The organism is Streptomyces sp. NBC_01267 (assembly GCF_036241575.1).
Lineage (GTDB): Bacteria > Actinomycetota > Actinomycetes > Streptomycetales > Streptomycetaceae > Streptomyces.
In genome coordinates this window covers 56,109-168,534 of sequence record NZ_CP108455.1, presented here as the reverse complement: position 1 = coordinate 168,534, position 112,426 = coordinate 56,109, and the positions used below count along the sequence as shown (strand labels likewise).

Sequence of the window (112,426 nt, the reverse complement as noted above, 5' to 3'; positions counted from 1 at the left end):
CCCCGAAGCCTTCGGCCGTCTGGTCCGACGGATGACGGCCAGGGCAGGCTGGTGATCAGGCTCCAAACCGTTGGATCTGAAGGCAGTTTGACGCCCCCACCACCACATGAGCTCTATCCCGCCCGGTTGGCAAGAGCACCTGAGCTTCCCCCGTTCCGTCCACCTCTAGCCGTCGAGTCTGCGGACGTCAGATATCCCCGCGTGGGGTGCCCTGGCCATCCCGCTCGACGTCCAGAGACCCGGCTCCAATTCCCCGAGGACCTTCCCCGTGACTGCGATCTACGAAGCCGCCACCGTGGTGCTCGGCGTCACGACAGCTGCTGGTGCCGTTGGCACGGTGCTCCTGGCCCGTTCACGTACAGCCCTGGCCCCCGGCCACGCCACGATCGAGGAGCAGAAGACGACGCAGAGCCACCTGTTGGCAGCCGCGGGCACGCGCCGGAGGGCGGCTCGCAGACGACGCCCTTCCCCGGTGTCGGGGATCTTGACCCGGTCAGGATTGATGGACGCGAGGCGGGCGAGGTGGTCAGGTCCTTCATACGGGTCCGGCCGTTACCCAGGTGCACGAAGGCGTCCAGGAACCCGGTCCAGGCGTGGACCTCGAACAGCAAGTCCGGCAGGTCGATCTTCGGAAGCATCTTTTCCACCCGGCTGCGCAGCCAGGCCAGGGACTTCGGCTCGCCGAGCGCATGGAGCTTCTCCACGTTCAGCTTCGCCCGCCCGTTGGGCTGGACCTCGATGCTGATCTTCGCGTCCGTGCCAGCCTCCTCCAGGTGCTCGGCCATCTGCTTCCACCTCGCGTCCAGAACCTCCGTCAGCTCCCGCAGGTGCTCCTCGGTGTCCTCCTCCAGGCTCAGCCCGGCCAGGACGTCCTCGCGCACCGCCTCCCAGTCCTTGCCGTCCAGCAGGCGGGCGCGCGGGTCGGACCAGCGGTGCGAGGGGGAAGCGAAGATGTCACGGCGCTGGAGCGTGCGGAACAGCTGCTCCAGCACGCACACCACATACGCGTCACGGTCGACCGCTCCCTGCGGCAGCTCGGCGTTCGCGTACACCGCCTTGCGCCAGTGTCCCGGCACCAGCTTGTCGTCGACCTCCCGCGGCAGCAGAGGCTTCTCGCCCACCTTCCGACGCGACAGCGCCGGGAGCCGCTTCACCCCGGTCAGGACGCGCATCCCGCCGGTCGCCGCCCCGAGCGCCCTCGACTCGCCCAGCAGCGACAGGAACGGCTTGACGGTGTTGTAGCGCAACGCCAGCGCCCCGCGCGGCGCACTCTCGGCCGTGCCGTCGTCCTCGGGGACCAGGCTCACCACCACGCTGGCCGCGAAAGCTGGACAGCGCCGCACGGGGCGCGACCTCCTCCAGTGCCGCCCACAGCGCGGCCACGTCCACATCGCAGCCGCTCTGCTCGATCAGCTCCAGCTCCAGGCGGCCCAGCTGGAAGGCGGCGACGTCCTCAACTCGCTGCAACGCGCCCTTCATCGCGGTACCAGTGGTCCGCGTCGGCGGCTGGCGCATCCGCTCCAGCTCCGAGTACCGCTTGCCCTCCGGCGTCTTCAGCGTGGCGACCAGATCACCGGGCAGCGCGGGGTCGGCCTGCCGGGCGGCCTTCGCGCCGGTGGTGTGCAGCCGCTTCTCCGCGATGACGCGGACCTCGGACACCTGCCGGGCCAGCACGCTCACCCCCGGCAACAGCACCCGGTGCCGGCGCAGCCAGCCCACCGAGTGGTCGAACAACGCTTTGGCCCCTCGGCGTGCGCCGTCCACGCCCGACCGTGCAGGAACGCCCGGAACCTCCGGCCCTGGGCATGGCCCTCGAACGGGTGGTAGCCGTACGCGTCGCAGATCTCCCCAAGATCTGTGCCAGAACCTTTGGAGATCAACGAAGCCACCGCTGCTGTTTCAGCATCGCGCTCCACACCGCCCGCGACCAGGTGATGCAGGCCGCGGGCATCGTCAGCGCGGACACCGATCGGGAGACTCTTCTCGGGACAATCGGCCGCCGGATCCTGACCGGCCTGCTCCCGCCCCGCCGGCAGCGGGTCAGTACCCGCAAGGTCAAGTCACCGATGTCCCGCTACAGCGAGCGCCACGCCGACGGCCGGCCCGACACCAGCCGCACCGTCACCCGCCTCGACGTCACCGTCCTCGAACCCGTGGACCCGTCACCCGCGCTGCCCACAGCATCCCGGGACGACCGGCACGCCAACCCCGCCGGGCGGCGCCGACACCGCATCCTGGCACTCCTCCAGGAAGACCGCAGGCGCCTCTGGCAACCCCGCGACATCGCCGCCCACTTCGGCGACATCACCCTGGAAGCCATGTACGGACAACTGAATCGGTGGGCCGTCGGTGGGCTCGTCCGCAAGCTCGGCCCCGGCCTCTACGCCGCAATACCATGGTCCCCAGCCCCACTTGCGTGACCAGCGAAAACGCTAACCACCCGGCCTTGGGTCAAGGTCCCACCACCTTCACCCAGAAGCAGCCGCAGCCGACCGTGGACATCACGGTGGACCGGACCCTGTCGCATGCCAGAAGGGTGTATGTCGTCTCCACCGACACCCCGTGACGGGCCGCGTGCTCGGCAGGTCGGGTCGCGTCCGCAGGCGCCAGGGGCCCCCGTTCCGTAAAATCTCCGCTGCTACATCGCAACCGCCAATACTGCAGTTCTATACGGAACTTGGGATGTGCATCCACTACATCGGGATCAATCGACCGCCTTGCCGCGGGCATATTGCCACCGCACACTCTGAACTACTGCCAAACATCGGGTGGCTGTTCTTTGCGGTGACGCAGGTCACTTGACGCCGTGGGAGCCTCGGCATTCACTTCTGCCGCAGCCGAAGACCGTTCGGCGGCCTGCAACTGGGGAACAGAACCTTCCCCGCCATGGAGGTCCGGATGAAGTTCGTTCGTCTCGTGAAGCGGATGCGCAGCGACAAGAGCCTCAAGGCGTACGCCTGGTACGGCTGGATCTGACCGGCCCACGCCCGTAGGTTCTGGAAGCCGGTGGGGGGCCTGACCCGATGGCCCGCCACCGGCCCGCGCTCCCGGAGGTTCCCGATGTCCCAGCGACCGATCGTCAGCCACCGCGGCCGGCAGGTGCGCTTCGCACCCAAGATCGACGCGCTGCTCAGCCGCCACACCGGCCAGGATCTGTTCCGGCTGGAACCCGACACGATCGGCGTCGCGGGCGCCGACCTGCTGGACGCCCTGCTCCGCAGCCGGCCCGCCAACACCGAGGAGCGGCCGACCTTCAAACCCGTCCGCGGCCGGAACGTCGAGCGGGCCGACGCGTCCGCCTACATGCAGGCGGTGGCGGCAGATGTGCGGCAGGCGCTCCAGCGCCCCCTGGAGACGCCGGCCGACCTGACCGGCCTGTGGCCGCAGGTGCCGCACGACTACCTCCGGGACCTGGTCTTCGGGCGGGAGCTCGGGCGCTTCCGGGTCCTGGTGGACCGCCGGCTGGAACTCACCCCGAAACTGACCTGGTCCGCCGTCACGTCGGGCGCCGCCCTGCTGCGCCGCCCCAGCCACACGGAACCCCTCTCGAAGCTGGCCACTCTCGTCCTCGACGCCGCCGCCTACCCGGACCGCCGGTACGCCATGTACCTCTACCGGCGGGTGGCGGCGCCGATCTGCTTCACGGTGGCCGCGCTGGTCACCAACGCGGTCTGGCTGGGCGCACCGTTCGACGACGCCGTCCCGAACCGGCATCTCATCGCGGAGGCGCTCCGGCTGCTGCCGCCTTCCTGGAACATCCTCCGGGTGGCCTCGCCCGAATTCACCGCGGTGGACCCCCGGATCGGCCCGGCGGACGACGTCCTGCTGCTGCCCCTCCTCAGCCACCGCGACCCCGCCCTGTGGGAGGAGCCCGATGCCTTCCTCCCCGAGCGGTGGGCGGATCTGGACCCGGACGACCACCCCGGATACCTGCCGTTCGGCCACGCCAACGAGCGCTGCTGGGGCCGCCACATGGTGCTGCCGCTCGCCGAGCGCCTCCTCGATCTGGTGCGCCGGGACGGCCTCACGGTGAGCCCCGCCCAGACCGTCGGCCGGGTCGAACTCGACGGCCTGATGGAGGTCTCGGAGGTCAGGGTGGAGTGGGAGTGACCTGACCGGCGGGCTACCCGGACCGACTCGGCCCGGGGGACCGTTCGAACACCGGAGTTGCGGCCCCTGATCATCCGGACGGACCAGACATGGTCACGGGCCCGCGTTCCGAGCTGTAGCCCGCCACAGTCGCGGGCAGTTCACCGTCGGGACGGGTCTATGCGGTGGCTCCGGGGTCCACGGGCCGGACGCAGAGCCAAGGCACTCTGCACCGGCTGCCCGGTGCGCACCGAATGCCGCGCCTACGCTCGCGATAACCGCATCGAGCACGGAATCTGGGGCGAAGTGAGCGCGAACGGCGGGCTCTGCTGCGACGTCGCCCTCTGGTCACGTCCTGGCGGCGCCTGCTGGAAGCCGCCCGATCGGAACACGATCGGCTCGCTGTTGCCGACGAAGAACAGGCCTGGGACGCCACCGGGTGACCTGGGGTCGGCGCAAGTCCCGCGCTGCGCGGCTACGGGGCCACTCGACCCGCGCATCCAGCGGACCTGGCCGCCTTCTCCCAGGGGCGCGGTATCCCACCTACAGCAGGTCCACCTCCGCGTCGACGTACCCGAACTCGCGGGCCATGTGCATCAGCGCCTCCCGCAGCAGGCTCTGGCGCTCCGCCCCCGGCCCATGGTCGGCGCGGCCGTGATGGTGACAGCCATCCGCGACAGGGTGCCACCGTCGCTCGTGCCGAGCGACGCCAGGTCGACGAGCGAGTCCAGGGTCGGCAGGACGCCGTTGTCGGCGGGCTGTTCGCACGTGATCCGCAGTTCGGTGGTGGGCGGGGCGGCAAACGACAGCCCGGCTGGGTCACCGACAATGTCGGGCAGCAGCTCGGTAGCCGTCTCCCACGTGTTCAGCAGCACGGCCTGGACCTCTTCGAAGCCCAGCCGCGTGTCCCGGCCGGGGCCAACGGCTGCCGCCCACGCCTGCGGGTTCTCGATCAGAACGTCCGCGCAGGCGACCCCGGTGGACTCCATCGTGGTGGGCAGGGCGAGCATGACGGACGTCTTCAGGGCCGGGCCGCCGTCCGGTCCGGCGATCGTGCACGAGTAGCCGACGCAGCGGGCCGAGTTACCGAAGGGCCCCCGTTCCCAGCGAGTGGCGGGCAGATTGGAGCCCCGGCGCTTGGACGGCATCGTCACCGCCCCGGCCACCGGGCTGTGCGGAAGCTGCTGCTCGAGCAGAGCGCGCCGGGGTTTGCTGATCTCCAGCCGGCCAGCCTTGGCCCAGGGCAGGTTCACCACGGCGCGCAGGCGCAGCGTCGGCGTTTGCCCGGCAGTCCAGTTCTCGGCCGACCGGCCCTGGTTGAGGCTGAAGCGGGGGAGCGGCTGCCACCGCCACACGCCGCGCTCCGAACACGTCAGGCGGCCCGCGCCCCACGATCCGCCGTCGAGGTCCACACTCCGTGAGTCGGCCGCGATCACCCACGGCGTGTCCATGCCCTCGGGCGGGCAGGGAAAGCCGATGGCCGCGAGTGGACCCTGGCCCGGTGCATGCCGGCCGGCTTCGGCGATCGCCTGCCAGACGGGCGCGGCGACGGCGACCGGAGGATATCCGGCCACCAGACACAACACCCAGCCCGGCTCGCCGTCCCGCTCATGGTCTAGATCCTGCAGAGCGGCCGCGCCCTGCGCCCATGCCCAGCCGACAGGCCGTCCCAGTCCTGCTTCGGCCGATTGCTCGTAGGCCGCGCGCATCTCCCGCTTGCGGTCGGGCAGACGGGCGAACCGGCGGACATCGCTGTACGCCGAGTTTTTCGCGTACGCGTCGACGATCTCCTCGGCGCCCGGCTGACCGGGCAAATTTGAACGGAGCGCTCCGCTCCGATAGATTTACATTCACCGGCCGGGCGGCATGACACTCGCGGCGTGCGAGTACGGCGCACGCGGTTCACGCGCGGTCGTGACGCCTCCGCGTCTCCTGCCCAGCCGCCATCACATCGGCGCCCGGGACGGCGGCCGGACCTATGCCGGGCGTACCGCCCCCGCTCCCACGCGGCGTGCTGCCGCCGCCCTCAACCTCAGAAGGAGTCGTCAGTGGACGACAACAGAACCCAGCACCGTGGCGCGATGGCATCGCGACCGAACTTGGTGCTGGCGGCACTGCTTGCCGCGGTGGGCTGCTTCTCGCTAATGCAGACCCTGGTCATTCCCGCGATGTCCGTGCTCGCGCAACGCCTGCACACCGACACCGCCACGGCCGGATGGCTGATCACCGCATTCCTGCTCGGCGGGGCCGTCCTCACCCCCGTACTGAGCCTGCTCGGCGACAAGTACGGCCACCGACGACTCCTCGTGATCGTCCTGCTCATATTCCTCGCGAGCACCCTCGGGGGCACCGCCGCCCCGAACATCGGCTTCCTCATCGCGATGCGCGCGGTGCAAGGCGCCTCCATGGCCTCGCTCCCACTGGCCCTCGCCATCGTCCGCGAAGCGATGCCCCGGGAACGGATCGCCTCCAGTTTCGGCACCACCGCCGCCATGCTCGGCGGCGGCGCGGGTATCGGGCTGGTCCTGGGCGCCCTGATCATCCAGCACACCTCGTGGCGCTGGATGTTCGGCGTCGAAGCGGTGTTCATCGCGCTGGCGACCCTCATGGTCATCGCCTGGGTGCCGGAAAGCCCCGAACGCCACAGCAAGCGCGTCGACGTGCCCGGGGCCGTTCTCCTGGCCGGCGGGCTCGTCGCCCTGCTCCTGGCGATCACCGAAGGCACGAAGTGGGGCTGGCTCTCCGCCGGAGTGCTGTCGCTCTTCGCGGCCGCCGTGGCGCTCTTCGCCGTACTCGGCGTGGTGTCGGCCCGCCGGTCCGACCCGATCCTCGACCTCCGGCACATCACCCATCTGCCGATGCTCGTCACCAACCTCGCGGCGCTGCTGATCGGTGTCGTGCCGTTCTTCTTCTACGTCCTGGTCCCGCAACTGCTGCAGCTGCCCAACGGCCTGCCGCCTGCGCTCCGCCCGGCGGCCTCCTACGGAGGCGGCCTGACCATCGTCCAGGCCGCACTGCTGGTGCTGCCGAGTTCGGTCTGCGTCGTCCTGGCCGGGCGGACCGCGCACTGGCTGCGTGGGCGGCTCGGAGCCCGGGCACCCCTGGCCGCATGCATGACGCTGATGACGTCGGGAGCCGTGCTCACCGCGTTCTTCCACGGCTCCCCGACGCAGCTCGCGCTGTGGTTCTGCCTGATCGGCCTCGGTGCGGGCTACGGGTACGCAGCGCTCGCCGACCTGGTCGCGGCCCTCGTGCCGCGCCGCGAGATCGCCGCAGGCAACGGGCTGAACACCGTCATCCGGACGGTCGGCAGCGCCGTGGGCAGCCAGCTCTCCGTCGGCTTCCTGCAGACCTTCACCGTGGACGGCACGCCCGTGCCCGCCGAGAAGGCCTTCACGGTGGGTTTCTGGGTCGCCGCCGCGCTCGGCGCCCTCGGTATCCTGCTCGTCGGGGCCCTGCGCATCCGCCCGCACCACGAGGAGCCCACACCCGAGCCCACCGTGGCAGCACTGGCAGCACCGGTTTCCGTCCTCAGCAACCCACACTGACCCAGTCAGCCCGCCCACGTGGCAGCACCCGCGTTGACTGCCGCACCGAAGGAGCACGAGCATGCGCGCCGACCGCACCGAACCGCCCCGCGGACGCCAGAAGGAAGCCGACCGCAACGACGAGCGGATCCTGCGTGCGGCACGTGAAGTCTTCGCCGAACACGGCTGGGACGCCCCCGTCTCGGAGGTCGCCCGCCGTGCCGGCGTAGGCATGGGCAGTCTCTACCGGCGCTACCCCGCCAAAGAGGACTTGGCCCAGGCGCTGCGTGTGGAGGGCATGAACGACCTGGCATCCCTGGCCGGCACCGCCATGGCCGACCACCCCGACCCCTGGGCCGCACTCGTCGCCTTCCTGCGAGCAACGCTGTCCACCACCGGCACCGGCTCCCTCCTCCCTCTCATAGGGGGCCGCCTGCCAGCCACCGACGAAGTGGACGCCGCGGACGACTGCCTCCGGGCAGCACTCGACGTCCTGGTCGACGCCGCCCACCGGTCCGGCGCACTACGCCCGGACTTCAGCTCGGCAGACCTCCTGCTGCTGCTCGCTCACCTCAACGCCCGCCTGCCCACGACCACCGAGCGCGCGGTCGAACTGCACCTGCGCTACCTGGACCTCGTCCTGAGCGGTCTTCGCAACCCCGCGAACACCGGCATCCAATCGGTCGGCCCGCCCACCTGGGCGGAGCTGAGGGATCTCTGGAACGCCCCGTGACCCCGCTCAGCCCGCACTGACACCCAGCCAGACCCGCGCGGGCCTGGCCTGCCTGCGCGACATCATCTCCGAACGGGGCTGGCCGCCCCTGATCTGGACGAAGAAGGACGGCTACCGGTTCTGCACCGACACCGCCGAGCTCCAGGCATACGAACTCGGGTTCGTGAGGGAGGAGCTGACGGAGATCCGCCGGTTCATCACCGCCGTCGTCGGCCCGCACGCCGTTCTCCAGCCGAAGGGACGGTGGATCAAGCACCTGAACACCCAGCTCAGCTCGGTCGAGTCCACGCTCGACATCATCTCCGACTTCATCGACACCTGACCGGGGTTGGGAGACGGCGCGGCCGTTCCCCAACTCCCGTCTCTGGAAGGGAGGTTCGAGTTGTCCCGGAGCCGCTGCTACCCCTCCGACACCTTCCCCGACGAATGGGCCCTCATCGAACCCCTTCTCCCGCCGCCGGCCTGCGAGTCCCCCCAAAGGGGGACGCCCTGAGAAGCACTCTCGCCGCGAGATCGTCGACGCGATCCGCTACGTCGTCGACACCGGCTGCAAAGGGCCTGCCGCTGTTCGTCATGGTCACCCCGGTCGGCATGACCGATCGCGAAGCGGCCAAGGAAGTGCTGTTCCGGCTGCGGCTGATGTACCCCGAGATCACGATCGTCTGGGCCGATTCCGGTTACGCCGGACAGCTGGTGACTTGTGCGAAGAAACATCTGAACCTGACGCTCAAGACCATCAGTCGGCCGAAGGACGCCGTCGGGTTCGTCATCCTGCCTTGTCGGTGGGTCGTCCAGAGGTCGCTGGCGTGGATCATGCATGCCCGCCGTCATACCCGCGACTACGAACGGCTCATCCAGCACTCGGAATCGTTGATCACCTGGGCCGCGATCACGCTGATGACCAGGCGCATCACCCGGCGGTCCTCCCGAAGGAGCGGACAGCCCGCCTCCCGCGAGGCCAACCGGGACTGATCGTTCTCAAGTTCACGGTCGGCAACTTCACCCGGACCGGCCCAGAGTCCCGTCCAGGAACCCACTTTCCCACGAATTCCTGCCTCAGGAGCGGGCAGTGAAAGATGGCCACCGATCGGCGGCCCACTCGGGCCCACTTGGCCAATCAGGAGGCGGGGGCCAATCTCATCCCCATCGAGTTCTTCTGCGGCAACCGGCTCCTCGAACAGCATCCTCCAGTTCAAGAGGTCCGCCTCGTTCATCGGGAAGGTCTGATCCGGAGTGAGCGCCTGGCGACGGGCAACGGAATCATCCACTCATCAGGCGTCAGCCGAAGCGCGTTGTGCTCCTTGGCCAGCTGGCGAGCCCTCGTGGTCTTCCCTGCCCCCGGCATCCCTACGACGGGCCGTCAGGGTGGTCCGACGGCATCGGCGGGACGAACAGGGTGGGGTCGTGGTCGGGTTGGGGCGCAGCACCGCATTCCTCGAGGTTCTGGACTACGCCTTCGGCGAGGCACGCCGGCGTGACAGGGGTGTGGCGGTGGTGCATGCGTGGATTTGCCCGCGTACCGAGAGCGCCACGGCCCACACCGGGCAGTACGACGAGGCGCGCGACGCCCATCGTCGTCAGGCTCAGCAGTGGCTTGACGGGACGGTCGCCGGGGCCGCCGAGCGTCACGAAGGCGTCCCCGTCCGTAGCTATGGGGTGGAGGGGCCGGCCGGCGATGTCCTCGCGGAGGCCAGTCGGGAGGCAGGATTGTTGGTGATCGGTGGACACTCCCGGCATGCGGGGACGGCCGGACAACTGAAAAACGTCGGTCATCGGGTGCTCCATCGCGCTGGCTCCATCGCGCCGGCTGCACCGTCACAATCGTTCCGGTCGAAGACGTGATCGCTTGTGGGCGCCGTCGTACGGACGTCCATGTTGCCCACAAAGCCAAGGGGCCTGAGTGGGGCTCGGTGAAAATCGCAGGCGACGTCGAACCGTCCTCGCCGGTGATGCCACCCGCGGGTGAGACCGGGGGGCCACCGGTTCACCACCCACCGGGCAGCGCCTGATGGCCCGATCTGCCCGGAAGCCGGCTCAGTCGGGAACGAGCACGGCGGCACCGTGGACACGGTCGGCCGCCAGGTCGGCGAGCGCCAGATCTGCCTGGCTCAGCGGGTAGGGGCTCACGGTGACCTGGATACCGATGCGTTCGGCCAGGGCCAGGAAGTCACGGCCGTCCTGCCGGGTGTTGGACGTGACGCTGCACAGATTCCGCTCCTGAAAGAGGTGGCGCTGGTAGTTGAGTACCGGAACGTCGGTGAGGTGGATCCCGGCGATCGCAAGCGTGCCGGAGCGGTCCAGCGCCTCCAGCGCCACCGGCACCAGGTCGCCCACGGGGGCGAACAGGATCGCTGAGTCCAGGGGCTCGGGAGGGAGGTCGTACGCCTCGCCCGCGGAAGCTGCACCGAGTTCCAGCGCAAGCGTGCGTGCCTGCGCCGACCGCGTCAGCACATGGACGGTGGCCCCCTCGGCCATGGCCACCTGGGCCGCCAGATGGGCCGATGCCCCGAAGCCGTAGATACCCAACCGCCCGCCTTGGGGCAGTGCGCTGCGACGAAGCGCACGATAGCCGATGATCCCGGCGCACAGGAGCGGTGCCAGCGCAGTGGCATCCGGAGCTTCCGGGAGGGAGTACGCGAAGGCTGCTGGCACCAAGGCCAGTTCGGCAAAGCCACCGTCCGCGTCCCACCCGGTGTAGGTGGACCCGGGACACAGGTTCTCCCTGCCGGACCGGCAGTAGCGGCACCTCTGGCAGGTGCCACGAAGCCACGCCCCGCCCGCTCGGTCACCGGTACGGAACGAGGTCACTGCTTCGCCCACGGCGACCACCCGGCCAACGATTTCATGGCCGGGCACGGTCGATGGCCGGCGCGGCAGGAGGTCCCCCTCAGCCAGATGAAGGTCCGTTCGGCAGACACCGCAGGCCTCCACCCGCAGCAGCAGATCACCTGGGCCCGGGACGGGTGTTGGCTTTCGGCTGCGGATCAGAGGACCACCGCTGATCGGCCCCGGTGTCTCGACGGTCCAGCCACTCTGTACCTCCGCGGCGGAGGCGGCGAACGTCATGACTCAACTGTGCGGTGGCTGCCGGCCGGGGGCAAACGGGGGCCGGTGGTGTCGGGACCTCTTCACCGGGCGGGTGAAAACGCGTCAGCCACGCCGTGCTCGGCTTCGCTGTCCGAGCGTGGGTTCAGTGAAACGCGTCCGTCGTTCCCGCTCTGCCAAGGGATACACCGCACACACGTACAGAACGGACGAGCCTTGTTGACGGGCGGGGTCTCTCGTAACTGGGAGACCTGTGTCTGAAGGCGAGCTTCACGGACCCCGTTCGGCCCTCCTGCCTGAGCCAGGGACGGCAATCCTTCGTAGGGTCGTCCCATGGCGGAGTCACCGGGCAACGGGAAGCGTGCACGTTTGCCGCGACCCGTATACGAGCGGGAGCTGCACCGGCTTCAGACTGAGCTGGTACAGCTACAGGAGTGGGTGCGTGCCGAGGGCGCCCGGCTCGTGGTGGTCTTCGAGGGGCGCGACGCGGCCGGCAAGGGAAGCGCGATCAAACGTGTCACCCGGTATCTGAATCCCCGGGCGGCCCGGATCGTGGCACTTCCCCGGCCCACCGAGCGTGAGCGGACTCAGTGGTACTTCCAGCGCTACATGGAGCACCTGCCCGCGGCCGGCGAGATGGTCCTGTTCGACCGCAGCTGGTACAACCGGGCCGGCGTCGAAAGGGTCATGGGCTTCTGCACCCCCTCCGAGTACCAACTGTTTCTACGGCAGTGCCCGGCTTTCGAGCGGATGCTGGTGGAGGACGGGATCCTGCTGCGCAAATACTGGTTCTCGGTGAGCGACGAGGAGCAGGAGCGGCGTTTCCGGCGCCGGCTCAAGGACCCGACCCGCCGCTGGAAGCTCTCCCCCATCGACCTCGAGTCGCTGACCCGGTGGGAGGACTACTCACGCGCCAAGGACGAGATGTTCGTGCACACGGACATCTCGGAGTCACCGTGGTACGTCGTGGAAAGCGATGACAAACGCCGGGCCCGGCTGAACATGATCGCCCATCTGCTGTCCACCATGCCCTATTACAACGTCACCCCGGCGGCCCTCACGCTGCCTCCCCGGCCGCCGGCCACCGGCTATCAGCGGCCGCCCCGGGACCTGCAGACGTACGTACCGGATCACGCGGCCGGGCTGGAATAGCGCCTGCTCCCACCCTCAAGTGACCCGTGGGAATACTGCCGCAGGAGCTGGGCTTCGGTTCGGGCATGACGTGGTGGCGGCGGCTTGTCGCGTGGAACGAGGTCACCGGCTGGTACCGGCTCCACGTAGATCTCCTTGTCCAGGTCGGGGAGAAAGAACGTCGCCTCGACATCGTCGTGCGAAAAGCCCCGGGGGGCTGGGTGGGGACTTTCTGCCTGCCTGTCCGGCGGCAACTCCTGCGCTTCGACTGCCCTGCTGGCGCCCTCTCAACCAAAGCCTGGCCATCTGGGAAGGGTCTGATGCAGGGTTGGGTGACAAGTTCAGTCACGCGGCCTGGAGGGCCGGTGTGGTCATGACGGTTTCGAATTCGACAGGGGTCAGTCGGCCGAGTGCGGCTTGTCGACGGCGCCGGTGGTAGGTCTTCTCGATCCAGGTCACGATGGCGATCCGCAGTTCCTGGCGGGTGGCCCACGTGCGGCGGTCGAGGACGTTCTTCTGCAGCAGGCTGAAGAAGGACTCCATGGCTGCGTTGTCGCCCGCCGCGCCGACCCGTCCTATCGAGCCGACGATCTGGTGGTGGCCGAGTGCGCGGACGAATTTCCGGGACCGGAACTGCGACCCGCGATCGCTGTGCAGGACGCACCCGGCGACGCTGTCACGCCGGGCAACAGCGTTGTCCAGGGCGGCGACGGCCAGGCGGGACTTCATCCGCTCGTCGATCGAGTAGCCCACGATCCTCTTGCTGAAGACGTCCTTGATCGCGCAGAGATACAGCTTCCCTTCCGCTGTGGGATGTTCGGTGATGTCGGTGAGCCAGAGCCTGTTCGGGCCATCCGCGGTGAAGTCGCGGCGGACGAGGTCGTCGTGCACCGGCGGACCGGACTTCTTGACCCTGCCGCGTTTTTTGCCGAACACGCTCCACCAGCGGTTGTCCCGGCAGATCCGCCACGCGGTCCGGTCCGCCATGCCGGCTCCCGTGACTCGTGCTTCGTCAGCCAGGAAGCGGTAACCGAACTCCGGGTCCTCGCGGTGGGCGTCGAACAACGCGTTTGAGCGATACGCCTCCTCGACCGCAGCGTCGGTCACCGGCTTGTCGAGCCAGCGATAGTAGGGCTGTCTGGCGAGCTTCAGGACCCGGCACGCGACCGTGACGGGAACCCCGTCCACGGCCAGCTCCCTTACGAGCGGGTAGATCCTTTTCCCGGCAAATACGCCTGCGACAGGTAGGCCGCAGCCCGGCGCAGGACCTCGTTCTCCTGCTCCAGCAGCTTGATCCGCCGACGTGCTTCGCGCAGTTCCGTGCTCTCCTGGCCGGTCGTACCGGGCTTCGTCCCGGCGTCGCCGTCCGCCCGGCGCATCCACTTCCACAGCGTCATCGCGTGAACGCCGAAGTCGGCGGCCACCTGCTCGACCGTCACACCCGGGGCGCGGTTCCTCGCGACCCGCACGACATCCTCGCGGAACTCTTCCGGATAAGGCTTGGGCACAGCGACATCCTTCCCACCTGCCCTACAGGGCAAGCCAGTTCAGATGTCACCCGATCGTGCATCAGACCCGAAGACGCGGCACCGACCGCGATGCATACCCTGCGTCAGGTCCCCAAGAAGGTGAGTTCCGGACCGGCAGTCAGCTCGCTTTCCGGGCAGGACAGGTGATGCATCTATGCACTACTTTTCGTGGCTACCGCTGGGCTCTGCTGTGTAACTCGGTTGGAAATGACTGCCCTGAGCGGCGACTGCCCTTGCCTGAGCCATCCCGAGAGGGTTCTCGCTGACAGTCGCATCGGAAGCCCTGCGAGCAAGGCAAGAGTCACTTCTCCCCGCTCTGGAGAGACAGGTCAACGGGCACGACTGAATCAGCTTGATCCAGTCGACTGTTCCAGGAGCTTGGCCCACTGGGGGCTGTCTGTTGCCCGGGCACAGGGACCGGATCGCTTTCAGTCCCTCCTCTTCAGTCCCTGCGTAAAACGCAAGGTCAGAGGACATGTGGGGCCTGCTTCAGGGACTGAAGGGACTCAAATCCTGAGTTATAACGCCACTACGTGTGCGGGTGTACGCAGGCACGTGAACCCTGTCCTACTCGTCCTACTGGCTTATGGAGACTGGCTCATAATGAGAGATTTGAGTCCCTTCAGTCCCTTCCGAGCTAGTCGTCCTGCTCTGACCTGCAGATACGCCGAGGGACTGAAGGGAGGGGCTGATGCCCGCGTTCCGTCCCTCGGCCCCTGTCGAGATGGCTGGCAGAGATTGCACCCCGTGTAGAACCGAAGACCCCATGAGCCGCGCCCGGCGCGCTCGCGGGAGGTTCCACGCCGCGATGGTGGTGTTCCAGACCCTGAAGAAATCGGTATGTAACGTCTGATTTCGATGTGTTGGAGGGTGCGAAGGGAGGCCAGGAGGGACTGAAGGGACCAGGAATCAGATACGGCGCGCGGGGGAAGCTGCCAGCCAACGGGAGATACGCGCTCTAGCTTGACTCTGTCGGGGATCTTGGAGTTTCCCAGTGGGCCAGCATGATCAGCAGGCATGCTCGGGTGGTTCCGATGACCGATGCAGCTGTCGAGGTGCCCGTTGTCCCTGCGCCCGCGTTCCGGTGAGCACGTACCGTCTCTGACCGCGCGGATCGCGCGGGCGAGCAACCCGGGTGGTACGACGGCGATATGGGTGCGCGATCGGCTGGACGGGCTGTGGTGCGACGAGGACTTCGCCGACTGGTACCCACGTGACGGACGTCCGGGACTCTCGCCTGCTCAACTGGCCACCGTCTGTGTGCTGCAGTTCCTGCTCGGCCTGTCGGACCGGCAGGCCGCCGAGGCGGTCCGCTGCCGCATCGACTTCAAGTACACGATGGCCACGGAGCTGGACGACCCCGGCTTCCACCACAGTGTGCTGGCCGATTTCCGCGACCGTCTCGCCGAAGATGACCGTGCTGACAGACTCCTCGACCTCGCGCTGGCCCGCCTCAAGGCGGCCGGACTGGTGCGCGAGCGCACCACGCAGCGAACCGACTCCACCCACGTCCTGGCCGCGGTACGCGACCTGACCCGCCTGGAGCTGATCACCGAGGCGGTCCGCGCCGCACTGGAAGAAGTTGCCGACACAGCCCCTCACCTGCTGGACGAGCTGGTCGACGAGGACTGGGGACGCCGCTACGGGCGGCCAGTCCGCCTGGGCAAGAACCCCACCAAGCCCAAGACCAGGATCCTTGCCACCGGAAACGACGCCGTCCGGCTCCTGGAACACCTCTACCAGCACGGAGCAGGCCGCGCGTCCGGCCCTCGCGTCCAGGCCCTGCGCCAGATCATCGTGCAGAACTACCACCATGACGCCGCAGGACACCTGCGCTGGCACACCGCCGAGCCGGAAGGCGGGCCGGGCTGCCGCCCTCGTCCCGGGCGGTCGTCTCTCCCTACGACACCTCGGCCCGCTACGCGCGCCATGGACACATCATCAGCTGGAAGGGGTTCTCCGCTCACCTGACCGAGACCTGTGCTCCCGACAGCCCCAACGTGATCACGGACGTGGCCACCACCGCAGCCACCACCCACGACAGCAAGGTCCTGCCCGGCATCCACACACGCCTGGCCCGTCGCGGCCTGCAGCCCGCCGAGCATCTCGTCGACAGCGGCTACACCTCCCTGCCCCACCTGGAACAAGCCGCCCGAGAACACAAGGTCACCGTCACCGGACCACGGCCAGGCAACCCCACCCGCCAGCACCGCCGAGGCGAGGGCTTCGCCCGGGACGACTTCCACATCGATTACGACCGCGAGCAGGTCACCTGCCCTCAGGGCCAGGTCAGCCAGGGCTGGCACGGCCCCTACCCGACCTCCTCACCCACCGCGGCCCCGCTGATCGTTGCCAGGTTCACCAAGAGCCAGTGCCAGCCCTGCCCGGCCCGCTTCCAGTGCACCATCAGCGCCGACAGTGCCCGCACCGTGGGATTTCCCCCACGAGAACTCCGAGACCTGCAACTCCGCGTCCGTACCGAGCAACAGACGCCCGAGTGGAAGACGCGCTATGCGGTCCGCTCCGGTGTGGAGGGCACGGTCAACGAGTTCGCCCACGGACACGGCATGCGACGCTGCCGCTACCGCGGACAGGGAAAAGCCCCCATCCAACACGTCCTGACGGCCATCGCCGTCAACATCGAGCGCCTCAGCAGATTGCCACCGGCTGAGGAAGCACCTGCACCCCGCCGACCGACTGCCTTCCAGAACTACCTCGACCAGCGCGAGCTACCCCGACCGAAATCCTGGCGAACCCTGCGCACCTGACCTCGACAGCTCCAAGATCCCCGACAGAGTCAAGCTAGATGTATTGATCACGAGCGTTGTTGACACGGGGGTCTTGATCTAAGAAGTCATCTCAATTGGTGAGTCTGCGGTAGCAGATGAGGGTGCAGGCGATACTGGTGAAGGCGAGGAAGTGGTCGGCTTTGCGTTCGTAGCGTCGGTGGAGTCGGCGGCAGCCGGCGAGCCAGGACTGGCGAGCCAGGACATGGTGCGTTCGACAGTCCAGCGGTGGCGGCCAAGTCGCTGCGTAGACTCGATCCCTTTGCGTGCGATGCGTTGTTGGATGCCGCGCTCACGTAACCATCGCCGCAGGTGGCGATAGTCGTAGCCCTTGTCGGCGTGGAGCTTGGCGGGCCTGCGCCGGCGAGGGCCGCGGCGGGACCGGATCGGCGGTATGCCCTTCACGAGTGGGATCAGCGCCTGGCTGTCGTGGACGGTGGCACCGGAAATCCCGACGGACAAGGGCAGACCGGTCCGCTCTGTGATCAGGTGGATCTTCGACCCGTACTTACCCCGGTCGACAGGATCCGGACCTGTCAGATCCCCCTTTTCAGAGCCCGCATATTCACTGAGTCAATCGCACACCGGGACCAGTCCAGGTCACCGCGGGAGCCCAGTTCATCGAGGACCAGGCGGTGCAGCTTGGCCCACACCCGGGCTCTCGTCCACTCGGTGAACCGGCGGTGAGCCGTAGCCCCCGACGGACCGAACGCTGCCGAGGGCACCTGCTGCCACGTGCATCCCGACGTCGCCACGAACACGATCGCGGCCAGCACCTCGCGGTCACTGTGACGGCGCCGACCGCCACCCTGAGGCCGCGACGGCGCCTCTGGCACCACCCGCTGAAACAGCTCCCACAACTCTTCCGGCACCAGCCGTTCAACAATCCCCACCATGGTCAACAGAGTACCGAGCCAATTGAGATGGCTTCTAAACCAGATCTTGAGCCGAAGCAAGATAGTTGTCACACAGGCACGCTTGTTGTCACGGGCAGGGCTGCTCGGCGTGTGCAGTGGGCCCAGGGCCGTGGCGTCCGCAGCAGTGGCCCATGCCCTCGATGCCGGGTTGCTTCCGCAGTGGAGAGCACGGCCCTATCCATCACGGCCCTGTCGCTGCAGCTCTGGGGTTCCACGAACTGGGCGCCTAGCTCAGCGTTCGGCTTGGTAACGTCCTCCTGCTGTCGGCACCGGCCACTGGTTGATCGTCACGGCAGGGCGAGGACGTCGTCGATCGCGGACCGGATCTCCTCGTGCTGAATGAAGGCCCGGTAGTCCCGGTACGTCGACAGCCGCTGGTCGGATCCCCGCACCGTACGCAAGGTTGCGCGTGCCGCCGGAGAGACCGTGCCGATCCTGGCGAGGGCGCGCAGCGCGTCGAGGAAGAAGCCGTAGGCGTCGCCGCCATCGGCGACGGGAAGGAGATACTCCTCCAGGACGGATCCACTCGGCTCCGGATCGCCAGTGATCGACCACAGCGCGACCGCCGCGCGCAGCCGCAGCCAACTGTCACCGTGCTCCATGACACGCCGCACCCGGTCGGCGTAGCGCGCGGCCGCCGGTCCGAAATCGCCGAGGAGGCCGACCGGGCCGTAAAGCGGCCCCTCCTCAGTCAGCACCGCCTCGCCGATGAGCTGCAGCGCCGCGTCGCGGTCGGCGCCCAGGCGCCAGGCTGCCCACGCCGCCTTGTGATGGTTGCCGGGGGAGTCGAGGACTGTGCAGCGGCGCACGGCGGGCTCGGCTGACTTTGCAGCTGGCCCCATCGCCACCAGCGCATCGACTGCGTGCAACGAGTACCGGGTGTCGTCCAGCAGGGCCACCACTTCCGGCAGCGCGGGCGCCGCGGCCGGCCCCCACGCTTTGAGGACTTCCAAGAAGCAGCAAGTCAGCGAGCCGCCCACGTCGTCATCCCGGAGCAGCTTCCGCACCGCGGGCAGCAGGTCCTCCGCGTGCGCCCGTAGCGGGGTCAGGACGTCCTCGACCGCTGGCAGGTGTGGGTCGCCCGAGACGTACCCGCGGGAGTACTGGCCCCGGTACGGCGCGTACAGTCGCTCGACCAGCCCCGGCAGGGCGCGCTCGTCGCCGATGCGGGTCAGCGCCCAGCGGGCGTGGTCGCCGATGGTGCCCTCAAGAAACTTGGCCTCGCCCGGGTCGTCGATGAGGGCGGCCAACTCGTCGGCGTACGGAGCCGCACGCGAACCGAGCACGGCCAGCAGGTGGGCCGCCCGGTACCTTACGCCGTCGTCCGGCTCGGCGAGCAACGCGCCCGCGAGCGGCAACAGCGATGATGCCGCGGACGGCCGGACCATCAACAGCTGCCATCCCTCGTCCAGCGCGGCGCGGCACAGCAGGGTGTCCCCGTTCCGGCGCGCCGCGCCGATGAGCCGGACGACGAAGGCGAGTGCCGTCCGTGGCGCACCCTCGAACAAGTGGGCCGTCCAGGAGATGACATCCTCACGGGTGAAGGCACTGTCGATATCAGGCACGTACCAGACCGCCGCGAACTGCGGACGCACGGCCGGGTCGGACAGGACTGCCACCAGCAGGTCCAGTTCACGGACCGACGCCTGGGGATCGAACGCGGCCTGGGCGTGCACGGCCGCGACCCGCATGAGGGGGCCGTCCGTCCGCAACGCCTCGGCCACCACCGCCCGCACCCGGTGCACCGGCCCGGCTTCGTCGGAGTCGGCTGCGGCGGTCCCCAGCGCGAGCAGCACAGGCAGCCGCACCGTCGGGTCCGTCTCGGCGTGCCACCGCTCCAGCAGCACGCCGATCCCCTCTCCGAGGGGAAGGGCTTCCCTCCGTACCTCGGGCAGGGGATCCGCGAGCAGCGCCCGGATCCGGGGATGCTGGGCCCGCCATGCCTCATGCCACCCCGCGTCCACCAGGCCCGGGTCGGCTTCGGCCGCCGCCTTGGATAAACTCGCCAACAGCTGGACCAGCGTGGCCCGGGCGCCCATGTCCGGATCGTCGGCGAGTGCAACGACGAACGGCAGCGCGGCGGTTGCGACGGAGGCCACGCGTCCGGTGCTCAGCGCGAAGCAGTCGAACAGGGGATAGCAGTCTTCCTCGGTCGCTGCACCGCCCTTGAGCGCCAGGCGACGCAGCGCTCGCCGCATCTCCTTGGCCGGGTGTTGCCCGAGCGCCGACTCCAGCCGCTCCCACGGCACATCGTCCAGCGTCTCAAGCACTATGCCTGCCACTCATACCCCCCCGTGACCTCGCGAATCGGCTCCCCGACGGACATCCTGTCATCGGAGGGCGGCCTTTGCAGGATCGCTGGACCGGCTGCCCGTCTGCCCTCTCGGCGCCGTCCGCAAAGCCAACGCGACGCTCTACGAGATTGAGTGGTGACAACTGACCTGCTTTGAGCGGACTGGTGACAAGTAGCTTGCTTCTCCAATGACAACTACGGTGCCTCGTCCACGGGAGTCCGCAGGCTGGCGTGGCCCGGGGGTGACAACAACCGTGCGTCGGCACAGATCTGCGGGCCGCCGTACAGCGCTCTGGCAGTGGCCCGCTCCGAATCCGTCCCACGAATACGAGGCCGAAGATGACCAGGATGTGGCCGCTCGGCGACGGCACCCGTCGACCGCCCGCCCCGCGCGTTGCCTCGCCCCGAGAGCCGGTCGACCCCGCCCGCATCGGCCGTCGCGTCGTACGGCGCCGGGCGAACGGCATGGACGCCGGTGCCATCGCGGCGGCCCTCGATGCCGCCCGGTTCGGTTCGACGCCCGACAGGCTTCCCGGCACGAGGACCTGGCCGACGACGCCCGCGGCCCGACGGAGCTCGCGGAGTGGGAACGCATCGACCAGCTGCTCGCCGCCGCGCCCGCGGGCACCGTCTACGACCCGGACTCCGACGACGTCGTCCAGGCCGAGCTCGCCGCCGACGCCGCGGCCGCCGCCCGGGAAGCCGAGCTGCGCGAAGCGATGCGGATCACGGCCCGCGCCGACGGGCTCCAGGCGCTGCGCGAGCTCGGCACCCTGGAGCGGACCGAGCCCCGCGACGGCGACGAAGCCGTCCGTGACGAACTCACCCGGCGAGCCGGCGGGTACGTCCAGGCCGACGTCGACGCCTGGCTCGCGCACGTACTGGCCGCGCACCTCGGGCACTACCGCGACCCGGCCGCCCGCGAGGAAGCAACCGGCCTTCTGACGCCGCCGGTCCTCGCGCACGCCGCGCTGCTCGCCGAACTCGCCCGCCTGGCCCCCGGCGCCGACGTCGACGAGCTGGCGTTCACGGCCCGGATCGCCAGCACCGAGCCCGAAGCCGCTGGCGCGCTCGCCGCGTTCCTCACCCGCGTCGAAGGAACCCAGGCCGTCGACCCGCCGGCGCCTGCATCTTCCCGCCGCGAGATCATGCCAACGTGACCCCTTGGATCCGCGCCTACGACGACGAGAGCGACACCTGGTCGTACATCGAACTCGACGACAACGGATGGGCGCTACGGCAGGTCGACCTGCAAGGACCTCAGCGCCGGCCCGTGGCTGCGGCTTCCCTGACGGAGGTCATCGAGGTCCGGGACCACGCCGACCTCGCGGCGATGACCACCTACGAGCGGAAGTATGGAGTCCTCGCGGAGGGCAGTCTGCACGGGTGGCAAGACTTTGACGGCCCTACCGAGATCACCGAGCATGAATTTGAGTCGACCTGGGCCGCTGCGCGAGAGACCCTCGACGCGAATCGCACCGAGGAGACGAGTTGATCACGGAGTACCAGCAGAAGCTGCGCGAGCGCTACCTCGCCGCCCCCGTCATGCCGGCCCCGGAGCCATGGCAGCCGGTACTTGACCGCAGAACCCCCATCGGCGGCCTGCTCGGCATCGGCTTCGCAGTCCACCCCGACAGCGGGCACGACCTCGTCATGGTCGTCTCCAGCGACGGCCACGGGCTCTTCACCGCGGTCACCGGCGAGAAGATCGCCCGCGACCGGGACCCCAACCCCGACACCAGCACCCCCGACGCCCACCCAGACCTCACCTGCCCCGGTCTCGGGCCGATCGAAGGCACCCAGGTCCGCATCGCCGGTATCTTCGGTGGCGGCCTCCACAGCACCACCCCCGACGGCTGGACCCTGGACGTCGTCAGCCCAGAATGGCCCCACGACCGCGTCATCCTCTCCGCAGACGGCGGGACCCACAAAGGCCCAGCAGGAGAGGCATGGTGGCACGTCTTCCACTCGGAGTACTCAGAACTTCGCACCGCCGGATTCTCACCCTCCGGCCTCACCCTGGCCGTCGCCACCAGCAGCGACCTCACTCTCTGGACCCGCCAGCGGCTCCACTACAACGACTGAGTGGAGCTCCGGCACCAAGGGCAGGAAGGGGGCAGATGAACCGGGCAGCCCTGGCCGAGATGCTCAACGAACAGACCGCAGCCTGCGAACCGGCGAAGGCAGCACTTCTCGGCGGAGGCGACTTCGTCATCTGGGACGGCAATGTCCCCGGTCAGCAACTTGCCAGCATCTACGCCGCTCGCCACCGGCGCGCAAGGAAACGGGGCACCGAGACACTCGCCTTGTCAGCCACCGTCGACATTCGCACCCAGTACGGCACCACGCCGTTGCGAATCGGCTGCATCTTCGCGCGCGACAGATCCTGGGCCTTCATGCTCTTCCTCGCCAAGGATGCCAGCGTCGTCTTGGCCTGCACGGGAGTCCGCCAAGTTGGCCCATGACAGTTGTCCTGCTCAGCCGACACCGGCTACATGCCTAACGTCCCTCACGCTGCCAGATCAACCCGACCTGCAGAGAACACGCCGCAACCCGAGATAGTGCCGGTCGTCGTCGCGTACATCGAGGTCTGACCCGCGAAGGAGCCGCAGTGCCGTCCATCGTCCAGGAGCTCTCCGGCCACCGCGACCTCGGAGGGCTCCGCGTCCTGCTGGACTGCCCCTTCAAGGCCACCGTGCTCTGCCAAGGCCCCGCACAGGTCTCCGGGCCGGGCGCGGGCTGGCTCGCGTATCTGTGCCCCGTCCACACCGTGGACCTGGACGGCTGGCCCGGCATCGCGGACCACCCGGACGACGACACGAACCCGTGCGGGCACCGTGTTCGACTACCGCTCCGGGGAAGAACGGCTTCAGTCGCACGCCGACCTCTGGCTCACACGGCTGACCGGAGTCGACCCGGCTGAGTACGGCGGTGTGTGGTCTGAGGTCCTGGACCAGGCCCACCGCGCGCTGCGAGCCCAGATCGAAGAGGCCGCGGCCTCCGGCGAGGACAGCCCGCTGCGGAACCTGCTGCCGTCGATCGCGTCGGCCCGGCGGTCTGCGGCCAAGGGCGACTTCGAGGTGGCGGCAACAGGGCTCGGGCACTGCGAGACCTTCGCTCAGTACCTGTAGCTGCTGCTCGATAAAGCCAGTCGTCGATGGCGGCGCCTGCCCCTGGAACCTCGACTGCCACAACTGCGACAAGTTGGTGCTGTCCGGCGCTGACCTGCTCTACTGGCGGCGCAAGCGCGAGCAGTGGCGGCTGCTGGCCGAGGGCGCCCCGGACGACGCCACCGCCGACTACCTCCACCGCTACTTCGAGCCCACAGCCCGCGCCATCGACGGCCTGGAAAAGGCCCTGGCCGGCCTCGGCCTCCTCGACGACGCCCTCGCTCTGGACCTGCGCAAACCCCAGGACTACTTCCACCGCGTGTGGTCCACCGTCTTCCGCGCCGCCGACCTCGTCGACGCGGGCAGCGAGGGCGAGGAGGGCGAGTACAGCGATACCTGCACAGGCGAGGACGTCGACCCTGAACAGGACGTCGCATGACGAGCGCCGCCGTCCCCGAGCCCCGCACGGCCGCTGCCCTGGCAGCCCGCCGCCGCAAGACCGAGACCCCCCTCCCCGCACCTTCCTCTACGACAATCCTGAGGCTAGAGCCGCAGTCGCCTCCGCTACGGCCGACGCCGGAGACCGCCGGTCCCGGACGCTCACCGACCAGGACGACGAGCGCGAGGCGACCTGGCGTGAGCGCGCACTCAACGCTGAGGACGCCCTCAAGGCTGCTCACGCCGAGATCCTCGCCCAGCGCACCCGCATCGGCGAACTACTCGGCCAGCTCCGCGACTTGCAGGCCGAATGGACCGAGGAAGCCATCCAGCGGATCACCACCGAGAACACCACACTCAAGCAGCGAGTCCGCCAGCTCACCACCGACAACCGCACCCTCGACGAACGGCTCAAGGCCGCCCGCTCCAACCTCCGCTTCCAAGACCGGCGCGTCGCCGACCTCGAAGCCCAGATCGCGGGCACCTGACAACCCGGGGACCGCTCAGTCCGGTCCCGTGACCAGGGGAAACCCGTGGTCACCGGACCGTTCCGTATGCCAGGCTCCAGCATATGGAGCCCCACAACAAACAGGCCGCAGGCGAGGTTCTGCATCAACGCGGCTGGCGCCAGGCATTCACCGTCCAAGAGATGGTCGACAAGTGGGCCTGGCTCGTGGGCAAAGTCGATGACGGTTACAGCGACCTGGTCGACGAGTACACCAACGACCTCTACAGCCGGAACTGGCTGCACGAGGCATGGCCGATCCTCACTGAGCGCGAGATCGTCCTATGGACCCCGCAGATCAAAGCCCTCGACGACCGCTTTCGGGCTGCCACCGTCTTCGACGACGGCATCGCGTTGTCGCAGTTCCACCGGATCAGCGGCTTCGACCCCATCGACATGTGGTGGTGGCGGCGCCACCCTCGCCTGCTCGTCGGCGATCTCGGCCGCTCGCTCCGCTCGGCAGGCGCCACCGACTGATCCTCGGCAGCACAACGCATGAGAGTCCGCCGAGCCATGGTCGCCACCCGGATCACTCGGACGAGCGACAGCATCGACCCCAACTCGGCGTCACGGACATGTAGTCTATGAATCGCCGCCGGTCAGAGCCGAATCACGAGCTCCCGCGGTCGGTAAACTCAACGAGGCGTTTGCCACCGGTGATTTCCTCAAGCTGATGCGGCTTTTCGGGGTCACCGCGCAGACCGCCATGCGCTATGTCAGCGCCGCCTGCCCGGAGCGCACCGCGAAACTGCCCAGGTAGCGGGCCCCGTTCCCAGCCACATGCCAGCTGAAAGCCCGTGGCGGTGTAGCAGTGGGTCCGGCATCATCCCCATGTGATTGTGATGCAACCCGTTCTGGAGATCTCCGCAGCCGACGACTTCGCGCTCTGGCCTGTTCGCGAGCACGAGTCATATGGCTACCTCGTGCTGAACGGGGAGCTCACTCCGGCGGAGGTCGGCACGGCGGTTATGCAGATCGCCGACTGCAACGACTTCGAGCCGGAGGAGGAGCACGGGCCGTGCCCGACCGACCCGCTCGGCACCTTCCTGCACGGCTTGCTCACCATGCCTGACTTGTTCGCTGCCGGCGGCTTCCGGGTGACCGACAACGCCACCGACATCGTCTTCGTCGAGCCGGGCTGCTGCAACGGCCTGGAGACCTGGCGCGACTGGCTGGAGGTGCTCAACGGCACCGGCTGCTTCTACTTCGGCCACGATCCGTCCTCGATGGCCGAACGTCTTGGCGACATCGTCCGGATGACGCTCGACGCCCACGAGACGGACAGCAGCCCGGTGATCGAGCTGTCGGTAGACCAGATACGCACGCTCGTCACCGGCGTCCAGCAGGATGTGCAGGACTTCCTCAGCCTTGCCGAAACCTGGGCTGAGCAACACCTGCCGGCACACGCTGCCGCCGTCACTGCCGCCCTGGCACGGGCACTGGACCTGGTGCCTACACCATGACCAGCTTCCTGACCCACCGAGCGCGCGTGTACGACGCCCGGCTCCCCCTCCACCGGCGGCACAGCGCGTTGCGCACTTGCCTCACCGTTTTTGCTCCTTACGGCTTGCGGGCGACATACCACCACCTCACGCTCAGCGCCGCGATCCCCCGTCGGTTGGAGGCGGACCCGGATGCGCTGGCGCGGGCGGTGGAGGAACTGCACGAGGCGCGGGTGCTATGGCTCGTGCGGGCAGACGGGTACGCCGCGCAGCGCCGGGCGGAGAAGCAGGCTGGGCGGCGGGCTGTACCGAACCCTCGGCCGTGGTGGCTGCAGAGCTGGCGGGAAAGCCCCGACCATGCCTGGTTCGAAGACCCGTTTCGCCACCCGTCGCTGCGACTGTCCGAGTACGTCCGGCGGCAGAACGCGATTTTGGACGGTGCCGAGCTGCCCGGCTGCCCGGCTTGCGGGGATGAGGGACCACGAGTGCTGAACTCGACCGGGCACGGTTGGGTCGAGCTGTGCGGTAGGTGCGCGCGGGCGCTGGCGCCATGTCCGTGCGGGCAGCGGCACCGGTTCGTGCCGGAGACCCCGTTCAACTGGAACGAAATCTGGCAACGGGCGCACATGAGCGACGACGGCACGCCGAACCCACATTGGCCTGCCGGTTAGCCAGTTGGATCGGCAGCACTGCGAACGCTCGGAAAATCAGATCCCGGCAGCTTCGCCGGCACCCGCGTGCGGGACCGCCGCAGCTATTAACTGATCGCGTCAGAATGAACTTTGTCTGGCGGGTTGTCAGTTGGGTGGTGCGTCGGCAGGATCTGCTGTGTGCCTGCTGATCTCGTACCTGATGGCCTGTGGGAACGCGTTGTCCCACTATTGCCGGTTCGTCCGCCCCGGCGCCACCGGTATCCCGGCCGGTTGCCGACGGATGACCGTGCCGCGCTTCGGGGCATCGTCTATGTGTTGCGCACGGGTGTGAGCTGGCGGGATGTCCCCGGGGAACAGATCGGCTGCAGCGGAGTGACGGCCTGGAGGCGTCTGCGGGACTGGACCGAAGCGGGGATATGGCCCCGCCTCCACGAGGTCCTGTTGGCAGAACTCCGCAAGGGCGGCCTACTGGAGATGGACGATGCCGCGATCGACGGCTCGCACGTCAGGGCGCTCAAAGGGGGGATCACACCGGACCTTCGCCGGTCGACCGTGCACGCCCGGGGAGCAAGCACCACATCATCGTCGACCGGTACGGAACCCCACTCGCCGTCTCTCTGACCGGCGGAAACCGTCACGACGTCACCCAGCTCATGCCTCTGCTGAACAAGATTCCCCACATCCGGGGCCTGCGCGGCCGGTCCCGCCACCGGCCCCGGCAACTGTTCGCCGACCGCGGCTACGACTACGACAAATACCGCCGCCTGGTCCGGGCTCGCGGGATCACACCGAAGATCGCCCGCCGCGGGGCCCCGCACGGCTCCGGCCTGGGCAAGACCCGCTGGGTGGTCGAGCGCACCTTCGCCTGGCTTCACCAGTTCAAACGACTCCGCATCCGCTACGAGATACGCGCCGACCTCCACCTCGGTCTGCTCCAACTCGCCTGCAGCATCATCTGCTTGAGACGACTCCGAACCTCATTCTGAAACCATCAGTTAAGACGTACTACGTCGTGAAGAACGGGCTCGGCAGGTGCACCAGTTGCTCCGGTCGAGCCCTGTCGAACGAGGAAGCCCGTCGTCGGATGGTGGAAGCCGGAGTCGAGCCCCTGGCACCGTACAGCGGAAGCCGACGGGGTGCATGGAAGTCGCGCTGCCGCGAGTGCCGGTCCATCCTTGATCCGGGCCCCTCGCTGGCGAACATAGAGCGGGGTCAGGGTGGTTGTGGCAACTGTGCCACCTACGGCTTCAACCCGACGGCCCCTGCATATGTCTACCTCCTCGGGCACGAGAGCCTCCGCGCGCTGAAGTGGGGGATCGCGAACAGCGAGCGTCGCATCATCAACCATGGGTATGGCGGCTGGGCGGTGCTTGCACGTTGGAACTCCGCGACGGGCACTGAAGCACGCGCGGTCGAGCGTCAGATCAAGCAATGGGCCAAGGACAAAGGGCTCCGTCCTGCCGTCGCCGCCTCAGACATGCGCTACCGCGGCTACTCCGAGACGGTCTCACTCGCCCAGGTGCCGCTGGACACGGTGTGGTGTCAAATCGTGAAGATCGCCGAGCGTGAGCCGGACGTCGTGCAGCCCGCCGCCATCAAGTCTCTTCAGTTCGGCTCCAGATGATTTTCATCCCACGAGCCGGATCCGTTGAGCCAATGGCTCCAAGGCTTCCTTGACTACCTGGGGGAGGTCGACCGGTGGGCCGAGAACCCCGTGTCCAGTCTGTGATCCGTGGGACCATGCCGGGAATTACCGAGGCCCTATGGGTCCCCAGCGAAGACTGCGAGTTCTGCGGAGAGCCCGCGATCGAGTTGCTCTAGCTCCCCCGGGAGACCCCACAGGCCCCGATCCCTCCCCGGTTGCCGGTCTGCGTGAAACCTGCTCGGTGACTGCCTTCAGCACTGCCTGAAGTCATGGGCCAGGAGTTTCATCTCCTCGCCCCAGATGGTCACGTTGTCGCCTTTGCGGCCGAACTCCTCTCGGGCCAGGCGGTAGAACCCCGCACCGGGCTCCCCCTTCTCCTTCAGCACGACCATGGCAGAGAGCATCGCCTTCGTGCCGTCCGTGCTCTCCTGGTGGGAGACGTCGGCCAAGAGATGATCCATCTCCACGCTGTGTGCCGGGATGTTATGGCCCTCGTCCTCCAGGAGCTTGCTCAGCTTCCCGTACTGGATCGGCCAGTCCCCGTTACGGGCCCGCTCCAGCAGGATCTCTGCCATGGCCTCCTGGGCCGCCTCGTACTCAGATGTCCCTCGCCTCACGGCCTCCTCCTCAGATTCGACAGGGGCGCCAGAGTAGCGAGATCGAGCTGGCAAGAGGGGTTCGATTGCGGCCCTTGCGATTCGACCGTTACCTGCGGGGTCCTGATCTGAACGATCCGGGGGGCGTTGCGTCGACTCGTTTTCGTCTGTGCCGCGGCCGTCGTTGTGTTCACCTCCGCCTGCTCCTCCTCGACCTGATCATGCTCGGTGCCGCCTGGCAGTGTTGGCGTGTTCACTTCCTGAGGAACGAGTTCTCCGTGACTCCCAAGGGATGCAGGGATGGTCCCCAGGCCGATGCGTACGCGCTGCTCGCCATGGGGTGCTCCCCGCGTGACGCGGGGATGGTTCCCGTCCGGCAGCGACGGAAGCGACCGACGCGCCGTGTTCCCCGCGTGATGCGCGGATGGTTTCCGGTTTTGTCTCGCGTGTGGCTGCGTAGGTTAGAAGCGGGTTCTGGCTCACCTTCTGTGGACCCGTTGCACACCGTTCCTGGTGCTGCCCCGATGGCGTCCGCGTGTGGGTGATCGTGCAGGCTGGTTATATGGACAGTCGCGTAGAGAAGTACCTCGCCCATCTTGATCGGCTCTCCGGGGGGCTTGAGCCGAGGTTCTTCCCTGTTGAGTCGTCCAAACCCGGGCTTCGTGGTGTGACGGAGGTCGTGTACGAGGACCTGCCGGACGGGCTTCTCACGGCGCTCACCTACGGCTTGTCGCTGGCAGAACATCCGGACTGGCAGCATGGCTCGCCGGAGCTCTGTCTCAGCGTGAACTCGACCAACGTGATCTGGGCCCACGCAGTGGGCTTCCTTGCCGAGCAGCTCCGTGGCACCTGTCCCTTCAGCTACGGCAGCACCATCGATTTCGGCGAGCGAATCGTGCCGGAGTCGGAGATGACGGCATTCTGCGTGTTTACGCCGATGGTCCTCGAAAGAGACGACTGCCTGGGCATCGACGTTGGCGTTCCGGGACACGCGGGTTACGACGTGATCAACATCCAAGGGATGTACCCCATCCACGAGGTGGAGCGGCAGTTCATCAACGAGCACGGGCTTGAAGCCTTTTGGAAGAGCGATTGGGAGCCCACTGACGTGCTGCGTCGCCCCGCAATCTGATATGGGGAGGGCGGCTGCCCTGGCCTGGATGACTCATTTGATGGACAACATCAGGCGAGCAGGACTCGTTTTCGCAGGAGTGCGAAGCCGGCTCGGCCGAACATCTGGCGCTTGAGCATTTTGATCCGGTTGACATGCCCTTCGACGACACCTGAGTTCCACGGAAGAGTGAGGCCGGCGATGACGGCGTCACGGTCGCGGTCGATGCCCGCGGCAAGCGTGTGGAGGCTGGGGAGGCCGTCCTGTCGCACGACGTCGAGCCAGCCCGGCAGTCGCTCGCCCTGGCGCTCGGTGAGCATGGTCGCGAAGGACCGGACGCGCCTGGTGAGCGCGTCGATCTCGGGGCAGTTGGCCCGGACGTTCTTCAGATGGAGGTGTTCGGTCTCGGAGAGGGTTTCTGGGCGGCGGAGGACCCATCCGGCGACGACACGAGGCGAGGGCGGCCGGGCTGTAACGGGCCGCGGCGAGGTGCGTTTCAGGCGGAGGTAGGCGCGAACGCGCTGGTAGCTGCCCTGATAGCCGAGCGGCACGATCTCTTCCCACAGTTTCCAGGCGTTGGTGAAGCCCTCGTTCCAGCGGTCGTCAAGGTATGTCTTGTACTTGTCGAGGACCGAGGTCCGGGCCTGCCACGGGCCGGTGAAGAGGTCTTCCGGCCTGGCGGCGTCCGCGTACCGTTTGACGGTTCGGCTTGTCATTGCCGAGCTGCCTCTGGATCGCGCGGCGGCTGTGCCCTGCCTTCACCAGGTCATGGATCGTGACATGCATAGTCCGGGTTCGGTCGGCGAACCGGTGGCTGGTCGGCCGCGGCGAGCCGGACGACTCCTCCGCAGGGTCGGACTCCGTCTCGGGGGTTCCAGGTGTCTCGGGAACCAGGACGCGCATTGGCGGTGCTGGGCGATGCTCCGCTCGGCGGCCTCGCTGAGGTTGTGCCAGAGGTGCCACCGGTCCGCGACCTGCACGGCCTGCGGGGCGCCGACGGCGGCGCCCTCGGCGAAGAACGGCGCACGGTCACGGCACACCACCTCGATTCCTGGCCGCTGGGCCAGCCAAGCGGCCAGGCTCGAGGACTCCCGGTCGGGCAGCAGGTCGACGGGCCGGCGGGTTTCGACGTCCACGAGGACAGTTCCGTAGTAGCGCCCTTGCGGGTGGCGTACTCGTCGACGCCGAGCACGCGCGGAGCGGGCACTTCCGGTTCGGGAAGTGCGTCGACCAGCCGCAGGACCGTGCTGCGGCTGACCGGCGCACCGAATATGTTGGCCAGGCGGGCGCCGGCCCGACCCGCGAGGGCGAGACTGATCGCGGCCAGGGTCGAGCGGAGCCGCTCGGTCCGCTGGCCGTGCCTTCGGGTCAGGCCGGGTATCTGCTCGACGAACGTGCGACGTCCACACTCGGCGTTCCGGCAGGTGAACCGGCGGACCCGCAGCCGGAGTACGACGCTTCGTCCCCCGCTCGGAACATCAGCGGGAAACCGAACGTAGGAGCCGTGAACCCGGGCGGACCACGCTCCACAACCCGGACACGGGGCGCCCGCGGCGGTGCACCGCACATCAACACGCACTATCGCGATATTCACGTCTACCGACAACACCGCGACGTCCGCGATCGACGGGAACAACAACTCGTCCAGCCGGAGCAAGATCTTATTCACAGTTCCGAACTGTCGGCCCAGTCACTTCTGCCACTGCTCGTTTTGAGGCAACTTTCCGAGACCCCACGGAGAGTTCAGCCGCTACTCACAGTGCATAGATCACACAACCTGAGCCAGAACCTCAGAACGGACAGCAGATGTTCACCACTTCGGTAGGCACTGCGCGTGGAGGTTGTTCGATTCGCTATGGGCTCAGCGCCTCAGAGGGCGCTCCTGCCGGTCAGAGATCCCGGATTCGGCTCTCATCAGGCTACGAGGACCTCCACGCCGAGTATCTTGAGTTGCTCGATGACCGTGTCGTGAGGATCGGCGTCGGTGATCAGCCCGGTGATCTTCTCCCACGGCAGGACGCGGTACGGCGACGCCGTACCGATCTTCTCGCAGGAGGCGAGGATGTAGGTGTCCGCGGCCCGCGCGGACAGGGCACGCTTCATCGCCGCCTCCTCGGCGTCCCCTGTGGTCAGTCCGGCCTCGGGGTGGACGCCGGTGATGCCGAGCAGGCACAGGTCGGCGTAGACGTTCTGCGCGGCCTCGACCGCGGCGGCGCCGCAGGTGACCGCCGAGTGCTTGAAGACGCGCCCCCCGAGGAGCAAGAGCTCCGCCCGCGGGTGGTTGATCAGAGCCGTGGCGATCGTCGGGCTGTGGGTGATCACCGTGCAGGCGAGGTCCTTCGGGAGCGCCCGCGCCACGGCGAGGGCGGTGGTGCCGCCGTCGAGGATCACCGAGCCGCCCGGCCGCACCAGTGCGGCGGCCACTGAGGCGACCTTCCGCTTGCCGTCCGGGGCCACCGCCTGCCGGGCGTCGTAGTCCACCACTGCGGGAGACGCGGGCAGCGCGCCACCGTACACCCTTTGGCACAACCCCTCGGCGGCGAGATCGCGAAGGTCACGTCGCACGCTGTCCTCGGAAATGCCCAGTTCGGCGGCGACGTCCTTGGCCACGATCTTGCCCCGCCGGGCGAGCAGATCGAGCAGGTGCTCGCGTCGTTCAGCAGCCAGCATTCGCATTCCTTCCCGTTCTTGCACGATTCTGCATGTATCTTAGCCGCCATGACCGACAAGCCCCTGCTCATCCTCATCGCAGGTCCCTACCGTTCCGGCACCGACGGCGACCCGCAGGCCATGGCCGCCAACCTCGCCCGCCTGGAAACCGCGGCCTGGCCCGTTTTCGCGGCCGGACATCTCCCCGTGATCGGCGAGTGGATCGCCCTGCCCGTCCTCCACTCCGCCGGCGCGGGCCCCACCGACCCCCTCGCCGACCAGGTGCTCTACCCGACCGCCGACCGGCTGCTCGCCCATTGCGACGCCGTGCTGCGCCTGCCGGGCGGATCCGTCGGCGCCGACCAGGACGTCGCCACCGCCCGCCACCGCGGCCTGCCCGTCTACCACGACATCGCCGAGATTCCGCGCCGCACTCCGCAGGAGACCATGTGACGAGCAGCCCGGGTGTCGACACCCCCGATCACCGCGGACGCACCGGTCTCCACCTCGCCGGACGCGACCTCGGCCGCAACCCCGACGTCCGGATACGCGACGTCGAACTCACCTCCCAGGGCTGGCACGTCCTGCGCCGCACCACCTTCGACTACCGGCGCCGCGACGGAAGGTGGGAGACCCAGCAGCGCGAGACCTACGACCGCGGCAACGGCGCCGTCGTCCTGCCCTACGACACCGAACGCAGCCGCGTCCTGCTCACCCGCCAGTTCCGCTACCCGGCCTACGTGAACGACCACCTCGACGGCATGCTCATCGAGGCGGCGGCCGGACTGCTCGACGCGCAAGACCCGCACACCGCGATCCACCGCGAGAGCGCCGAAGAACTCGGCATCAGACTCGGCCCGCTCATCCACGTGCTCGACGCCTACATGAGCCCGGGCTCCGTCACCGAGCGCCTCCACTTCTTCGCCGCCCCCTACACCCCGGCCGACCGGACCGGCACGGGCGGAGGATTAGAGGAAGAGGGCGAGGACATCGAAGTCCTCGAGCTTCCCTTTGCCGAGGCCCTCGCCATGACCCGCGACGGACGCATCACCGACGGCAAGACCATCCTGCTCCTGCAATGGGCAGCCCTGTGCGGACCCTTCGCCCGACAGCAGAACGTCTGAAAGTCCGCCTTCGCCAAATACGCCCAGGAAGGCAGTTCAGCACCGTGCCGTAGTGACGGCCCCTGCGGAAAGCGAAGTCGTCGACGCCGAGAACCTCCACCTGGCCCACCTCCGGCTCGGGCAGAGCCCTGACCAGCCGCAGCAGTGTGTCCCTGCCCACGGTGATGCCGACCGCGGAAGCCAGCCGGGCTCCTGCCCTGCCGGCCAGCGCCAGCCCGATCCGCGTCAGAACCACGCGCAACAGCGGGGTCTGCCGGCTGTGCGGGGTCGTCAGTCCCACGATGTGCTCGGCGAACGTCATCGCCGTGCAGGCAGTGTTCTCGCAGCGGAACCGACGTATGTGTAACTCGATCACCACGCTCAGCCCGCCTACCGCGACATCACGCAACGTGCGTACGTACCGGCCGTGCACCCGAGCAGATCTCTGACCGTACCGGCAGCAACCGCTCTTCGCTCGCACCCGCGTTCTCAGCACCACCTTGTCCGGCCGTCGCTCGACCTCCTCAACGAGCAACGCCGACAGATACGGAAGCAGCTCCAGAAGCACATCGCGAGAGCACACGATGCATGATCGCGAACGGTCCGTACGGACCGCTCAACCGTCCGGATCACAAGATTGTCGACAGAACCAAGATCCGCGACGGCGCGGTCGCCAACCGGCCCATTTGTGTGGCCCTGGCCGTCACGGCCGAGGGCCGGCGGGACATCCTCGGGCTAATTCGTCAGTAATTAGAGGTTCTGGATCTCTGAGAGGCCCGGGGCGGCGTGTTCCGTTCGGGCAGGACGTGTGTGGTCCGGTCGGTGCTGTGGTGACCCCTACGACACCTCCGACCGATCAGGTCTGTGGAAAGACCGGTGGCGCTGTGGTGCCGGCCGGTCCTCGCACGTTCTGCCCCCACGGGCCCGTCGGGTTCGGGATCCTCGATGGATGAGCTGTCGTACAGTGACGCGTTTTTCCTCACGAGCCTTGAGCTCTGGACACGGCGTGCGCCCGTGCGGTCCGGCTGTGCCGCGCACGGCTGATGAGGTGGCGGGCCTTGGAGCCCTGGAATTAGTGCGCCGTGCGGTCCCGCGTGCTCGCGTTCGAGAACAGCACCGGCGAAGGGGCGGGATCCATGGATGTGTTCTGCGGGATCGACTGGGCGGAAGGGCACCACGACGTCGCGATCATCGACAACACCGGCAAGCTGCTGGCGAAGTGCCGCATCGACGACGACCTGGACGGCTACCAGCTCCTGCTCGACCTGATGGCCGGGCACGGCGACAGCGCCGAGAGGCCGATCCCTGTTGCGATCGAGACCAGCCGCGGCCTGCTGGTCGCCACCCTGCGAACCGGCGACCGGCAGATCTTCGCCATCAACCCGATGGGGGCCTCCCGCTACCGCGACCGGCACGGCGTGAGCCGCGAGAAGTCAGACCCCGGCGACGCCCTGGTCCTGGCGAACATCATCCGCACGGACATGCCGATGCACCGGCCGCTGGCCGATGACAGCGACGTGGCCCAGGCCGTCGCTGTTCTCGCCCGCGCTCACCAGGACGCGGTCTGGAACCGGCAGCAGATCGCCAATCAGCTCCGCTCGCTGCTGCGCGAGTACTTCCCGGCTGCCCTGGACGCGTGGCGGCACAAGGCGGGCGGACTGGTGCGGGCCGACGCGCGGAAGATCCTCGCTGCGGCACCGACCCCGACCATGGCCGCCGAGCTGCCGCTCTGGAGGCTCAAGGTGATGATGCACAGCGCCGGCCGCAAGCGCGGCATCGACGAGGACGCCGAGCGGATCCAGACGCTGTTCCGGCAGTCGGCCGCCCGGCAGTTGCCGACGGTGGAGGAGGCCATGGGTACCCAGGCCAAGGCGCTGCTGGTTCAGCTGAACGCGGTCTGCAGGGCCGTTGACGAGCTCGCGAAGGCGGCCGAGCGGACCTTCCGGAGCCACCCCGACGCACCAGTGATGCTCAGTTTCCCCGGTATCGGTCCCGGAGTCGGCGCACGCCTCCTGGCCGAGATCGGCGACGACCGCAAACGCTTCGCTACCGCCGGTGGACTCAAGGCATACGCGGGAGCGGCGCCGATCATCCGAGCCTCCGGCAAACGCAAATACGTCGGACGGCGCTTCGTGAAGAACAACCGGCTCAACCACGCCGGCTACCTGTGGGCCTTCGCCACCCTCACCCACTCCAAGGGCGCCAACGCCCACTACCGGCGACGACGCGAGACAGGGGACTGGCATGCCCAGGCCCTGCGGCACCTGTTCAACCGGATGCTCGGCCAGCTCCACCACTGCCTCCTGGCACGCGTCCCATGCGTGAAGCAATCGCCTTCCCTTCAGAGCCCCAGGCAGCAGCGACAGCTACTGCGTGAATAGGACGGCCCTGTCTCTCTGCTCTCGCCTGGCGGGCGGCAGGATGTGCGGATGGCGAAGAGCGAGATAGAACTGCTGGCCCTGCTGCGCGAACTTGATGACCGGAACGACTGGAACGGCCGCTGCACTACGGCCGCTGCACTACGACCGCGCGGCGGTCGGCCTCAAGTTCGGCAGGCTGGTGCGTCGGCTCGCAGCAGACTTTGGTGCCTCGTGCGAGTCCGAGCGGGACACCCAGGACTCCAGCGAGTACGGGCGTGTCCACGTGCCTGCGGACGCGACGGTCTACGGGACGCGGATCGTGGTCTGCGTGAACAAGTTCGGCTCCCTCGCCGAGGTCTGCGCCGACAAGCCGGGGGCCTTCCTCGGCACGGACGAGGCCCACGAGGAGGGGGCGCTGGACCTCGGCGACCTCGCCATCGTGGAGCGGGCGCTGGCCGACCTCGGCTACGTGAGTGTCCCCGAGGAACTGTTGGAGAGCGACTACGAGGGCCCCAGCGCGCTGGAGCACTTCGCGGCACGGCCCACCTGGTGGACACGGTTCTTCGGCCTCTGGTGACCCGCCCGCCCGGCCTCCACCGTCAGTCGGCCTCGTGCGCTGGCTGGGGCCCGAGGAAGGACCCTCGGCAAGATCAGAAAGGGACGGCCTAACAACCCACGGCTTGACGGCTTAACTGCATGAGGTGTCTTCCTCGGGACAGGGAGAGGCCGGGTTACCTCCGGGCGGGCGGGTATCGATTCCCGGTGTGGGTTGGGGTGTGGGAACGGGGCCAGTTCCTCGCGCTCACTGCTGGTCAGCCCGTTGCGCTCGCCCGGCGTCGACCTCGGCCTGCTTCACCCAGTCCCGCACCGCGGTCTCGGTCAGTTCGAGTCTCTGGCGACTTGCCCGACCGAGCGGTCACCTCGTCGGCACAGACCGACGATCTCGGCCTTGAACTCCGGGCGTGAACGAACGACGAGGGCGGCGAGGCTTCTTCTTCCCCGTGCTCTCCATGATGGACATCCTCCCGGGGCTGAACCCCAGATCTCGAATGTCCGTCAAAGCGGATCAAGCCCAGGGGAACCCGGCACGCTCAAACAGGGGCCTCGGTTTCGTTTCGGAGCGACACTTGTCAAGGCCGCTTCAGTTGGTCACGTGGTCAATGAGTCGAGCGAGCAGACGACTGCGGGGGACCATCTGGGCGATCTCGACGTACTCGGTGTCCGCGTGCGCGCCACCGCCCACGGCGCCCAGGCCGTCCAGCGTCGGACAGCCCGCCGCCGCAGTGTAGTTGCCGTCCGAGGCGCCGCCGACGGCGATCCCCCGCATCGGTTCCTGGCCCAGTTCCGCGGCGATTCGGGAGGCGAGGGCGAACAGTTCGGCGGAGGACTCCGGTTCCATCGGCGGCCTTCTCCTGCCGCCCAGTACCTCCAGTCGGGCTCCGGGTAGCCGGGCGACGAGCCCCCGCATGAACTTGTCTATCCGGTCCTGCGCCGCCAGGGTCGGTACGCGCACATCCACCGACACCTTCGCCAGTGCGGGCACTGTGTTGAGAGTGGTGCCGGCCGTCAGGAGTGTGGGCGTGATGGTCGGCGCCCCCAGGACGGGGCAGGTGGCTCCCGTGGCGCCCATCGAGCCTGCGAGGTCGGCGACGGCCAGGACCTGGTGAGCGGCCTCGATAGCGGCGTTGACCCCCTTTTGCGGTTCCAAGCCCGCGTGTGCGGCACGGCCGTGCACTACGACCTCGTACCGCGAAGTGCCCTTGCGGGCGGTCTTGAGCGCGCCTTCCTCGTCCGCGGACGCCTCCAGTACCAAGGCGGCCGCGCACCCCCGCACGGATTCCTCGATCAGCTGCCGGGAGGTCGCGGAGCCGACTTCCTCGTCCCCGTTGACCACAACGCACACCCCCTCCGGGGAGGACAGGGAGGCCAGCGCGTGGAACATCTGCACCAGGCCCGCCTTCATGTCCAGGACCCCGGGGCCGCGGGCGATCCCGTCGGCCACCGACCAGGGGTGGTTCTGAAGCGAGCCCATGGACCACACCGTGTCGTGGTGTCCCACCAACAGGACCCGTGGAGTGCCGAAGCTCCACCGCAGATGAGTCACACCGTCGATCACGATCACCTCCGGCCTGGCCCCCAACAGCCTGGCCCCCAGGGCGCCGACCACCTCGGCGCTGCGCGCCACCGCCGCGTGGTCCGCCGAGAAGGACTCGCAGAGTACGAGGTCCTCCAGATCGGCCAGCATCGCCGGCAACGCGAGCGCGGCCCCGCGGGTCATCGGTCCTGCCCCATCTCAACTCCCTTTCGCACCAACACATTTACCCCTCGGATCTCGCAGTTCGTTGGAGTGCGGCGGTGCTTGTCCCCCCTCAAAGCACCGCCGCGTGAACGACGTTAGGGCGAGGCAAGGCATTCCACCAGCGACTGGATTGCATGGGATCTATGCATCTGAGGAATACATGCGGCAAGATGGCGAGGCCGGAGGAGAGGACCTCGGAGGAGGGAGGAACGTGTTCGAGATCGACGCGCTGCGGCTGCTCGTGGCCGTGGCCGAGACCGGATCGTTCACGAAAGCGGCGGCCCGGCTCAACTACACGCAGTCCGCGGTGTCCCGGCGAATCGCCGCGCTGGAACAGCAGACGGGCGGGCCGCTCTTGGAACGGCTCCCTCGGGGCGTACGGCTGAATCCCGCAGGCCGTACCGTGCATCGGCACGCCATGGAGGTGCTCGACCGGCTGTCGCGGGCGGAACGGGAACTGGCCGTGCTGCACGCGGGCCACGGCGGGCTGCTGCACATCGGCGCGTTCGCCACCGCCAACATCTCGCTGGTACCTACCGCCCTGAGGGCACTCCAGGACACCAGGCCGGATGTCGAGGTCGTCGCGGTCGAGGGCCCGACCGACACGCTGATGGCGCGCCTCGCGGACGGGGTGCTGGACCTCGCCATCGTCAGCGACTACCCGTCCGGTCTGCCGTCGGCCGACGGTGTCACGACGACCGCGTTGTGCGAGGACGAGCTGTTCGTCGCTCTCCCACGGGGGCACCGCCTGGCCGGAGCCGGGACGATCGACCTGCGTGAACTGCGCGACGAAGCCTGGCTCCAGAACGCGTACGGCGACCGTCCCACGATGCTCGCCGACGCCTTCGCCAGGGCGGCCTTCACCCCCAGGAAGATCACCCGGATCGCGGAGTGGTCCGGGAAGTTCGGCTACGTGGCCGCCGGGCTGGGGGTGGCGCTGGTCCCCTCGCTGGCCGCCTGGGCGGTCCCCGACGAACTCGTCCTGTGCAGCCTCACCGACCCAGCCCTGCGCCGGACCGTACACGTGGCGCTGCCTGCCGCCCCGCTACCGGCGGCACTGAAACTGCGGGATCTGCTGCGCGACGCCGTTGACTGAGCCGTTCTCCGGAGCGATCAGCCGGTATGCAAGGTGAGTGTGGGTACAAGGCATCGAGTGTGCTGGCCAGTGTCCAAGGCCCCTCCTGAGACCTCACATCGGCAGGGACAAGATCGTGAGACAGATGCGCCGTGACCCTTGGATGAGACAGCCGGAAAGACCCAGGTCGTTACAGAGGAATGGGACATTCTGATTGCGGGCCTACAGGGCCGATCCATTCCGAGGTCCTGTTCGAGAACACGGTCGCCGCGTCCTCGCTCTACAACGAAGTCGTGGCCGCTGAGGTCTGTGAGGAACTGGGGCTCGCGACCGAGCCGCGTACCGTTACCGCGGGCCGACGACCCGTCATGGAGATTGCTGGGGTGCCGCACGAGCTGATCGGCTGGACCGCGAAGCGCGGCGGGCAGATCGCCGCCTGCCTCACCGAGTTGGAGCACGAGTACGTCACCGCCGTCAACGACGACGGCGAGCTGAAGTACCTGCCCGCGGTCTCCGAGGGGGCCCGGGTGGAACTGATGCGGATGGCCGCCCACAAGACCCGGCCGCCCAAGCAGAAGGCCCGCCCGCTCGCGCAGCTGCGCGCGTGGTGGAAGGCGAGCGCGATCCTGAATTTTTGGGGTGGAGCTCAGGTCCACGGTGCTGCTGCCAGAACTCGCGGTTGGGACGTGGCGGCCCGGGGAGGGGGCGGACCGCGACGCCGGATGGCACATCGACGACCTGCTCGCCTTCACCCGCGTCAGCACCCTGGTCCTCGCCCACCACGACGGCACCGCCCCGGTGGTCCTCAAGGCCGGGTTCAGAAGCAACCACGTCCTGGCCGAACTCGACGAGGAGACCCGGCCGGCCGCCTACGGCTTCTACTGGTACGCGGAGATGACCGAGGCCGAACGCGACCTGACCCGCGAGGACTTCCGGCACGAGATCGCCGTCGCGCGCACCGCCACCGACGCCGAGCACATCGTGCCGCCGATCGAGGAGGGCAGCACCGAGCAGTTCGACTGGTACACGATGCCCCACTGCACCGACGGCAGCTTTCGCCCCCTGCTGACCAAGGCCGGCGGCAGCCAGGCGGTCGGCCTGCGGGTGCTGGCCGACGTTGCCGACGGCCTGGCCACCCTGCATGAGCGCGGCATCGTGCACCGCGACGTCTACCAGGAGAACGTCCTCCTCCACGAAGACCGCGGCCTGATCACCGACCTCGGCGCCGCCCGCCGCCTCGACACCCCCCGCGGGCCCGCCGCCCGCGGCCCCGAAGTCCACTGGCCCCCCGAGTACGCGACCTCCTACAGCACGGCCACCCCGGCCGCCGACGTCTTCAGCCTCGCGGTCCTCACCTACCGCTACCTCTGCGCCGACATCCTCCGGCACAGGCACTCGCGCCTGGAGACCGCACCTGCCGCACTGCGCCCGCTGCTGTCGGCGGCCCTTGTCCCCGAGCCGAAGGACCGGCCCGAGATGGGCGAGCTGCGCGACGGCCTGCGGCACCCGGCCACACCGACCACCGCGCCCCACCGCGCGGTCACCGACACCACCCTGTGAGGACGGAGAGGCCGGTGCCCACTGCCCGATCGCCCCCGTATCCCCGAGCCCCGTACGTGCACGGCCCACTATCCGCGTTCGGAAAGGACGAGCACCCTGGACGAGCCCCGGATCACCGAATTCCTCGACGCCGTCGGCGAGTTGCGCGGCGAGGACGAGACCGTCCGCGCCACCGCCCACACCTCCAGCGTCTCCGCCGAGGGCTGGACGACCACCGAGGCGGCCGAGCCTGCCACGGGTAGCAACGCCTGAGCGGCACCACCGCGCCGGCGGTGAACTGCCGGTGAGCACCGCCTGGGGCCGGACCCGTCAGGTCCGGCCCCAGGCCCAGCCCCGTCGGAAGGACCCCTCTCGTGCTCATGCCCGCCATAGATTTCGTCCTCGCCCCGATCCAGGACCTGCACCAGGACCGGACCAGCCGGATCCACACCGTCCTGAAGGCCGGCAGCGCCCCTGCGCACGGTGCGGCCACCGTCTACTGTCTGGCCCACCACGCCCTCGAAGGCGTCGAAACCGCCGCGCGCGCCAAGGACACTGCCACCTTCGACCGGTACCGCGCCCACCCCGACGCCAACGCCTCCGCGCTGAGCACGCCCACTGTCGTGGGGCTGCGCGTTGTGGTCTCCCCGGGCCCGGACGGCATGCTCCGCTCGCCGCTCTCGGAGACCCGTACTACCTCCTGGGGCCCGACACTGCGGCTGCCGTGGGGGAGCAGCAGGAACTGGCGGCCGTCGCGTACGCCATGGGCGCCCGGGCTGGGTTCGCCAACCTTCTGGCTGGCCACGCCGTCGTCGCCTGCCTGCTGCGGCGCAAGAACCTAGGCGGCACCCTCTCATCAGCTGGTCCATTACCAGGCTTCCGGGCACCGTCTTCTGCGACCACGTCGGCGACCCCGCCGTGCTGGGCCGGGACCTCGTCCACGAGGCGGGGCACAACTGGCTGAACGACGCCCTGACCGCAGCCGCCTGCAAGATCAGCGACGAGACGAGGTTCTACTCCCCGTGGAGAAAGACCAAGCGCCCAGTGTTCGGCTTCCTCCATGCCTGCTGGGCCTTCCCCCTCACCATGATCTACACCGCCCGCATCCTCCCGGACACCGACGGACCCACCCACGACTTCCTGGCCGCCTACCTGGAACAGCAGCGTGGTCTGCTCGTCACCACTACCGAAGACCACACCCGCGCACTCGCCCTGATCACCAACTCCACACTGCGCCAGCGCCTTCGCGCCGTTCACGACGAGGCCCTCACTCTGTGAACTGCACGGCAACCCCAGCTTTGAGGACCTGATCGCGGCTATGCCCGCTTCCTCGCCCAGACCATCCAGGCCCCTGACGACAGCGATGCGGCGGGTGCCCGACGAGCAGCACCTACACCGTGCTCTACGACCCCCCGGGCTGATCGAGGCCGAACACCCCTGGACCGCGCCCCGTACGAAGCACTCGTCACCGCCGTGCTCGCATGGACGGACCCGGACCTCGAACCCCGCGACGACGAGCAGATCGCCCTCCAACTCACCGGGCACGCCCGCGCCGTGGCCGCCGACGTCCGGCGCCACGCCGCCGCCCTGCCCAAGAACGACGGCCGCGGCGCCTTCGCTGAAGTCGTCCTCCCTGAAGCCGACGGCCGCCTGTCCGCACCGCTGGAGCGCACCGCCCTCTGCGCCCAGAACCGCGCCCGCCTCGTTCGAGCCCTCTACACGCGCCTGGACCGCCTCGTCAGCGCCGTCCCCGAGCACCGAATTATCTTGATCTGCGCACGCCAGGGCGTCCCCGTCCTGGCCGACCGGGCCTACCAGGGAGCCGGACAGTGGGTGGCCACCGGACGCAAACGACCTCCAGGCGGTGAACTGTCTCCGACTCCGCGCACGGTCAACCAAGCACTGGCCCGGGTACCCGTCGAACGAGGGATGGCACGACTGAAGTCCTGGCGCATCTTCCGCCGGTCCCGCGTAAGCCCCAATCGCATGACGTCAATCGCCGCAGCCGTCCTCACCCTGGAGAGGCAAACGCTGAAAACGCTCACTATTCGCTACCACCGATTATGAGACAGAGCCACTCGCTGTACAGACCCATTTCAGGATGAAACTTGATCATTGTGAACCATCGGCATCTCCGAGCCTGCGAACCTCATGATCAGACCGGCCTGCAGCCGCGCCTTGATCTTCGGATCGTTAACCTCGGAGAGAAGCGAGATCGCTTGCTCTGTCGACCGTTCGGCGCGCATGTCATCCCGAAGCCCATCCGTCTCCGACGCCATGTGGTTCAAAGCCTTGTCCGACTCACGATGAAACAGACGCCCGATCACTGTGGTCACGACCCCAGCAGACGTCGTCACGATGGATGCATCCAGATTGCCGTGCGTCTCAGCCCGCCAGATCGCAAGCCCAACCCCGAGCAGCAGCACAGCGCCGCCGAGTGCTGAGAAAACCTGACTTGTGATGAAGCTTCGTTGTGACTGCGTCAGACCGTATGCATAACGCTGCACGAGTAGCTCGGCGAAACGGTCGTCGTCAACCCGCTGTTGAGCTGACAAGGAGCGCTCTCGTGCAGCGCCTTCAACTTGCGCTTCCAGAACGCCGACGGGTTCCGATCCCACCCCAGTTGCAGAGATGCTCTCGGAGGCGGTGTTCACGGCAACTCGCAGCCTCGACGCCACCTTCTCCCGGTCGCGCTCCAAGGTCTTGCGGACAACAAACCCGATCACAATCGCCACGGCGGAGGCAACAACTAAGCCCAACAGGGCCACCACGTATTCCAACACCCCACCCCAATCCGTCAGTTGTGGGGAAGCAACAGTACCGCCCCCAGCCCTCACACCCAGATGTTCTCCCCGGCCGTGGACAAGGCGTGGCACGAGCAGCTCGGCACCCCCGCCTACGTGGCCCTGTGCCAGGAGACCGCCGGCCAGCCTGCTGCGGGCGGCAGCGCCGTTGCTGCTGGTGGTCACCGGCGGGCGGTCTCCGGCTGGTGTGCCGGGCACTTCGCCCAACAGGACGATGTTCTCGCACCGCAGGAGGCCGTGGGGCCGGTTCAGCAAGGGCCGCAGCCACTCCGCGGGTTGGGCGCCCACGTGGAAGAGGTCCGCCTGGACGGCTTCGGCGTCGCCGTCGGCGCGGTAGACAGTCCAGGCCGTCAGGCGAGGGCGTAGTCGATGACCGCCGCCTGGCCGTCGCGTCCGCCGGCTGCCGATGGCCGACGTCGCCGCCCTCCTCGGGCAGCATTCCGAGCAGCTGCGGAGCGTTCGCCCCCTGGCGGTCGACTCCGGCAGGCACTACCACTTGCGCATCACGGACATCGCCCGCCTGGAGACAGGATCGGCCGAGGACTGGGACCGTTGGCGCCAAGCCGCGGAAGACCTGCTCGCCTTCAACGTGCAGCAGGCTCACGAATGGCTTCGGATCCTTCAGCAGGAGAAATACGACCCGGCCCAGGACATCAGCATCTCCCGGCTGGGCGACCGCGTGTACGCCGACGACATCACCTGGTACGCCACCGTTCAGTGAGCTTGCCGACTACTGGACTGAGAGAGCGGTGTCGGTCCGGGACTTGCTGTGTGTTCTTGATCCATTCAGGCCAGCAGATCACTTTGCGCCATCACTTGGTAACTGAGCGGTGTGGGTGAGGGGTTCGGGATACACAGGGGGCTGAGGAGCCCGTCCGTGCGCGGGCCGGGCGTGGGTCTGACCGGGGGCTGGGCGGGATGCTGACGATCAATGTGGGACTGCTGCTCGCTGTCGTCGTTTTCTTCCGGCTGCGCCGCCGGACCGAGGCTCGTAGCAGGGTCGACGAGAAGTTCACCGTCGTCATCGTTCTCGCCCTGGGCCTGGTCATCGCTCCTACTCCGGTGGGCCAGGGGATCATGAGTTTTCTGGGCCAGCTCGTCTCCGGTATCTCTGATTCCGGCCGCTGACGCGGCGGGGGCTGTCCGATGACCACCCGCCTCCGGCCGCGCCGCCGCTCTGTCCCGCGCCGTCGCCCGGCTTCGCGTCGTGCTGTGGCGACGTCGAACTGCCCGTTCCCGCAAGCGGCGGCAGTGGGGGGCTTCGACGGTTCTGTTGCTCGTTGCTGTCGTTCTGTGGGTGGCGGGGCGGCTGCTGGCCTAGGCACTGTTTCTCGGATCTCCTGACGTGGGTGGGGTGTTGGGGCGAGGGTGGCTGTATGGGCCGTGGGGATCTGACGAATGCGGAGTGGGATCGGCTGGGGTCGTTCTTACCTCCTGGTGGTGCGCGTGGTGGTCGGTGGAGCGACCACCGTCGGGTGATCAACGGGGTTCTCTACCGGGTGCGGACCGGTGTGCAGTGGCGGGATCTGCCGGAGCGGTTCGGGCCGTGGGAGACGGTCTATAAACGACATCGCCGCTGGTCAGCGGATGGGACATGGGCGATGCTGCTGTCCCGCATCCAGTCGGCCGAGGACGCGGTGGGCGGGATCGACTGGGATGTGTCGGTGGACTCGACAGTTGTGCGGGCCCACCAGCACGCCGCTGGCGCGAGGAAGGCGCCGGCGGTCGCGGTCCCTCAAAGGGGGATCGCTGGGGGGACGAACCAGGTCGATCCGGTGTTGAGGAAACTGGCAGTCCGGCTGGAGGAAGTGGTCAGATCGGCGAGTGTCTGGGACGTTCCCGCGGCGGATTCACCACCAAAATCCACCTTGCCGCCGATGGGCGATGCCGGCCACTCGCCCTCGTCCTGACACCCGGACACTACGGTGACGGCCCCCAGTTCGAGCGAGTACTGGAGCAGGTCTCCGTGCCCCGAACCGGAGTCGGCCGGCCCCGGACCCGGCCCGACCATGTCCTCGCGGACAAGGCCTACACCTCTCGGAAAACCCGGCGTTACCTGCGACGACGCGGAATCCGGCACACCATCCCCGAACGCCTCGACCAGCAGAGACACCGCAAGAATCGCGGTTCCCGAGGCGGCCGTCCCACCGGTTTCGACAGCGAGCGATACAAGAAACGCAACACCGTCGAACGCGCAATCAACCGTCTGAAAGGCTTCCGCGCCGTCGCCACCCGCTACGAGAAACGCGCCTACATCTACCTCGGCACCGTCACACTCGCAGCCCTCGTCATCTGGCTCCGAACATGATCCGAGAAACAGTGCCTAGATCGCCGCGAATCCGTGGATCGTGCCCACCGTTCTTGCTGCCGCGGCTGTGGGGGGTGTGCTGTGGCACTTCTGCCGCAACGCGCGGTTCCGCCAGGGGCGGGAGGCTGTCCAGGCGCTGCGCTACTCGGTGGAGCACCTGGACCGGCTGCATCACCGTGAGTTCGAGTACGCGGTGCGTGACTTGATGTTCCGCGATGGCTGTTCTGGCGCGGTTCAGGTGGGAGCGGGGGACAACGGCGCTGACGTGAAGGCGACCGATCCCTTCGGTCGCCGCTGGGTGTTGCAGTGCAAGCACCGTAAGGCGGGGATTGCCGGGGCCGCGGTGGGGACTCCGGACCTTCACGTCCTCAACGGCACCGGCCGTCCCGTTCACCGGGGCGACGTAGTCGTGCTGGTCACCAACGGCCGCTTCTCCCGGCCCGCCCAGGAGTTCGCCCGGTCCCAGCGCCTGCACCTGGTGGACCGCCAGACCCTGTCCGCCTGGGCGGGCGGGCAGCGCCCTCTGTGGGAGCTCCTGCGAGCGGTCCCGTCCCCGCGGAATCCCACGTCGCTTTCCTGACGGGCTGCGCGTCGGGTTCCGGTGGGAGTGTGCAGCGCGCGGGAACTATTCGGGGTGGTTGTCCGACTCTCGCTGCGGCTCGCTGTCTGCTGCGCCTCGTTCGCGGCGTCGCCGGTTCACGTAGCGGTGCAGGTCGCCCACGATGACGTCGGTCAGCGAGCGCCCTTCCTCTTTCGCTTCCGCCTTCGCGTCGTCCCAGAGCTGGTCGGGTACGCGGATGTTCCGCAGTGGTGTCTTGCCGGTGGCTGGCCTGGCCATCTCTCCTCCTCTGTTGTGTAGGTACAGAAACTAGCATTATCTGCCCGGATCGGTTGACAGGGTCCAATTGTGAATGCATTCTGTAGGTACAAAAACAGCTGACGGACAGGGGAGGTCTAAATGTCGAAGCAGTTGACGCCCGCTCAGGACCGAGCCCTGCGTCAGATTCGTGCCAAGGGTGAGGAATTCGCCTACAACGGCATCAGCCGCGCCACTGTCGCGGTCCTTGAATGCCGCGGCCTCGTCACTGTGACGTGGTCCGTGCGTACCCGGACCGCCCGCCTTGCCTACCGCAACCGTTCGATGTGCGACTGGACCGCCCGCCCCGTGAAGGGCGCGTGAGCGCGCGGTGCGGATGGCGAGCTGTACGACGATGGGGGAACAGACATGAGCGGCGCCCCGGCGGCGGAGCGCCCTGGCCCGTACGAGTAGTTGCTGCTCGTGCTCGGTGACAGCTACGGGTCTCGTCTGCTGATCAACCGCTTCGCCAGCAGCCTGGCTGAGGCGGTACGCCGAGCGGAGGGCGCCGGGTGGCCGGGCCCGCTGTCAGGGGTGATCGATCCTCTCCAGCACACCCGCGAGTCCTGGGACGCGCTCACCGGCTGTCCTTCTGCTCTCCCTGCTGCGGATGCACCGCGGGAGACGATCACGGCCGTCGAGTACGTCGTCCAGACACGTCAGCCTGACGGGGCCTGGGAGCCGGGCAGCGGCTTCGAGGCGGATGCCCGGTGGGCGGTGCGTCAGCTCGCCAGGCACCGCAGGCGCATGCCGCAGTGTGAGCACCGGCTCGCGTACCTCGACCTCGGGGCGGTCGCCGCCGTGCCCCGCCCCCGAACACCGGCGGACACCGGCGCCCGATCGGCCACGGGGACACGATGAAGAACACCCAGGACTTCCAGGACCTCACCGACCCCCGGATGAACGAGGCCGCGTGGCGGGCGCTCGACCTGATGCGCGCCTACGCGGCCCGGGACCGCGTCGCGATCGTCGAACGCCTGGCGCACCTGGAAGCGGACCAGCTGGAGTTCACCGCGGGCGTGCTCCGCAACACCTACAACGACACCCTCCAGGTCCTGGGGGAGACCGGCCGCCCGCACAACCCGGCCACCGTGGTCCGCCAGGCGGTGCGGACGGTGTCGGTCTTGTCGGCTGGGACGGCTGGGCGGTGCCCGCCCTTCTTGTCCTTGGCTTCGGCGGCCCGGAGCCCGTCGTAGGTAAGTTCTCGTTGGAAGTCGCGTTGGACTTCCTCGGCCGCTACGCCCTCACCCGCACGCCGGCGGCCGGGCTGTGCCCACTGCGTGACCCGAGCACCGACGAGAAAGCGGCCGACGACGAGAACAGCTGACCGCTTCCCAACGGTCAGGTCGTTCTGGTTGCTACTCGGCCTGCAGGACGAAGAACAGGAAGCACAGGAAGCGCGGCTCGGCCGCGATGGCCTCGGGGAACATCTCGCGGGCGGCGGGATCAGGATCCGGCTCACTGATGACCGTTATCCGGAAACCGGCCCCGATGAAAGCCTCGATCATCGCGTGCAGCGGCCTGTTCCATCTGCTCACCAGAGCGGTCTGGCCGCCCACGGTCCACTCTACGGTCCATTTGGTGGTGTCGAAGTAGTTGCACTCGGCCTCGCGACCGGCCTCGCGGTGGATGAGGTTGATGGCAAAGGGATGGTCGACAGACGCGATCAGCCGACCGCCGGGCCTGAGTATGCGTCGCAGCTCGGCCAGCGCCGGCCCCCAGTCCTCCAGGTAGTGCAGCACCAGGGACGCCGCTACATCGTCGAACGTGTCATCAGCGTAAGGAAGCGGGCTGCCCAGGTCCGCCACCTGCAGGTCCGCACCGTCGCCGAGCCGCTGCCGAGCCAGCTCCAGCATCCCGGCACTCGTGTCGAAGCCACTCACAATGGCGCCACGGTCGCGCAGCGCGGCAAACAGGGCCCCCGAGCCGCAGCCGGCGTCGAGGATCCGCCGGCCGGCCACGTCTCCAGCGAGGGCCAGCATCGCGGGCCGCTCGTAGTAGGCATTGACCAGGTTGGTTTCGTTTGCGGCCGTGTACGCCTCGGCGAAGCTGTTGTAGTCGTTGGTCTTCGACGGATCCACACTCACTGCGGACGGCGAGACCAGCCTGGTGGAAATCGCGTGCTCTTGGCGCTCGCTTGAGATCATGGTGCGGGAGACGTGCGCTGCAGCAGTTCGGTTCCTGGCTGCGGCCAACTGCTGCGCTGCGTCGTCGCACGGGTCGATCTCGTCTACCCCGGAGTCCTCTCCCTGTCGGGCCACGCCGGTGCGGCGGGCCCTCCCGGAATACAGCAAGCGCCCCCGGCGCTGGTGCCGGAGAGCCGAAGCGCGAGCGCAAGGCTCCCCGGGCCGGGTTTGTTTCATAGGCGACCACCTATGAAACACCGTCTTGCGGTGGGGCCAAGGCGCGTCAGGGGTTGTTCAGGTAGGTGAGAACGGCAAGGACGCGGCGGTTGTTGTTGTCGTCATCGGTGATGCCGAGTTTGCCGAACAGGGAGGTGGTGTACTTGCTGATGGCGCTTTCGCTGAGGAAGAGCCGTTGGCCGATGGCCTGGTTGGACAGTCCTTCGGCCATGAGGCCGAGCACGGAGTGTTCGCGTTCGGTGAGCCGTTCGAGTCGTCGATGCGAGGATCCGCTGGACAGTAGTTTGGCGATGACGGCCGGGTCCATGGCGGTCCCGCCGGCGACGACGCGTTCCAGGGCGTCGATGAACTGATCGGCGTCGAAGACGCTCTCTTTGAGGAAGTAGCCGATGCCGCCGGCGCCGTCGGTCAGGAGTTCGCGGGCGTACAACTGCTCGACGTACTGGGAAAGGATGAGGACCGGTAGTCCGGGCAGTTCGCTGCGGGCGGCAAGAGCCGCCCGCAGGCCCTCGTCCGACTGGGTCGGTGGCATGCGGACGTCGACGACGGCAACATCCGGCCGCCACGTCAACAGCGCGTGCAGCGTCTCGGGTCCGGTGGCTGCGGTCGCCACCACCTGGTGTCCATATGCCTCGATGAGGCGAACCATCCCGTCACGCAGGAGGCAGAGGTCTTCGGCTGCAACGATTCGCACGGCACCATCATCCTCACCCGGGTCGGGCCGCCTTCCGGGCTGGTGATCTCCAGGGCGCCGTCGAAGACCGCGAGGCGGCGGCGCAGCCCTGCGAGTCCGCCGTCGGCTCGCAGGCCGGCTCCGCCGCGGCCGTTGTCTTCGACATCGATGACGATGCCGGTGTCGTCCTGGGTGATGGAGATCCGGGCCTGGGTCGCACGGGCGTGCTTGACCGCGTTGGTCAGCAGTTCGGCGATGGCGAAGGACAGGGCGGACTCGATCGGCGGGTCCAGGCTGAGTTGAAGGTCTGCGCTGACAGCCGCTTCGATCGGGCTGTCCAGGGCAAGAGCGCGAACGGCGTCGATGAGCCCGCGATCGTTCAGCACGGGCGGGTTGATTCCCTGGACCAGTTCGCGGAGCTCGGGCAGTGACGCGGTGGCACCGGCCCGCGCTTCCCGCATCAGCGTCCTGGCCTGGGCAGGGTCGGTTTCCATCAGCTTCTCCGCGTGGTGTCGAGCAGCGGTCATATGGTGAACACGTTCATGTGGGTCCGGGCAGCCCTGCTGCCTGTAGTCGCCGTGCTGATCTACCGGATGACCGTCTCTGCTTCCCGGGGATCTCGGCGGACCTTCGAGCGCGGAGCGCCCTCGCCGTCATCATGCCGATCGCGATCATCGGCGTCGACCTGATCCCGGGTGTCTGCCCGCCGTGGTACGCCGTGATGCAGGCCGTCTGCATGCTGCCCATCATCCGAGTCGCGTTCATCACCCGCGGCATCACCCGGTTCTGCCAGGTAAGGGGCGGGGCACACAGTGTGGGCCTACAACAGGGCGCCGCCGGACACCTCGAGCCGCTGGCCGGTGACCCATCGCAGGTCCTCGGAGGCGAGCGCGGCAATCGCGTCGCCGATCTCCTGCGGTTCACCGACGCGGCCGAGCGCGGTCTGCGCGCCCAAGCCCTCGCGCATCTGCGCATCGTCCCGCATGGCACCGCCGTTGAAGTCGGTGGCGGTCGGCCCCGGCGCGATGGCGTTGACGCGGATCTTGCGCGCCCCCAGCTCCACGGCCAAGGTCCGGCTGAGGACCTCGACCGCAGCCTTGGAGGCCGAGTAGACCGAGGTACCGGCACTGGTGTGGCGGCTGAGGGAGGAGGAGACGTTGATGATCCGCCCCCCGTCGGCCAGCACGGGCGCAAGCGCCTGGATGAGGAAGAACGTGCCGCGCACGTTGGTGTCCATCACCGCGTCGAAGTCGTCGACCGTGACCGCTTCCAACGGCCCGAACAGCCCGATCCCGGCATTGTTGACCAGGACATCCAGCCGGGTCGCGTCCCAGCGCTCCAGCTGCGCGGCCAGGTGGGAGACGAGGGCGGGAAAGGAGGCCACGTCACTGACGTCCAGCCGCAGCGCGGCAGCGGTGGCGCCGGTTTCCTGAACGTTCCTGACCGTCTCCTCGGCCTCCTGCGCGTCGCCGCGGTAGGTCACGATGACGCGCAGCCCGTGCCGGGCCAGCGCCTGGGCCGTAGCCCGGCCCAGCCCGCGATTGCCGCCGGTCACCAATGCGATCTTGCCTGACTCCATGAGCGCTTCTCCCTGCGGGAACGGAACGATGCCGGCGGGGGAGTGCTCCCGCCGACCGAATGCGAGTCGCTCGACTCGCCTCCCTGGCCACGTAAACATCTGCACAGTGGTGAGTCAAGTGACTCGCCTCGGGATGAGTCATACTGGCCCCATGACCGCAGGACTCTCCGCGCACCATCAACGACTCGCTCAGCGCAAGCGCGAGGCGATCACCGCAGCGGCCACGAAGCTGTTCCTGGAACGGGGCTATGACGGGACATCGCTGGCGAAGATCGCGCAGGAAGCGGTCGTCTCGAAGTCCACGCTGTTCAAACAGTTCCCCACCAAGGCGGCACTCTTCGAGGCCATCGTCACCGAGTACTGGAAGGGCGGGCCAGACCCGGCGGCCCCCACGACGCAGCCCGGTGACCTGCGCGCCGGCCTGAGCGCCATCGGCCGCCAGTACGCCGACCTGATCGGCCGGCCCGCGATGGCGGCCCTCTTCCGCATCGTCATCGCCGAACTGCCGCGTTTCCCGGAGCTGGGACGAGCTCAGTTCGAGCTGGGCAAGCTGCCCTACTTCATCTCCGTCCAGCACTACCTGGAGGCCCAGCACGCCGCGGGCACTGCGGTGGTACCCGACGCGGAGAGCGCCACCAACCAGTTCCTCGGCATGATCGCCAACTACGTCCTGTGGCCGCGGATGCTGCTCGCCGACTGGAGCCCTGCACCTGCCGACGTCGGCCGCGCCGTCGAGGACGCGGTCACGACGATGCTCGCCCGCTACGGCCGCAGCGCCAACGACCCGCAGCAGCCCTGAGGGCTCCGGCCCCGCTGCGGGTGCGGACGGCCCGCCCCCGGAGCCCCGGAATGCTGCGGGAGGCTGCCGGCATCATCCGCGACGCCCGCCGACGCTCAACCCGAGGCTGCTACACCTACGCCGCGCACAAAGGCGACTGCGGCAACGTGGCCGCCGCCATCGACTTCCTGAACTGGCTCGACTCCCAGCACCTGTGCCTCCGTCGACTCCAGCAGCCGCATCTGGACACCTGGGCGAACGACAGGCCAACTCTGCGCTCCCGTTCCATCCCTTTCCTCCGCTGGAGCACTGCACGACGCCTCTGCCCGCCCGGTCTGGTCATCGATCGCCCAGCCTCGCAACTTCCCGGCCACTTCCAAGCCGAGGACGTGGCCCGCGACGAGCTGTTGCGCTGCTTGAATGACACCGCGTTGCCCTTGGACGTCCGCGTCGCGGCCGCTCTCGTCCGTCTCTACGCGCTTCCCCTGGCCCGCATCGTCGAGCTCACCGAGGACCACATCAGTCGCGACAAAAAGCACACCTACTTGGCGGTCAATCAGCACCCCTTCGTGCTCCCGCCGAAGCTCGCTCGTCTGATCGACGATCAGCTCCGCCACGGCACGCCCCGGCATAGCACCACGGCTGGTCGAAGGTACCTCTTGCCCGGACAAAGCCCTGGACGCCCGCGCAACCCCCTCGGCCTCGCCGACACACTGAGACACCACGGTCTGCCCGCCCGCGCAGCTCGGAACACCGCCATGATGGACTCCCTGGCCGACCTGCCGCCCATGGTCATCGCTGACCTGCTCGGCATCCACCCCAAGACAGCCGAACGCTGGGCCACGCTCGTCGGCGAGAACTGGTCCGAATACGTGTCGTTGCTGACGTGACCGGGCCGAGCTACAGGGCGGCCTGCTCACCCTGGCGGGGTTCGCGTACGCGCCGCAGCTGGCGGACCTGCCAGTCGTCCGCCTACTGGGGCTCTGCCTACGTCGAGCTGAGCCGTCGTGTTCCCGGTGCCACCGGGGCGGCGTTGCTGTGCGGGCCGGGACGGGGGAGCCGGTGCTTGGGGCAGCCGGAGCCAGGGCCATAGCTGTTGACTGCCCGGCTTCGACTCTACGAGGCGATCGGGCGGTCGGCCAGATGGGCGAGCTCGGTGAAGAAGGCGCGGTAGAGGGGCTCGTATGCGGTCGGGATCTCGTGCCGGAAGAACACCGGTCCGGCGCCCGGCACGCTCCCGTAGACCGGTTCGCCCAGGTCCTCGGCGGTACCGAAGCACAGCCGGGTCCGGCCCCCTCGACGTGTCTCGGCGTACACCGTCACCCAGGCCAGCGGGTAGCGGTACGGCCCGATGACGTTGGTGCGCCGGAAGACCTCGCCGATCCCCGGTCGACCTGGATGTACAGACGGTCGTGCTGGAAGACCTTCGGCTCCGCCGCTTCCATCTCAGACCACCCTCCGGTCGGCGAGCGCGGCCACCTCGGTGAAGTACGCGCGAAACAACGGCTCGTCGCCGGGCAGTACCCGGAACGCGGGCGAGGTGCTGTACCAGAAGGCGGCCTGCTCGGTGCCGTAGAGCACGGCGCTCGGATCGCGTACGGTGCCGATGAACAACTGGCCGGGCCGGGCGGGCTTCTTGTAGTGCACCAGTGCCCCGAGCCACCGCAGCGGCACCCGGAGCTCGGATCTGCCCATGGTGAACAGTTCGAACACCCCCTGGTCCACGCGCAGATGCAGGTTCTCGTAGTCGAACGTCAGCGGCTCCATGGCGGGAAGACAGCCCGGCTCCCGGGTCACAGCGCGACCACCCCCACCACGGCCGCCGCCGCCACGACCAGCACACCCACCACGTTGACGACCATGTCTCGTTTCCAGGAGCGGCGTTCGGCCTCGACGTCCAGGACGAAGAGGGCCGGGTCGTCGGGGGCGTAGTGGATCGTGAGGTCCAGGCCCCGTGATCCGGCGGGGTCCGGGATTCCGGACTCGCAGTAGGCCGTGACCTCCCTGCCGTCGAGGGTGGTGAAGGTGACGACCGGCATCAGGTTGGTCAGGGTGTGGCCGTCGTTGGAGTCGACGGTGACGCTCTTGAGGACGGCGACGACACAGCCGGATACGGCGGCCATGGCGGCCAGTGCGCCGAGACGGCGGTTCCTGTCGCGGATGTTCCCGGGCAGGTGGTACAGGCCGGAGAGGGCCCAGGGCCCGCAGAAGCCGAGCAGCGCCCACGGCCAGCCCCAGTCGATCGCGGCGACGGCGACCAGACCGGCGTAGACGAGGAAGAGCGCGAAGTTCGCCCAGCCGAGGCCGCGCCCGACTTCGGAGAGGTGGGTGGCGAACCGGAAGGCGTGAGGTCTGCCGCGCGGATAGCGGACCCCGATCTCCCGGCCCGTCCAAGCCACGCTGATCCTCTCGCCGCGCTCACCCTCGTTGGTGACGGTGAACTCCTGCCCGGTGGACGGGTCCTGGAAGGAGACGACCACGGCTATCCCGTCGCTCGGGGAGCTTCCGTGTCGGGGCTCGTCCACCCGCTCGATCCGTCCCGTCGCCCGGACCGTCCGCTGCGCCCGGGTCATCCCGGCCAGCGACCTCCCGTATCCGACCAGCGCCCACGCGCCGAACACCCCGCACCACAGCACCAGATACGCATGCCAGTCCATGGATCAGCCCCCTGCCGAGACGCGCCGTACGACCTTGCCCTGCCCGTCCGCCTCCAGATAGGCGGTGCCTTCGGAGCCGGTCACGGATACGCTGAGGGCCACCCTGCCGGTGAGGCGGTCGGCGGTGAGCTGCCAGGTGCGCGGGGAGCCGACGCCGAGCGTGGTCGTGGCCTCCTTCACCAGGGCCGGAACACGGTCGTACGGCAGGGAATCCAGGTCGAGTCGGGAGGCCGCCTGGGTGCCAGTGGGGGCGAAGACGACCGTCAGCAGGCGTTCCTGTACGACGACGGTGAGCGCCCGCTGCTTGTCCTCGCCTTTGGCGAGCGCGGCGACGGAACGGCCCAACCTGCCCTCGTCCAGGAAGGACTGACCGGGGCCGAGGGCCACAGTGCCGGACGCCGACGACACGGTGGTCGTGGACGACGAGGAGGTGCTGGAGGAGGAGACCGACGGCCGCGCGGTGTCGGAGTCGTCCTGGTCGAACAGGTCCGCGCGGAACAACAGGACGACCAGGGCCGCGCCGAGCAGCAAACCGAGGAACCCGACCAGGGTGGCACCGCAGCCTTCCAAAGGGTCGCTCGCCCGGGCCGGTCCGGGTGCCGAGTCGAGGCGGGCCGAGGCGGCCCGTTCCTCCCAGTCCGGTGTCGGTCGTTTGACGATCCTCACCTTCAGCGGCCGGTCCGGCGGGTACTGGACTACCAGGATGCCGCGCGGCCGGTAGTCGGGCAGGTCGGCGAGGTTGATGTCCTGAGTGAACTCGACGCGGTACGCCGGTGCGTCATCCGGTGCGACGGTGAGGTCGAACTTCACCGGTATGTCGCTCGTCTCACCCCCGACGGCCGCCAAGCTCTCGATCATCGCGAGGGCCAGGTACGGCGGGATCGCCGCTTCCCGGGCGCGCCTCGGCATGCCGGCGAGGTAGCGGATCAGGACGTAGACCGCGAGCAGGCACGCGCCACCGACGATCAGCGGCTCGTTCGAAATGGCGATCCCGACGACGACGGCCGCCAGGGACGCCCCCGTCACGCCACCCGTGAGGAACCCCCGGGCGAGCGCGACGGGCCTGTTGTGCGTGGGCGGCGGCGCGGCGCTCGTGGTGATCGTCATACGGGCGATTGTGCTGGGCTCAGGTGACGTCCGGTAGACCTCAGCATGATCTTCCGGCAGGTACCGGCGCTGAGCTGGTGCTGCACGGCGCTGAGTTCGCCCGGTGTTGGAGCGGCCAGTGTCAGCCGGAGCACTCGCGGTCGATACGGACCGGTGGCGAACGCGTCCGCTGCTCCTCAACCCTGCGGCTCGCAGCGGCAGAAGCACACCTCACGCTCTCACCACAAGCCCTCACGTGACGTCAAAACAAACTGACATCGCGAACTCGGTCAGAAGGTGACTCCCACAGTTACCCACACAGCCAGCGGGCTGTGGGAACCATCTGCTGCAGATCGTCGCGAGTAGTGCATGGATCGAATACCTTCTCTTCGCCAGTGCATTCGGACACCGTTGACTGTCCGGTCGTCGGTTACACGGGGACGCCGGCCCGGCCGGAGCATCTCGCCGTGCGACTCCCCGACGGCAGGGTGGCACTGTCTCGTCAGCTCACCATCGGCGTCCAGGTCCGGGCGGCGCCCGCGCTGCTCGACTCCGGTCCAGGCCGGGTGGCGCGCGCTCCGGACAGGGAGCGGTACACAACATGCGGTCGGGGTCTCGTCGTTGAAGTGCTTGCCGGTACCACCAGGCATGCGACGGCCACCGTGACCAGGGTACGGGAGTAGCGACTTGGCGCCCGGCGGTGGCATCGGCTTCGGTGATGGGCGCCGCCGGGCAGTCCCACGATGGCACGGGGCACTGACAATGCCCCGCAGGCCAGGGTCGGGAGCTGCGGGGGGTGAGGTCGGTGTCCCGGAGCCGAGGACGTCGCCCACCGGGGATTGTCAGTGCCAGCCGACAGAATGACCGGCATGGGTGTCTCTCCCCAGGGAGGGGCGCCGCTCGGCGCTCCGGGACTCGTCGGACCCAGGCGTGAACACCTCGACGAGCCGGCAGGCACGGTGGCTACGTACCAGCTGCGGGCGTCTCCAGCGGAGAAGCTTCTTCCACCTCGATCACGGAAGAGGACATTGCGTGGCCGCGTACTCCTGGTGGCACGAGCAAGGTGAGCCCGGATTTCGACAGATTCGGGCTCACTGTAGGGCCGGACGGGACGCGTGCCTGGCTCGATGGACCCGCCACATCCTGGAACGTATGACCGCTACAACGGGCCCCGGGCTCTTGTGAACGACAGGCCCGCTCGCCTGGCACCGGCCACCGACGAGTACTTGGCTGGCGGTGCGCCTGTGCGGGTTTCGCTGACAGGTACGGCACCGGCTCACTCGTTGTGGTGGCTACCGTCCGATCGTGCCCGTGCGGTGCGGGGCCGCCGTGAGACTCGCGCAGTGGCCGACATCAGAGAGAGCACCCCCGAACGCCCTGCCACGGACGGCGCGGAGAGGCCCGGTACCGGCACGACGGCCAGGACCCGTACGAGCGGGGTGCGGCTTTGGCTGTGGCGGTGGGTACTTACCCCGCGTACGACGTGGCAGGCCCGCCGCCTGGCGGCCGCGTCCGAGCCGGGCGTGGACGCCGACACCGCCTGGAAACTCGCCCGCATCGCCCGCCATCCCGACGAACGCGTCTACTTGACGCGCCGCCTGGACGGCGAAGGAGTCGGTGGCGGAACCCCGGCGGAAACTCGCACGCGCTGAACCCGGCAGCTGCGGAGCGGCCGCGCGTACCGTACGGGGCAGGAAGGAGGCCCACCGTGGACGCCACCCTCAAGACCGTCATCGACGGCGAGCTCGTGGAACTGCCCGGCACCATCGCGGCCATCCGCGCCACCATGGACACCGACCGGGCCACCGAGTTCGACCGCGAGATCGAGCACGTCCCCGCAGCGGAACTCCCCGCCGCCCTCGTGCGCTGGGCCCTAGCCGGCACCGGCGCCGACGAAGAGGACGAAGCCCTCTTCGAACGCCTCGCCCGCGGCGAGGACATCGGAGCCACCGGAACGACCGACGGCACCGATTCGGAGGAGGCGTGAGCCGCTACCGTCTCCAGTACGCACCGCCCGCCGACCAGGCCCGCGCCGCAATGGACACCTCGCTGCGCACCCGCTTCGACACCGGAATGCGACGGATCACCACCGATCCCTACGGGCAGGGCTCCGCGCCGGTCGGCAAGGACGACGACCGCCGCGAGGCCGCCGTCGCAGGCGTCGTGATCCGCTACTACGTCAGCCAGAACGTCCTGGTCGTCACGGTGGTCCGCGCCGTGTACATCTGACCGGAGCCCGAGTCGCGGCAGGGGATTCCGGCCGACGGACAGTAGGAGCCGGTCCCGTCTGAAGCTCGGGGATGGTCGGAGGGCGGCGGCTCGCAGCTGCCGCCCTCCGAGAACCACGACCTCGCATCGACGTCCCGCTGCCGGGGCGCGGCGAACGCCGTCGGCCCTGGGAGCGGGTCTTGTCTTCCAGCGTCTGGCGGTGGTCGGGTGTACGGCCGGCAGGGGACGCTGCAGGGCACCGGATGCCGGGGACGCTGATCGTTCGTAGGCTGGAGGTCCGGCGAGGTGCGGCGGAGGTTAAGTGATGCCCCATCCTGTGTGGACCGGTGCGATCAGTTTCGGCCTGGTGACGGTGCCGTGCCGTGTGTGGCCGGCGACGGAGAACCGTTCGATCGCGCTGCACCAGTATCACGAGGCGGATCAGGGCCGTGTCCGTAACCGGAAAGTCTGCGCGATCGATGGACAAGTACTGAGCTCGGCGGAGATCGGCCGTGCGTACGAGACCGCGGCGGGGGACCTGGTCGAGGTCACCGATGACGAACTGGACCACATGCCTCTGCCGACCGCGCAGGCCATCGAAGTCATCGGGTTCGTGCCCGCCTCCTCGATCGATCCGATCCGGATCGGCCGCGGCTACTACCTGGAGCCGTCCGGGAAGGTCGCGCACAAGCCGTACGTCCTGCTCCGGAAAGCGCTGGAGCGCTCCAGCAGGGTGGCCATCGCGAAGTTCTCCATGCGGGACCGTGAGCGTCTGGGACTCCTGCGCGTGAAGGACGAGACGATCCTGCTGCACGCCATGCGGTGGCCGGACGAGATCCGCTCCCCGGAATCGATCCTCCCCAAGGAAGTCGAGCTGTCGGACAGCGAGATCGACGCCGCTGTGCAGCTGATGGAGACGATGGCCGCGGACGACCTCTCCGGGTTCCACGACCGCTACCGGGAGGCGATGGAGGAACTGATCGAGGCCAAGTCCCAGGACCGCGCCCCGGCCGTTCCGGAAACGGAGGCCGACACGTCGGGCGGCCAGCTCGTGGACCTCATGAGCGCACTGAACGCGTCCGTTTCCGCGGCCAGGGAGAACCGCGGCGAGGACGCCGAAGTCCACGACATCAAACACGCCGCGAAGAAAACACCGGGGAAGAAGACAGCCACGAAGAAGCGGACTACCAAAAAGACCGCGGCCGGGAAATCGAAGAGCGCGTAATGCCTGCGGGCGTACCCGTCGGTGGCGAGGATGTCGGGCATGGTGGCGTTGCCGCGTATCGCTCCGATGCTGGCTACTCCCGGGGCTCTTCCCGCCCTGAGGGCGGAGCACTTGTACGCGGCCGAGACGTAAGTACGACGGGCAGCCTGGGCGAGTTCCGCGACCGGCAGGGCCGCAGGAGGGTCGCGGCGATTTCGCTGAATCCGATCCGTGCTGTACGCCTTGCTGTACGGTCGGGGTATGTCGAAGCCAGTGACGATCCGGGTCGATGACCAGTTGCACGCGATGCTCAAGGAGCGTGCTGAAGCCGAGGGGACCACGGTGACCGCGCTGATCGCCCGCGCCGCACACGACGCTGTCCGCGACCCTCGCCTCGAAGGCGCCGCTGAAGTCTTCCGCACCTTCGTCAACGACAACGCCGACGCGTTCGACGCAGCATTCCCCGAGGACGCGTCCTCGCGGCTCGACGCACCGGGCCGGGCCGCCTGACGTGGAGCTCTACGTTGATGTCCGGTGGCTCCTGGAGCGCCAGGCGGAGGTTCTGCCGAAGCACCCTCACATTCACGACTTCTCCAGCCTGGTCGCTGTTGTAGGCCGGCACCGCGTCAACACCCCCAGGGTCGGCGCCGTGGTCGACAACTCCTGGCGTGCCGCCACCCTGATGCATACGGTCATCAGGCTCCGCCCGCTGCCCGCACGCAATGCCCTGTTCGGTGCGGGCCTGGCCGTGGCGTACATGAATGCCGCAGGCGAAGGCATCGATGCACCGTACGGCGCGCTGACCGACCTCGCGCGCGACATCGACGCCAGCCGCGCCGATGCATACGACACAGCCGACCGCATCCGATCCTGGCGGGTCTGACCCTCGCGCGAGGCTTTCGGCCGAGCCATGTCGTTGGCGAACACTGGCCCTTGGCGTTCTCAACGGCACGGCCGGCCACAGGTCAGCCAGCCCTTTGCCAGATGCAATGCGACGGAATATCCGATTCGTCGATCCACGGGACGTTGCAGTGCTATCCGTAGTTCATGGCATTAAGAATTCGTACGAAGGACGGCAACGAGGTTCGGATCGGGGACGAGGTGTGGTCACAGAACGGCGATGGGCCTTTCATCATCACGGACTCCGCCTTCGCCCCCGGCTATCTGCTGCTGATGGAAGCGGGTGGTACGGAGGAGCGGTTGCATGCGCCGGAGGACATCACGCTCTACTACCAATCGACGACGCTCTTGCCGCCTACGGCAACGGCATCCCGGCCGGGGAAGACCTCCCGCCGATGTACTGGATCAACGCACCGCGTCCGCCGCTCTGAACCTGCACGATCCGGCCCGAGCCCTGGAGCACTTCACCGTCGCAGTCACCCACGCCGACTCGTACAACGCCGAAAGAGGAGAGTAATAGTCAAGAGTTGTGGGTGAGTTGATTTCAGCTCTCGCTGCGGTGGCTGAGGCCGGTCCTGGCAGTGTTGCGGATCCGTTTGGTGCGGCCGGCTTCGGCGAGGATCTCGATGGCCTTGGTGCTCGTCCCGGCGGCGGTCTTGAGCTGGAGCCAGTTGGATGCCGCGAGCAGGTCGTCCGGCTGCCAGGGCAGCTTGAGCGTGACGGCGCGGAAGAGCGACCACTCCCGCAGGCGCTGAGCCAGGAAGGGGTGATCGATCGTGGCCTGGGTCAATGCCTGCGCCCACCCCTCGTAGACGGGACCGGGATAGAGGCCGGCGGCTCGACGGTCCAGATGCCGCAGCACGGCGGACCGGGCCATCGTCTGGTCCGGATCAGTGAGCACGCTGCCGACCAGGTCGGCCTCGTCCGGGTCGGCAACGTGCCCCAGCTTGTCGAGGTAGGCCGCGAAGCGGACGTGCTCGTCCGGGTTCTGCAGGAACTCGTGGACGTTCATGCGGCCAACTCCTCGCGCTCGACCAGGACGCCGTTCTCGAATCGTGCGCCCGTGCGGACCAGGGATACCAGGTCGGCTCCGGGTGATCGCACGCCATCGTGCCTGAGCGGACTCGACCAGCTTGAACACCATCGCGAGCGCGGCCGCCGGGCTGCCCACGCCCCGCGTGACCTTGGTGCGGAGCTTGACCGTGGAGAAGGTCGACTCGATGGGGTCGGTGGTCCGCAGATAAATCCAGTGCTCGGCAGGTAAGTCGTAGAACGCGAGCAGTTCGTCCCGGTCCTCGGTGATCTTCGCGACGGCCTTTGGGAACTTCGGGGTGGGCAAGACGGCCGAACGGCTCGGCGAGCACCGTCCCCTTGCGACGGTCGCGGACGACGAGATCGGCGAAGCCCTCGAACTACTCTGGGAACCGCGGCGGTCAACACCTGAACTCCCCGCCGGGCGGCGGTGCTGTCCTGGCTCGGATGGTGCTGTGCGCGCGGCTACGAGGGGCCGATGGTCCCGGCCTGGGCGAAGCGGCTGGCGGTACCGGACTCCGACACCCCGGCCCGCTCGAAGATGGCGATCGACCGGCTCACCGCCCGCCGGAAGGTGCACCTGCGGGAGAAGACGCTGTGGCGGATGCTCTACGAGACCTCCGGGCGGGCGGAGGAGGTCCTGGGAGTCAACATCGAGGACCTGGACTTCGCCGGGTGTCGCTGTCCGGTCAAGGTCAAGGGTGCCCGCACCAAGGCCCGCCGCCGGGGCCAGGTCCGCGAGGACTTCGTGCTGGAGACCGTCTACTGGGACGCCGGCACCGCCCGGCTCCTGCCACGCCTGCTGAAGGGCCGTACGCGTGGGCCTGTGTTCGTCACCCACCGCCGCCCGGGGCCGGGCAACGTTGTCGGCCCGCACGACGTTTGCCCGGACACCGGCTTCGCCCGGTTGTCGTACGGGCAGGCCCGCGCCCTGGTCGACGAGTACACCGCTGTACGGGGGCCGGGCACCGGTGGGGACCTGCACGAGTGCCGCCATTCCTCCCTGACCCATCTTGGCGAGGCCGGTGCGAGCCTGCTGGTGCTGATGGCGAAGTCCCGGCACAAGAAGCCGGAGAACGTCCGCCGCCCGGACGCCGACTCCGCGGGAGCAGCGGTGCGAGACATAGCGGCGCTGGTGGTACTGAGGACGGGCAGGGTCGAAGAGACCGGCGACCCGCTGCTTCCGTACCGGCTGATCGGAAGCGATGGCGTCGAGGTCGACGCGGTCACCGAGTTTCTCCATCACATGCTCGCCGATGACGACAGCCCCGCTTCTCTGCGCTCGTACGCCTATGAACTGCTCTCCTGGTTTCGGTTCTTGGCTGCAATCGACGTTGCGTGGGACCGTGCGGGGCGAGCGGAGGCCAGGGACTTCGCTCTGTGGCTGAAGACCGTGAAGAAACCGCCGAGGCAACGCCGGCCCGATGCACCGAAGCCGGGGTCGGCCAACCCGGTCACGGGCAAGCAGACGCCCGGCGAGAACTACGCCGACCGGACCAGACGACACGCGCGGGCGGTCGTCCGGTCGTTCTACGAGTACCACCGCGAAATGCACGGTCGCCCGCTGGTCAACCCATTCCCCAAGGCCAGGACTGCCGAAGACGAGCACGTCAACGCCCACCACAACCCGATGCAACCGTTCCGCCGACCGTCCAGGCGGGCGGAATACCAGCCGCGCGAGCCCCGCCGGATTCCACGCAGCATCCCTGACCAGGCGTTCAACGAACTGTTCGCCGGTCTCGCGTCGCACCGGGACCGTGCACTGGTCGCGTTCTATATCTCGACCGGCGCCCGGGCCTCCGAGCTGCTCGGTTCGACCCGGAGCCTGGCCGTTCCGGAAGACCAGCTCATCGGCGTGGTCCGCAAAGGCAGCCGGGCACTTCAGCACCTGCCGGCCTCGGCAGACGCGTTCGTCTGGCTGAAGCTCTATCAGCACCAGATGCGCGAGCTGGTACCTGACGGGCCGGACGAACCGCTGTGGTGGACGCTTCGACGTCCGTTTCGCCAGCTAGAGTACGACGCGGCCCGGATGGTCTTCAACCGGGCCAATGCCGTGCTCGGTTCGAACTGGACCCTGCACGACCTGCGGCACTCCGCGGCCAAGAGGATGATCCGCGATCCGCACCTGACCCTCACGGACGTCCAGTGGGTCCTCGGCCATGCCCACATCACCACAACTGAGCTTTACCTCTCGCCCGCGCAGGACGAGGTCGTCGCCCAGATCCTTGCCCATCACGCGCGTCAGCGCGCGGAACGGGAGAAGCCGCCGGCGCCGCCCGCCCCCGGCTATCGGCCTGAAGTGCTTGAAGCGCTCCTCGGCCCGTCAGCCCCTGGTGGAGGCAACAGGTGAGCATCGCCACGGAGCGCGCGGACGCAAAGTCAGCGGAAGAGCGCGCTCAACCACCAAATCAGAACCGTCCGGAGGCATGGCCTGCTCGGCCTGCGGCACAGGGGTGGTCGCAGACCACGCTCAATCGCGCGGAGGTCACCGCGCGACTCCTGGAGCTGTTCACCGCCCCGGCCCACGGCCGCCCACGGGACACCGTCCGACGGCGCGGGCTGAACCGCCTCCTGGACTGGCTCGAACAGCAGCCGGGGGCCACCTGGCAGGACCGATGGCTGGCCAGCGGCGCCGACGACGCCGGCCGGGACTGGACCGACCGGGCACTTGAGCCGCATGCGGCCGGCTACCACCGTGGGGACTTGAGTACCGGGGTGCTGCTGATGGTCTGCGGCCAGGTCATCCGCCCCTCCTACCGCTGGCTGCTAGCCCAACGGCAAGCGAAGATGCTGGCCGAGGCGAGGGCTGCGATCGACCCGGGCGGCTTCGCCCGCCTTGAGGCCCTTCGCCCCGCTGGCCTCATCCGGACCGATGCTCTGAACAGGATCACCTGGATCGCGCTCCACAAGGGCGGCCGCGTCGAGGAAATCACCGTGGGCGACTGCCTTGAGCTTGTGGCCGCACTGGAACAGCACCACTACCGCGGCAGCGCGGGCAGGCCACTGTTCTACGCCCTCCTGGCCGAGAGCGGCGTACTCCCCGCCAACGCGCCACCCAGACTCCGCGCCGCAGTACTGCCCGGCAAGCGAAGCATCGAGCAGATCATCGACGGCTACGGCATCGTCTGCACACCGGTACGCGACCTGCTGGTCGACTACTTCACCGAACGTTCGGCGGATCTGGACCACAATTCCGTACGCTCCATCGCCGGGACCCTCTGCAAGCGGTTCTGGCGCGACCTGGAGATCCACCACCCGGGCATCGAATCGCTGCGGCTGCCGACGGAGGTTGCGAAGGCATGGAAGGAACGGCTCCAGCACGTTCAGACCCCTGGCGGAGGGACGCGGCCTCGCGCGGGCTACCGTCACGAACTTGTCTTCGTCCGCGCCTTCTACCAGGACATCGCTCGCTGGGCGGCGGACGACCCGGCACGGTGGGGACCATGGGTCGCTCCCTGCCCGATCAAAGCGAACGAATGCTCCCAGAAGAAGGTCCGACTACGCCGCAAAGCCGCGATGGACCAGCGCACCAGGGCCCAACTGCCGGCCTTGCCCGCCCTGGTGCGAGCGGTCGAGCGCAACCGCAAAGCCGCCGAAGAGCGCTTGAGCCTGGCCAAGAGCGCTCCCGCCGACGCGCTGTTCACCGCGACCGGATCGGAGTTCTCGCGCTGCCGCACGGGCGAGTCCGGCCGGGTCTTCGTCCGCGACCTGGCCACTGACAAGCGCCGCGACCTCACCCACGAGGAGGACGTCGCCTTCTGGGCCTGGGCCATCGTCGAAGTGCTCCGCCACACCGGCATCCGTATCGAAGAACTGCTCGAACTCACCCACCACAGCTTCGCCGCCTACACCTTGCCGACCACAGACGAAGTCGTGCCCATGCTCCAGATCGCCCCGTCGAAGACCGACCGTGAACGACTGCTACTGGTCTCCCCGGAACTCGGGGAAGTCCTCACCGCCATCATCTTCCGGGTTCGCGCCGGGCACGCGGCGCTGCCTCTCGTGTCCGCCTACGACGTCTTCGAACAGGTCTGGAGCCCGCCTCTGCCGTTCCTGTTCCAGCGCCGCCACGGAACCGAGCACCATGCCCTCACCCGCAGCTTCGTCCGCACCTCCCTGATCCGGGCACTCGCTACGGCCACGCTCACTGACGTCAGCAACCAGCCGCTGATGTTCACGCCGCACGATTTCCGCAGGCTGTTCATCACCGATGCGATCCGCACCGGGCTGCCTCCGCACATCGCCGCCGTGATCTGCGGCCACCAAGTTCTCGACACCACGATGGGTTATGCGGCGATCTATTCCGACGATGTCATCGCCCACCACCGAGCCTTCATCGCACGTCGCAGAGCCGAGCGCCCCGGCGAGGAGTACCGCAGCCTCACCCCAGATGAATGGCAGGAATTCCTCGGCCACTTCGAGCTCCGGAAGGTCGCCCTCGGGATCTGCACCCGCGACTACGGCAGCCCCTGTGTCCATGAACACGCGTGCGTCAGATGTCCCCAACTTCGGCCCGATCCAGACCAGATGCCTCGCCTCGAAGAAATCCACGACAACCTCCTCGACCGCCTGAAGGAAGCAAAGGACCAGGGATGGCTCGGCGAGGTCGCCGCCATCGAGGCGAGCGTGGCCGCCGCTGAAGACAAGCTCTCCTCGATGCGTGAGATGACCGCCAAGCACACCACCACCAGCCTCGGCATGCCCGACTTCCACCCATCCGTCGGCCGACGAACACCAGGCAGCTGACGCCAAGACCAGACCCCGTCAAGCCGTCTTGACGTCAAGGCGGCTTGACGAAATACTCGGTGCCATGCCTACACCCGACGAGCTTGAACGCCAGTTCACGCTGCTGACCGCAGCCGCGCGCTATGACGCGCTACGGGCCCGCGACGCGTTGGCGTCACCAGTCGATGAGGATGGTCCGCCCGACCCCGGCACGGAGCCGCTGGCACGCGGCGAGGCATTGGAGCTTCTCGCACTGGGTGAAGTCATCGCACGGAAGGCGGGCTACGGGCGCCAGTTGTCGGTGCGCTCTGCCCGCAGGGCCGGCGCTTCGTGGTCGCAGATTGGTGCAGCCCTGGGAACCAGCAAGCAGGCCGCGTGGGAGGCCCACAGCCGCTGGATCGACGAACAAGCCGAGCCGCAGAGTGACGGCCACTGGGGCTGGGACGAAACCGACACCGCAGCTGCGCGCACACTCGCCGGTCAACCCGAAGACGAGGACACCCCATGATTGAGCACGCCGATGCCGCCATCCACTCCTTCACCCTCGACATCCCACAGAGGGACCTTGACGACTTGGCCGCCCGTCTGACCGCCACCAGGTGGCCGGACGAACTGCCCGATACCGGCTGGTCCCAAGGAGTTCCGCTGGCCTACCTCAAAGAGCTGACCGAATACTGGCGCACCTCCTACAACTGGCGTGAGCACGAAGCACATCTGAATCGGTTACCCCAGTTCACAACCGAGATCGACAACACCAACATCCATTTCCTGCACATCCGCTCGGCGCAGAATGACGCGCTGCCGTTACTGATCACCCACGGCTGGCCCGGATCCATCGTGGAGTTCCTCGATGTCATCGGCCCCCTGACCGACCCGGGCCTCCACGGCGGCGACCCGGCCGACGCCTTCCACCTGGTCATTCCCACCATCCCCGGATACGGGCTGTCCGGACCGACCCAGGACGGCGGCTGGGACGTGCACCGCGTCGCCAAGGCATGGGCCGAGCTGATGCAGCGCTTGGGCTACCACCGCTACGGCGCACAAGGCGGCGACTGGGGACACGCGATCACCCGGGAACTGGCCGCCATCGACACCGAGCATGTCGTGGCTATCCACCTCAACACCCTGCTGACGCCCTCTCCCTGCGACCCGGCCGAAGCAGCCGAACTCACCGCCGACGACCAAGCACGGCTTGACCTGCTGACCAGGTCGGAGCCCGAGATGTCGGGCTACGCGAAGATCCAGGGCACCCGGCCACAGACCCTGGCCTACGCACTCACCGACTCACCGGTCGGGCAACTCGCCTGGATCGCTGAGAAGTTCAAGGAGTGGACCGACTGCATCGACGTTCCCGAGGACGCCGTCACTCGTGATCGGCTCCTGACCAACGTCATGCTCTACTGGCTCACCGCCACGGCAGGATCATCCGCCCGTCACTACTGGGAAGCCCTCCACCCCTCCCGTCCACCACGCGCTGAGCCGTTGGAAACGCCGACCGGCGTGGCGGTGTTCGCGGCCGACCTGGCCCGCCCCGTCCGACAACTCGCAGAACGGGACCACAACATCGTCCACTGGTCGGAGTTCGACCGCGGCGGCCACTTCGCCGCAATGGAAGAACCCGACCTGTTCGCCGACGACATCCGCGACTTCTTCCAACCGTTCCGCTGACGGCCCGCATCGAGCCGTCACCTTCCGCCGCCTCTCGCCAGCGGCGACACGCCCGGATACACGGCCGCAGCAAGATTCTTTTCAGCAACTTTCGGTGAGCATTGCGGCCCAGCAGACCGACCAAGATCAGTTCGGTTAAGCCTGTATCCGATGTCCGATGCTCCGGGTCGACCCGGCACAGCGACGGCGCCTCGAAGAGATCATCCGCAACCTCACCGACCGCATCGACGAAGCACGCGCCAACGGCTGGCTCGGCGAGGTCCAAGGGCTCCAAGTCAGCGCCGAGGCTGCACGCAACAAGCTCGCCACGCTCGACCGACTGGCCCGAAACCGGCCCCGCGCCTCAGTCGACCTCGGCATGCCGATCATCCCCGGGGAGCGCTGACGAACCCAGCACTGGAACCGCCATTCACCTGCTCCGGAACAGCCCTTTGAACTATCCAGACTGGGAGCCGTGGAACCGTTCAAGCAGCTCACAGGCAGGAGGGCTGTCCGGATCGAAACTGTGGATTCCCATCTGAGCAGCGGGGACGCTGGGTCCCCACAGGCGGGCACCATGGCACCTGAAGCAGAAGGCAACCTGGAAAAGCAGGTCCGTGGCGCTGTGAGCTCGGATGCCCCAGCCCGGGATGAAACAGCGATGCAGCTCGCTGTCCGGCAGGTCCTTGATCAGCGTCAGGACCTGATTGGCTTGAGTCGACTCCCAGATCGCGACATCGTCGCCGACCAAGTCCTCCGCACTGAGATGACGCATCGGGTCGGTGATGCGGACGACCTCGATCAACTCGGTCTTGTCATGGGCAAGCGGCAGCAACATGGGCACAGAATTGCTGATCAAAACCCCATACGCCAGAGGCGACTACCTCACACGATCACTGGCACCCGTAGTCCGGAAAAGCATGGCCTGCGCACGCTGCGACCTCTACACCCCCAAGGGCTCCACGAGAGCCCAACTGCTGGAAGCCAAAAGCAACTTGGTCAAGATGTCCGTGTCGATCCCACTCGCCGAGGATGAGCAAGCAGCCGTCACCGACGGCCAGAGCGCGCTCGACCACCTCCTCGAAAGACTCGCCGACACCCCACCCCAGCCGGACCGACACCCCGACAGCTCGACGTCCCGGCGAACGCCACTGTCTTGCCCATCGTCGCCGTACGGCAAGGCAGCGCAGGCCCAGCGTCACGCTGATATCGGAGTGCGAACTGGCCTGGGAGAGTGAGCCTTTTCCAACCTCACGCCGAAGCGTGGTGAAGGACAAGAACGGCCTGGACGATCGCGGTGATGCGGGTGGTGCTACAGCGGAGTTTCCGCAGAAGGCGCCAGCCCTTCAGAGTTGCCATGGCCTGCTCGCCGAGGCAGCGGATCTTGGCGTGCGTGCTGTTGTGCCGACGCTGCCACCGCTTGAGGCGACGACCTCGGAACGGGACGCGGATGGGGTGGCCGGCTCCCTGGTACGCCTTGTCCGCCCAGCACTTCAGCTCGGTCGCGGCGAGCGCGTCGATGATCCCGTGCGTCCGTGCGGCGGTCAGGTCGTGGACGGACCCGGGCAGGGCGGGGGACGCCCACAACAGCCGGCCGAACGGATCGGTGAGGACCTGAACGTTCATGCCGTGACGCTTGTGTTTCCCGGAGTAGTACGGGGTGTCGGCGGCGATCCGGTCGATCGGCAGGAGGGTGCCGTCCAGGATCACGAACGCCTTGGTCCGGATGGTCTTCATCGCCTCGGTCAGGGTCGGGGCGAGGGCGGCCAGGACGTCGATGACCTCGCGTATGTAGCGATATACCGTCGCGATGCCGATGCGGAACCCGGCAGCCAGCTGGGCATAGGTATCACCGCACCGCAGGTGAGCCAGAGCGAGCAGGGCCTGTCGTCCTGCGGGCAGACGCCGCCAGCGCATCCCGATCTCCCCTCGCCGGGCATGCAGCCGAGCACTCAGGTACCGCAAGGTGCGGCTGGACAGACCAATCGACGACGGGTAGACAAGCACGCGAAGCTCCTGGCGGGACACGGTGGATCTTGGTCGTGACACCTCCTACCAGGAGCTTCATCGCGTTGCAGAGCCAACCAACTGACGGACAGCGCCGACAGGTTGGAATCAGCTCAGTAGCTCCGCCGGCTGCAGTACCCGGGCCCCGAAGCCGGGCAGCGGAACATGCAGTGGCCCGTCCAGCGACAGGGGACCGCGTCCAGCCCGTACCAAGCCCCCGCGAGCCCTACGACGACCGCCGCCGCGGCAGCTGGTCGGTCCCGGGCCGTAGCCGACGCGGTCGGGTGGGTGGGTGCGGATGCGGTGGCCGACGTGGCGGTCACCGCTCCGACGGCGGCGGCTGCGCCCGAGACGCTGGTGAAAACGCCATCGCCGCCGCGACGAAAGCCGCCAACGCCGCCCGGGAACGCACCGCCCAGTTACTCCGCAAGGTCGGGCACATCAGGACCCACAACAGCCTCCTTGGCTCACCGACGCCCGTTTCCGGCCCCGCCCACCGGGGGCCGGGGCGAGCCGCTCCGGACAGTAGGCCTGTCCAGCCGTCGTGGCCACGACACCCGACCGAACTCCACGGCCCGTCTCATCGTGTGCAGCGAACTCAAACCGAACGGCCGATTCGACGAGGCCCGCGTCCGCCTCCTGACAGGCGGCGACAAGATCAAAGCCCGCCGCATGCGGCAGGACTACTTCTCCTTCACCCCCCACCCACCACAGGCGAGCTGGCCAAGAGGTCGGCCAAGGCAGCCGAGCAGGCCGGCAAGGCCTCGCTCGCCGCCGCTGACGCGGCAGCCGCATCTCGTAGTGTCACCGGAAACGCCAACAAGGCGGCCGCTGCCGCGGACCAGGCGGCCGACTATGCGGCAGCAGCAGGAGGCTCCGCGACTGAAGCCCGGGCTGCAGCCGCGGAGACCCGCCGTCACGCCGCCGAGGCCAATCGCGCCGCCAATGCCGCCGAGGCACTGGCACGCAAGTCGGCCACAGCTGCCAACGAGGCCCGGGACGCGGCCAACTCAGCTGCTGACCACGCGAATAAGGCCGCAGACGCCGCCGAATCGGCGGCAAAACACGCCGGTGAGGCAGCTGATCAGGCAGTCGAGGCCGGCAAGCAGGCAACCGCAGCTAAAACTGCCGCCAACGCCGCCACCAAGGCGGTCGAAACCGCACAAAAAACCTACAACATTGCCCGGGAGGCCGAGGCGGAAGACCTCAACACCCGCACAAACGCGGGTGTTGAGGTGGCCATGACGCAGAAGGCCGCAGGTGACACCTTCACCGTCGACGTTTCACGATCGGTGATCGAAGGCCAGGCCATCGTCGATGAAACCAAGGCGCTGACTGCCAAGGCCAACAAGTCCGACACCGACGAGGCCTCCCTCGCTGTCAAGGGCCGCGCCGTTGCCTTGCGAGCACACGTGGCCGAATACCTGCGCACCGGATGGGACAAGGCCGTCGCAGACGAGACGCGCCAGCAGGTCGCCGACCTCGCATCAGACAGCCCGCACGAGGCCGTGCGTACCGCTGCGGACGCTACGCTCGACGGCACTGACACCGAGATCCTCGATTTCTGCACCACCGGCCAGCACCAGGCCGCCGAAGCCGACTACCGCGTTGCCGTGACCAAGCTCGCCAACGACGGCGGTCCCGGCGTCAAGGACGACGCCAAGAAGGCGCTCGCGGATGGCAGCACCAACGCTCTGGTCAACTTCCTCAACAAGGGGCGCTACGCCAGCCAGCAGGCCGACGAGCGGGTGACCGCCACGCAGCTTTACAACGACGGAGGCCCCGAGGTCCGGTCTGCGGCCAAGATTGCGCTGGCAGGCCCAGTCGACGAGGTGCACCAGTTCGTCGAGGCCGGCCAGTACATGGCCGCCCAGAAGGACCGCCTCGACGACACCCACCTTGCACAGATGCAGCGACTGATCGCCGAAGGCCAAGGGATCGCGGCCACCGCCCGCAAGAACAGCGCCGTCGCAGCGCAGGCCGCCGCGGTGGCAGGAAACGCAGCCTTCGACGCCGCCCAGTCCAAGTTGGACGCGGAACGAAGCGCCAAGGACGCCGAAGGCTACGCGGCCGCCGCTGATACCGCTGTCGACCACGCCGAGACCAGTGCCAAGCAGGCCAAGGCATCCGCCACCACCGCGCGAGCCGCCTCCGATCGCGCTGCGCAGGACTCCGCCGCTGCCGGCGAGTCCGCCGCACAGGCCGACTTCTCCGCCTGGTGGTGGTCAGGGTGCCGTCGTCGTGGAGTTGGGCGTGGCGGGCGAGTTCGGTGAGTACTTGTTCGGGGGTGAGGCGGGTGCGGGCCGCGATGGCGCGCAGGTGGCGGCTGACGTCTGCGGGCAGCCACACGTCGGCCCGCAGCTCTTCCCTCGCCTCCCGCTGTTCCTGCGCCCAGGCGGTGTGGTTGTCCAGGACGGTCTGGCGCTGCCCTCGGGCAGGTAGCGGCGGGGGAAGGCGATCCACTCGTCGTGGAGTTCGAAGAGCACGGCGGTGGCCAGTCGCAGGAGCGCGTCGTCGTTGGGGAAGACCTGGACGACGTCGGTGCGGCGTTTGATTTCGCGGTTGATCCGCTCCAACGGGTTCGTCGATTGGATCTTCTTCCAATGGTGCCTCCAGCGGGTGCTACTCCGGACGGTTGAAGCGGTGGCCGGCCCACAGCAGCGCCGCCACGCCGCAGAGGAGGAGGAGCGCGGCTTCGAGCAGGAAGGGGGGTTGCCGGCCGGCCCAGTCGATGCCGCCGATCGCCGCCCTGTCCGGTACCCGCAGGGCGATGCAGCGGCGGAGCAGGTCCACTCCGTAGGCCATCGGATTGACGGCGGCCAGGGTGTGGGCCCAGGAGGGGAGGCTCTGGAGCGGGAAGAAGCCGCCGGAGAGGAACAGGAGCGGCGTCATCACCACGCCGAGCAGCGTGTTGAACGTCTCGGCCTTGGCCAGGCTCACGGCCAGGGCCAGGGCGAGGGAGGTGATGGTGAACGAGATCAGGATCATGGTGCTGAGCAGCAGCAACATGAGGAGCGGGTCGTAGGGCAGGCCGACCGTGCCGGCCAGGCCGAGCAGTACGGCGCCCTGGACCGTGGCGACCACAGTGCCGCCGGCGCAGCTGCCCAGTAGCAGGGTGGCGCGGCGGACGGGGGCCATCAGGAGTTCCCGGAGGTAGCCGCTCTGCCGGTCCAGGATCAGGCGGATGCCGACCATGATGGCCGGGGTCTGGACCGTCATCACCAGCATGCCGGGGAAGAGGTAGGTCTGGTAGCCGACGCCCAGGGACGCGGTGGGGATGAGGGCGGCCAGTCCGCCGCCGAGGAAGAAGAGGTACAGCACCGGGTTGAGCAGCAGCAGCGCGACGTGGGTGCGCTGGCCGGTCAGGCGGAGCAGGTCACGGTAGATCAGACCCTGGACCGCGCCGAGTTCGTGCCGCAGCGGGCCCACCTGTTCGCCGCCGGGTTCCGGGGCGGGTGCGGGGACGGCGGCTTGTGCGGGTGCGGGTGCGGCAGGGGTGTCGGGGTGGAAGGGGAGCGTCGTCATGCGCCACCGCCGGTCTCCGCTGTCTCGGCCGTCTCCGCAGCCGGTGCCGTGTGGATGCTGCGGCCGGTGTGGTGGAAGAAGACGTCGTCGAGGGTGGGCGGGGTGGCCGAGGCGGCGTGCACGGCGATGCCGTGGCCTGCCAGCGCCGCGCACAGGCGGGGGATCCAGGAGCTGCCGTCGGGCACCCGCAGGCAGACGCCGTCGCCGTCCACCGTGACGGGGTGTCCGGGCGGCGCGCTCCGGCAGACGATCCGGTGGGCGGCGGTGTCGTCGCCGGTGCGCAGTACGACGCGGTCGTCCCCGATCGCGACCTTCAGCGCGCGCGGGGTGCCCTGCGCCACCAGTCGGCCGCGGTCGATGATGGCGATGCGGTCGCAGTTCTCGGCCTCTTCGAGGTAGTGCGTGGTGACGAAGAGGGTGCTGCCGTGCCGCTCGCGCAGGGCGAGCAGATGCTCCCAGATCTGCGCGCGGGCGTGCGGATCGAGGCCGGTGGTCGGCTCGTCCAGGAACAACACGGCCGGGGCGTGCAGCAGTTGGCGGGCGAGTTCCAGGCGGCGGCGCATACCGCCGGACAGTGTACGCACGGGAGAGCGGCGCCGGTTGGTCAGTTCGGCCGTCGCGAGCACCTCGGCGGCCCGGCGGCGCGCGACGTCGCGCCGCAGCCCGTAGAGGCGGGCGTGGATGTGCAGGTTCTGCTCGACCGTCAGGTCGGGTTCCAGAGCGCTGTGCTGGAACAGCATGCCGACCCGTCGCCGTACCTGGTGGGCCTGGGTGCGCACGTCGGCGCCGGCCACCGTGGCGTGACCGGCGGTGGGGCGGGCCAGGGCGCACAACATGGCGATGGTGGTGGACTTTCCGGCACCGTTGGGGCCGAGGAACGCGAAGGTCTCGCCCTCCTCCACCGCCAGGTCCAGCCCTTGCACGGCGTGGGTGGTGGTGCCGTCCGGGCCGGGGTAGCTCTTGGTCAGACCGCGCGTCCTGATGGCGTACACGAGCGCGGGCACCGGCATGGTCCCGGCTCCGGCTCGGGCCCCGGGGACCTGTGTGGGGGTGGGGCGGGTGACCTCCCCACTGGTAACGGCCGTACTGGTGGAGGCCGTACCGGTAACAGCCGCACTGGTGACGGCCGTTGTCGTGCGAGTTGCTCGGGCGAGATCGTCGTCACCGGTGTGAAGCTGCATATGGTCCGGTCCTCGTCTGGAGTTTCGCGCCGTCCGCTGCCTCCGCGCGTGTGCGCGAGCCCGCGTCGGGCCCGTGGGCGGTTGTCCGGCTGGAGGCTGTCCCAGGACAGCCTCCAGCCAGGTCCTGCCACCACTGTTAGGCGCAGCTGATGCCGACGCAGACGGTGTTGAGGAGGGTCAGCAGGCCGGTACAGGCGCACGTCCCGGAGAACGAGGCCCCGTCGAGGTCGACGGGGTCGGTCTCGGGCAGGGCGTGCAGCTGGGCCAGCAGTTCGAGTTCGACGATGTCCATGAGGGTTTCTCCTTCTGCGAGCGGTGGCGGCAGAAGTCTCTGCCGCTCAGTCCGGCAGCTGAACCATCCAGTGCCGGAGGTCTGTGTGACGGAGGTCGCGGTGTCCCGGGTCGCGGTGTCCGGGGTCCTGGTGTCCGGGGTCGGTGTGCAGGCTCCGCAGGAGGAAGGCCAGGGTTCCGGCGGATCCGTCGCTCCAGCCGGTCGTGACGTCTCCGTACTCGTTGGGGAAGACCATGTGGCCGTTGCGGCGGGCTCCCTCCGCGACGATGAGGCGGGCCAGTTCGCCGGCCTGCGCGTGGTAGGCGGGGTCACCCGTGGCGTCGGCCAGGTCGAGGAGGAAGTCACCGTTGCCGGACAGTCCGTGGCATTGGCTCAGCGGTGCGCGGGAGGCGCGTTCCGTGACGGACTGGGCGCTGCGCCGGGCGAGTTCGCCGAACCGGTCGTCCCCGGTGACTTGCCAGAGGCGGACGAGGAAGGTCCCGATGCCGGCCGCGCCGTGGCACCAGTAGGGGGCCGTGGGGACGTCCAGGGCCTGGGAGGGCCACTGGGCGGCGGCGCCGACGAGGACGGCGGTGGACACCAGGTGTTCGCCGACCTCCACGGCCAGTTCCAGGTGCTCGGGGCGCCGCGAGACGAGGGCGGCGGAGAGGAGGAAGCAGCCGATGCCGGCCGCGCCGTGCGCGAAACCGAGGTAGGTGCTGCCGAACTTCCCGTCGCCGGAGAGGGCTTCGGCGGGGACGGGCCAGCTCACGCCGGTCGCCTCGCGCTGTGCGGCACGGGTCAGCCGGTCGGCCGCGTCGACGGCGAGTTCGGCGAAGCGGGGGTCGCCGCCGCGGTGCCACAGGTGGAGGGCGGCGGTGCCGCTGCCGGCGGTGCCGTGGGTGATGTCGTGGTGGAGGGTGACCTCCTGGGGAGCCGACGCCAGCGCCAGCGCGTGGCCGACGAGCGCGCGGTCGTCGATGGCACGTCCGGCGTCGTACAGCGCCCAGGCGGTGCCCCGGCCGCCGAAGTGCAGACCGGGGCGGGTGAAGGCGGTGTCGGTGCGGTCCGCGATCCAGTGGCCCGCGGTGGAGAGCAGCGCGGGCAGGCGGGGGTCTCCGGTGAGCTCGAAGTACCGGGTCAGGACGGCCAGGACACCGGCCGCGCCCTGCTGCACGGTGCAGGGATCGGCCTCGCCGGCCCGGGTGGACACCGGCCAGAGCCGCCGGTCGTCCGCCGGGTTCATCGAGTCGATCAGGTGGTCGACGAGGCCGGTCACCGCGTCGCGTGGGGAGTCGGAGCGGGGGGTGGTCCGGGCTCCGGGTCGGTCCGGGGTCTGGGTTCCTGAACGGACCTGGACGTGAACTCCGCCTCCTGAACGGACCGGGACTCCGGCCCGCCGGAGCACGTCACGCGCCCGGGACGGATCCCAGCGTTCGGCGGGATCGTCCCGCATCAGCCCGAGGACCATCTCCACGAGCCCATCGGGCAGTTGAAGGTATCCGGCGCAGGCGCTCAGCCACGCGGCGAGCCGCTCCTGGTCGGCCCTGTCGGCGGGCTCCTCGGACAGCAGGTTCGGAACCTTCCCGGCCAGCACGAAGCAGGCGGTGGCGCCGAGGCTGTAGTAGTCGGCCGTCCTGGAGACGGGCGCGTCGTCGAGGCGCTCGGGGGCACTGAAGCAGGGGGTGCCGACGCGGGTCGGCAGAGCGGAGCCGTCCTCGGTGACGGCGAGTTCGAGGTCGATCAGACGCAGTTCGCCGTCGGGCTGGACCATGACGTTGCCGGGGGTGAAGTCCCGCAGCACGCACCCGTGGGCGTGCGCCGCCGCGACCAGTTCCACCAACCGGGCCACCTGAGCCAGCGCATCGGCACGGTAGCGCTCGCCTCCGGTGTCACGGAAGTGTTCGGCGACCCAGACCCGCAGCGGCACGCCCGGAATCTCGCTCTGGGCCAGGAACAGATGCCGGCCGTGCTCGAACAGCGCGAGGGGTTCCGGGGCCAGCCCCGTGCCCGTGAGTTTCTCCAGCGCGCGGGCCTCGGCGCGCAGCCAGTCACGGACGTCGCGGCCGGTGGCGTCGGCTTCCACGTGCGGCCGGGTCTCCTTGATCACCACGGGTGCGCCGGTGGCGACTTCGGTCCCCCGGTACACGCCGCCCTTGTTGGTCTGCCGGATCGCCTCCCGCACCGCGAACCGACCACCGAGCAACACCGGACCGCTCGCCGTGCGCGAGGGTGCGGGCGGGGGCACGGGCACCGGGGCGGGGAACGGAGAGACGGCCCAGGAAGGCGGAGCGTAACGGCCGGTGCGCTCGTCCTCCACGGGATTCCCGTCGGGATCCTCGATGTACCAGACCAGCAGCCCGATGTCCGAAAGCCGTTGCCGTCCGGCGAAGGCGCCGTAGCGGTAGTGCACCAGGCTGTCGGGTGCGTACGCCTGATCCGAGAGGATGCGCGGCCCGGTCAACGCTGCGGTGGCCGCGTGCAGCTCCCGCGCGATCCGGGTCGCGTCGGCGTCGGAGCGCGGGTAGACGGTGATGAACTTGCCGGAGCTTCCCCGGGGCGTGGCACGGGAGTTGAGCGAACTCACCTGGTCGAGCGACCGGGCGAACTTGAACGCCGACTCCTCACGCACCAGCACGGCAAGGGACTTCGCGAGAACTGCGGTCGCCGAGGCGACAGTTGCCGATACGTGAAGCTTCCAGCCCTGGAGGCGCGGGGCCGCCGACGTCGGTACGGCGCGGCACCACATCTCGTCCGTGTCGGTCATCCAGCGTGCTTCCGTGTCCGCCGATTGCAGCGCTTCACGGAGAAGGCTGGCTAGTTCGACCTGCGTCGCGTGGCTCGTCATCAGTCTGCCTCCCAACGGTGAGGACCGCTGGTTCGAACGGTGCCCACGCCTCATGAACGTCCAACTCAGTGAGGGATGTGTTCACTTGAACGAGCGAGCGCCCGGGGTCACATCCCGACGAACGGCGCCGCTCAGCGCACGAACAGCGCACGATCCGGAGCCAGTTGCGGGATCCCTACCCCGGGACGCGGGCACCGGCACCGGCACCGGGCGAGCGTATGAAGCGCGGGGTGCGAGAGGCGGCAGGGACGGCCGGGGGCCACCCGGATGCACACACCACCGCTGAATACGAAGACCCGGCCATCCAGTCGGATTTCCCGGCCTTTGTTCGGACGCTGGCGGCTACCTCGCCGGACAGTACGAGGGGTTCGGCCTGCTCTCCGGCGATCTCGACCAGTACATCACCTCGCCGGATGCCACGGTCACCACCGAGGACAACGCCCTGGTCGAGGTCGAGGTCGAGGTCGAGGTCGAGGTCGAGGTCGAGGTCGAGTGGCGTGGCCGGCCGCGCAAGGTACACGAACGGCCTGGCCGCCGCCCTCGTCACCTCCTACGGCGCGGGCCGCGTCGCCGTCGTAGGGCCCCACCCGGAAGCCACCGCCGACTAGTTCGAAGACCCACCCCTGCCGTTCCAGGACACCCACGACCTGGCAGTGGACTTCGTCAACACTGCACTCGACAACTGAAACGCGAAGCGGGGCGCCCGGATGTTCAGGTGTCGAGTGGAGCCGTCAGGCGGCGAGGTTCATGTCGCTCGGGGTTCGCGTTTGGTGGAGGGCCCCGGTGCGGATCATCGCGTGGATGACGTTCACGCGCTGGCGGGATCCCAGGCCCCTGCGCGAACGCCAGTGCGATGCCGTGGTCCCGGCGGTGGTGGGTGTCGTTTCACTCGTTGGGATGACGGTCGGTCCGTCAGGGTTTCCGTGGCCGGTCGGACGGCCGATGTAGCCGGTGCAGACCTGTTGATCGAGTAGGAAGGAACGAGTCGGTTGTCGAAAGCTGAAGACGTCAAGGAGGACTTCGCCGTGGCAACGGGAAAGATTGTCGAGGCGTTGCGCAGCGGTCTGGAGAAGGTCCGCACGCTCGAGCAGGTGAGCGGGATCAAGGCGGACTACTAAGGGATGCCGACGCCTCTGGGCCAGATGGCGGCGGTGACTTCGCCCGAACCCCGCCTCGTTTTGGTCAAGCCGTACCAGGCGGATCAGCTGCGGGTGATCGACAAGGCCATCCGTGACGCAGGTCTCGGGCTGAACCCGAGCGTCGATGCCAGCTTCGTGCGAGTCATCTTCCGGTCACGGCGCAGGAGCGGCGCCTACCTCGCCACCGGCAACACGCCCCCGCCCGACGCCCTGACCGCCGCTCTCAGCGCCTAGCAGTCCCGCCGCGCCCACCCGCGGGCCCCCGGCGGACCTTCCCGCCAGCCCGGAGTTCGGCCCGTGTGACCCGCCCGGGCCGAACTCCGGCCGAGGCGCCCACGGCGTGTCGCCGGGCGCCGCTGCTCGTTGGTCCGGAAGAGCTGCTGGATTCATGATCGTTGTCCCCCGCGCAGTCCGGACAGGCGAAGGAGATGCCCGTGAGCGCCGTCATTTCGGCTTCGGACCATCTCGGGGAGCGTGCGCCCCAGGACGGAGAATGGCGTGAGTTGGTGCGGTTCGCGCGCGAGCGCTCACCGTACTACCGCGATCTGTACCAGGACGCTCCCGCGCACCCCGGTGCCCTGGCCGAGATGCCGGTCGTGGACCTCCGGTCATTCTGGGCCGCACACCGCAGGCCGGTGAGCGGTGTTCTCACCGGCCCGCACCACGACGGGATCGTGTTCGCGACCGGCGGCACGACCGGAGAGCCCAAACGCACCACCTACTCCCGCGAAGAGTTCCGCGCGACCAGCACGGTCAGTGCAGCCTGCATGACACGTGCGGGCCTGCGGGCCGGTGACCGGGTCGCCAACCTTCTCTACGCCGGCGACTTGTACATGAGTTTCCTGTATGCCACCCACGCTCTGCGCGACAGCCCACTGCCCGTGGTCGAGCTGCCCGTCGGCGGCCACATTCCCAACGACCGGGTGGCCCAGATCATGGAAGGCGACCACGCGACGGTGGCCATCGGCACCGCCTCGGCCCTGGCATCGCTGGCGGCACACCTCTCGCGGCACGGACGGGAACTGCCCCGAGTGCGGCTGCTCCTGTACGGCGGGGAAGCTCTCCACCACGACCAGCGAGACCTGCTCGCCCGGGCCTTCCCTCGCGCACGCCCCGCCCCGTACGCCTACGTCAGCGTCGACGCCGGCATCCTCGGGACCCCCGACCTCGATCCAGGCGCCGGCGAGCTGGTGCACTACCGCCCCGCCGAACCGCACACCATCCTCGAAATCGTCGATCCGGACACCGGCGAACCCATCACCGAACCCGGGAGAACCGGCGCCGTGCTGGCGACCAGCCTCCTGCGCCGACGCATGCCCGTCATCCGCTATCCCGTCGGTGACCAAGCCCAGTGGACAGACACAGGCTGTCGACGGCTGCGTCTCCTCGGGCGCACGATCGGACATGCCCGCGTCGGCACCACCACCATCGACCTGGACGTCCTGCGCTCCTGCATCAACGCCCTCTCAAACAACGGGGGCCCAGTGGCCCTCCAGACCGTCCTGCGCCATCGCGACACCATGGACGAGCTCGTCCTACGCATCGTCGGCAGCACCCCCGACCCCACCGCGTACCACCGCGCACTGGAAGCGCACCTGCACACGACACACCCCTCGTTCGACGAAGAAGTCACCGAAGGACGACTCCATCGGCTGGTCATCGAATGGGTCACCCCTGACCAGCTCGACACCCACCCGCGGACCGGCAAAGCCCTCCCGCTTATCGACGAACGCCACCCCTAGCGCTTCGGGATCCTTCTGCGATACGCCGAGTTCGGCGACGGCAGGGACGACACCGCAACACCTGACACGGAGTCCTCACCCTCCTCCAAGCCCTGGCAGACGTGAAGGGTGTGATCGGGCGGGACCTGAGCATGGACTTCACGGTGTGCCGCGCCCATCAGCATGCGTCTGAGGCTCGGAAGCAGGGTGACCTGCTCGCGCGGCGAGTTCACCACCAAGCTGCATTTGGCCGTTGAGCATTGTCAGAAGCCTATGCCGATCGTGGTCACGGCAGGGCAGCACGGGGGATCAACGCCACAAGCTGAGGGCTGCGACACGAGGGGAGGGGCACTCGGCGCGGACGGCAGGGTTCTGCCGGCGCTGCGCGCAGCGTTTTCGGGGTCGCCGTGACTGGGGCCACGGCGCAGAGGCGGCGGCAGGGCGCCCGCGCCTCGCGCACCATCCCTCAAGCGATCAGTACTGCCATCTCTCAAGGCGCGGTGCCAGACATCCGCCCTGCAATCCCTCTAGCGGTGGTTTGTTGACGGCGGGTCAGGGCTGCGGTAGGCCGGTAGCAGAGGAACGTCGCCTCGCTGCCTGGGAGCTTGTGATGACCCGTCGTCTGCCGTGTCCGCCCGCTCCGGGCCGCTGGAAGCCTACGCCGCACGCTTCGATGACCTTTTCTCCACACTGGCACAGCGCCGCGGGTTCCGGGAGTACCTCGCGGGACTGCTGCTGCCGCGGGACCGCAACAAGACTCTGACCTGCCTGGTCGGCGCCGAGCCGGTGGCCGGAGCCCAGCACGCTGCGGTCCAGCGGCTGCAGTTCTTTCTGTCCGAGTCGACGTGGGACCACGAGCAGGTCAACGCCCGCCGGGTGGAACTACTGCTGGCCGACCCGACGACCGCGCCGCACGCGGGCGGGGTACTGGTGATCGACGACTCGGGAGACCGCAAGGACGGGAAGGCGACCGCGCACATCGGTCGGCAGCGGCTGGGCCGGCTGGGCAAGACCGACAACGGCATCGTCACCGTGACCACCTGCTGGGCCGACGAGAACCTCTACTACCCGCTCCACGCCGTGCCCTACAGCCCCGCTCACCACTTCCCGACAGGCAAGAAGGACCCCGGATTCCGCACGAAGCTGCAGATCGCCGTCGAACTCGCCCGCGCCGCCAAGGTGGCCGGAACGGCCTTCCGCGCCGTGGCCGCCGACTGCGCCTACGGCGACCAAGACGGCTTCCGCCGAGAGCTCTACGCGGCGGGCCTGCCATTCGTCATGGCCCTCAAACCGAGCCACGGCAGCTGGGCCTACGGCAAGGACGCCTACACCCCCCTCCACGCCGCCCGGGCCCTGACCTGGACAGACCCCGAGAATCCCGGAGACTGGACCCAGGTCGAGCGGACCTTCCGCGACGGGCGCACCGAGACCTGGTGGGCCGCCGACGCCACCCTCGGCTTCTGGGGGCCCGACGGGAACGTCCGCCTGGTCGTGGCCACCACCGATCCGGCTACGCTGCCCTCGCAGTCCACCTGGTACCTGGCCACCGACCTGCCCCGCCCCGGCGGCCCCCGCGAGGCCGACAGTCCCGAACCCGCCGCTGACCTGCACGAAGTCGTCCGGATCTACGGCATTCGACACTGGATCGAGCAAAGCTACAAACAGATCAAGGACGAACTCGGATGGGCCGACTTCCAGGTCCGCTCCGACACCGCCATACGCCGCCACCAGACCCTGGTTACCTGCGCGTTCTCCTTCTGTTGGGACACCTGGTTCGCCCGACTGCCAGACCAGGAGCCCGCCGTCGTCCCAGCAGTCCCACCGGCCTCCACCCCAGCGGGGCCCACTGAGAGGGGGAACGAACAGACCCCACCAGCCCCAACCGGCCAGCTGGCCCCGCGCGATCCGTGCCGTCCGGGCCTGGCTCGACCCCTGGACCACCCTCCAACGCTGCTGGCGAGCCTGGACCAACGAGCCGCCACCACCCGAACTCCAAGCACTGATCAACGCCGTCGGCGCAGGCCACCCGCTTGATCTCTACTGCCCGGTTTAACAAACCACCGCTAGTGCTGTGACCACGTAGGTTCGCCGGGTTGGGTTGGGTCGAGCCGAGGTTTTCAAAGATCGCAGTCTGGGCCGAGCCCGGTGTCAGAGCCTCCCGGTAGCGTGCCGACAACCAGATCTGACGACTCTCCGGGAGAACCACCGTGGACATCCTGCTCATCGCTGGCTTGTGGCTCGACGGATCCGCATGGGACGACGTCGTTCCCGAACTCACCGCGCTCGGCCACCATCCCGTGCCGCTCACCCTCCCGGGCCAGGGTGATGGCGCCGCCTCCGCGACGCTTGACGACCAGATGGCAGCAGTGCTTGCCGCGGTTGACGCGGCGCCTGGAAAGCCTCTGGTGGTAGGGCACTCCGCAGCATCGACCCTGGCCTGGCTGGCTGGCGACGCACGACCGGAGAAGGTGGCCAAGGTCGCCTTGATCGGCGGCTTCCCCGCCGCCGATGAGCGGGTCTACGCCGATCACTTCGCGATCGAGGGCGGCGCCATGCCCTTCCCGGGGTGGGAGCTTTTCGAGGGCGCGGACGCCGCTGACCTGGACCAGCAGGCCCGGGACCGCTTCGCGTCCGCCGCCGTTCCTGTCCCCGAGGAGGTCGCCAGGGGAGTCGTACGGTTGACCGACGAGCGCCGCTTCGACGTCCCCGTTGTGGTTGTCTGTCCCGAGTTCACCCCCGCCCAGGCCGAGGAGTGGATCGCCGCCGGTGAGAGTCCTGAGCTCGCCCGCGCTACTCACCTTGAGTACGTGGACCTCGACTCGGGCCACTGGCCGATGGTCACCCGCCCCCGTGAACTCGCCCGCGTCCTGGCAAAGGCTGCCAACTCCTAGCGGCGCCGGGTTGGGTGGTGTCGGTGTACGACTTGTCTGGCTCTGGCAAGATTCTCGTAGCCGGAGATCATCTCGGTGCGGCGATCGGTTGACCCATACGGTGGGCAGCCTTTGGTTGTGCTCTATTGAACTGGCAAGTCTGTTACCGCAGTTGGCAAAACGTGCTGGTGGTATCGGTTGATGCCTCCGATGCCGTCGTGACGGTCCATGCTCGTACGAGATCCGGTGAACCGGCGGGATGTACAGGATGCGGCCAGCTCAGGGGGTGGTGCCACAGCCGTTATGTGCGCCGCTTCGCCGACGTCGCTCTCGGAGGTCGGCCACTGCACATCGATTTGTCCGTGCGTCGCCTGTACTGGGAGAACCCAGCCTGCCCAAAGAAAACCTTCGCCGAGCAAATAGCGGGGCTGACCATGCGCTATCAACGGTACACACCGCAGTTGCAGCGCCTGGTCGAGGACGTCGGCGTGATGCTGGCCGGACGAAGTAGCTCCCGCACGCTGCGGATCTTGAACATCAGAATCTCGCATTGCACCGTTCTGTCCCAGCTGATGCGAGTGTCGCTTCCGCTACCGGTGACGCCCCGGGTCCTGAGAGTGGACGACTTCGCGCTCCACGGCGACACCTACGGCACCCTCTTGGTCGATGCCACCACCCGACTCCCGCTCACACTGTGGGAAGGACGCGACGCCGAACAGCTCGGTCACTGGCTCCGCGAGCACCCAGGAGTCGAGATCGCCTGCAGGGACGGCTCCCTCGCCTACCGGCGGGGCATCACCGCCGGCGCCCCAGATGCCGTGCAGGTCAGCGACCGCTTCCACCTCTGGCAGGGCCTCTCCCGCCGCGTTAAGGACATCGCCTCCGCCCACCGCGGCTGTCTGCCCACAGCACTGCCCCAGACCAGCGAGACCGACCCCGCAATCGTCGGCGAGACCGCCGAGAACTCCGCCCCCTACACTCGGGCCGGGCGCCACGCCCGAAGGCTGTTCGAGAACGTGCATGCCCTGACCCGAACCGGCCGGAGCCACAGCTCCGTGGCCCGGGAACTCGGCCTGAACCGCCGCACCGTGAGCAAATATGCGCGAGCCGGCACTTGGCAGGAAGTGATGCGCCGCCCGCCACGCAAGACCTCCACCCTGGACCCTTACCAGCGCGTGAAGATGGCCGTCGCACCCCTACGACGGGGCCTGCCCCTGGACGAGCCACGCGAGCGACCGCCCTCCCCCAACTCCGAGCGGCACCGGACTGTTCCGCTCCGCCCCGACAGGTGCGTGCCGTCAGGGGGCCGCGCGAACGGCAGCGTGAGAGGCGGCCACCTCCCCGGACTGCGGGGTCCGCCGTCCGGCACGGTCCAGGCTCAGCCGGACCAGCATGACGACCAGCGCGGCGATGGCGAACCCGGCTCCGACCCACGGCAGCCGGCGGGCTCCCGCGGCGGACAGGACCCACCCGCCGGCCGCAGTGCCGAGGGTGATGCCGAGATTGGAGAAGGAGATGAAGAGGCTGTTGCCGAACTCGGGTGCGTCCCGTGCATCCCTGCCCAGCCAGCTCTGGGTGACGATGAGCCCGCCGGAGTGCACGGCTCCCCAGACCAGGACGCCCAGGACCATCGGGACGAACCGTGGCCCGATCGCGTACACGAGTACGTAAACCAGCAGGCAGAGGGCCGGATAGGCGAGGGCGGTGCGGACGAGGTTCCGCTGGAGCAGGCTGCCGAAGGCGAAGTTGCCGAGGATCATCACGATGCCGAACGCCATCAGCATGGCGCTGACCCAGGAGCCGTCCATGTCGGTGACCTGGCCCAGGTACTCGGCGAAGTAGCCGTAGACGGAGAACATCGCCGCGAAGATCAGGACGACGGACGTGATGGTCAGCCACATCCGGGGCTGCCTGAGCACGCTCAACTGGGCTCCGTACGAGACGCGTTGTCCGACCGGCAGGCTCGGGAGCAGGCGCAGGATGCCCAGGAACGCGATCAGATTGACGAGCGCGCCGAACCAGAACGCGGCAGGGAGCGAGAGGTGTTCGGCGAGGTACGAGGTCAGCGGTACCCCGAAGGCGAACCCGACGGTGACACCGGCGAAGACGGTCGTCGTCGCCCGGGTGGCGGCCTTCGCGTCCTCGCCGTCCTTCGTCACGACCATGCGCGCGGCCGTGGCCAGCGCGACCGAGAAGAACACCGGGTGGAAGACGGCAGGAATGATGCGGAAGGCGAGCATCACCTCGTACTGGGTGGTGAGCGCGTAGACGGCGTTGGAGAGGGCGAACACCGCGATCGAGGCGGCGAGGACCTTCTTGCGGTCGATCCCGGAGGCGAGCAGTGTGGTGAAGGGCCCGGTCACGGCGATCACCAGGGCGAACGCCCCGACGAGCCAGCCGGCGGTGGAGGGCGGGACGCCGAGTTCGGCGGAGAGCTGGGGGAGTACCCCGACGATGCCCATCTCGGTGGTGATGATGCCGAACACGCCCAGGGCGAGCACCAGGACGGCGGCGGAGGTTTTTCTCATGGTGATCTTTCTTTAAATCTAGAAAAGTAGATACGTTGACATGGGTGCGCCGTGCGGGGCTCAGCTCTCTGCGGTCACGCCTGGAGGACGGGGCGGCTACAGCTCGTCGCGCACATGGGCGGCGAACTCGGCGATCACCGGCTCGTTGCGGCGGTAGTACGTCCACTTGCCGACGCGCTCCGAGGTGAGGAGGCCCGCGTCCCTGAGGGTCTGGAGGTAGCCGGACACGACGGACTGCGCGAGCCCGGCCCGCTTCTGGATGTCACCCACGCATACGCCGATATGGAAGCCCAGCCCCTGCTGCGTGTACGAGTCCTCGTCGAAGTACTTCTCGGGGTCGCGCAGCCACTGCATGAACTGCAGACGGGCGGGGTTGGCGAGGGCCTTGTGCACGGCCAGCGGGTCCATGGGGGCCTCTCTGTGAATCCTTGGGAGCTGCCTTCGGGCCTCTTGCCCTCCCGGGTACGCATCTAGCTTTCTGGATATGTAGGGGCAAGTCAAATCGCCGGCTCCGGCGACGGTGGCGGGCGGGTGCAGCGGGGGGCGGGCCGCTGTGGGCCGCCGTCGGGGCAGAGGGCCTTCGCGGCCCGCGGTGGCTATCCCATGACCGCTCGGGCCGCGTCGAGAAAGGCCAGCCTGTTGTCCTCCAGGTGGTCGCGCAAGCTCTCTCCGTCGGGCAGGCCCTCCCACACGCACGGTCCGGTTGAGGTCGAGGGAGTACGCGCGTGCCGCGTCGTGAACGGCCGGCGGAAACTGGACACGGATCAGCCGTTCCACGACCCAGAGTCTGTTCATGGACTCTCGGGTCGTGAGGAACCAGGGGGTCGTTTCGTCCCACTCGTGCGGTCGTCTGAAGGCCGCGAGCTCCGCCTCGCCCCCCGCCTCGATGAACCGCTCCAGCAGCGCGAGCCGCTCCGCACGCCGGGCCTCGGACAGTTCGGTCCGCTGCCGCCGCTGCTCCGTCCGCTCGGCCGACCGCTGCGTCGCGAACTGTACGAGGAAGGACAGCGCGCCACCGAGTGCGACGCCGCCCAACGATATGAGGGACACCCAGACTTGACCGGACATGGTGGCCATCGTTCCACGCTGTCGATCGGTGGGCGCTGGTGACCAGCCGCTACGGACAAGCGTTAGCCTCGCCGTTTCGGTTGGCGTGAGACCGGTTGCTGGTCGTCACCGCGCTGGGGGGGCACTGTCACGTTGACTGACCGGGTGGGATGATCTTCTGGTTGGTCATGCTGGGAGGGGTCGTCCGTGGACAGCGCATCGCCGTCGTACAAGGGGCACCGGTACCCGGTCGAGGTCATGGCCCACTGTGTGTGGCTGTACCACCGCTTCCCGCTGTCGTTCCGCGAGGTCGAGCGCGGCGTGGTCGTCTCCCACGGGACGGTCCGCCGCTGGTGTGCGAAGTTCGGGCAGGCCTACGCCAACGGCCTGCTCCGCCGCCGGCCCCGGCCCGGGGACAAGTGGCACCTGGACGAGGTCTTCGTGAAGATCAACGGAGAGCAGAAGTACCTGTGGCGGGCCGTTGACGCCGACGGCAACGTGCTCGACATCCTGGTCCAGTCCCGCCGGGACAAGGCCGCGGCCCGGCGCTTCTTCCGCAAACTGCTCAAGAGAACCTGCTCGGTGCCGAGGGTGATCGTCACCGACAAGCTCCGCTCCTACGGCGCGGCCCACCGCGAGGTCAAGCCCTCCGTAGAACACCGCGCCCACAAGGGCCTCAACAACCGGGCCGAGAACAGCCACCAGCCCACCCGGCAGCGCGAACGCGCCATGAAAGGCTTCCGTAGCGTCGGCGGAGCCCAGCAGTTCCTGTCCGCGTTCAGCGGCATCTCACCCCACTTCCGACCACGCCGCCACCTGATGACCGCCCCCGAATACCGCACCGAGATGACCACCCGCTTCGCCATCTGGGACCAGGCCACCGGCGTCGCCGACCTGCCCGCCGCGGCCTGAGCACGGAGCCGGAACCCGACCCCACCACACCCGACACACCATCAGGCACTCACACACCCAACAACGTGACAGCGCCCTTCGGTGGGCAACCAAGCCGTAGGGGGCTGTTCATCCGAACGAGAAGCCTCACCACCCGCGATCTCCCTGGCGGATGGCGGCACGGAGCAAGCAGCCCCGCAGCGGGCGGCCGCCGCAGAGTGGTGGTAAGCGGCGTGCAGCGCGGCGATGCGTCGCTCCAGCGCGAGGGGCGCCAGACGGAGCCTCCCGGGCCGCGCTCAAGTTCATCCGAGCCGCCCCGCCCCGACGGCGCTCCGATCTACGTGATCACGGGCAATCTCTCCGCCCAGAAGGGCGCCAGGATCCTCCAGTGGGCCGGGAACAACAAGGTGGAGCTGTGTTTCGCTCCGGCCAACGTGTCCTGGGCCAACCCGATCGAGGCGCACTTCGGGCCGCCTGCAGGGGTGGGGTTGGGCTCACTGTGATGCTGCCGCGGATTCGCGGCGCGGGTCTGTTGCCAAGGTCGTGCGTAGCAGCTCCGTATCAGGCTTGCCTGCCGGGGTGAGGGGGAGTTCGGGCAGCAGGTGGAGTGCTGTGGGCGCGTACATCGATCCTTGGCGGGTTGTGACGAAGGCACGGATCTCTTCGAGGGTGGGGTGGTGTCCAGGGGCGGGGACGACGGCGGCGTGGATGTGTTCGGTCTCATCGGGGTCCCGGATGCCGACGACGGTGCACTGCGCGATGGCTGGGTGGGTCAGGAGGAGTTCTTCCACTTCGGCGGGGTGGACGATGCCGTCCTCCACGAGGATTTCGTTCTTGCGGCGTCCGACGACGAAGAGGTAGCCGCTTTCGTTGAGGTAGCCGAGGTCGCCGGTACGCAGCCAGCCCTCACGCAGTACCTCGGCGGTGAGCTGGGGCTGTTTCCAGTAGCCATGCATGACGCTGGGGGCTCGCACCTGAATCTCGCCCGTTTCGCCCGGCGGCAGGGTTTCGCCCGCGTCGTCACGGATGACGACCTCGACTCCGGGCAGTGGACGGCCGACGGTGATGCGGCCCCCATGCCCGGTGATGGAGTGCTCGTGCGGGGCTGCTTCACAGATCGCGGGGGCCTCGCTCTGGGCGTACCCGCCGTACAGGACCGGGCCGAAGGCCTCGGCGGCTTGGCGCAGGCGGATGGCTGAAGCGGGCAAACCACCGTAGGTGATACGGGTGAGACTCGACAGGTCGGTCGTGGCCAGGGCTGGGTGGTCGAGGAGCTGGTGCAACAGGGTTGGCAGGAGCCAGACGTGGGTGATCCGTTCACGTGCGATGGCCGCGAGTACGGCGCCCGGATCGAAGGAGAGATGCAGGACAACAGAACCGCCCTGCATCAGGGCATTGTCGGCAAGAAGGCCAGAGAAGCGGGCGAGCGGGGTGCAGGCGAGGTAGCAGGGAGGGTCGCCCGCGTCGGCGAAAGGGAGGCCGATCCGCCAGCGGTAGGGACCGTGAATGGTGCGGATTCCCTTGGGGACACCGGTAGTTCCCCCGCTGTGCCGGATACCGAAGTCGTCTCCCGGCCCGACGGGGGACGCGAAGGGGTGGAGTTCGTGTCGAGCAGCGGCCGCCAGGACATCCTCCCCGAACGGGCTGGTCCCCAGACTGAGTACGGCGGGAGCCCCGGGCAACGGCAGAAGTTCCCCGGCTGCACGGTGCCGAGTGGGGTCGACAAGCAACAGCGTGGTCTCGACGCTGTCGGCGATGTGGGCGAGGGTGGCAGCCGCCATGCCCTCATGGAGGTGGACGATGCGGGCGCCGGCGAGATGCGCCGCGTAGCGGGCCGTCAGGGCTTCTGGTGTGTCGCCGGTGAGCAGGGAGACTGTCGTGCCCGGCCCGAAGCCGCGTCCGGTCAGTTCCCGGGCCAGCCGATACGTGTTGTCGCACAGCTCGCCGGCAGTGATCTCCCGTCCGTCGGCGCCGGTGAGGACGGTCCGGCCGGGCGTGGCGGACAGCACGTCGAGGATGGCTGCGACATAGCTGACGAACGTTGGGGAGGAACTGCCGGTCATACGAGTGCACTCCTTCACATCGGCACCGTGCCTGCGGGTTGCGATACCCACAGAGCGGAAGCGGGCAGCACGGACAGGGCAAGCCCTGCGAGCTTTTCGGGACAGGCAGAAAGCCATCGACAGGCTCTGGCATCCGTCGCGGAACGCTTCACCCAATGAGGCGTAAAGGCAGCTAACACGGTCACAGCATCCCTCCCGCCGTAAACACGCGCGTTGATGGTGAACCCCCCTATCAACTGTTGAAGACGCCGAAACGTCACGAAGACGCAGTCATCCAGGTGTTCCGGTACGACCAGGTGTTCCCCCATCAGGCTCAAGATCGCCTCTACCCGGAGCCGGTTGGCCGCCTCGGCCCGCGGACGGGCGACTGGTCAGTCCCGGTTCAGGCCCGCCAGCGCCTCCCGCGAGCAGCGCCCCGGCCGACTGTCGGTGCACAACGGGAGCAGGAGCTAGCCGATCCATTGGGCCCCGTTTCTTGAGGTCGGGCAGATACAGGGAGCCGGAGCAAGGCTCTGGTGCATCCCGCTGGGGGTGTGTGAACTCCCACCCCGACGCAGCGTGCGCCGAGCCACGCGGGCGACCCGGCTGAACGAGCCGGTTGTGGCAGGACTGCCTCGGCCAGGCTGCCCGGGCCCGCGCTGGTTCCGCAGACAGGAGGCGGCGGCCTGAGTGGTCGGGATCGCACGGGCCCGGGGCGAGGTCACCGCATTGCTTGCTCACCGGGGAGGTTTCGCCGCCTCGGGGCGCGGACACGCCGCCGACCGGGTGAAAATACCGAGCCGTCGGCCCGCGTAGATATACGACTAAGGAGCGCGGACCAGCGCGAGGCCCGCAGTGTGGGACGATCTTGGAGGTCACCGTGGAGACGAGTCCCGCAACGGGACACGCCGAGGATTCGGCGTGTCTGTCAGAACGGATGCGGATCGCGAAGCGGGCCGAACACGAGAACACTCGACAATCTCCGTTCATGGCCGACCTGCTCGACGGCCGCCTGAAGGCGGAAGCCTTCGCCGCATTGTCACGCCAGCTCTGTTTCATCTACCGGGAGCTGGAGGACGCCGCCGAGTCCCTGGCCAACCACCACCTGGTCGGACCGCTGTTGGACCCCGCGCTGCTGCGTGTCCCCGCGTTGGAGCGCGACCTGGCGCATCTCGACGGGCCGCACTGGGCCCAGGGACTGGTTCCGCTCCCGGCGACCCGCCGCTACTGCGCGCGGGTACGCGAGGTCGCACGGGCATGGCCGGCCGGCTACGCGGCCCACCACTACACCCGCTACATGGGCGACCTGGCCGGCGGCCAGATCGTACGGGTCCTCGCCGCCAAGACCTGGGGCCACACCCACGAAGGCGCGCTGTTCTACCACTTCGACATCCGGAACCCCAGCGCGTACCGCCGCCGCTACCGCGCCACCCTGGACGCCCTGCCGATGAGCGAGGACGAGACCCACCGGGTCGCCCGCGAGGTCACCCACGTCTTCCACCTCAACAACATGCTGTTCCACGACCTGGCCGAGCTTCATGCCCCCACCGAGCCCTCGAACGGGGCCGGCACGAGCCCGACGCGCACAGGATCCTCGTAGCTGCGTAGCGTCGAAGTCACCGACGGACCACCAGCCGGAGAGGCGGGTCCCCATGCGCGCACACCGACTCCCCCGCCCCGGCCCCGGAGGGCCGCGGCCTCCAGCCGCCCGCGACCCAGACCAGGCGGACGGCGAGCACAAGCCCGATCATGGCATCCCTTCCGGCCGGAGGCGAGCAGAGCGCAGAGGTGAAGTCATGACGACGCACGCCAACGCTTCTTTGTCTGTTGAAGGACGACGACTGATCGAACGTTGCAAGAGCCGCCCCATCGCCCACGTCGCGGCTGAGATGGGAATCTCACGAGCCTGCACATCCAAGTGGGTCAACCGCTGGCGCCAGCATGGCGACCTCGGCCTGCAAGATCGCTCTTCGACACCCCATGTCAGCCCGAGTGCCACGTCAGCGGAGGTCATCGAACGATCTTGCAGCCCGGTTCGACAGTGACGGAGTGGTGTGGTCAGGTTCCCAGGTCGGCGTCTCGTGCCAGCAGTGCGGCCTGCACTCGGTTCTCGCAGTCCAGCTTGGTCAGGATCCGGCTCACGTACGATTTGACCGTGGCCTCGCTCATATGGATCCGCTGACCAGCGTCCGCGTTGGACAGGCCCTCACCCAGCAGTGCCAGGACCTCCAGCTCGCGGTTGGTCAGCGCGTCCAGCCGGCAGCGGGCCTGCTCAGCACGGTGGGCGCTCTGGCTGGACGCCAACGAGTCCACGACACGGCGGGTGGCACCCGGCGACAGGTACGCGTCTCCGGCCGCGGCAGCCCGGACCGCGCGCATGAGTTCCGCGGGCGCCGAGTCCTTGAGCAGAAAGCCCACGCTGCCCCCAGTCAGTGCGCGCAGTACGTTTCGCTGTTCCCCGAAGGTTGTCAGGATCAGCACCCGCGTGTCAGGCACGGTCCGGTGCAGCTCGGCCAGGGCCGTCAGTCCGTCCATGACCGGCATCTGGATATCGAGCAGCACGACGTCCACGCGGCGGGTCTGGGCCAGTTCGACAGCCTCACGGCCGTTCACCGCCTCGGCGACGACTTCGATGTCGTCGGCGGAGGAGAGGATCATCCTGACGCCTGCCCGGATGAGCGGCTCGTCATCCGTGACGAGAACCCTGATCATGACTCCCCTGCGCGGTCCTTGAGTGTCTACCTGCGGTCACTCGCCATCATCCCTGATCGAGCGCCCGCTACTCCTCAGTTCCTCACCTCGAAAGACTTCTTCTCGGTCAACTTGCCGTCCTTGAAGCAGAACCGGAAGACCGGCTCCTTGTCCGGATTGTTGCTGGACTCCGTGGAAGTCAGGCTGAGGCACTTCGCGCCCTTGGGCACGGGCGGCGCATCCGTTTCCAGGCCGTCGGTCACCAAGGAGTTCTCCTTGGGCAACTGCTTGCGGATCTCTGCCTCGGACTGGCCCACCTTCACCGCGTCGTACTGCTTCGGCTCGATCCTGGCCTCTTCCGCCTTGTTCAGGAGGAAGTATCCCCCGACGCCGAGGGCGGCGATCACCAGCAGCAGAGGAATCAGTACCGCCATCCCGCAGCCGATGGCTATGCCGCTTCCGTTCTTCCTGCTCATTGCCTTGGCCAGCTCCTTCAGACCGTTCCCGTTCATGACGGGACCACCCTCGTCCAAGGAGTCCCCCGGGGTCTGCTGCCAAAAGGTGTTCGTTGGATCAACGAACGTCGTCGTCACGTTGCCGGGCTCGGGGCTCGGGATCCCGCCTTCCGGCGATGTGTACGGCAGCACGCCCGCCAGCCGGAAGCCGCCGTCCGCCGTCGGGCCCGCGTGCGCCAGGCCCCCGATGAACCGGGTCCGTTCACCGAGCCCGGTCAGCCCCTGGCCGCCGCTCACCACGCCCCGGCCGTTGTCCGTCGTCCTGGTTGCAGGTCCGTTGGCGACCTCCACGACCAGCGAGTCCGGCTCATACCGCAGCTCGACGGTGATCGGGGCGCCCGGGGCGTGCTTGTGGGCGTTGGTCAAGCCCTCTTGGACGATGCGGTACGCCGCGTGATCGGCGGCCGGGGGGAGCGGGCACGGCTCGCCGGAGTGCCGCAGCTTCACGGCCGCGCCCACGCTCCGGGACGTTCCTACCAGGCCCTCGATGCCCGCCACCCCGCGCGACAGCGCCGTGGTGTCCTCCGCCTCCGCCGCCGCAGCAGCCGCGACGCCTGGGGTGGTGCGGTCCTCGTGTGGAGCCTCCGTGCTGTCCCGCATCACCTGTACCACCTCGCGCAGCTCATGCATCGCGGCCACCGACGCCTCGCGCAGCACCCCCACTGCCTCCCGCTGCCGTCCGGTCAGCTCGCGGTCCACCTCCAGCGCGCCCGCGTGCACCGAGATGAGCACCAGCTGATGGCCGAGGCTGTCGTGCATGTCCTGCGCAATGCGCTGACGCTCCCGCGCCCGGGCCTGTCCGGCGATCATCGCGCGCTCGCGTTGCTGCTGGGCCTCGTACTCCCGAAGCGTGTCGGTCAGCGTATGGTGCTGCGACCGGTAGCGGCCGGCCAGGCCGGGAACGATGATCGCGACCAGCGGCCACAGGACACCGAAGACCAAGCGGGGCAGTGAGAGGTGAGGCAGCGCCTGCACGACTGCCAGGCCGAGGTTGAGGACGTATGCGAGGGCGAAGGTGCCGACGGCCCTGCCGACCCCGTCGATCCGCCGCCCCGCCGACCACGCGGCGACAAGGACCAACGGAGCGAGACCGCCGAACAGGACAGAGCCGACGGCCGTCACCAGCAGCACGGACGCGGGCAACGTCCGGCGCAGAAGTGACAGCGCTGCGATCACCAGCCCGGCGGCAGCGATCCGTACGGTGCCGCCGTGGTCCAGGGCCGCGAGACCTGCTCCCAGCAGCCCAAACGCTACGCTCAGCAGCGATTCGCCCACTATGCGCCAGGGAGACCACATTCCGGGAACCAAGAGAGCGCTGCCCGGGGCAGCCAGCCGCAGGGTAGCCGAACGCAGCCTCGCTGCCAGTGCCTGGCGAGCCGATGCTTTAAGGGCCGTAGATTCCACACGAGTCACCCGGTCACGTTAAGCCCCTCTCAACCTGCTCCGCGCCGGCCATTGGTCGCGACGGCCAACGACGAAAGTCCAACCTGGCGTGCCGGCCCGGCATCCGTCGGCCACCCACAAGACCCCGGCCGCAGCAGAGCGCCGACGGGCTCGCCGGACCCTGCCCGGCCGGGGGCGACGAACGCGAACAGCGAGTGATGACCGAAGGCCTTCCGCCAGGTCGCGGCCGCGTGTTCCTTCTGCGAGTGCGCGAGACCAGGACCCCGTCGATGTCCACGATCACCTCGCCGCCCGCGTTCGGGGCCGCCTGCCCGCTGGCCGTGGGATCGTGCGGCGGCGAGGGAGGGCGGTGCGTCGTCGCCGAGGATGCCCATCTCGAACAGCAGCGTGTAGAAGAGCGTGACGTGGCGGGCGGCGCGGTGGCTGACCCGCATGGCGGCGGCGAACTCCACGGAGTCGTCGACGGTGATATCCGCGATCCGGCCGCCTTTGTTCAGCAGGATCATCGCGACGCAGTTCATGGCGCCGGTGCGGCACTGCCCGGTCCGGTCGGTCTTGTCACAGTGCGCTTCCAGCTGGGCGAAGCCGTCCGGGTCGATCATGAGGCGGGTCTGGCCCTGGCCGAGGGTGAAGTTGAAGTGCTGGGCAAGCAGCCGCCGGTAGGCGGGCCGGATGACCTGGCCGACCAGGAGAGCCATCAGGGCCTTGATGTAGTTAACGTTTTCGCAGGTCACGCAAGGGGTGTTGGGGTCCATGCTGTGGCGGCGTAGAGGCCGGGGCCGAGTTTATGGATGAGGCCGGTCTCGGCCCATCTGGAGAGCTGTCGATACATGGTCTCCATGGTGATGTCGCCGAAGTGGGAGGCGATGTCGCGGGGGCGCCAGAGGCGGGTGGGGTCTTCTTCGAGCAGGCCAAGGATCCGGTGGCGGCGGCGGTCGGCGAGGGCGGTGTTCCGGTCGTCGCGGGAGATGGCGGGGATTGGGGCGTGTGGTTCGCGGGGTTCGAGGACGCTGATGGCGAGACCGGTGACAGTGCGGCCGGTGTCGGGCCTGCCGTCGTCATGGCGGGTGCTGTAACGGGGTCTGTAAATCGTTCGGCTCTGTCTCACATTCGGTGGTGACTCTGTGTGGCGTTATCCGAGGAGGATGCGGTGGCGAAGGAGGGTGAAGCCTGCTCGTCCGTGCATCTGGCGGGCAATCCGCTTGGTCTTGGTGTTGACGCCCTCGGTCGGGCCGTTGCTGTACGGGCGTGTGAACGCGGCGATCACAGCGTCGCGGTCTCGCTCGAGACCGCGGGTGAAGGCGTGCAGATACGGCAGATCGGCCGCGCGGACCTGGGCGACCCATTGGTCGAGTGTGTCGGCGTTTTCTGGCTGAGGCTTCAGAAGTGGGGCGAAGGTCTCGATGTGGGCTGCCAGTTGGGTCGACTCGGGGCAGGCGGCGGTGAGCCGGGCCAGGAGATCGTGGTGCTCGGCCTTGAGGTTGTCGGGCCTGGTGAGGAGCATCCGGGCGAGTCTGCGTGCGGAGATATGGCTGCGGTCGGCGTCCGCGCGGCCTTGGTTGCTTGTGCAGGAGGTTGAGGCAGCCCGTGAAGCCAAGGGCCTTGATCTCTTTGAAGAGGTGCTGGACGGGGACGGCGGGGTCGTCGGCCCGGCGTTTGCGCAGGTGCTCGCGGTAGGGATCGACGAGGCTGGCGCGGTATTTCGGGACGCGGAGCATCCGCTCGGGCCGGTCGGCTCGGGCATAGCGTTTGACGGTATTCAGGGCCAGTTGCAGACGGCGGCCGCATTCGAGGAGGCCCACGCCCTGGTCGAGGAGGTCGTGGATCTGGTGCCAGCGTTCCAGGGTGGTCCGTGCACGGGGCCCCTCATACAGGGGCGCCTCCAGCACGGTGGCCCAGCAGGTGCTGTGCGCCTTGATCTCGCTCGAGGCGGCTTCGCACAGGTTGTGCCACAAATGTCAGCGGTCGCCGACCTGCACTGCATCGGGCAGAGCGCGGCGGATGGCCTCGGCGTAGGTCGCCGAGCCGTCACGGCACACGACCTCGACGCCCGGATGCTCGCGCAGCCAGGCAGCACGTCGATCCGCTCATGGGTCTCGGCGTCGATCACCACGGTGGCATAGCGGTGCCGCCGGCGCAGAGCGAAATCGTCGACGCCGATCACGCGGGGCACCCCTCCCGTGGGCAACGGGATCCGCAACAGGGCACGCAGAGCCGTGTGGCGCGACAGACCTACCGCGAGTATCGCCAGCACGCGTGCCCCTGCCCGGCCCGCTAACTCCTTGACTACCGCCTTGACCAGCGCGGTCAGACGGGTGGTACGTCGCTGATAACGCTCCAGCACTCCGGGCACCTGCTCACGGAAGGTGTGACGGCAGCCACGTGTGGGACAGACCAGACGCCGCACCCGTACGCAGACCACCACTCGTCGGCCGTCGACCGGTACGTCGGCCACTGTCCGCCAGTGATAACCGTGAACGCGCCCCGACGACGCCCCACACACCGGGCAGGGCGCGGTCTCCTTCGGAGTCCGCGCCCTCACCACGACCCGCTCGCCCTCGTCGACCACATCCTCAATGACCAGCGGAGATATCCCCGAAAAGACCATCTGCACAAGCTGGTTGACATCCATCACATCGATATCAACGACCCTCGCCACACAGAGTCACCACCGAATGTGAGACAGAGCCGCTCGTTTGACAGACCCGGAGTACGACCTGTTCAGCGTGCTGGTACTCAAGTAGGTGGTCGATGAGGATCAAGTCCGGGATCAGCTCTCGTCCCGCGTTGTCCGCCACCATGGCGACGGTGTTCAGCCCTCCGGGAGGCAGGAGTGACCACAGCGCGACGCTGTCGTCCGCGACCAGGCCCGGATCAGCGTCGCCGAGGGTCGGCTCCCCCGCCGTGACGCGGAAGCCGAGGTCAGCGCGGTTGCCCCAGAGCGAGGCGTGGAGCACAGCCGTGGACCGCTCGTCGGCCGGCACGTCGGCGAGTGCGTCCCTGAGCTCCTCGCCCGCCGCCGCGCTGCGCAGTTCGGCCTGCGTGAAGGGGGCGAAGGGGTCGACTCCCCGCCACGGGCCCGTGCCGAAGTACTCGATGGCGCCGAGGAGCCTGCGGTAGAAATAGCTTTCCGCCCACAGGAACGGGGCATCGAACCACGATCCCCCGAAGTAATCCCGCCCCCAGCCTGACCACTGCCAGTGATCGAGCTCCGTAGGAGCGAGCTGTTCGATGACACCGTTGGTGATCTCGTCCAGCAGGGCATCGAGGGCCTCGTGTTGTCGGCAACCGTACGGGAAGGCGTCTCGTACCTGCTGGATCATGGCCGGATGGCGTTTGGCCAGGACACCCCAGGCGAACGAGCCCGGTTTGTTGCTCAGGATGACCGGCGCGCCAGCCCCATCAGCCGGGCCGGAACCGCGGTCGGCCTCGTCGCCCGCGGTGCGGGAAGTGTTCTCGGTCATGGTGTCCAAGCCCTCCACTTGTCGCTCATATGTCCTTGATCTCTAGAGCCATGACCCCCACTGCACTGCCTACCAGCACCTCGCCCGTCCCGGACTCGAAAACCGCGCAGAGCTAACACCGAGACGATTCACTGCGGTGCCGGGCCACCTTCGTCGCACCAGGGCCGCTTCCTCTTTCCGTTGTAACGAGTGGTAGGTACACTGATCCCATGAACACGAAGGCGGCACTAACCCGAGCTACAGCCGACCTATTGTGGGAGCGGGGATACACGGGCACGAGTCCGGCAATGATTCTTGAACGCGCACACGCGGGACAGGGGAGCATGTATCACCACTTCTCCGGGAAGGCGGATCTCGCGGTCGCGGCCATGATGCACATGAGCGACCAGCTCCGCTCCAGGGCCGAGGAGGCGCTGGCCGTGGAGGAGTCGGCCGTCGCGCGCGTCAATGCTTTCCTCGACCTGGAACGCGACCCGCTGGCGGGCTGCCGCATGGGACGCCTGACTCAGGACTACGACGTTGTCGCCGACGATGACCTACGTGCACCCGCGGCAAACTTTTTCATCTGGGTCGGCCAACGACTGTCGGCGGTGCTCGCGGACGGGGTACGAAGTGGCGAGCTCAAGCCCGATACCGACCCGGATGTGATGGCCTCACTGATCATTGCGGCAGTGCAGGGCGGGTACGTTCTGGCTCGCGCTCAACAGGACCCTGCGGCATTTCGCCGGGCAATCGACGGCGCCAGGCGGGTCGTGGCGAATCTCAAGATTGACTCAGGTTCGACCTGATGGTCCGTCACCACCACCCGAGTGAGCCTGCTGCTGTCAAACCCGTGCCGGGTTCGGCGGGCGATTGGCGATGCCGAGCAAGTTATGGCGCATCCCTGCCCTGTACGTGACTTATCACCATATACGGGGCAGGTTGCGCACGGCGGAAGTGCGGCCGACTGGAAATCAGCGGTCGAGTGCCACAGCGTCCGAGCGGGTCGGGGCACACCTGCGGGCGACGAGGATGCAGACCGCGGCGGCCGCCCCGGCCGCCGTCAGCAACCACCAGGCGGCGTCCGGGCGCAGGGTGAACAGCAGGCCGCACACCATTGGCCCGGTCGCGGCTCCTAAAGAGACCCCCATCTGGCTGTAGGCCGTGGCCCGTTGCTCTTGGCCGGGGTAGGGCAGGCCGATGACGTAGTGCAGCAGCCCCGCCCAGCCCCAGCCGCCACCGTACGCAAGCACGGCCCCTATAGCACTCAACATGAGTGTCATGTGCGTCAGGAGCAGGGTGCCTGCGGCACCGGTCACGAACAGCACTGTTAGGGCCGCCCACACGATCCGAGGCGCCCTTCCGACCATCCAGCCCGCCGCAAGGCGGACCACGATGTTCAGCGCGGCACCCGCAGTCGCCACAGCACAGGCGACCGACAGCGAGGCGCCCCGTGTCGTCAGCGCAAGCACCAGGAAGCCGCCTAGGCCGTTACCCACCATCGCACCGAAGAAGCCGGCGCAGCTGACGGCCATCAGATAGGCACCCCCGCTCAGCGGTTCACCACAATCCCGCCCCGTCTTTGGGGGCCGCCCGGTGGGAATGGCATGCCGTGCGAGAAGACCACCGCCCAGGCCGCACAGCAGCGCCGTGCCAGCGAACACCACCCGCCAGCCGGCTGGACCGGCGAGCAGCGGCACAGCCATGCTGGCGAGCAGGGTCGCGGCTGGCACCGCCGCTTGCTTCAGGCCGAAGGCGAGCGCGCGCAACCGTGGCGCGCATCGCCGCATGAGCAGGGCGTTTGTGTGCGGTTGGGTGTAACCGTAGGTGAAGCCCCCGACAGCCGAGCTGCCCCACAGGCCCACGACCGGTTCCACCGCCGCACAGAACAGCCCGAGGCAGGTGGCACACAACGCAAAGGCCATCGTGCGTTCAACCGCCGTGGGTAGCGCGGTCCGTTTGCTGGCAACGGCACCCGCCAAGGACGCCAGCCAGTACACGGCCAGAACAGCCCCCATCCGCGCAGAACTCCACCCGAGTTCCGCGGAGATCAGGCCGTTCGCCGCGCCGGGCAGGAACACCGGCAACGAGGTGAGGACGGTGACCGCCGCGACTCCCACCGCCGTGGACAGGCCCGCGGGATCACGGCTCGGCAGACCGAGCGGACTGTGCTGGTCGGCACGGGCAAGTGTGCTCACGAGGCATTCGTCTCTACCCGCTTAGCGGACCGGTTCGCCCTACGGTCGAGCATCGCCCGGGCGACCGCGTCTGCGGCGCTCAGCGTCACAGAGTCGACGCCCGGCCGCACGCCGGCAGCTGTCGCCCAGTGCACGCCCTCCGTGGTGACGCCGAGCGCGAATCGCTGGGGGTGGGCCCGCCTGCGGGCGTCCAGCAGATGGCTCGACCGCTCCGTCACCGCGAGCCCTCCAGTCTCGTAGTGGCTGCCGTCCGGGTTGGGGATGCGGTACGGGGCCGCTTGGCCGGTGTCAATGAGTCGGCGCAGCAGTGGATCAGCGGTCACACGGATGTCCGAATCCTGGATGCGCGCCTCGATGAGGGTGGTGACCGCGATAGGCGGCCCCGGCACCACGGACGACGAGAGGAGGAAGCCGCCGGAGTCCGCCACTGGTGTAACACGCATGCCCGGCCCCACGGGCTCCAGGACACCGGCACGAATGAGCGCGGCCATCTCCGTGATGCGCCCTCTGGGCGGACCGATAGAAAGGCCCGCGTTGAACGGGGAATACCAACCGGCCAGTTCGTCGCGGTAAGAGTGCCCGGTTATACCGCCATGGTCGACAACCTGGCGGATCTCATTGCGCAGGTCACGCAGGGCGTCGAGTGCGGCTTTAACCGGCTCGTCGACATTGCCACCGCGTGCGAGAACGGCGTCGCGCTCAAGGTGAGTCACGAGCCAGCGTGTGAACTCCGCAGGCCCGCGCACAGCGTGTTCGTCGTAGGGGGTCTCGATAGTCTGCCAGTTCCAGCGGTCGCGCTCCGCGACACTGTGGCGCCGGAGCAGTCGCTCCTCCAGCAGGCTCCCTGCAGGAGACAGCAGGTAGCTCTGCAGGAAGGCCGCTATCGTCTCGGTCGCTACACCACGGCGGCGAAGCAGCGCCCGGTAGTAGACGAGTTCGACCTCTCGGGCAATTAGCGGCCACACGTCTTTGCGGAAGCAGACGTCGCCTCGCGATGCGGCGCGTTCACGCAGCGTTCGAATGGTCCGCGTGGTCAGTAGGACGGGCTGATGTCGTTCACCCATGCCCTTCTGGTTGTCACCGCGTGCGTGATAAGGGACGCCGCGGCGGGAGCCTGCGAACAGGCGTGGCTCCCGCCCCGAGGCGCGATACTCGATGCGCCCGTCCGCACGCTCCTCGAACACGCCGCCGCGTCCTTGAGTGAGCAGAGTCAGGTAGTCGAAGAAGGCGAGCCCGAGGCCGCGCAAGCCCACAGACTCCCCTGGGGCGATCGCGTCTAGGTCCACGTCCGCCGGGTTGCCCGGCACGATATGGCGGGCGCCGCTTCGTGGCGCCCCGGCAGGAGAAAGCGCGGTCGGTAGATGCCCCTGGGCGAGGACCACAGCATCGAGCACGAGGTGGTCGCCGCCAGCGAGATGCACTATCTGCTTCTCGCCTCGCTCGTCCAGTTCGACCGCGAGGTCCCGGTGGACGCGTACGGTTATGTGTGGTGGCGCGGTCTCGATGATGCGCTGGAAGGCCCAACGTAGGTAGTGCCCGTAAAGGGCGCGCGTCGGGTAGGAGTTCGGGCCCAAGTCGCGTGCCTGCTTCAGGACGTCGTCCGGGTATTCCGCGACTGCACCCATGGTGGTGAGCAGAGTCGCCCACTCGTACAGGTTGGGGCCCGGCACTACCGGACCGACACACGAGACGCTCACGTCAGTAAAGATCGTTATCTGGGCCGCGACTGTGTTCATCAGCAGGTGCATGGATTGATCTGGGCTCCAGACTCGTCCGGCCCCGGCCGGACCCGTGTCGATGGCGTGCACGGTCGTGGGATCACGATCCAGGTCTGTCGCAGCGTTGGCACACAGCCGCTCCAGCATGATGAGCCCGCGCGGCCCCATCCCCACGATGCCGACGGTGAATTGACTGTTCAACGAAAGCCCCCCGCTGCCTGTTTTGATCACTCTGCCGTCGATCTTAGTCAGAAGAGAAGGTACTCATGCTGTGTACACGTGATTCATTCACGGAGCTCATAGAAATCATTCATGCATGGACCGAATAAGTGGGCAGGTCGATCTATTTCTCATGACTTGAATCATTGGCTAGCTTTCTGGTGAGACGAGTGGGGATAGCTCGCAAGACAGGCCCCCCGGGGCCCTGTGAGCATGGAGGGGCAGAAATGCGCGGGAGTCTCCATGCCAATCTGCGCTACCCCATCAAGCGGCCAGACAATCCTGTTCTGCCGCTGCCTCGCCGCGGTCGTCGATGCCCATTTCCGTAATGCAGACGAGGAATCCCTATGAGCACCCTCAGCCCTGCCAAATTCAAGCCCTACAATCGCTCATCAATAAAACGGGCACCCCAGTGGGAGCGCATTCCGCAGCACCTCCGTGAGGCGGTCGACGTGGTGTCCCACGTTCTGCCGTTCAAGACTAACCAATACGTACTCGAAGAACTCATAGACTGGGACCGCATACCCGACGACCCGATGTTCCGTCTCAACTTCCCGCACCAGACGATGTTGGACCCGGGCGACTACACCACCCTGCGTGACCTATTGCGGTCGGGCGACAAGCAGCAGCTGGCCAAGCAGATCCACGTGGTCCGTTCCCGCATGAATCCGCACCCCGCCGGCCAGCAGACACACAACGTGCCGGAGCTGGAGGGCGAAGTCGTCCCCGGAATCCAGCACAAGTACGCGGAGACCGTTCTCTTCTTTCCGAGCGCCGGCCAGACGTGCCACGCCTATTGCACGTTCTGCTTCCGATGGCCGCAGTTTGTCGGGGAGGAGGACCTGCACTTCGCAGCCCGGGACGCGGCGGGGTTGGCCGCCTACCTCAAGCAGCACCCCGAAGTCACCGACGTGCTGATCACTGGCGGCGATCCTATGATCATGCGGACGGCCACTCTGGAGCGGTACCTCGAACCGCTCCTGTCGCCCGAACTGGCCCACGTCCAGAACATCAGGATCGGCACCAAGGCCGTGGGCTACTGGCCGCAGCGCTTCGTCAGCGACGTGGATGCCGACGACCTGCTGCGCCTGTTCGAGCGCTTTGTGGCAGCGGGAAAGCACATCGCGCTGATGGGCCACTACAACCATCCTGCCGAGCTACGCCCTGCCGTCGCGCAGAACGCCCTGCGGCGCATCAACGGGACCGGTGCAGTCGTCCGCATGCAGTCCCCCGTTCTGCGGCACATCAATGACGACCCGAATGCCTGGCACGAGCTGTGGACCCAAGGCGTAAAGCTGGGTGCCGTCCCATACTACATGTTCGTCGAGCGCGATACCGGCGCACGCTCCTATTTCGAGCTTCCGCTGGCCAAGGCTTACGACATCTTCCAGACGGCCTACAGTTCAGTCTCCGGCCTGTCCCGCACTGTGCGCGGGCCGTCGATGAGCGCGTTCCCGGGCAAGGTGCTCATCGACGGTATGCCGACGATCCGAGGCGAAAAAGTCTTCGCCCTGCAACTCCTGCAGGCGCGTCAGGGTCACCTCGTGCGACAACCCTTCTACGCGAAGTTCGACCCCGCCGCCACCTGGTTCGACCAGCTCGTCCCAGCCTTCGGAGAACGTGCTTTCTTCTTCGAGAGCGAGCCGTCCGGCGTCGAAGGCTCCGTTCTCGGAGAGCCGCTTGCCGTCGTGGGGGCGTGACAGACATGGGCGAAGTCACACAGCCGACGTACGAAGTCCTCGCACTCCGGTTCGGCACGCACGCCGACCGACCCGCGCGGGACAATTTTCTGACCGATGAGGGCCAGTTCACCCCGGGCTCCGACATGCCCATGGACTTCTACCTCTGGGTGATCCGCAACGATCGGCACTTGCTGCTGGTGGACACCGGATTCCCCGAGGAGATGGCGCTGCGCCGGGGACGGACCCTGTTCCGCTGCCCCGTCGAAGCGCTGGCTGACATCGGTGTCACGGCCGATGAGGTCTCGGATGTCGTGATTACGCACATGCACTACGACCACGCAGGAAACCTGAATCGTTTCCCTGCTGCCCGCATCCACCTGCAGGAGGAGGAGCTCCGGTTCTGCGCTGGCCCCGCCATGCGCCACCACATTGTGCGCAAGCCCTTCGAGCTGACCAACGTGCAGACCGCCGTCCAGGGGCTGTTCGAGCAGCGGTTGGTGCTGTACCGGGGTGAGGCCGAGATCCTTCCTGGAGTGACAGTGCATCCGGTCCCGGGCCACACTCCGGGCACCCAGGTGGTCCGGGTCCGCACCGCACGCGGCTGGGTCGTGCTGGCCAGCGATGCGACCCACCTGTGGGCCAACATCCGCCTACGCAGTCCGTTTCCCATCCTCGATCAGCTCACGCCGATGATGGAGGGCTACGACACGATCGAGGCCCTGGCAGACGGAGACGACCACATCATCCCGGGGCACGACCCCCAGGTGGCGCAGCGGTTTCCCCGGGTCAAGGGGGCGCCCGACTGGGTGCGCCTGCACGAACCTGCCCTCGGGGGCAAGGCAGTCGCTGCTGCGGCGAGTGGAGTCGTGCGATGACGGCGCTCCAGGTTTCCATCATCGGCGTGGGGCCACGTGGCTTGAGCATCCTCCAGCGGATATCCGAACTCGCTGACCAGTTGCCCGAGGGATGCTCGCTGGACGTGCACCTCATCGACCCGGGCGACGGCGGCCAGGGAACACACTCTGCGCGCCAGCCCGCGCACCTACTGACCAACACCGTTGCGAGCCAGGTGACGATGTTCACCGGCGGCCGGGGACCCTCGTTCACCGAATGGGCGGCGGGCATCGGCTACCGGGAATTCGACGCCGCGTTCTACCCGACGGGCCAGGGCGCGGGTGAGGCCGTGGGGGAACACACCTACCTGCCACGGCAGGTACTCGGTGCCTACCTCAGCTGGGTCTTCGACCGGACGGTTCGGTCGCTGCCACCGCAGATCCGCGTCGTGCACCATCGCGATCGGGCTGTGGACATCGAGACGAGCGACGGTGGACGCTTCGCAGTCCACCTGGCGAAGGGTTTCGTCCTTCCCAGCGACTATATCTTCCTGGCAACCGGGCATTGCGAACGGGTCCCCACTGAGGAGGACCGCCTGTACGAGGAATTCGCCCGGGAGAATGCCGACCGCAACCCCCGGCTCAGGTACTGTCCCACCCCTTATCCGGTCCACCGGCTCCAGGACATCGCCCCGGGATCGTCCGTCGCCGTACAGGGGTTTGGGCTGACCGCACACGACGTCATTTCCGAACTCACCGTTGGCCGCGGCGGTGAATTCCACGGTTCCGGCCAGGACATGGAATACCGCCCCTCCGGACGCGAGCCCGATATCCGGCTGTTCTCACGCCAATGCCTGCCGTTCAGTGCCCGGGGGGTGAATCAGAAGGGTGTCACGGGACAGCACCGGCCGCAGTTCTTCACCAAGGAAGCGGTGCTGCGCCTCCAGGAGCAGGCGGCCTGCCGCCGCAACGACCCCAGACTCGACTTCGCCGGAGAAGTCCTTCCACTGCTGCTGAAGGAAATGGGATACGCCTATCGCACGGCGCAGGAACAGCGCCCCGTCCCCCCCGAGGAGTACGACCTCACCCCGGACGAGCAGCGCGCGATCGAGGACATCATCGACCCGCTGCGTGGCAGAGAATTCGCGAGCCAGGACGCGTTCACGCAGTTCTTCGTCGAATATGTTTCCCACGACCTGGAGCACGCAGAACTCGGCAACACAACGAGTCCCGTGAAGGCCGCCACCGACGTCATCCGCGACACCCGTGCGAGCCTGCGGCAGGCCGTCGAATACTCCCGGCTCACCCCCACGTCCCACCAGGAGTTCAACGCAACCTACGTCCCGGTCATGAACCGGGTCTCGTTCGGTCCGCCCCGGCACCGCAACCACCAGTTCCTCGCGCTGCTCCGGGCCGGGGTAGTGGACCTGGCCGGCGGCCCAGGGTGCCGGGTCGTCCTCGACCGGGAGGTGGCACGGTTCGCGATCCGGACCGACTATCCCGACGGTCCGGAAACCCGCTACGCCGACACGCTGGTCATCGCCCGTCTCGACGCGTTCCACCCCGAGCGCGACAGGTCGCCGCTGATCGGGAACCTCCTGGCACGGGGCCTCATTCGTCCCTACGCGAACGGCCCATTCAAGCCGGGTGGCATCGACATTGATGGGCGGGGCCGACCGATCACGTCGGATGGCGAGCCGCTGTACACCGCCTGGGCGCTCGGATACCTCGTCGAGGGACCGCAGTTCTACACCCACGCGCTGCCCAGACAGGGAATGGCCTCGCAGTTCACCCTCAATGCCGACACCACCGTGCGCGACATGGTCGCGCACATCCGACACCGACACGACGTCACCTGGGAGGAAGAAAATGCCGGTGCAGACCGGAAGTCAGTTTCCGTACCCTGAATTTCGAAAACTCCACGTGCGGAACAGGCCGGCCCCGGTCGTATGGCAGGGGGAGGTCCTAGCCAAAGAGCTCGAAGTGGCCGAGCACACGGAATACGGAACGCTCACCCTGGCCATGCCCGAAGGCAGTCACGAAATCTTCCCGGGCGCATCGATGACCTTACAGGCCGTCCGTCCCGGCGAAAGCACCACCCCACACTCACACTCCTGGTGGCACCTCTATTTCATACGGTCCGGATCGGGGGTCGTCGTATTTGACGAGACCCAGGAAACGGTCGAATTGAGCGAGGGCGACGTCATGCTCATACCAGCCTGGTCAGTGCACCACTTCAAGAACGGGGAAGCGGACGGAGACCTACTTCTACTCAACATGTCAAACCTGCCTCAGATGTCAGGTTTGCACAACAAGTTCTCCAAAGAGCACGCATAAAAACACCGGGCGAGTAGGAGGCATACGTGTTCAAGCGGATTGACCACATCGGCGTTGTGGTAGATGACATCACCGCAGCGAGGGCATTCCTGGAAAGCCTTGGAATGCGCCTGGAAAGGGCGCAGGAGGTGCCCGAGCGGGAGGTGAAGATCGCGTTCTATCACTGCGGTGACGGTCGGATCGAGCTTATTGAGCCCACAACCGAGGAAGCCCGCCGACGCCGACTGGGCGACGAAAACCAGGCCCGGATCGAGCACATTGGCGTCGAGGTCGACGACGTCCCCGCGATCATGAAGGCAGTCCAGGGGCTCGGTGTCCAGCTCACCACGAGCGAGGCCGTCCCGGTCGGCCCGAACCTCAATGCCTGGACACAGCCCGAGACATCCAGCGGGATTCAGTTCCAACTGGTCCAGCGCGACGCGGTATAGCGCACCTGGGGGTGCCGGAGCCCACTCCGGCACCCCCAGGGCCGGCTCTGCCGCAGACGCGTATTGCGGACTGTACGTACTAGTAGTTACAATCGGGTGGTGGATTCCTTGAAGACGTCTGTTGCAAGCGAGTCAGCACGGGCCGGGACGCGGCAGGGCCTCTCCGGACAGCGTGGGAGACGGCCGGGCTGGCTGCTGGCCTCCCTGCTCGGAGGGATGTTCCTCGGCAACGTCGACATCGCGGTGGTTAACGTCGCCATCCCCTCGATCCGCGATCACCTGCACGCATCCAGCGGCGAACTGGAACTCATCGTCTCGGGATACACGCTCGCGTACGCCATGCTGCTGATCACCAGCGCCCGGCTAGGCGAGATCCGCGGCCGACGGTGGACGTACCTGCTCGGACTCGTCGTCTTTACGCTTTCCTCGCTCGCCTGCGGCCTCGCTCCCAACGGCATCACCCTGGTGGGCGCCCGCGTCGTGCAAGGTGTCGGGGCCGCTCTTATGGTCTCGCAGGTCCTGACGGGCATTCAGGCTCATTTCGAAGGCGCCGCGCGCCGACGGGCCCTGGGTGCCTACACCGGTGTCCTCGGGGTGAGCTCGGTCCTCGGACAGGCTCTAGGCGGCATCCTGGTCTCGGCCGACATCCTCGGTACGGGATGGCGTCCCATCTTCCTGATCAACGTGCCGATCGGAATCGCCCTGCTGGTCATCTCGGCCGTCTTCCTGCCGGACGACGTGGTCACAGGCCACAAGAAGCTGGATATGCGCGGCGTTGGGCTGCTGTCACTGGGATTGTTCCTGCTGGTGACCCCGCTGGTGCTCGGCCAGGACGCGGGCTGGCCTCTGTGGGTGTGGCTGTGCCTCGCAGGATCCGTGCCGACGTTCGCACTGTTCGTCAGGGTGGAACGGGCCATCGCACGGCGCGCAGGTGACCCGCTGATGAACGTTGCACTGCTGGCCCGCAAGCAGGTTGCCCTCGCCCTCGTCTCCCAAGCGGCCACCCGGGCATGCTACTTCGCCCTCCTGTTTGTCCTCGCGCTCTACCTGCAGCAGGGGCTCGGCAAGAGCGCGGTCTACTCGGGCCTGGTCCCCATCGCGTGGGTGGCGACATTCGCCCTGGTCGGTCCAATCCTCGGCCGAGTGGGGGCACGCGTCAGGAGGTTCGCGGCCCCAGTCGGTGGCTTGCTGATGGCGGTCTCCTTCTCAGCGGTGGCGGCCGGTGCACAGGGAACCGTCTGGCTGATCGTCCTCCTCGGCATCGGGGGCATCGGCTACGGCGCAGCGTTCAGCGGGACATTGGCCCACCTGACCGAATCTGTCGAAACCCGGTACGCGCCGGACGTGAGTGGTCTGTTCAATACGACGCTCCAAGTCGGTGGAACCCTGGGAGTGGCTGCCTTCGGCACCGTCTACCTGGACCTGGCCGCACGGAGCGGAACACCGCAGGACGCGTTCAGCACGACCAGTGCTGTTTTGGCAGTCGTGTCGGTCGCCGCCTCCGCGCTGATCCTGTTCGCTGAGAAGTCCGAGCCGAGCGTGGCCAGACACCAAGCCAGGGAGCAGTAAAGAGTCGGCCTATAAATCGCGTTGATCGCACAACACCAGCTAATGCCTAATTTCCAACAATAGCCTTACAAGAGTAATCACGAAGGAGATCACGTCATGGACGTCACTCGTCACCCCGGAGACGCGACCAAGGGACCCGAGGACCGGTTTATCGGTGATGTCTGGCTGTGGCCGCGTATCGGCGCCACCACAAATACCGAGGTGCGCAATGTGCTGTTCACGCCCGGCTCCCGTAGCGCTTGGCACCGGCACCCCGAGGGCCAGGTGCTACACATCACCGAAGGCGTTGGGGTTGTGCAGTCCCGGGACGGCGAGCGCCTTGAGATCAAGGCCGGCGACACAGTGATCACCCACCCCGGGGAGGAGCACTGGCACGGAGCGGCTCCGGGCACGTTTATGACACACATCGCCGTTACGGACGGTCCCACCGAATGGAAGGAACCCGTGACGGACGAGGAGTACCGGGACTGACATCCGTATGCGACAAGGCGTGCCACTCATCAGGGCGAGCGGCACGTCAAGCAGTGTCCCGGGGGAGCGCCCCGGGACACCCGCCGAGATGCCGGTTGTCCACGGTGGCTCACGGAGGGCTCAGCAGGCTGACGAATCCCCAGGCCAGCGCCCGAACCATACGGTCTCGCGACCGTTTTGAACCTCATCAACCCTGCGATGATTGGCGCGGAGCCGGCCGAAGTACGTGAGCCCCAGGAAGCAGCTCCAGAGATTCTGGGGGAGAGAAGGCTCAGGTGCGTTCGACATCGCGAGCCTGGGAGCCGCCCGAAGGCGCCATGGACGTCTTCGCGGCCCTGCATATGCTGCTGTCCATGAGTATTGAGCTGCATCACCTGCGTGGGTTCTTGGCCTTGGCGGAGGAGAAGCACTTCACCCGAGCTGCCAAGCGGATGAACGTGTCCCAGCCCACACTCAGCCGCAACATCCAACGTCTAGAGGAAATGCTCGGTCGGCGTCTGCTTGAACGGACGACACGCCAGATGGCACTCACGCCAGCGGGCGAGAACCTTTACGACCAACTCAGCTCCCTCTTACCACGGCTGGAGGCAGCGCTGCGCCCCGAGGCAGGGGACGAAGCATTCCGTGTGGGTTTCGCCTGGGGGTTTCCCACCGGGTGGCCGCAGGAGGCTATCGCGGGTTTCGAGGAGGAGACCGGCATATCGGTACACGTATACCGGCACGACGCCACGCTAGCGGGGCTGGACCGCGGCGAGGTCGACCTGGCGATCCTGCGGGGCCACGTAGAAGAAGCCCCCGGCCTGAAAGTTGTCACACTGCTGCACGAACGAAGAATCGCAGCGGTCTCCGTACGATCCGAACTCTCGGAATGGGAGGAGATCCGCTGGCTGGACCTGGCTGACCAGCGCCTCGTTCTGAACGAGGTGAGCGGGACGACCAACTTGAGTGACTGGCCGACGGACCGCCAGCCCAGCGTCTCAATCGTCTGTCGCAACTTTGACGAATGGCTGGAAGCCGTCGCCTCGAACAAGGGGGTAGGCGTGGTGCCGGAGTTCGTCGGACGGCAGCACATCCACTCCTCCGTCTCGTTCCTCTCCATTCCGGACGCGCCGCGCGTACCCCTCAACCTGGTCTATCCGCAACACGGCGGACATCCTCTCATATCACGTTTTGTATCTCTGGCGCAGGATGCCCTCAGTACGCTGCCGGACACCAGCTCCGGGTCTTGATCCTTTATGGCAATGTCTCAGGCAACTAAGCAGGCGGTGGCAGATTTCGTGGTGCACGTCGGTGGCTCATCATCGGCGTCCGCCTCATGCCGCCGTCGGCGGAGCCGGAGCAAGCTGCGAGAGGTCCAGGCGCCACCGAGGCGCTTATGGGGGCTGATCGTTCTTCGGACGCTGGCAGGTGGACCGTACGGGGCGAGGACCGGCGCACACTCCCACAGGTGTCGGCCCGATTCCTCGCCGGCACGAGGCTTCGGCACTCGGGCGCGTGACACGCTCCCGAAGGACGGGAGCCTCTGTGCTCGCCCGGGACTTCCGGGTGGAAGGACGACACCATGACCGTAAAACGGTCCGATGACATCTACCCGCAGATCGGTACCCCTGTCTGGGGCGATCGCCTCGCGGACGCGATCGAGAACACCTGTGCGGACTACGAGGTCGTGCCGCCTCCGCGGCAGGCGATCCTCGATGGTCTGGCCTCCGCGCTCCCAGACACCGAGATCAAGGCCCTGATCGCCACCCAGCGCGGCAGGAGAGTCCTCAAGCCCACGGTCTGCCGGCCCGCGCAGGCCGGCGACGAGCAGGTGCTCCTGCTGACCTGCGACGTCCACGGTGCCGCGGTGGTCCCGTGGGACCTCAACGACCGCACCGCCATCTGCTGGTCGTCGCCCGCACCGGAGGCCAGCCGACGCGTCAAGGACCTCGTTGCTGCCGAGCTGGCGCTCCAGGACGCCACGAAGAGCGCGAAGTCCGCCGAGAAGGAGCGGGAGGCCCTGCGCCGGGCGCCGGGGGACGACACGTACGCGCCGCAGGCGCTGGCTGCGGCCACGCAGAAGCACCAGGACGCCGTCCGCCGCGTGCACGAGCTCGAGAGCGAGAAGCACGCTCTCCTTTCCGCCCTCGGCCACCGGCGGCCGCGCCCGGTCGTCCGCGCCGCCCAGGAGGACGGGCAGCCGAAGGCGGCACTCACCCTCGCCGAGCAGCCGTACGCGGCCCTGTACTCGTGAAGCTGCCGTTACCCGTCATGTAGCGGAGCGTGACTGACTTCCGAGGTCCGCAGCGGGGGCATGCAGGTTGACGCGGTTCTCGTACTCGCGGCGGGCCTTGCGCTGGGCCGGGACCACCGCGGTGCCGTCGGGGGCTTGGCAGAGGCCAAGGAGTCGGCGGTGGATCGCGGGCACGGCCTTGATGCGCAGGGTGTAGCCCTGGCCGCGCCGTACGGTCACGCCCTGGTCGAGCGTGGCGCGCTCGGCGGGCTCCAGTTCGGCGGCGCGGAGGAAGTCCGCGACCTTGCCCGGCATGTCGAGGACGACCGGCAGTTCAGGGGCCGGGGTGCCCGGGTCGGCGGCCGTGTGCTCGGGCAGGAGGTCGGCGACGGCAGTGCGGATGGCGCCGCGGCTGACGTCGTGGTCGCGGGCGAGGGCCGCGACGGACCGGCCTTCCAGGTACGCGGTGCGTACGGCGTCGGTCTTCGCGGCCGGGACGGCGGGGCGGCGCCCGCCCTTGTTGCCCTTCGCCTCGGCGGCCCGCAGCCCGTCGTAGGTCAGTTCGCGCTGAAGGTCGCGCTGGAGTTCGCCGGCGGCGGCGAGGGTCTGCACCATGAATTTCACGGTGGACAGCAGCTCGCCGGTACGCGGGTGGCGGGCGGTGAGGTCCATCGCGGAGAACGCGCCATCGTGGATGCGCAGGGCGAGGCGGTCGCGGTGCAGGACGTCGAGCACGTCGAGGATGTGCCCGGTGCCGCGCACCAGGCGGAACATCTCGGAGATGTGCACAGCGTCGCCTGGCCGCGCGTACGCGAGCAGCTCGCCGAACTTCGGCCGCTCCAGCGGATGAAGGCGGCTGGAGGTCCCGGCCTGTTCCTCGAAGACAACCGGGGCCTCGATCCCGGCCTCGTCCAGCACCAGGTTCTGGCGGTCGGTCGACTGCTGGTCGGTCGACACCCGCTTGTAGACCAGGTTGGCCATGCTGCTCCCCATTGTGGTGGTCGCATTCGACCCTAGCTGTCAGCAAACCCTGTCATCATCCGTCATCGGATCTGATTGGATCTGCGCCGCCGCCGGGCCCCGGAAAGCCCGGGTTCATTGGACGTCCGCCGCGCCTGTCGCCATTCGATCCTTTGACGACACGGAGGACGGACAGGACGTCCCGGCCGGAGCCCATCACTCTTCGCGCACCTGGTAGTTATGTGTGCGAGGAGGATCGGACCGGATTCGCGGTAGTGGGC

Annotated in this window: 107 protein-coding genes and 23 pseudogenes; 83 read left to right on the top strand and 47 right to left on the bottom strand. The window is 68.1% G+C overall.

Annotation, left to right across the window (positions count from 1 at the left end):
* Nucleotides 1–518: 518 nt before the first annotated feature.
* Nucleotides 519–1,847: pseudogene (locus OG709_RS36005) on the bottom strand (DUF4158 domain-containing protein); the annotation flags it as partial.
* Here OG709_RS36005 and OG709_RS00945 point away from each other — a divergent pair.
* From OG709_RS00945 to OG709_RS00930, 4 genes and pseudogenes are all read left to right on the top strand, one after another.
* The gene (locus OG709_RS00945) at nt 1,773–2,420 is read left to right on the top strand and encodes a hypothetical protein (RefSeq protein WP_329164327.1); all 648 of its coding nucleotides are present in this window, start codon (nt 1,773–1,775) and stop codon (nt 2,418–2,420) included. The pseudogene OG709_RS36005 and the gene OG709_RS00945 sit on opposite strands and share 75 nt — an antisense overlap.
* Before the next feature lie 466 nt (nt 2,421–2,886).
* Nucleotides 2,887–2,976 (top strand): tryptorubin family RiPP precursor, encoded by a 90-nt coding sequence (locus tag OG709_RS00940; RefSeq protein ID WP_020930389.1) that lies wholly within the window; start codon nt 2,887–2,889, stop codon nt 2,974–2,976.
* 84 nt (nt 2,977–3,060) lie between these two features.
* Nucleotides 3,061–4,110, top strand: coding sequence for a cytochrome P450 (locus OG709_RS00935; RefSeq protein ID WP_266644755.1), 1,050 nt, complete (start codon nt 3,061–3,063; stop codon nt 4,108–4,110).
* 159 nt (nt 4,111–4,269) lie between these two features.
* A pseudogene (locus OG709_RS00930) lies at nt 4,270–4,532 on the top strand (WhiB family transcriptional regulator).
* 153 nt (nt 4,533–4,685) lie between these two features.
* On the opposite strand, the gene OG709_RS00925 reads toward OG709_RS00930, so the two are convergent.
* Nucleotides 4,686–5,903: a hypothetical protein gene (locus OG709_RS00925; protein ID WP_329164323.1), complete on the bottom strand. Its 1,218-nt coding sequence runs from the start codon at nt 5,901–5,903 to the stop codon at nt 4,686–4,688.
* A 234-nt stretch (nt 5,904–6,137) separates the two neighbouring features.
* Here OG709_RS00925 and OG709_RS00920 point away from each other — a divergent pair, with 234 nt between their 5' ends.
* The 5 genes and pseudogenes from OG709_RS00920 (at nt 6,138) to OG709_RS35995 (ending at nt 9,321) form a co-directional block, all read left to right on the top strand.
* On the top strand, nt 6,138–7,637 hold the full coding sequence (locus OG709_RS00920; RefSeq protein WP_266644757.1) for an MFS transporter: 1,500 nt from the start codon (nt 6,138–6,140) through the stop codon (nt 7,635–7,637).
* Nucleotides 7,638–7,698: 61 nt separating this feature from the next.
* Nucleotides 7,699–8,349 carry a TetR/AcrR family transcriptional regulator gene (locus OG709_RS00915; protein WP_250305082.1) on the top strand — a complete coding sequence of 217 codons (651 nt, stop codon included), beginning with the start codon at nt 7,699–7,701 and terminating at the stop codon, nt 8,347–8,349.
* A 163-nt stretch (nt 8,350–8,512) separates the two neighbouring features.
* A complete protein-coding gene (locus OG709_RS00910) occupies nt 8,513–8,671 on the top strand; it encodes a hypothetical protein (protein WP_250305083.1) in 159 nt (52 codons plus the stop codon).
* 66 nt (nt 8,672–8,737) lie between these two features.
* Nucleotides 8,738–8,900: pseudogene (locus tag OG709_RS36000) on the top strand (transposase); the annotation flags it as partial.
* Nucleotides 8,901–8,940: 40 nt separating this feature from the next.
* Nucleotides 8,941–9,321: a transposase gene (locus OG709_RS35995; protein ID WP_406116335.1), complete on the top strand. Its 381-nt coding sequence runs from the start codon at nt 8,941–8,943 to the stop codon at nt 9,319–9,321.
* Nucleotides 9,322–9,559: 238 nt separating this feature from the next.
* Here OG709_RS35995 and OG709_RS00900 read toward each other — a convergent pair whose 3' ends face one another.
* Nucleotides 9,560–9,694: a hypothetical protein gene (locus OG709_RS00900; protein WP_329164319.1), complete on the bottom strand. Its 135-nt coding sequence runs from the start codon at nt 9,692–9,694 to the stop codon at nt 9,560–9,562.
* 59 nt (nt 9,695–9,753) lie between these two features.
* Here OG709_RS00900 and OG709_RS00895 point away from each other — a divergent pair, with 59 nt between their 5' ends.
* Nucleotides 9,754–10,191: a universal stress protein gene (locus OG709_RS00895; protein WP_329164318.1), complete on the top strand. Its 438-nt coding sequence runs from the start codon at nt 9,754–9,756 to the stop codon at nt 10,189–10,191.
* 192 nt (nt 10,192–10,383) lie between these two features.
* Here OG709_RS00895 and OG709_RS00890 read toward each other — a convergent pair whose 3' ends face one another.
* Entirely contained in the window at nt 10,384–11,415 is a 1,032-nt protein-coding gene (locus tag OG709_RS00890) for a zinc-dependent alcohol dehydrogenase family protein (RefSeq protein WP_250305085.1), read from the bottom strand.
* A gap of 312 nt (nt 11,416–11,727) precedes the next feature.
* Here OG709_RS00890 and ppk2 point away from each other — a divergent pair, with 312 nt between their 5' ends.
* Nucleotides 11,728–12,546 (top strand): polyphosphate kinase 2, encoded by an 819-nt coding sequence (gene ppk2, locus OG709_RS00885; protein WP_250305086.1) that lies wholly within the window; start codon nt 11,728–11,730, stop codon nt 12,544–12,546.
* Between the two features lie 35 nt (nt 12,547–12,581).
* Nucleotides 12,582–12,683, top strand: a pseudogene (locus OG709_RS00880) (IS5/IS1182 family transposase); the annotation flags it as partial.
* A 187-nt stretch (nt 12,684–12,870) separates the two neighbouring features.
* On the opposite strand, the gene OG709_RS00875 reads toward OG709_RS00880, so the two are convergent.
* A protein-coding gene (locus OG709_RS00875) for an IS3 family transposase (RefSeq protein ID WP_326694943.1) occupies nt 12,871–14,033 on the bottom strand; the annotation gives its coding sequence in 2 pieces (ribosomal slippage) (nt 12,871–13,746 and nt 13,749–14,033; 1,161 coding nt in all).
* A gap of 1,062 nt (nt 14,034–15,095) precedes the next feature.
* Between OG709_RS00875 and OG709_RS00870 the strand changes: the two genes are divergently transcribed.
* Both OG709_RS00870 and OG709_RS00865 read left to right on the top strand, forming a co-directional pair.
* Nucleotides 15,096–16,025: a transposase gene (locus OG709_RS00870; RefSeq protein ID WP_329164313.1), complete on the top strand. Its 930-nt coding sequence runs from the start codon at nt 15,096–15,098 to the stop codon at nt 16,023–16,025.
* Between the two features lie 29 nt (nt 16,026–16,054).
* Nucleotides 16,055–16,822 carry a transposase gene (locus OG709_RS00865; protein ID WP_329164311.1) on the top strand — a complete coding sequence of 256 codons (768 nt, stop codon included), beginning with the start codon at nt 16,055–16,057 and terminating at the stop codon, nt 16,820–16,822.
* 91 nt (nt 16,823–16,913) lie between these two features.
* On the opposite strand, the pseudogene OG709_RS00860 reads toward OG709_RS00865, so the two are convergent.
* Nucleotides 16,914–17,736: pseudogene (locus tag OG709_RS00860) on the bottom strand (IS5 family transposase).
* 124 nt (nt 17,737–17,860) lie between these two features.
* Between OG709_RS00860 and OG709_RS00855 the strand changes: the two are divergent.
* Nucleotides 17,861–17,987 (top strand): annotated as a pseudogene (locus OG709_RS00855) (GNAT family N-acetyltransferase); the annotation flags it as partial.
* 57 nt (nt 17,988–18,044) lie between these two features.
* On the opposite strand, the gene OG709_RS00850 reads toward OG709_RS00855, so the two are convergent.
* Nucleotides 18,045–20,039, bottom strand: coding sequence for a hypothetical protein (locus OG709_RS00850; RefSeq protein ID WP_329164308.1), 1,995 nt, complete (start codon nt 20,037–20,039; stop codon nt 18,045–18,047).
* 361 nt (nt 20,040–20,400) lie between these two features.
* Here OG709_RS00850 and OG709_RS00845 point away from each other — a divergent pair, with 361 nt between their 5' ends.
* The 12 genes from OG709_RS00845 to OG709_RS00790 all read left to right on the top strand — a co-directional run bounded on the left by OG709_RS00845 (nt 20,401) and on the right by OG709_RS00790 (nt 27,822).
* Nucleotides 20,401–21,210, top strand: coding sequence for a hypothetical protein (locus tag OG709_RS00845; protein ID WP_329164307.1), 810 nt, complete (start codon nt 20,401–20,403; stop codon nt 21,208–21,210).
* Nucleotides 21,207–21,545: a hypothetical protein gene (locus OG709_RS00840; protein WP_329164306.1), complete on the top strand. Its 339-nt coding sequence runs from the start codon at nt 21,207–21,209 to the stop codon at nt 21,543–21,545. The genes OG709_RS00845 and OG709_RS00840 overlap by 4 nt, the downstream gene beginning before the upstream one ends.
* A complete protein-coding gene (locus tag OG709_RS00835; protein ID WP_329164304.1) occupies nt 21,542–22,135 on the top strand; it encodes a hypothetical protein in 594 nt (197 codons plus the stop codon). The genes OG709_RS00840 and OG709_RS00835 overlap by 4 nt, the downstream gene beginning before the upstream one ends.
* Before the next feature lie 35 nt (nt 22,136–22,170).
* Complete coding sequence (locus tag OG709_RS00830; protein WP_250305092.1) at nt 22,171–22,515, top strand: hypothetical protein; 345 nt, start codon at nt 22,171–22,173, stop codon at nt 22,513–22,515.
* A 372-nt stretch (nt 22,516–22,887) separates the two neighbouring features.
* The gene (locus OG709_RS00825) at nt 22,888–23,181 is read left to right on the top strand and encodes a hypothetical protein (protein ID WP_250305093.1); all 294 of its coding nucleotides are present in this window, start codon (nt 22,888–22,890) and stop codon (nt 23,179–23,181) included.
* Between the two features lie 76 nt (nt 23,182–23,257).
* Nucleotides 23,258–23,599, top strand: coding sequence for a hypothetical protein (locus tag OG709_RS00820; protein ID WP_266644775.1), 342 nt, complete (start codon nt 23,258–23,260; stop codon nt 23,597–23,599).
* A 298-nt stretch (nt 23,600–23,897) separates the two neighbouring features.
* The gene (locus OG709_RS00815; protein WP_266644776.1) at nt 23,898–24,086 is read left to right on the top strand and encodes a hypothetical protein; all 189 of its coding nucleotides are present in this window, start codon (nt 23,898–23,900) and stop codon (nt 24,084–24,086) included.
* 83 nt (nt 24,087–24,169) lie between these two features.
* A complete protein-coding gene (locus tag OG709_RS00810) occupies nt 24,170–24,580 on the top strand; it encodes a hypothetical protein (protein WP_266644778.1) in 411 nt (136 codons plus the stop codon).
* Nucleotides 24,581–25,026: 446 nt separating this feature from the next.
* Nucleotides 25,027–25,566, top strand: a complete 540-nt coding sequence (locus tag OG709_RS00805; protein ID WP_329164300.1) for a hypothetical protein — start codon at nt 25,027–25,029, stop codon at nt 25,564–25,566.
* Nucleotides 25,563–26,216 carry a hypothetical protein gene (locus OG709_RS00800; protein ID WP_329164299.1) on the top strand — a complete coding sequence of 218 codons (654 nt, stop codon included), beginning with the start codon at nt 25,563–25,565 and terminating at the stop codon, nt 26,214–26,216. Before OG709_RS00805 ends, OG709_RS00800 begins: the two co-directional genes overlap by 4 nt.
* 159 nt (nt 26,217–26,375) lie before the next feature.
* A protein-coding gene (locus OG709_RS00795) for an IS5 family transposase (RefSeq protein WP_250305098.1) occupies nt 26,376–27,184 on the top strand; the annotation gives its coding sequence in 2 pieces (ribosomal slippage) (nt 26,376–26,715 and nt 26,715–27,184; 810 coding nt in all).
* A 98-nt stretch (nt 27,185–27,282) separates the two neighbouring features.
* Nucleotides 27,283–27,822: a hypothetical protein gene (locus OG709_RS00790; RefSeq protein ID WP_250305099.1), complete on the top strand. Its 540-nt coding sequence runs from the start codon at nt 27,283–27,285 to the stop codon at nt 27,820–27,822.
* 272 nt (nt 27,823–28,094) lie between these two features.
* Here the strand turns inward: OG709_RS00790 and OG709_RS00785 are convergent, their stop codons facing one another.
* A complete protein-coding gene (locus OG709_RS00785; RefSeq protein WP_266644783.1) occupies nt 28,095–28,460 on the bottom strand; it encodes a hypothetical protein in 366 nt (121 codons plus the stop codon).
* A 541-nt stretch (nt 28,461–29,001) separates the two neighbouring features.
* Here OG709_RS00785 and OG709_RS00780 point away from each other — a divergent pair.
* Nucleotides 29,002–29,571, top strand: a complete 570-nt coding sequence (locus OG709_RS00780) for a suppressor of fused domain protein (protein WP_250305100.1) — start codon at nt 29,002–29,004, stop codon at nt 29,569–29,571.
* Between the two features lie 50 nt (nt 29,572–29,621).
* On the opposite strand, the gene OG709_RS00775 is transcribed toward OG709_RS00780, so the two are convergent.
* The 4 genes and pseudogenes from OG709_RS00775 to OG709_RS00760 form a co-directional block, all read right to left on the bottom strand.
* Nucleotides 29,622–30,266, bottom strand: coding sequence for a transposase (locus OG709_RS00775; protein WP_250305101.1), 645 nt, complete (start codon nt 30,264–30,266; stop codon nt 29,622–29,624).
* A gap of 42 nt (nt 30,267–30,308) precedes the next feature.
* The gene (locus tag OG709_RS00770) at nt 30,309–30,686 is read right to left on the bottom strand and encodes a transposase (RefSeq protein ID WP_329164293.1); all 378 of its coding nucleotides are present in this window, start codon (nt 30,684–30,686) and stop codon (nt 30,309–30,311) included.
* Between the two features lie 338 nt (nt 30,687–31,024).
* Nucleotides 31,025–31,117 (bottom strand): annotated as a pseudogene (locus OG709_RS00765) (hypothetical protein); the annotation flags it as partial.
* A gap of 347 nt (nt 31,118–31,464) precedes the next feature.
* Nucleotides 31,465–32,220, bottom strand: coding sequence for a DeoR/GlpR family DNA-binding transcription regulator (locus tag OG709_RS00760; protein ID WP_250305102.1), 756 nt, complete (start codon nt 32,218–32,220; stop codon nt 31,465–31,467).
* A 48-nt stretch (nt 32,221–32,268) separates the two neighbouring features.
* On the opposite strand from OG709_RS00760, the gene OG709_RS00755 reads away from it, so the two are divergent.
* Together OG709_RS00755 and OG709_RS00750 are read left to right on the top strand one after the other, a co-directional pair.
* On the top strand, nt 32,269–32,652 hold the full coding sequence (locus OG709_RS00755; RefSeq protein ID WP_250305103.1) for a DUF4406 domain-containing protein: 384 nt from the start codon (nt 32,269–32,271) through the stop codon (nt 32,650–32,652).
* Nucleotides 32,649–33,323, top strand: coding sequence for an NUDIX domain-containing protein (locus OG709_RS00750; RefSeq protein ID WP_250305104.1), 675 nt, complete (start codon nt 32,649–32,651; stop codon nt 33,321–33,323). The genes OG709_RS00755 and OG709_RS00750 overlap by 4 nt, the downstream gene beginning before the upstream one ends.
* Here OG709_RS00750 and OG709_RS35990 read toward each other — a convergent pair.
* On the bottom strand, nt 33,247–33,783 hold the full coding sequence (locus OG709_RS35990) for a transposase family protein (protein ID WP_443068565.1): 537 nt from the start codon (nt 33,781–33,783) through the stop codon (nt 33,247–33,249). The two genes, OG709_RS00750 and OG709_RS35990, sit on opposite strands and share 77 nt — an antisense overlap.
* A 170-nt stretch (nt 33,784–33,953) precedes the next feature.
* Here OG709_RS35990 and OG709_RS35985 point away from each other — a divergent pair.
* The 3 genes and pseudogenes from OG709_RS35985 to OG709_RS00735 form a co-directional block, all read left to right on the top strand.
* Nucleotides 33,954–34,040 (top strand): annotated as a pseudogene (locus tag OG709_RS35985) (transposase); the annotation flags it as partial.
* 398 nt (nt 34,041–34,438) lie between these two features.
* Nucleotides 34,439–35,683, top strand: coding sequence for an IS110 family transposase (locus OG709_RS00740; RefSeq protein ID WP_250305105.1), 1,245 nt, complete (start codon nt 34,439–34,441; stop codon nt 35,681–35,683).
* A gap of 94 nt (nt 35,684–35,777) precedes the next feature.
* A complete protein-coding gene (locus OG709_RS00735; RefSeq protein WP_250305106.1) occupies nt 35,778–36,239 on the top strand; it encodes a hypothetical protein in 462 nt (153 codons plus the stop codon).
* A 564-nt stretch (nt 36,240–36,803) separates the two neighbouring features.
* Here OG709_RS00735 and OG709_RS00730 read toward each other — a convergent pair.
* Complete coding sequence (locus tag OG709_RS00730) at nt 36,804–37,940, bottom strand: M20 family metallopeptidase (RefSeq protein WP_329164284.1); 1,137 nt, start codon at nt 37,938–37,940, stop codon at nt 36,804–36,806.
* A gap of 232 nt (nt 37,941–38,172) precedes the next feature.
* On the opposite strand from OG709_RS00730, the gene OG709_RS00725 reads away from it, so the two are divergent.
* The 3 genes and pseudogenes from OG709_RS00725 (at nt 38,173) to OG709_RS00720 (ending at nt 40,596) form a co-directional block, all read left to right on the top strand.
* A complete protein-coding gene (locus tag OG709_RS00725; RefSeq protein WP_250305108.1) occupies nt 38,173–39,057 on the top strand; it encodes a LysR family transcriptional regulator in 885 nt (294 codons plus the stop codon).
* Nucleotides 39,058–39,236: 179 nt separating this feature from the next.
* Nucleotides 39,237–39,647 (top strand): annotated as a pseudogene (locus tag OG709_RS35980) (relaxase domain-containing protein); the annotation flags it as partial.
* Nucleotides 39,648–39,675: 28 nt separating this feature from the next.
* On the top strand, nt 39,676–40,596 hold the full coding sequence (locus OG709_RS00720) for a protein kinase domain-containing protein (protein WP_329164281.1): 921 nt from the start codon (nt 39,676–39,678) through the stop codon (nt 40,594–40,596).
* A gap of 68 nt (nt 40,597–40,664) precedes the next feature.
* Here OG709_RS00720 and OG709_RS00715 read toward each other — a convergent pair whose 3' ends face one another.
* Nucleotides 40,665–40,832, bottom strand: coding sequence for a hypothetical protein (locus OG709_RS00715; protein WP_266644798.1), 168 nt, complete (start codon nt 40,830–40,832; stop codon nt 40,665–40,667).
* 123 nt (nt 40,833–40,955) lie between these two features.
* On the opposite strand from OG709_RS00715, the gene OG709_RS00710 reads away from it, so the two are divergent.
* From OG709_RS00710 to OG709_RS00695, 3 genes and pseudogenes are all read left to right on the top strand, one after another.
* A complete protein-coding gene (locus OG709_RS00710; protein WP_266645183.1) occupies nt 40,956–41,417 on the top strand; it encodes a hypothetical protein in 462 nt (153 codons plus the stop codon).
* On the top strand, nt 41,392–41,853 hold the full coding sequence (locus OG709_RS00705; protein ID WP_329169025.1) for an aKG-HExxH-type peptide beta-hydroxylase: 462 nt from the start codon (nt 41,392–41,394) through the stop codon (nt 41,851–41,853). Before OG709_RS00710 ends, OG709_RS00705 begins: the two co-directional genes overlap by 26 nt.
* Before the next feature lie 471 nt (nt 41,854–42,324).
* Nucleotides 42,325–42,642 (top strand): annotated as a pseudogene (locus OG709_RS00695) (transposase family protein); the annotation flags it as partial.
* Nucleotides 42,643–42,671: 29 nt separating this feature from the next.
* Here the strand turns inward: OG709_RS00695 and OG709_RS00690 are convergent.
* The gene (locus OG709_RS00690) at nt 42,672–43,358 is read right to left on the bottom strand and encodes a TRADD-N-associated membrane domain-containing protein (protein ID WP_329164278.1); all 687 of its coding nucleotides are present in this window, start codon (nt 43,356–43,358) and stop codon (nt 42,672–42,674) included.
* A gap of 75 nt (nt 43,359–43,433) precedes the next feature.
* On the opposite strand from OG709_RS00690, the gene OG709_RS00685 reads away from it, so the two are divergent.
* The 5 genes and pseudogenes from OG709_RS00685 to OG709_RS00665 all read left to right on the top strand — a co-directional run.
* The gene (locus tag OG709_RS00685) at nt 43,434–43,745 is read left to right on the top strand and encodes a hypothetical protein (RefSeq protein WP_329164276.1); all 312 of its coding nucleotides are present in this window, start codon (nt 43,434–43,436) and stop codon (nt 43,743–43,745) included.
* 40 nt (nt 43,746–43,785) lie between these two features.
* Nucleotides 43,786–44,100 (top strand): hypothetical protein, encoded by a 315-nt coding sequence (locus OG709_RS00680; RefSeq protein ID WP_329164275.1) that lies wholly within the window; start codon nt 43,786–43,788, stop codon nt 44,098–44,100.
* Nucleotides 44,101–44,297: 197 nt separating this feature from the next.
* On the top strand, nt 44,298–44,507 hold the full coding sequence (locus OG709_RS00675; RefSeq protein ID WP_329164274.1) for a hypothetical protein: 210 nt from the start codon (nt 44,298–44,300) through the stop codon (nt 44,505–44,507).
* A 248-nt stretch (nt 44,508–44,755) separates the two neighbouring features.
* A protein-coding gene (locus tag OG709_RS00670; RefSeq protein WP_405683604.1) for an IS5 family transposase occupies nt 44,756–45,687 on the top strand; the annotation gives its coding sequence in 2 pieces (ribosomal slippage) (nt 44,756–45,103 and nt 45,106–45,687; 930 coding nt in all).
* A 127-nt stretch (nt 45,688–45,814) separates the two neighbouring features.
* Nucleotides 45,815–46,267, top strand: a pseudogene (locus OG709_RS00665) (restriction endonuclease); the annotation flags it as partial.
* A gap of 45 nt (nt 46,268–46,312) precedes the next feature.
* On the opposite strand, the gene OG709_RS00660 reads toward OG709_RS00665, so the two are convergent.
* The gene (locus OG709_RS00660) at nt 46,313–46,525 is read right to left on the bottom strand and encodes a hypothetical protein (protein WP_326695516.1); all 213 of its coding nucleotides are present in this window, start codon (nt 46,523–46,525) and stop codon (nt 46,313–46,315) included.
* A gap of 120 nt (nt 46,526–46,645) precedes the next feature.
* Between OG709_RS00660 and OG709_RS00655 the strand changes: the two genes are divergently transcribed.
* The 3 genes from OG709_RS00655 (at nt 46,646) to OG709_RS00645 (ending at nt 47,739) form a co-directional block, all read left to right on the top strand.
* Nucleotides 46,646–46,867 (top strand): hypothetical protein, encoded by a 222-nt coding sequence (locus OG709_RS00655; RefSeq protein ID WP_329164271.1) that lies wholly within the window; start codon nt 46,646–46,648, stop codon nt 46,865–46,867.
* Between the two features lie 210 nt (nt 46,868–47,077).
* Entirely contained in the window at nt 47,078–47,404 is a 327-nt protein-coding gene (locus OG709_RS00650) for a hypothetical protein (protein ID WP_329164270.1), read from the top strand.
* Complete coding sequence (locus OG709_RS00645) at nt 47,401–47,739, top strand: hypothetical protein (protein ID WP_329164268.1); 339 nt, start codon at nt 47,401–47,403, stop codon at nt 47,737–47,739. The genes OG709_RS00650 and OG709_RS00645 overlap by 4 nt, the downstream gene beginning before the upstream one ends.
* A 162-nt stretch (nt 47,740–47,901) precedes the next feature.
* On the opposite strand, the gene OG709_RS00640 is transcribed toward OG709_RS00645, so the two are convergent.
* From OG709_RS00640 to OG709_RS00625, 4 genes and pseudogenes are all read right to left on the bottom strand, one after another.
* A complete protein-coding gene (locus tag OG709_RS00640; protein ID WP_317867323.1) occupies nt 47,902–48,690 on the bottom strand; it encodes a class I SAM-dependent methyltransferase in 789 nt (262 codons plus the stop codon).
* Between the two features lie 262 nt (nt 48,691–48,952).
* A complete protein-coding gene (locus OG709_RS00635; protein WP_329164263.1) occupies nt 48,953–49,600 on the bottom strand; it encodes a response regulator transcription factor in 648 nt (215 codons plus the stop codon).
* Nucleotides 49,588–50,082, bottom strand: a pseudogene (locus OG709_RS00630) (sensor histidine kinase); the annotation flags it as partial. The gene OG709_RS00635 and the pseudogene OG709_RS00630, both read right to left, overlap by 13 nt.
* Before the next feature lie 317 nt (nt 50,083–50,399).
* Entirely contained in the window at nt 50,400–51,158 is a 759-nt protein-coding gene (locus tag OG709_RS00625) for an SDR family NAD(P)-dependent oxidoreductase (protein ID WP_266644800.1), read from the bottom strand.
* Between the two features lie 151 nt (nt 51,159–51,309).
* On the opposite strand from OG709_RS00625, the gene OG709_RS00620 reads away from it, so the two are divergent.
* Entirely contained in the window at nt 51,310–51,957 is a 648-nt protein-coding gene (locus OG709_RS00620) for a TetR/AcrR family transcriptional regulator (protein WP_266644801.1), read from the top strand.
* Between the two features lie 50 nt (nt 51,958–52,007).
* The gene (locus tag OG709_RS00615) at nt 52,008–52,826 is read left to right on the top strand and encodes a hypothetical protein (protein WP_329164262.1); all 819 of its coding nucleotides are present in this window, start codon (nt 52,008–52,010) and stop codon (nt 52,824–52,826) included.
* Between the two features lie 226 nt (nt 52,827–53,052).
* Here the strand turns inward: OG709_RS00615 and OG709_RS00610 are convergent, their stop codons facing one another.
* The 4 genes from OG709_RS00610 to OG709_RS00595 form a co-directional block, all read right to left on the bottom strand.
* Nucleotides 53,053–53,259 (bottom strand): hypothetical protein, encoded by a 207-nt coding sequence (locus OG709_RS00610; protein ID WP_250306655.1) that lies wholly within the window; start codon nt 53,257–53,259, stop codon nt 53,053–53,055.
* Nucleotides 53,260–53,382: 123 nt separating this feature from the next.
* The gene (locus OG709_RS00605; RefSeq protein WP_250306654.1) at nt 53,383–53,703 is read right to left on the bottom strand and encodes a hypothetical protein; all 321 of its coding nucleotides are present in this window, start codon (nt 53,701–53,703) and stop codon (nt 53,383–53,385) included.
* A gap of 26 nt (nt 53,704–53,729) precedes the next feature.
* Nucleotides 53,730–54,593 (bottom strand): DUF3592 domain-containing protein, encoded by an 864-nt coding sequence (locus OG709_RS00600; RefSeq protein WP_250306653.1) that lies wholly within the window; start codon nt 54,591–54,593, stop codon nt 53,730–53,732.
* 3 nt (nt 54,594–54,596) lie between these two features.
* Complete coding sequence (locus OG709_RS00595) at nt 54,597–55,700, bottom strand: hypothetical protein (protein WP_250306652.1); 1,104 nt, start codon at nt 55,698–55,700, stop codon at nt 54,597–54,599.
* A 1,322-nt stretch (nt 55,701–57,022) separates the two neighbouring features.
* Here OG709_RS00595 and OG709_RS00590 point away from each other — a divergent pair.
* The 6 genes from OG709_RS00590 (at nt 57,023) to OG709_RS00565 (ending at nt 59,974) form a co-directional block, all read left to right on the top strand.
* Entirely contained in the window at nt 57,023–57,331 is a 309-nt protein-coding gene (locus OG709_RS00590) for a hypothetical protein (protein ID WP_250306651.1), read from the top strand.
* A 56-nt stretch (nt 57,332–57,387) separates the two neighbouring features.
* The gene (locus tag OG709_RS00585; RefSeq protein ID WP_250306650.1) at nt 57,388–57,666 is read left to right on the top strand and encodes a hypothetical protein; all 279 of its coding nucleotides are present in this window, start codon (nt 57,388–57,390) and stop codon (nt 57,664–57,666) included.
* The gene (locus OG709_RS00580; protein WP_250306649.1) at nt 57,663–57,908 is read left to right on the top strand and encodes a hypothetical protein; all 246 of its coding nucleotides are present in this window, start codon (nt 57,663–57,665) and stop codon (nt 57,906–57,908) included. The genes OG709_RS00585 and OG709_RS00580 overlap by 4 nt, the downstream gene beginning before the upstream one ends.
* A gap of 304 nt (nt 57,909–58,212) precedes the next feature.
* On the top strand, nt 58,213–59,112 hold the full coding sequence (gene ku / locus OG709_RS00575; RefSeq protein ID WP_329164259.1) for a non-homologous end joining protein Ku: 900 nt from the start codon (nt 58,213–58,215) through the stop codon (nt 59,110–59,112).
* A gap of 240 nt (nt 59,113–59,352) precedes the next feature.
* Nucleotides 59,353–59,601, top strand: a complete 249-nt coding sequence (locus OG709_RS00570) for a hypothetical protein (protein WP_250306647.1) — start codon at nt 59,353–59,355, stop codon at nt 59,599–59,601.
* A gap of 1 nt (nt 59,602) precedes the next feature.
* The gene (locus tag OG709_RS00565) at nt 59,603–59,974 is read left to right on the top strand and encodes a toxin Doc (protein ID WP_250306646.1); all 372 of its coding nucleotides are present in this window, start codon (nt 59,603–59,605) and stop codon (nt 59,972–59,974) included.
* Nucleotides 59,975–60,535: 561 nt separating this feature from the next.
* On the opposite strand, the gene OG709_RS00560 is transcribed toward OG709_RS00565, so the two are convergent.
* Both OG709_RS00560 and OG709_RS00555 read right to left on the bottom strand, forming a co-directional pair.
* A complete protein-coding gene (locus OG709_RS00560) occupies nt 60,536–61,003 on the bottom strand; it encodes a hypothetical protein (protein ID WP_250306645.1) in 468 nt (155 codons plus the stop codon).
* Nucleotides 61,000–61,318: pseudogene (locus OG709_RS00555) on the bottom strand (transposase); the annotation flags it as partial. The gene OG709_RS00560 and the pseudogene OG709_RS00555, both read right to left, overlap by 4 nt.
* Nucleotide 61,319: 1 nt before the next feature.
* Between OG709_RS00555 and OG709_RS00550 the strand changes: the two are divergent.
* The 6 genes and pseudogenes from OG709_RS00550 to OG709_RS00525 form a co-directional block, all read left to right on the top strand.
* Nucleotides 61,320–62,110: pseudogene (locus OG709_RS00550) on the top strand (site-specific integrase); the annotation flags it as partial.
* A gap of 159 nt (nt 62,111–62,269) precedes the next feature.
* Nucleotides 62,270–63,373 (top strand): tyrosine-type recombinase/integrase, encoded by a 1,104-nt coding sequence (locus OG709_RS00545; protein WP_329169022.1) that lies wholly within the window; start codon nt 62,270–62,272, stop codon nt 63,371–63,373.
* Nucleotides 63,370–65,769 (top strand): site-specific integrase, encoded by a 2,400-nt coding sequence (locus OG709_RS00540; protein ID WP_329164255.1) that lies wholly within the window; start codon nt 63,370–63,372, stop codon nt 65,767–65,769. Before OG709_RS00545 ends, OG709_RS00540 begins: the two co-directional genes overlap by 4 nt.
* A gap of 64 nt (nt 65,770–65,833) precedes the next feature.
* The gene (locus tag OG709_RS00535) at nt 65,834–66,256 is read left to right on the top strand and encodes a hypothetical protein (protein ID WP_329164254.1); all 423 of its coding nucleotides are present in this window, start codon (nt 65,834–65,836) and stop codon (nt 66,254–66,256) included.
* Nucleotides 66,253–67,416 (top strand): epoxide hydrolase family protein, encoded by a 1,164-nt coding sequence (locus OG709_RS00530; protein ID WP_329164253.1) that lies wholly within the window; start codon nt 66,253–66,255, stop codon nt 67,414–67,416. Before OG709_RS00535 ends, OG709_RS00530 begins: the two co-directional genes overlap by 4 nt.
* 157 nt (nt 67,417–67,573) lie before the next feature.
* Nucleotides 67,574–67,801: a hypothetical protein gene (locus tag OG709_RS00525; protein ID WP_266646500.1), complete on the top strand. Its 228-nt coding sequence runs from the start codon at nt 67,574–67,576 to the stop codon at nt 67,799–67,801.
* A gap of 51 nt (nt 67,802–67,852) precedes the next feature.
* Here the strand turns inward: OG709_RS00525 and OG709_RS00520 are convergent, their stop codons facing one another.
* Together OG709_RS00520 and OG709_RS00515 are read right to left on the bottom strand one after the other, a co-directional pair.
* Nucleotides 67,853–68,233 (bottom strand): hypothetical protein, encoded by a 381-nt coding sequence (locus OG709_RS00520; RefSeq protein ID WP_250302072.1) that lies wholly within the window; start codon nt 68,231–68,233, stop codon nt 67,853–67,855.
* Nucleotides 68,234–68,646: 413 nt separating this feature from the next.
* Nucleotides 68,647–69,402, bottom strand: coding sequence for a transposase family protein (locus OG709_RS00515; RefSeq protein ID WP_329164249.1), 756 nt, complete (start codon nt 69,400–69,402; stop codon nt 68,647–68,649).
* Nucleotides 69,403–70,643: 1,241 nt separating this feature from the next.
* On the opposite strand from OG709_RS00515, the gene OG709_RS00505 reads away from it, so the two are divergent.
* Nucleotides 70,644–71,675 (top strand): ALF repeat-containing protein, encoded by a 1,032-nt coding sequence (locus tag OG709_RS00505; RefSeq protein ID WP_329164247.1) that lies wholly within the window; start codon nt 70,644–70,646, stop codon nt 71,673–71,675.
* Between the two features lie 150 nt (nt 71,676–71,825).
* Here the strand turns inward: OG709_RS00505 and OG709_RS00500 are convergent.
* The 5 genes and pseudogenes from OG709_RS00500 to lanL form a co-directional block, all read right to left on the bottom strand.
* Nucleotides 71,826–72,014: pseudogene (locus tag OG709_RS00500) on the bottom strand (transposase); the annotation flags it as partial.
* 10 nt (nt 72,015–72,024) lie between these two features.
* Entirely contained in the window at nt 72,025–72,927 is a 903-nt protein-coding gene (locus tag OG709_RS00495) for an ABC transporter permease (protein WP_250306611.1), read from the bottom strand.
* Complete coding sequence (locus OG709_RS00490; protein ID WP_443068525.1) at nt 72,924–74,108, bottom strand: ATP-binding cassette domain-containing protein; 1,185 nt, start codon at nt 74,106–74,108, stop codon at nt 72,924–72,926. Before OG709_RS00490 ends, OG709_RS00495 begins: the two co-directional genes overlap by 4 nt.
* A gap of 136 nt (nt 74,109–74,244) precedes the next feature.
* Entirely contained in the window at nt 74,245–74,400 is a 156-nt protein-coding gene (locus tag OG709_RS00485; RefSeq protein WP_250306610.1) for a VenA family class IV lanthipeptide, read from the bottom strand.
* Nucleotides 74,401–74,446: 46 nt separating this feature from the next.
* On the bottom strand, nt 74,447–77,227 hold the full coding sequence (lanL, locus tag OG709_RS00480; protein ID WP_326695526.1) for a class IV lanthionine synthetase LanL: 2,781 nt from the start codon (nt 77,225–77,227) through the stop codon (nt 74,447–74,449).
* Between the two features lie 989 nt (nt 77,228–78,216).
* Between lanL and OG709_RS00475 the strand changes: the two genes are divergently transcribed.
* From OG709_RS00475 to OG709_RS00450, 6 genes and pseudogenes are all read left to right on the top strand, one after another.
* The gene (locus OG709_RS00475; RefSeq protein WP_266644826.1) at nt 78,217–78,345 is read left to right on the top strand and encodes a hypothetical protein; all 129 of its coding nucleotides are present in this window, start codon (nt 78,217–78,219) and stop codon (nt 78,343–78,345) included.
* A 3-nt stretch (nt 78,346–78,348) separates the two neighbouring features.
* Complete coding sequence (locus tag OG709_RS00470) at nt 78,349–78,600, top strand: ribosome-recycling factor (RefSeq protein ID WP_329164242.1); 252 nt, start codon at nt 78,349–78,351, stop codon at nt 78,598–78,600.
* Between the two features lie 200 nt (nt 78,601–78,800).
* Nucleotides 78,801–80,108 carry a phenylacetate--CoA ligase family protein gene (locus OG709_RS00465; RefSeq protein ID WP_329164240.1) on the top strand — a complete coding sequence of 436 codons (1,308 nt, stop codon included), beginning with the start codon at nt 78,801–78,803 and terminating at the stop codon, nt 80,106–80,108.
* 589 nt (nt 80,109–80,697) lie between these two features.
* Nucleotides 80,698–82,121: pseudogene (locus OG709_RS00460) on the top strand (IS701 family transposase).
* A 173-nt stretch (nt 82,122–82,294) separates the two neighbouring features.
* Nucleotides 82,295–82,978 carry an alpha/beta fold hydrolase gene (locus OG709_RS00455; RefSeq protein ID WP_329164237.1) on the top strand — a complete coding sequence of 228 codons (684 nt, stop codon included), beginning with the start codon at nt 82,295–82,297 and terminating at the stop codon, nt 82,976–82,978.
* 413 nt (nt 82,979–83,391) lie between these two features.
* Nucleotides 83,392–83,775, top strand: a pseudogene (locus OG709_RS00450) (ISL3 family transposase); the annotation flags it as partial.
* 480 nt (nt 83,776–84,255) lie between these two features.
* Here OG709_RS00450 and OG709_RS00445 read toward each other — a convergent pair.
* The 3 genes and pseudogenes from OG709_RS00445 to OG709_RS00435 all read right to left on the bottom strand — a co-directional run bounded on the left by OG709_RS00445 (nt 84,256) and on the right by OG709_RS00435 (nt 86,562).
* Nucleotides 84,256–85,485: an MFS transporter gene (locus tag OG709_RS00445; RefSeq protein ID WP_266412770.1), complete on the bottom strand. Its 1,230-nt coding sequence runs from the start codon at nt 85,483–85,485 to the stop codon at nt 84,256–84,258.
* Nucleotides 85,486–85,581: 96 nt separating this feature from the next.
* A complete protein-coding gene (locus OG709_RS00440; RefSeq protein WP_073723648.1) occupies nt 85,582–85,893 on the bottom strand; it encodes an ArsR/SmtB family transcription factor in 312 nt (103 codons plus the stop codon).
* A 188-nt stretch (nt 85,894–86,081) separates the two neighbouring features.
* Nucleotides 86,082–86,562: pseudogene (locus OG709_RS00435) on the bottom strand (hypothetical protein).
* Between the two features lie 228 nt (nt 86,563–86,790).
* Between OG709_RS00435 and OG709_RS00430 the strand changes: the two are divergent.
* On the top strand, nt 86,791–87,444 hold the full coding sequence (locus OG709_RS00430; RefSeq protein ID WP_329169020.1) for an IS6 family transposase: 654 nt from the start codon (nt 86,791–86,793) through the stop codon (nt 87,442–87,444).
* A 268-nt stretch (nt 87,445–87,712) separates the two neighbouring features.
* A pseudogene (locus OG709_RS00425) lies at nt 87,713–87,896 on the top strand (IS630 family transposase); the annotation flags it as partial.
* A gap of 21 nt (nt 87,897–87,917) precedes the next feature.
* On the opposite strand, the gene OG709_RS00420 reads toward OG709_RS00425, so the two are convergent.
* Nucleotides 87,918–89,486, bottom strand: a complete 1,569-nt coding sequence (locus tag OG709_RS00420) for an AMP-binding protein (RefSeq protein WP_329164230.1) — start codon at nt 89,484–89,486, stop codon at nt 87,918–87,920.
* Between the two features lie 916 nt (nt 89,487–90,402).
* Between OG709_RS00420 and OG709_RS00415 the strand changes: the two genes are divergently transcribed.
* Entirely contained in the window at nt 90,403–91,065 is a 663-nt protein-coding gene (locus OG709_RS00415; RefSeq protein WP_329164229.1) for a biliverdin-producing heme oxygenase, read from the top strand.
* A gap of 196 nt (nt 91,066–91,261) precedes the next feature.
* A pseudogene (locus OG709_RS00410) lies at nt 91,262–91,486 on the top strand (leucine zipper domain-containing protein); the annotation flags it as partial.
* Between the two features lie 37 nt (nt 91,487–91,523).
* Here OG709_RS00410 and OG709_RS00405 read toward each other — a convergent pair.
* The 3 genes and pseudogenes from OG709_RS00405 to OG709_RS35975 all read right to left on the bottom strand — a co-directional run.
* Nucleotides 91,524–92,177 carry a response regulator transcription factor gene (locus OG709_RS00405; RefSeq protein WP_124721625.1) on the bottom strand — a complete coding sequence of 218 codons (654 nt, stop codon included), beginning with the start codon at nt 92,175–92,177 and terminating at the stop codon, nt 91,524–91,526.
* Nucleotides 92,178–92,251: 74 nt separating this feature from the next.
* Nucleotides 92,252–93,967, bottom strand: a complete 1,716-nt coding sequence (locus OG709_RS00400; RefSeq protein ID WP_329164227.1) for a sensor histidine kinase — start codon at nt 93,965–93,967, stop codon at nt 92,252–92,254.
* Nucleotides 93,968–94,187: 220 nt separating this feature from the next.
* Nucleotides 94,188–94,391 (bottom strand): annotated as a pseudogene (locus OG709_RS35975) (IS1380 family transposase); the annotation flags it as partial.
* Between OG709_RS35975 and OG709_RS35970 the strand changes: the two are divergent.
* Nucleotides 94,345–94,845: a hypothetical protein gene (locus tag OG709_RS35970; RefSeq protein ID WP_443068524.1), complete on the top strand. Its 501-nt coding sequence runs from the start codon at nt 94,345–94,347 to the stop codon at nt 94,843–94,845. The pseudogene OG709_RS35975 and the gene OG709_RS35970 sit on opposite strands and share 47 nt — an antisense overlap.
* Here OG709_RS35970 and OG709_RS00390 read toward each other — a convergent pair.
* The 3 genes and pseudogenes from OG709_RS00390 to OG709_RS00380 all read right to left on the bottom strand — a co-directional run.
* Nucleotides 94,806–95,183, bottom strand: a complete 378-nt coding sequence (locus tag OG709_RS00390; protein WP_329164225.1) for a hypothetical protein — start codon at nt 95,181–95,183, stop codon at nt 94,806–94,808. The genes OG709_RS35970 and OG709_RS00390 overlap by 40 nt on opposite strands.
* 24 nt (nt 95,184–95,207) lie before the next feature.
* A pseudogene (locus OG709_RS00385) lies at nt 95,208–96,707 on the bottom strand (ISL3 family transposase).
* A gap of 70 nt (nt 96,708–96,777) precedes the next feature.
* Nucleotides 96,778–97,539: pseudogene (locus OG709_RS00380) on the bottom strand (ARMT1-like domain-containing protein); the annotation flags it as partial.
* 209 nt (nt 97,540–97,748) lie between these two features.
* On the opposite strand from OG709_RS00380, the gene OG709_RS00375 reads away from it, so the two are divergent.
* On the top strand, nt 97,749–98,327 hold the full coding sequence (locus OG709_RS00375) for a TetR/AcrR family transcriptional regulator (protein WP_329164223.1): 579 nt from the start codon (nt 97,749–97,751) through the stop codon (nt 98,325–98,327).
* A gap of 165 nt (nt 98,328–98,492) precedes the next feature.
* Here the strand turns inward: OG709_RS00375 and OG709_RS00370 are convergent, their stop codons facing one another.
* Both OG709_RS00370 and OG709_RS00365 read right to left on the bottom strand, forming a co-directional pair.
* The gene (locus OG709_RS00370) at nt 98,493–99,716 is read right to left on the bottom strand and encodes an MFS transporter (protein WP_329164222.1); all 1,224 of its coding nucleotides are present in this window, start codon (nt 99,714–99,716) and stop codon (nt 98,493–98,495) included.
* Nucleotides 99,713–101,665, bottom strand: a complete 1,953-nt coding sequence (locus OG709_RS00365) for an FAD/NAD(P)-binding protein (protein ID WP_329164221.1) — start codon at nt 101,663–101,665, stop codon at nt 99,713–99,715. The genes OG709_RS00370 and OG709_RS00365 overlap by 4 nt, the downstream gene beginning before the upstream one ends.
* 335 nt (nt 101,666–102,000) lie before the next feature.
* Here OG709_RS00365 and OG709_RS00360 point away from each other — a divergent pair, with 335 nt between their 5' ends.
* From OG709_RS00360 to OG709_RS00320, 9 genes are all read left to right on the top strand, one after another.
* Entirely contained in the window at nt 102,001–103,353 is a 1,353-nt protein-coding gene (locus OG709_RS00360) for a KamA family radical SAM protein (RefSeq protein ID WP_329164220.1), read from the top strand.
* A gap of 5 nt (nt 103,354–103,358) precedes the next feature.
* The gene (locus OG709_RS00355) at nt 103,359–104,210 is read left to right on the top strand and encodes an N-acyl homoserine lactonase family protein (RefSeq protein ID WP_329169019.1); all 852 of its coding nucleotides are present in this window, start codon (nt 103,359–103,361) and stop codon (nt 104,208–104,210) included.
* Nucleotides 104,207–106,075 carry an FAD/NAD(P)-binding protein gene (locus tag OG709_RS00350; protein WP_329164218.1) on the top strand — a complete coding sequence of 623 codons (1,869 nt, stop codon included), beginning with the start codon at nt 104,207–104,209 and terminating at the stop codon, nt 106,073–106,075. Before OG709_RS00355 ends, OG709_RS00350 begins: the two co-directional genes overlap by 4 nt.
* A 76-nt stretch (nt 106,076–106,151) precedes the next feature.
* Nucleotides 106,152–106,505 (top strand): cupin domain-containing protein, encoded by a 354-nt coding sequence (locus tag OG709_RS00345; protein WP_329164217.1) that lies wholly within the window; start codon nt 106,152–106,154, stop codon nt 106,503–106,505.
* Between the two features lie 26 nt (nt 106,506–106,531).
* Nucleotides 106,532–106,933: a VOC family protein gene (locus OG709_RS00340; protein ID WP_329164215.1), complete on the top strand. Its 402-nt coding sequence runs from the start codon at nt 106,532–106,534 to the stop codon at nt 106,931–106,933.
* A gap of 99 nt (nt 106,934–107,032) precedes the next feature.
* A complete protein-coding gene (locus OG709_RS00335; RefSeq protein WP_329164214.1) occupies nt 107,033–108,502 on the top strand; it encodes an MFS transporter in 1,470 nt (489 codons plus the stop codon).
* 96 nt (nt 108,503–108,598) lie between these two features.
* Nucleotides 108,599–108,973, top strand: coding sequence for a cupin domain-containing protein (locus OG709_RS00330; RefSeq protein ID WP_329164213.1), 375 nt, complete (start codon nt 108,599–108,601; stop codon nt 108,971–108,973).
* 353 nt (nt 108,974–109,326) lie between these two features.
* Nucleotides 109,327–110,202 carry a LysR family transcriptional regulator gene (locus tag OG709_RS00325; protein ID WP_329164212.1) on the top strand — a complete coding sequence of 292 codons (876 nt, stop codon included), beginning with the start codon at nt 109,327–109,329 and terminating at the stop codon, nt 110,200–110,202.
* A gap of 332 nt (nt 110,203–110,534) precedes the next feature.
* Entirely contained in the window at nt 110,535–111,206 is a 672-nt protein-coding gene (locus OG709_RS00320) for a hypothetical protein (protein ID WP_329164210.1), read from the top strand.
* A gap of 15 nt (nt 111,207–111,221) precedes the next feature.
* Here OG709_RS00320 and OG709_RS00315 read toward each other — a convergent pair whose 3' ends face one another.
* Nucleotides 111,222–112,166, bottom strand: a complete 945-nt coding sequence (locus OG709_RS00315; protein ID WP_329164209.1) for a recombinase family protein — start codon at nt 112,164–112,166, stop codon at nt 111,222–111,224.
* Nucleotides 112,167–112,426: the final 260 nt, after the last annotated feature.

Bases quoted from the DNA above. Each gene is read 5' to 3' on its own strand.
- OG709_RS00355 (WP_329169019.1), top strand. From the start codon at position 103,359: ATGGGCGAAGTCACACAGCCGACGTACGAAGTCCTCGCACTCCGGTTC.
- OG709_RS00495 (WP_250306611.1), bottom strand. From the start codon at position 72,927: ATGACGACGCTCCCCTTCCACCCCGACACCCCTGCCGCACCCGCACCC.
- OG709_RS00655 (WP_329164271.1), top strand. From the start codon at position 46,646: ATGTCGAAGCAGTTGACGCCCGCTCAGGACCGAGCCCTGCGTCAGATT.
- OG709_RS00605 (WP_250306654.1), bottom strand. From the start codon at position 53,703: ATGGAGCCGCTGACGTTCGACTACGAGAACCTGCATCTGCGCGTGGAC.
- OG709_RS00560 (WP_250306645.1), bottom strand. From the start codon at position 61,003: ATGAACGTCCACGAGTTCCTGCAGAACCCGGACGAGCACGTCCGCTTC.
- OG709_RS00545 (WP_329169022.1), top strand. From the start codon at position 62,270: ATGCTCGCCGATGACGACAGCCCCGCTTCTCTGCGCTCGTACGCCTAT.
- OG709_RS00915 (WP_250305082.1), top strand. From the start codon at position 7,699: ATGCGCGCCGACCGCACCGAACCGCCCCGCGGACGCCAGAAGGAAGCC.
- OG709_RS00780 (WP_250305100.1), top strand. From the start codon at position 29,002: ATGGACAGTCGCGTAGAGAAGTACCTCGCCCATCTTGATCGGCTCTCC.
- OG709_RS00330 (WP_329164213.1), top strand. From the start codon at position 108,599: ATGGACGTCACTCGTCACCCCGGAGACGCGACCAAGGGACCCGAGGAC.
- OG709_RS35995 (WP_406116335.1), top strand. From the start codon at position 8,941: ATGACCGATCGCGAAGCGGCCAAGGAAGTGCTGTTCCGGCTGCGGCTG.
- OG709_RS00800 (WP_329164299.1), top strand. From the start codon at position 25,563: ATGACCAGCTTCCTGACCCACCGAGCGCGCGTGTACGACGCCCGGCTC.
- OG709_RS00830 (WP_250305092.1), top strand. From the start codon at position 22,171: ATGAACCGGGCAGCCCTGGCCGAGATGCTCAACGAACAGACCGCAGCC.
- OG709_RS00470 (WP_329164242.1), top strand. From the start codon at position 78,349: ATGCCGACGCCTCTGGGCCAGATGGCGGCGGTGACTTCGCCCGAACCC.
- OG709_RS00600 (WP_250306653.1), bottom strand. From the start codon at position 54,593: ATGGACTGGCATGCGTATCTGGTGCTGTGGTGCGGGGTGTTCGGCGCG.
- OG709_RS00645 (WP_329164268.1), top strand. From the start codon at position 47,401: ATGAAGAACACCCAGGACTTCCAGGACCTCACCGACCCCCGGATGAAC.
- ku (WP_329164259.1), top strand. From the start codon at position 58,213: ATGCCCCATCCTGTGTGGACCGGTGCGATCAGTTTCGGCCTGGTGACG.
- OG709_RS35970 (WP_443068524.1), top strand. From the start codon at position 94,345: ATGTCCACGATCACCTCGCCGCCCGCGTTCGGGGCCGCCTGCCCGCTG.
- OG709_RS00415 (WP_329164229.1), top strand. From the start codon at position 90,403: ATGCGGATCGCGAAGCGGGCCGAACACGAGAACACTCGACAATCTCCG.
- OG709_RS00760 (WP_250305102.1), bottom strand. From the start codon at position 32,220: ATGCTGGCTGCTGAACGACGCGAGCACCTGCTCGATCTGCTCGCCCGG.
- OG709_RS00405 (WP_124721625.1), bottom strand. From the start codon at position 92,177: ATGATCAGGGTTCTCGTCACGGATGACGAGCCGCTCATCCGGGCAGGC.
- OG709_RS00525 (WP_266646500.1), top strand. From the start codon at position 67,574: ATGCTCCGGGTCGACCCGGCACAGCGACGGCGCCTCGAAGAGATCATC.
- ppk2 (WP_250305086.1), top strand. From the start codon at position 11,728: ATGGCGGAGTCACCGGGCAACGGGAAGCGTGCACGTTTGCCGCGACCC.
- OG709_RS00320 (WP_329164210.1), top strand. From the start codon at position 110,535: ATGACCGTAAAACGGTCCGATGACATCTACCCGCAGATCGGTACCCCT.
- OG709_RS00940 (WP_020930389.1), top strand. From the start codon at position 2,887: ATGGAGGTCCGGATGAAGTTCGTTCGTCTCGTGAAGCGGATGCGCAGC.
- OG709_RS00315 (WP_329164209.1), bottom strand. From the start codon at position 112,166: ATGGCCAACCTGGTCTACAAGCGGGTGTCGACCGACCAGCAGTCGACC.
- lanL (WP_326695526.1), bottom strand. From the start codon at position 77,227: ATGACGAGCCACGCGACGCAGGTCGAACTAGCCAGCCTTCTCCGTGAA.
- OG709_RS00350 (WP_329164218.1), top strand. From the start codon at position 104,207: ATGACGGCGCTCCAGGTTTCCATCATCGGCGTGGGGCCACGTGGCTTG.
- OG709_RS00730 (WP_329164284.1), bottom strand. From the start codon at position 37,940: ATGACCCGCGGGGCCGCGCTCGCGTTGCCGGCGATGCTGGCCGATCTG.
- OG709_RS00535 (WP_329164254.1), top strand. From the start codon at position 65,834: ATGCCTACACCCGACGAGCTTGAACGCCAGTTCACGCTGCTGACCGCA.
- OG709_RS00375 (WP_329164223.1), top strand. From the start codon at position 97,749: ATGAACACGAAGGCGGCACTAACCCGAGCTACAGCCGACCTATTGTGG.
- OG709_RS00360 (WP_329164220.1), top strand. From the start codon at position 102,001: ATGAGCACCCTCAGCCCTGCCAAATTCAAGCCCTACAATCGCTCATCA.
- OG709_RS00625 (WP_266644800.1), bottom strand. From the start codon at position 51,158: ATGGAGTCAGGCAAGATCGCATTGGTGACCGGCGGCAATCGCGGGCTG.
- OG709_RS00445 (WP_266412770.1), bottom strand. From the start codon at position 85,485: ATGAGAAAAACCTCCGCCGCCGTCCTGGTGCTCGCCCTGGGCGTGTTC.
- OG709_RS00810 (WP_266644778.1), top strand. From the start codon at position 24,170: ATGGAGCCCCACAACAAACAGGCCGCAGGCGAGGTTCTGCATCAACGC.
- OG709_RS00680 (WP_329164275.1), top strand. From the start codon at position 43,786: ATGGCCGACGTCGCCGCCCTCCTCGGGCAGCATTCCGAGCAGCTGCGG.
- OG709_RS00755 (WP_250305103.1), top strand. From the start codon at position 32,269: ATGACCGACAAGCCCCTGCTCATCCTCATCGCAGGTCCCTACCGTTCC.
- OG709_RS00620 (WP_266644801.1), top strand. From the start codon at position 51,310: ATGACCGCAGGACTCTCCGCGCACCATCAACGACTCGCTCAGCGCAAG.
- OG709_RS00490 (WP_443068525.1), bottom strand. From the start codon at position 74,108: ATGCAGCTTCACACCGGTGACGACGATCTCGCCCGAGCAACTCGCACG.
- OG709_RS00520 (WP_250302072.1), bottom strand. From the start codon at position 68,233: ATGTTGCTGCCGCTTGCCCATGACAAGACCGAGTTGATCGAGGTCGTC.
- OG709_RS00325 (WP_329164212.1), top strand. From the start codon at position 109,327: ATGAGTATTGAGCTGCATCACCTGCGTGGGTTCTTGGCCTTGGCGGAG.
- OG709_RS00400 (WP_329164227.1), bottom strand. From the start codon at position 93,967: ATGTGGTCTCCCTGGCGCATAGTGGGCGAATCGCTGCTGAGCGTAGCG.
- OG709_RS00935 (WP_266644755.1), top strand. From the start codon at position 3,061: ATGTCCCAGCGACCGATCGTCAGCCACCGCGGCCGGCAGGTGCGCTTC.
- OG709_RS00900 (WP_329164319.1), bottom strand. From the start codon at position 9,694: ATGCCGGGGGCAGGGAAGACCACGAGGGCTCGCCAGCTGGCCAAGGAG.
- OG709_RS00570 (WP_250306647.1), top strand. From the start codon at position 59,353: ATGTCGAAGCCAGTGACGATCCGGGTCGATGACCAGTTGCACGCGATG.
- OG709_RS00640 (WP_317867323.1), bottom strand. From the start codon at position 48,690: ATGATCTCAAGCGAGCGCCAAGAGCACGCGATTTCCACCAGGCTGGTC.
- OG709_RS00530 (WP_329164253.1), top strand. From the start codon at position 66,253: ATGATTGAGCACGCCGATGCCGCCATCCACTCCTTCACCCTCGACATC.
- OG709_RS00505 (WP_329164247.1), top strand. From the start codon at position 70,644: ATGACGCAGAAGGCCGCAGGTGACACCTTCACCGTCGACGTTTCACGA.
- OG709_RS00660 (WP_326695516.1), bottom strand. From the start codon at position 46,525: ATGGCCAGGCCAGCCACCGGCAAGACACCACTGCGGAACATCCGCGTA.
- OG709_RS00870 (WP_329164313.1), top strand. From the start codon at position 15,096: ATGCAGCTGTCGAGGTGCCCGTTGTCCCTGCGCCCGCGTTCCGGTGAG.
- OG709_RS00735 (WP_250305106.1), top strand. From the start codon at position 35,778: ATGACCGGAACGACTGGAACGGCCGCTGCACTACGGCCGCTGCACTAC.
- OG709_RS00440 (WP_073723648.1), bottom strand. From the start codon at position 85,893: ATGGACCCGCTGGCCGTGCACAAGGCCCTCGCCAACCCCGCCCGTCTG.
- OG709_RS00430 (WP_329169020.1), top strand. From the start codon at position 86,791: ATGGCCCACTGTGTGTGGCTGTACCACCGCTTCCCGCTGTCGTTCCGC.
- OG709_RS00615 (WP_329164262.1), top strand. From the start codon at position 52,008: ATGCTGCGGGAGGCTGCCGGCATCATCCGCGACGCCCGCCGACGCTCA.
- OG709_RS00740 (WP_250305105.1), top strand. From the start codon at position 34,439: ATGGATGTGTTCTGCGGGATCGACTGGGCGGAAGGGCACCACGACGTC.
- OG709_RS00790 (WP_250305099.1), top strand. From the start codon at position 27,283: ATGGTGGAAGCCGGAGTCGAGCCCCTGGCACCGTACAGCGGAAGCCGA.
- OG709_RS00890 (WP_250305085.1), bottom strand. From the start codon at position 11,415: ATGACGTTCGCCGCCTCCGCCGCGGAGGTACAGAGTGGCTGGACCGTC.
- OG709_RS00710 (WP_266645183.1), top strand. From the start codon at position 40,956: ATGCCCGCCATAGATTTCGTCCTCGCCCCGATCCAGGACCTGCACCAG.
- OG709_RS00775 (WP_250305101.1), bottom strand. From the start codon at position 30,266: ATGACAAGCCGAACCGTCAAACGGTACGCGGACGCCGCCAGGCCGGAA.
- OG709_RS00595 (WP_250306652.1), bottom strand. From the start codon at position 55,700: ATGACGATCACCACGAGCGCCGCGCCGCCGCCCACGCACAACAGGCCC.
- OG709_RS00675 (WP_329164274.1), top strand. From the start codon at position 44,298: ATGCTGACGATCAATGTGGGACTGCTGCTCGCTGTCGTCGTTTTCTTC.
- OG709_RS00485 (WP_250306610.1), bottom strand. From the start codon at position 74,400: ATGGACATCGTCGAACTCGAACTGCTGGCCCAGCTGCACGCCCTGCCC.
- OG709_RS00420 (WP_329164230.1), bottom strand. From the start codon at position 89,486: ATGACCGGCAGTTCCTCCCCAACGTTCGTCAGCTATGTCGCAGCCATC.